The following is a 111,381-nucleotide window of genomic DNA, read 5'->3' as shown; positions in this document are numbered from 1 at the left end:
AGCAGAAGCCCGAGCAGCGGGCGGAGCAGGCGGCTGAGCCGGCCACCGAGCAGAAGCCCGAGAAGTCCGAGCAGAAGTCCGAGCAGAAGTCCGAGCAGAAGTCCGAGCGCAAGCCCGCGAGCCAGGACCAGAAGAAGTCCGACAAGAAGCAGGACCAGAAGCAGGATCAGGGCCAGAAGCAGGGCAAGCAGAACCAGCAGAACCAGCAGAACCAGCAGGGCCAGCAGAACCAGCAGGCCAAGCAGGACCGCGACCAGAACCGCCAGGACCAGAACCGCCAGGACCAGAGCCGGCAGGACCAGGCCCAGCACCAGACGGACGACGACGAGGACGGCGAGGGCGGCAGCCGTCGCAACCGCCGCCGTCGCGGTCGCGACCGGACGACGACCCGACAGGGTGGCGGCCGCAACGAGCCCGACACCACGATCCTCGAGGACGACGTCCTGGTGCCGGCCGCCGGCATCCTCGACGTGCTCGACAACTGTGCGTTTGTGCGCACCTCGGGCTACCTGCCCGGCCCGGAGGACGTCTACCTGTCGTTGTCGATGGTCCGCAAGTACCACCTCCGCCGCGGTGACGCCGTCGTCGGCCAGGTGCGCCAGCCGCGCGAGGGGGAGCGTCGGGAGAAGTTCAACCCGATGGTCCGCATCGACAGCGTCAACGGCAGCGAGGCCGAGGGTGCCAAGGAGCGCCCGCAGTTCGCCGACGCGGTCCCGGTGCACCCGCACCAGCGGCTGCGCCTGGCCTCCGACGCCGACCTGATCGGCCGCGTCGTCGACGTCGCCGCGCCGGTCGGCAAGGGCCAGCGTGGCCTGGTCCTCGCGCCGCCGCGGACCGGCGCCACCACGCTCCTGCAGTCGATCGCCCAGTCGGTCACGGCCAACAACCCTGAGTGCCACGTCATGGTGGTCCTGGTCGACACGCGCCCGGAGGAGGTCACCGACTACCAGCGCGCCGTCAAGGGCGAGGTCGTCGCGTCGACCTTCGACCGTCAGCCGGCCGACCACACCCTGGTCGCCGAGCTGGCCATCGAGCGCGCCAAGCGCCTCGTCGAGCTCGGCCACGACGTGGTCGTCCTGCTGGACTCGCTCACCCGTCTGGGGCGGGCCTACAACCTCGCCGCACCGGCCAACGGCCGGGTGCTCGCGGGCCTCGTCGACGCCTCCGCCGTCCACCCGACGAAGGAGTTCTTCGGGGCCGCCCGCGCGGTCGAGGACGGCGGCTCGCTGACGATCCTCGCGACCGTGGCGGTCGGCACCGGCTCGGCCACCGACGAGTTCTTCCTCGAGGAGCTCTCGGGTGCCGCCAACCTCGAGCTGGTGCTCAGCGCCGAGCGCGCGTCCAAGGGCATCGTCCCCGCCGTCGACGTGGCGGCCTCCGGCACCCGGCACGAGGAGAAGCTGCTCGCCCCGGCCGAGGGCGCGGTCGTCGGCGACCTGCGCAAGCAGCTCGCCGCCGCCGACTCCCCGCAGGCCGTGACGAAGGTCGTCGGCTCCCGCTGATCCGCGGTCCCCGAGCGGGAATCCACGGATTGGCGCCGTTGTTCACACCGGTGGCACACTTGTGCGCCGGCTCCGGTTCACGTCATACGCGATCCACGCGGGCGACCCGGAGCAATTCGAGAGGACACCATGAAGAAGGACACCCACCCCGAGTACGTCGAGACCCAGGTGACCTGCACCTGTGGCGCGTCGTTCACCACCCGCAGCACCGCGACCTCCGGCTCGATCCACGCCGACGTCTGCTCGCAGTGCCACCCGTTCTACACCGGCAAGCAGAAGATCCTCGACACCGGCGGCCGCGTCGCCCGCTTCGAGGCCCGCTACGCCAAGAAGGCCCCGGCCGAGAAGAAGTAGTCCACGCCAGGCGCCGGTCTCCCGCTCACCGCGGGTGGCCGGCGCCTTGTCGTCTGCAGGTCGTCTGCAGGTCGTCTGCCCACCAGGACCCACTCGAGGAGACCCGTTGTTCGAAGCCGTCGACGGCATGCGCGAGGAGCACGCCGACCTCGAGCGGCGCCTCGCGCTCCCCGAGACCCACGCCGACCAGCGCCTCGCCAAGCAGCTGAACCAGCGCTACGCCGAGCTGACGGCCGTCGTGGCGACCTGGCAGGAGTGGCTGCGCCTGGGCGACGACATCGAGGCCGCACGTGAGCTGGCCTCCGACGACCCCGCCTTCGCGCAGGAGGCCGACGACCTCGCGAAGCGGCGCGACGCCGCCGAGGAGCGGTTGCGCCGGCTGCTGGTGCCCCGCGACCCCTCCGACGGCAAGGACGCGCTGCTGGAGATCAAGTCGGGGGAGGGCGGCGAGGAGTCGGCGCTCTTCGCGGGCGACCTCCTGCGGATGTACTCCCGCTACGCCGAGACCCGCGGCTGGAGCGTCGAGGTGCTCGACGCCACGGAGTCCGACCTCGGCGGCTACAAGTCCGTCACCGCGGCGGTCAAGGCCCGGGGGACGGTCGAGCCCGGCCAGGCGCCGTACGCCCTGCTCAAGTTCGAGGGCGGGGTGCACCGCGTCCAGCGGGTGCCCGTCACCGAGTCGCAGGGACGGGTCCACACCTCCGCGGCGGGCGTCCTGGTGATGCCCGAGGCCGAGCAGGTCGACGTCGAGATCAACGACAGCGACCTGCGCATCGACGTCTTCCGCTCCAGCGGCCCCGGCGGCCAGAGCGTCAACACGACCGACTCCGCGGTGCGGATCACCCACGTGCCCACCGGCATCGTGGCGAGCTGCCAGAACGAGAAGAGCCAGCTGCAGAACAAGGAGCAGGCGATGCGGATCCTGCGGGCCCGGCTGCTGCAGGTCGCGCAGGACGCCGCCGACGCCGAGGCCAGCGAGGCCCGCCGGTCGCAGGTGCGCACGGTGGACCGCTCGGAGCGGATCCGCACCTACAACTACCCTGAGAACCGCATCTCCGACCACCGCACCGGCTACAAGTCCTACAACCTCGACCAGGTGCTCGACGGCGACCTCCAGCCGGTGCTCGACTCGTGCGTGGAGGCGGACATGGCCGCCCGGCTCGCGGCCCTGGAGTCCTGAGTGCGCGCCAGCCTCGCGCGGCGGGAGGGGGCCGCTCGGCTCCGCGACGCCGGCGTCGCCTCGCCGGAGCGTGACGCCGACCTCCTCCTCGCCCACCTGCTCGACGTGCCCCTGGGCCGGCTCCCGCTGGTCGACGACCTCGACGACGTCCAGCACGAGGCGTACGACGCCCTGCTGGCGCGCCGGGCGGCCCGCGAGCCGCTCCAGCACCTGACCGGCACGGCGGCGTTCCGCCACGTGGAGCTGGCGGTGGGCCCGGGGGTCTTCGTGCCGCGGCCCGAGACCGAGCTGCTGGCGGGCTGGGCGATCGAGCAGGCGTTCGCCGTCTCGCACACCCCGACCGTGGTCGACCTCTGCACCGGCTCCGGGGCGATCGCCGCGGCTGTGAAGGACGAGGTGCCCCACGCCGACGTGCACGCGGTCGAGGTCAGCCCCGAGGCGTTCCGCTACGCGCAGGCCAACCTCGCCGACGTCGACCTCCGCCTCGGTGACGCCTTCGCCGCGTTCGACGACCTCGCCGGTGCGGTGGACGTCGTGGTCTGCAACCCGCCCTACGTCCCGCTCGAGGCCTGGGAGTCGGTCGCCGTCGAGGCCCGCGACCACGACCCGCACCTCGCCCTCTTCTCCGGACAGGACGGGCTCGACGCGATGCGGCTCCTCGAGCGCCGCGCGGCCGCGCTCCTGCGGCCCGGGGGAGTGGTGGGCGCCGAGCACGCGGACGTCCAGGGCGCCTCGGCGCCGGGCGTGTTCGCGGCGACCGGACGGTGGCTCGAGGTGCGTGACCACCTCGACCTCGCGGGTCGACCGCGCTACCTGACCGCGCGGCTGGCACGATGAGCGACGTGGACAGGCTTGCGACCTCGACGGAGGAGGAGCGGGAGGCGGCGGTGACCGCCGCCGCCGGCGCCGTACGACGCGGGGACCTGGTGGTCATCCCCACCGACACCGTCTACGGCATCGCCGCCGACGCGTTCTCCCACGAGGCCGTACGACGCCTCCTGGAGGCCAAGGGCCGCGGCCGCGAGATGCCGCCGCCGGTGCTCGTCTCCGCCGCGACCACCCTCGACGCGCTCGCCGAGAGCGTGCCGACGTGGGCGCGCACCCTCGTCGAGGAGTTCTGGCCCGGGCCGCTGACCCTCGTGTGCCGCCAGCAGGGCTCGCTCATGTGGGACCTCGGGGAGACCCGCGGCACGGTGGCGGTGCGGATGCCCGACGACGAGGTGGCCCTCGCCGTCCTCGAGCGCACGGGCCCGCTGGCGGTCAGCTCGGCCAACCTCACCGGCCGCCCGGCCGCGACCGACGCCGACCAGGCCGAGGAGATGCTCGGCGACGCCGTCGCGGTGATCGTCGACGCCGGCACGTCGCCCGGCGGCGAGGCCTCCACGATCATCGACGTCACGGTCCCCGAGGGCCGGGTGCTGCGGCTCGGCGCGCTGTCGCTGGAGCAGCTCAACGCGGCGATCGAGGAGCACGGGGTCGTGCTCGAAGACCAGGGCTAGGCCGGATGCGGGAGTACCTCCTCGTCTTCCTGGTCGCCCTGTCGGTGACCTACCTGCTCACGGTCGTCGCGCGGGAGATCGCGCTCCGCACGGGAGCCGTCGCCGCGGTCCGCGACCGCGACGTGCATGCCGAGCCGATCCCCTACCTGGGCGGGCTGGCCATGCTCGGCGGCCTCTACGCCGCCTACCTCGTCGCCCGCCACCTGCCGTTCCTGTCCACCAGCGAGGAGTTCGTCTTTCCCGACGCCGGGTCGGTGCTGCTCGCGGGCGCCCTCGTCTGCGCCGTCGGGGTGATCGACGACATCTTCGAGCTCGACGCCCTCACCAAGCTCGGCGGGCAGGTCCTCGCCGCCGGCCTGCTGGTCACGCAGGGCGTGCGGTTCTACTACTTCCCGGGCGCCGACGGCACGCAGTTCTCCCTCGACGACGTCCAGGGCGCCGTGCTGACCCTCGTCGTGGTGATCGGGACGATGAACGCCGTGAACTTCGTCGACGGCCTCGACGGGCTCGCCGCCGGCGTGGTGGGCATCGGTGCGTCGGCGTTCTTCCTCTACTGCTACTTCGCCTCCGCGCAGGCCAACCTCACCCTCGCCACGACCGGCGCGCTGCTGAGCGCCGCGCTCGCCGGCGCGTGCGCGGGCTTCCTGCCGCACAACTTCCACCCCGCCAGGCTCTTCATGGGCGACTCCGGATCGATGCTGATCGGTCTGGTGCTGTCGGCGAGCGCGCTGACGCTGACGGGGCAGTTCGTCGGGATGCCCGAGACCACCGGCAACAGCCTGTTCGTGACCGTGCTGCCGGTGCTGCTGCCGATCTCGCTGCTGATGGTGCCGATCGTCGACCTGGTCCTGGCCGTCGTACGACGCACGCGTGCCGGCCGCTCGCCGATGAGTGCCGACAAGCAGCACCTGCACCACCGCCTGCTGGAGATCGGCCACTCCCAGCGGCGCGCGGTGCTGATCATGTGGATGTGGGCCTTCACGATCGCCACCGGGGCCGTGCTGGTCAGCCTGTTCGACGACCCGCTGGTGTGGTGGAGCCTCGGCACCATGATCGTCCTGACGGTCGTCCTCACCTTCGTGCTGCCCAAGATGCACCGCCCGCGCAAGACCGGGCTCGGCGACACCGGGCTGCCCGAGAACGCCGGTGTCGAGGGGCGCGCCGAAGGACGGGTCGAGGGGCACGCCGACGAGCCCGTCCCCGGCTCCTGAATTCGGCGCCCCGACGACCTTGTGATAGTTTTCACGAGCAGGGAAAGCACCGTCCGTAGAGACCAGACAGGCCGCCGACATGACGACCGAGAGCAGCGCGAGCACCCGCCGCAGCAGCCTCGTGCCGGGCGTCCGGGTCGTCGTCCGAGCAGCCGGCCTGACGGCGCTCGCGGGGGTCCTCCTGGTGGTCGTCGCCGCCGTCGTGCACGGGGGAGAGGCCGCTGCGGCTGCCGCCGTCGGCGCCGGGCTGGTGCTCCTCGTGGTCTCCTTCGGCACGCTGTCGCTCCACGTCGTCGCGAGCGCGATGCCGTCGGCGTCGTTGCTCGTCGCGCTGGTCACCTACGCGACCCAGCTCGCGATCGTCCTGCTGGTCTTCCTCGCCATCACGCGTGGCGACGTCTTCGCCAGTGACCAGGCGCGCGGCTGGCTGGCCGCGGCGATGGTGCTCACGACGCTCGTGTGGACCGCGGCCCACCTGGTCCTGACCGCACGCGAGCGTGCGCCCTACTTCGACCTCCCGCCCGGGGGTGAGTCATGAGCACCGCGACTGATAATGTCCGCAGCGCCATGGCCGAGTCCGGTGCCACTTCCCCACGACCGTCACACAGCAGCGCACCCAGCTACCTGATCGCTGGCGTGTTCTTCTACGGAGCGGTCGGCTGGCTGCTGGACCAGTGGCTGGGCACCCGCTTCCTGGTGGCGGCGGGGGTCCTGTTCGGCGGCGGACTTGGCACCTACATGATTGTCGCGCAGCTCACCCGGCAGACGACCGGCGAACAGGCGCACGCCAGCACCACGACCAGCAACAAGACGAGCACTGAGGAGTCGGAGTGAGCATCACCCAGCCTGTCGCGGCAGAGGGCGGTTCGGAGTTCCACGCCCCCGGCCCCGCGAGCTTCGAACTGCCCCCGATCTTCGGCGACGTCACCAAGCCGATGGTGCTGCTGACCCTGTCGCTCGTGCTGGTGTTCGCCTTCTTCTACTTCGCCTCGCGCAGCTCGTCCCTGGTGCCGGGTCGCCTGCAGTTCGCCGGCGAGATGGTCTACGGCTTCGTGCGCAACAACGTGGCCCGCGACAACATCGGCAGCGAGCACTACATGAAGTTCGTGCCCTACCTCTTCACGCTGTTCACCTTCATCCTGGTGAACAACTACTACGGCGTGATCCCGTTCCTGCAGTTCCCGAGCTTCGGCCGGATCGGCTTCATCGTCCCGCTCGCGCTGCTCAGCTGGCTCATCTACATCGGCGCCGGGATCTGGAAGCACGGCGCGCTCGGCTACCTCAAGCACGCCACGATGCCCTCCGGTGTGAAGGGCCCGATCCTGCTGCTGCTGGTGCCGCTGGAGTTCTTCTCCAACATCCTGATCCGGCCCGTCACGCTCACGCTGCGACTCTTCGGCAACATGTTCGCGGGACACCTGCTGCTGATCCTGTTCGCCACGGGTGGTGCAGCGCTGCTGGCCAGCGGCAACATCCTGTACGGCGCGGTCGGCGTCCTCTCCTTCGGCCTCGGCATCGGCGTCAGCTTCCTCGAGATGCTGGTCATGTTCCTCCAGGCCTACGTCTTCACGCTCCTGAGCTCGATGTACATCGGCGAAGCGCTCGCCGACGAGCACTGATCCCCAACAAACCCCACAAGTTTCGCCAAACAGCGGCGCGAGAGACGCGTCGCCGACGAAAGGAAAAGCCGTGGAAGGCTCCATCAACCTGGTCGGTCTCGGCCTGTCCGCCATCGGTCCCGGTGTCGGTATCGGCCTGATCTTCGCCGCGTTCATCTCCGGCGTCGCCCGCCAGCCCGAGGCCCAGAGCCGTCTGCAGTCGATCGCCATCCTTGGCTTCGTCCTTGCCGAGGCGCTCTTCATCATCACCGTCGCGCTCGCGTTCGTCCTGCCTCTCTGACGACCGTCGCACTTCAGCTCTAGACCGTAGGAGTTCGACTCATGGACCACATCGTCCTGGCGGCGGCGGAAGGGGAGACCCACAGTCCGGTGCTGCCGGTCTGGTCGGAGGTCATCCTCTCCCTGATCGTCTTCGCGATCCTCTTCGTGCTCATGCGCAAGTTCATCGTGCCGAGCTTCGAGAAGACCTTCGCGGAGCGCACGCAGGCGATCGAGGGTGGGCTCAGCGCGGCCGAGACCAAGCAGGCCGAGGCCGACGCCAAGCTCGCCGAGCTCGAGAAGCAGCTGGCCGACGCCCGTCACGAGGCTGCGCGCATCCGTGAGGAGGCACGCGAGCAGGGCGCCGCGATCATCGCCGAGATGCGGGACCAGGCCCAGGCCGAGTCCACCCGCATCGTGGAGCACGGCAAGACCCAGATCGAGGCCGAGCGCCAGCAAGCGGTCACCTCGCTCCGGGCCGAGGTCGGCGCCCTCGCGACCGGCCTGGCCGGGCGCATCGTCGGCGAGAGCCTCGACGACGAGGCTCGCCAGAGCCGCGTGGTCGACCGGTTCCTGTCCGAGCTCGAGGCGCAGAACGGCACCACCTCGGCCCAGTCGGGGAGCGTCAACTGATGATGCGAGGAGCCTCTGCCGACGCGTACGCCGCCACCGCCGGTGCCCTCACGGGCGCCGGTGACGCGGCCACCGTCGGTCGGGACCTGTTCGGCGTGGCGGATGTCCTCCGCGCCGAGCCCGCCCTGCGGCGCGTCGCCACCGACGCCTCCATCGCGGGTGACGCCAAGGCCGGCCTGGTCCGCCAGGTGCTGTCCGGCAAGGTCTCCGACCTGGCGCTGGCCGTGGTCACCATCGCGGTGGCCCAGCGCTGGACCGCCAGCCGCGACCTCGCCGACGCCCTCGAGCGTCTCGGCGTGGTCTCGGTCGCGCAGTCCTCGGGGGGCGACGCCGGTCGCCTCGAGGACGAGTTGTTCGCCTTCGGGCAGCTCGTCCAGGACAACTCCGAGCTGCGTGACGCGCTGTCCGACCCGGCCCGCAGCCGCGACGACAAGTCCCGGCTGCTGTCCGACCTGCTGGGGGACAAGGTCCTCCCGGCCACGGTCGCGCTCGTGCAGCAGTCGCTGTCGGGCAGCTACCGCACGGTCGGGGTCGCCCTGGCCGACTACCAGAAGGTGGCGGCCGAGGTGCGCGGCCAGGGGGTGGCGACCGTCCGCGTCGCGCGTCCCCTCGCCGACGCCGACCGCCAGCGCCTCGCCGAAGCGCTCTCCCGCACCTACGAGCGCGAGATCCACCTCAACGTCGTCGTGGACCCCGACGTCATCGGCGGCATCCGCGTCGAGATCGGCGACGACGTCATCGACGGGACGGTGTCCAGCCGCCTCGACGAGGCCCGGCGCCGGCTCGCCGGCTGACCCACCGGCACCACCCAGAACTTTCGAGCCCGAACTTTCGAGCACAGCAGACCAGGAACAGGTGAGATGAGATGACGGAGCTTTCCATCCGTCCGGACGAGATCCGGGACGCGCTCCAGCGCTTCGTGTCCGACTACAAGCCCGACACGGCGACCACGGAAGAGGTCGGCACCGTCGCGGAGGCCGCCGACGGCATCGCCCGCGTCAGCGGACTGCCCTCGGTCATGGCCAACGAGCTGCTCGCGTTCGAGGACGGCACCCTGGGTATCGCCCTCAACCTCGACACCCGCGAGGTCGGTGTCGTGGTCCTCGGTGACTTCGACAAGATCGAGGAGGGCCAGGCGGTCCGCCGGACCGGCGAGATCCTCTCGGTCCCCGTCGGCGAGGGCTACCTCGGTCGCGTGGTCGACCCGCTCGGCCAGCCGATCGACGGCCTCGGCGACATCGAGACCTCCGGCCGCCGCGCGCTGGAGCTCCAGGCGCCCACCGTGGTCCAGCGCAAGTCGGTGCACGAGCCGCTCGCGACCGGCATCAAGGCCATCGACGCCATGACGCCGATCGGCCGCGGCCAGCGCCAGCTGATCATCGGTGACCGCGCGACCGGCAAGACCACGATCGCGATCGACACCATCATCAACCAGAAGCAGAACTGGGAGTCCGGCGACCCGGACAAGCAGGTCCGCTGCATCTACGTCGCCATCGGCCAGAAGGGCTCGACCATCGCCTCCGTGCGTGGCGCCCTCGAGGAGGCCGGCGCGCTGGAGTACACCACCATCGTGGCGTCCCCGGCCTCCGACTCCGCCGGCTTCAAGTACCTCGCGCCCTACACCGGCTCGGCCATCGGCCAGCACTGGATGTACGAGGGCAAGCACGTCCTGATCGTCTTCGACGACCTGACCAAGCAGGCCGAGGCCTACCGCGCCGTGTCGCTGCTGCTGCGCCGCCCGCCGGGCCGCGAGGCCTACCCGGGCGACGTGTTCTACCTGCACAGCCGGCTGCTCGAGCGCTGCGCCAAGCTCTCCGACGACATGGGCAAGGGCTCGATGACCGGCCTGCCGATCATCGAGACCAAGGCCAACGACGTCTCGGCGTTCATCCCGACCAACGTCATCTCGATCACCGACGGCCAGATCTTCCTGCAGTCGGACCTGTTCGCGGCCAACCAGCGCCCGGCGATCGACGTGGGTGTCTCGGTCTCGCGCGTGGGTGGCTCGGCGATGACCAAGGCGATGAAGGCCGTCACCGGCTCGCTCAAGGTCGACCTGGCGCAGTTCCGCGCCATGGAGGCCTTCGCCATGTTCGCCTCCGACCTCGACGCGGCGTCGCGCCAGCAGCTCGACCGCGGCCAGCGCCTGATGGCCCTGCTCAAGCAGCCGCAGTACTCGCCGTACCCGGTCGAGGAGATGACCGCCTCGCTGTGGCTCGGCACCACCGGCCGCCTCGACAAGGTCCCGACCGACGACGTGCTCCGCTTCGAGGCCGAGTTCCTCGACTACCTGCGCCGCTCGCACCAGGGCATCCTCGCGGGCATCCGCGAGACGCTGAAGTTCGACGACGACGCCGAGGCCGAGCTCGCGAAGGCCTACGACTCCTTCCTCGACCAGTTCGAGACTTCCGACGGCCAGAGCATCAAGGCCGGCAAGGAAGAGCACGTCGCCCTCGAGGACGAGGACGTCGAGCAGGAGCAGATCGTCAAGCAGAAGCGGGGCTGACGCCATGGCTCTCTCCGTACGCGAGTACCGCGCGCGGATCAGGTCGACGGAGTCGATGAAGAAGATCACGCGTGCGATGGAGCTCATCGCTGCCTCGCGGATCATCAAGGCCCAGCAGCGCGCGCAGGCGGCAGCGCCCTACGCCCGCGAGCTGACCCGCGCGGTGTCGGCCGTGGCGACGTTCTCCAACGTCGACCACGCGCTGACCACCGAGCCGGAGGACCCCAAGAAGGCTGCCGTCCTCGTGGTCACCTCCGACCGCGGCCTGGCCGGCGCCTACTCCTCGAGCGTCATCAAGGAGGCCGAGCGCCTCGTCGAGAAGCTCAGGAGCGAGGGCAAGGACGTCGACCTCTACACCAGCGGTCGCAAGGGCGAGGCCTACTTCAAGTTCCGCCAGCGCGAGGTCGTGCAGGCGTGGACGGGCTTCTCCGACCAGCCGACCTACGACGTCGCGGCCGAGATCGGCGCCACGCTGATCGAGGCGTTCCTCGGCGACGCGGAGGACGGCGAGTCCGACGTCCGGGCGGTCGACGAGGTCCACGTGGTCTACACGCGGTTCCGGTCGATGCTCAGCCAGGAGCCCACCGCCGTACGCCTCCTCCCGCTGGAGGTCGTCGAGGGCACCGAGGCGCCGGACAAGGAGGACCTCCTGCCGCTCTACGAGTTCGAGCCGTCCCCCTCGGAGGTGCTCGACTCGCTGCTGCCGCGCTACGTCCAGAGCCGGATCTTCTTCGCGCTCCTGCAGGCTGCCGCCTCCGAGCTGGCAGCCCGCCAGAAGGCGATGAAGTCCGCGACGGACAACGCCGACGAGCTCATCAAGAAGTACACCCGCATCGCCAACCAGGCCCGCCAGGCCGGTATTACCCAGGAAATCAGCGAGATCGTCGGTGGCGTCAACGCCCTTGCCGACGCCAACGCCGGGAGTGAGTGAGAGAACATGACTGCAACCGTTGAAGAGACCCAGACCAGCGGCTCCGCCGGCTCGGTCGGGCGTATCACGCGTGTCATCGGCCCGGTCGTGGACATCGAGTTCCCGACCGACGCGATGCCGGCGATCTACAACGCCCTCAAGGTCGAGCTGACCCTCGGTGGCGAGACCCAGAGCATCACCCTCGAGGTGGCCCAGCACATCGGTGACGGCATGGTCCGTGCCATCTCGATGAAGCCGACCGACGGCCTCGTCCGCGGTGCCCAGGTGACCGACACCGGTGAGTCGATCACCGTGCCGGTGGGCGACGCGACGCTCGGCAAGGTGTTCAACACCACCGGCGACGTGCTCAACCTCGAGGAGGGCGAGACGTTCGAGGTCAACGAGCGGTGGGGCATCCACCGCAAGGCCCCGGCGTTCGACCAGCTCGAGGCCAAGACCCAGATGTTCGAGACCGGCATCAAGGTCATCGACCTCCTCACCCCCTACGTGCAGGGCGGCAAGATCGGCCTGTTCGGTGGTGCCGGCGTCGGCAAGACCGTGCTCATCCAGGAGATGATCGCCCGCGTCGCGAAGGACCACGGTGGTGTGTCGGTGTTCGCCGGTGTCGGTGAGCGCACCCGTGAGGGCAACGACCTCATCGTCGAGATGGAGGAGGCCGGCGTCATCGGCCAGACCGCCCTGGTCTTCGGCCAGATGGACGAGCCGCCGGGCACGCGCCTGCGGGTCGCCCTGTCCGCGCTGACGATGGCGGAGTACTTCCGCGACGTGCAGAAGCAGGACGTGCTGCTCTTCATCGACAACATCTTCCGCTTCACCCAGGCCGGCTCCGAGGTGTCCACGCTGCTCGGCCGCATGCCGTCCGCGGTGGGCTACCAGCCCAACCTCGCCGACGAGATGGGCCAGCTGCAGGAGCGCATCACCTCGACGCGCGGTCACTCGATCACCTCGATGCAGGCGATCTACGTGCCCGCCGACGACTACACCGACCCGGCCCCGGCCACGACCTTCGCGCACCTCGACGCGACGACCGAGCTCTCGCGAGAGATCGCCTCGCTCGGCATCTACCCGGCCGTGGACCCGCTGACGTCGACCTCGCGCATCCTCGACCCGCAGTACATCGGTGACGAGCACTACCGCTGCGCCGTGCGGATCAAGCAGATCCTGCAGCGCAACAAGGAGCTCCAGGACATCATCGCGATCCTCGGTGTCGACGAGCTCTCCGAGGAGGACAAGATCATCGTCTCCCGGGCCCGCCGCATCCAGCGATTCCTGTCCCAGAACACCTACGTCGCCAAGCAGTTCACCGGCATCGAGGGTTCGACCGTCCCGGTGGCCGACACCATCGAGGCGTTCAACAAGATCGCCGACGGCGAGTACGACCACGTGGCCGAGCAGGCCTTCTTCATGTGCGGCGGTCTGGACGACGTCGAGCAGAAGTGGGCCGAGATCCAGAAGAGCCTCTGATGGCCGAGTCCACCGACAAGGTCCTCCAGGTCGAGCTGGTCGCTGCCGACCGGCTCGTCTGGTCGGGCCAGGCCACGATGGTCATCGCCCGCACCACCGAGGGCGACGTCGGCATCCTGCCCAACCACGCTCCGCTGCTGTCCTCGATCATCGAGGGCGTCGTGGACGTGCAGACGTCCGAGGGCGAGACCTGGATCGCGGCCGTCGACGCCGGCTTCCTGTCGGTGGCCGACAACCGGGTCTCGATCCTGGCCGAGCGGGCCGAGATGTCGCACGAGATCGATCTGGAGAAGGCGCGCGAGGAGTACGAGCGCTGCAAGCAGGCCGGCGAGAACGACGACGAGGCGCAGGAGAAGCTGCGTCGCGCCGAGGCACGCGTCCGCGCCGTGGAGAGGGCCTCCTGACGAGGCTCGAAACCCGACCGCTAGGGTGAGCGCACGAACCGCAGGGTTCGTGCGCTCACTGCGTTTCGGAGGGTGTGGATGCCGGTCTGGGAATGGGCGCTCGACATCGTCGGGCTCTGCCTGCTCCTCGCCCTGCTCTACGGCATCGCCCTCATCGTCCGGCGTCGCCTCCTCGCCCGCCACGGCGGCACCTTCGAGCTGAGCTACCGCGTGCGCCCCGAGCACCCGGGCCGCGGATGGCTGCTCGGCATCGGCCGCTACTCCGGCCAGTCGCTGGAGTGGTTCCGGATCTTCTCGCTGTCGCCGCGGCCCAAGCGCGTCTGGGCGAGGGACCTGCTCGAGTACGCCGGTCGCCGCTCACCTGCCGGTGCGGAGGAGATGTCGCTCTACGACGGACACGTGGTGGCGTCGTGCCGCTACGACGACGAGCCGCTCGAGGTCGCCATGAGCGAGGCCTCGCTCACCGGCTTCCAGTCCTGGCTCGAGTCCGGCCCGCCCGGCACCGACTGGAACCGGCGCTAGTCAGGTCCCGACGGGGCCCGTGGCTGGTCTCGGCCCCGTCGAGCCGCCCACCCGCATCCGGACGGGCAGCAGCACGTCGTCCACGACCTCGCCGGCGATGCGCGACAGCACGGCCCGCGCCGTCGCACGGCCCTTCTCGGCGAGCGGCTGCACGACGGTGGTCAGCTCGACGTCGAGCCACGGCGTCGGGACGCCGTCGAAACCGGCCACGCTGAGGTCGTCGGGGACGTGCATCCCGCGTCGGCGCGCCTCGAGCACGACGCCGGCGGCCTGCACGTCGCTCTGGCAGACGACAGCCGTCGCCGCGCCGCCGCTGTCCCACCACGCGCCGACGGCGCGCTGGGCGGCCGCGAGGTCGCTGTCGCAGGGGCCGATCACCTCGGCGTCCGGGAACACCTCGCGCAGGCCGCCCTCGCGCTCCCGCTGGGGGTGCGAGGACCCGAGCGTGAGGGTCGCGACCCGCCGGTGCCCGAGGTCGTGGAGGTGCCGGGCGACCTCGGCGGCGCCCCGGCGGTGCTCGACGTCGACGTAGGTCGCCCCGGTCCATGCCGGGCCCTCGACGACGACCAGCGGCACGCCGCGGGCCACCAGGTCGTCGTACGGGCCCCAGGTCTCGCACCCGCAGATGTCGTAGATGACCGCGTCGAGGGGGAGTCCGGCGTGCTCGTCGCCGTCCGGCATGAGCAGCAGGCCCAGCCCGGCAGCGTCGAGGACCTCCGAGACGGCGTCGAGCATCGGCAGGGCCGCGGGGTCACGGAAGGCCGTGCTGAGCCGGCCGACGGCGACCCCGACCACGCCGCTGCGACCGCGGCGGAGGTTGCGGGCCAGCGGGTTCGGGCCGGCGTAGCCGAGGGCTGCGGCAGCGGCCAGCACCCGGTCGCGCGTCTCCTCGGAGACCGGCTTGTTGCCGGAAAAGGCGAGCGAGGCGGTGGACAGCGACACGCCGGCGGCAGCGGCCACGTCGGCCATCGTGGGGGCGCGGGTTGGACTGGACACGCCGTGGACGATAGCATCGAATCGATTCGATCGAAACGTTTCGTCATCCTCGAGGAGCAGCACCGTGCCCACCCTGACCGCCGCGCGCAACGCCGTGGGGCTGACGTTCTTCCTCAACGGACTGGTCTTCGCCAGCTGGGTGTCCCGCATCCCGGAGGTGCGCGAGAGCTTCGACCTCACCAACGGCCAGCTCGGCCTGGTGCTGCTCGCGATCGCCCTGGGATCGGTCCTGGCGCTGCCGACGACCGGCGCCGCGATCAACGCCCTGGGCACCGTGCGGATCGTCCGGATCGGTGCCGGTGCGGCGACCCTCGGGATGACGGCCGCTGCGGTCGGCCTGGGTGAGGTGCTGCCGCTGACGGTCGCCGGACTGTTCGTCTACGGGCTCGGCATCGGCGTGTGGGACGTGGCGATGAACGTCGAGGGCGCCGAGGTCGAGCGCGGGCTGCGGCGCACGATCATGCCGCGCTTCCACGCCGGCTTCAGCGGGGGCACGGTGGTCGGTGCCCTGCTCGGTGCGCTGCTGATCGAGCTCGGCGTGCCCGCCCTCGTCCACCTCGTGGGGATCGTCCTGCTGGCCATCGTGCTGGTGTGGCGCACGTCCCCGTCCTTCCTGCCCGTGGTCGAGCGGCACGAGGAGACCGCCTCCTCGGCCGCACGCGCGTGGCTCGAGCCGCGCACCCTCCTCATCGGCGTCATGGTCCTGGCCCTGGCCATGACCGAGGGCACGGCCAACGACTGGCTCGCCGTCGCGCTGGTCGACGGTCACGACGTCTCGCACGCCGTCGGCGTGGCCGGCTTCGCGATCTTCGTGCTCGCGATGACCGTGGGACGCTTCGCCGGGACCGGCCTGATCGACCGGTTCGGCCGCGTGGTCGTGCTGTGGGGCACCATGGCGCTGGCGGGCGCCGGCGTCCTGCTGATCGTCCTCGCCGACCAGCCGGTGCTCGTCGTGCTCGGCATCGTGCTGTGGGGAGTGGGCGCCTCGCTCGGCTTCCCGGTCGGCATGAGCGCCGCCGCCGACGACCCGGTCCGGGCGGCGTCGCGGGTCAGCGTCGTGTCGACCATCGGCTACGCGGCGTTCCTCGCCGGGCCGCCGCTCCTCGGCTTCGTCGGCGACGAGGTCGGCACCCTGAACGCACTGCTGGTGGTCGCCGTGCTCCTGATGCCTGCGGCGCTGGTCGTGCCGGCGGCCCGCGAGCAGCGCGAGGTGCCGTCCGGCCAGTCGGTCGGCTAGGGCGTGTCCCTCAAGTCTCGGCCGTCGCGAGCGGCGTCAGGGGCGTGCGATGGCAAGGCGGAGGAGGGAGGCATGGCGGAGCCATGGCGACTGACGACAACGCAGCCAGCGTGCGTTCATGACGGCGCGCAGCAGGCCATGGACTTGAGGGTCACGCCCTAGGCCCGTCCTGCCCGGCGCCGGCGCTTGTCGGCGTACATCGCGGCGTCGGCCTCGGCCTCGGCCCCGGCGATGGTCCCCACGCGCTCCAGCGTGGCCACGCCGATGCTGGCCGACAGCCCGGCCGCCGTCAGCTCGGACCGGATCCGGTCGGCGTACACCTCGACCTGCGACGCCGTCGTCTGGGGGCAGAGGACCGCGAACTCGTCACCGCCGAGCCGGGCCACCACGTCGGTCTGGCGCGAGGACCCGCGCAGCACCTCGGCGGCCCGCCGGAGCATCTCGTCGCCGGCCGCGTGGCCGTCCCGGTCGTTGACCACCTTGAGGCCGTCGAGGTCGAGGACCACGATGCTCGCGTGGTCGCCCAGGCGGTGGTGGCGCGTCTCCTCGGTCTGGCAGGCACGCTGCCACGAGCGACGGTTGCGCAGCCCCGTCAGCGGGTCGGTCTCGGACTCCTGGAGGGTCAGCTCCAGGCGCCTGGCCAGGGTGACGGCGCGGCCGTCGAGGTTGCGCACGACGCTGAGGAGCCGGCCGAGCAGCTCGAGCTGCGGGCCGATCTCGGTGAAGGAGTCGGGCCGGGCCTCGGGGTCGATGCCGCAGATCGTGCCGAAGAGCGTCTCGTCGTCGTTGTAGACCGGGATGCCGACGTAGCTCGCGACCGACAGCGCGCGGGCGGCGCGGTTGGAGGCGTAGGCCGGCACCCGGGAGATGTCCGGGGCGATGCCGGGTGCACCGTTGTCCCACATCTGGTGGCAGAGCGAGTCCTCCCAGTCCGGTCCGTCGCCGACGCCCAGCCCGAACTCGTTGTCGGGCGTGACCTCGAGGTAGACCTGCCGGCCGTCGATCACGCGCGAGACGGTCCAGAACTCCATCGGCACCTGGGACTGCAGGTAGTCCAGGACGAGCCGGGAGGCGTCCTCGAAGCTGGTCATGGTGTCCAGCGAAGACAGGGGTGCAAGGGCAGGACTCTGCGAAGGCACGTCTCTCCTCGAACGTGTTGGGGTGGGAGGTCTGGGACATTGTGGCCGTCGGGCGGGTGCACGCGCAGGCGCATCGGGCGAAAGGGTCGTCATTCCTCGAACAGGCGGCGGACGTCGTCGGCGGTGATCCCGGTCGCCGTCGCGCCGCCGCCGTCGACGACCTTGGCGAACAGCTCGGCCTTGCGGGCCTTCAGGGCAGTGACCTTCTCCTCGATCGTGTCCGTGGCGACCATGCGGTAGACGAGCACGCGCTTGTCCTGTCCAATGCGGTGGGCTCGGTCGACGGCCTGCGCCTCGGCGGCGGGGTTCCACCAAGGATCCAGCAGGAAGACGTAGTCGGCCTCGGTGAGGGTGAGCCCGGTGCCGCCGGCCTTGAGGCTGATCAGGAACACGGGTGCCTCACCGCCGCGGAACGCCTCGATCACCTCGTCGCGGTCGCGTGTCGTGCCGTCGAGGTAGACGGTGGCGACGCCCTCCTGGGTCAACCGGTCGCGCACGCGGCGGAGGAAGGAGGTGAACGTGCTGAACACCAGCGAGCGGTGGCCCTCGGCGGTGATCTCCTGCAGGTGCTCGGCGAGCAGCTCGGTCTTCGCCGAGCCGACGTGGTCGTGCGCGGAGTCGACGAGGGCAGGGTCGAGGGCGAGCTGGCGGAGGCGGGTGAGCGCGCTGAAGATCGCCACGCGGTTGCGGTCGAAGTCGTCCACGAGTCCGAGGATCTTCTGGCGTTCCTTGGCGAGGTGGGTGTCGTAGATCTTGCGGTGCCGCGGCTCGAGCTCGACCTCGAGCACCTGCTCCTGCTTGGGTGGAAGTTCGGCGGCCACGAGCTCCTTGGTGCGGCGCAGCACGAACGGACGGATCCGGGCGCGAAGGCGCCGGAGCGCGTCGTCGTCCCCGTCCTTCTCGACCGGGACGACCACGACCTCCCGGAACCGCCGCGAGGTGGGGTAGAGGCCAGGCGCGGTGATCGAGAGCAGGGCCCACAGCTCCATCAGGCGGTTCTCGAACGGCGTGCCCGTGACGGCGAGGCGGAAGTCGGAGTGGATCGCGCGCGCAGCCGCGTAGGTCTTGCCGAGGTGGTTCTTGACCTGCTGGGCCTCGTCGAGCACGAGCCCGCTCCAACGCTGCGCCGCGAACTGCTCGCGCTCGAGCCGGAGCATGGCGTAGGTCGTGACGACCACGTCGTGGGTCGCGGCAAGGCGCTCCACGTCGTCGCTGCGACGGCGTACGACGCCCACCGACAGGCCGGGTGCGTGGGTGACGGCCTGCTGACGCCACGCCGTGACCACGCTCGTGGGTGCGACGACGAGGAAGGGTGCGTCCGTCCCCGCGGCCTTGACGTGCGCGACCAGGGCCAGTACCTGGAGGGTCTTCCCGAGCCCCATGTCGTCGGCCAGGATGCCGCCGAGGCCGTGGGAGTGAAGGAAGGCCAGCCACCAGAAGCCATCACGCTGGTAGGGGCGGAGCTCGGTCGTCAGGCCGCGCGGCGGGTCGGGACGGGGCAGCTCGGTGACGTCGCGGAGTGCGTTCGCCCGCTCCACCCACGCCGCCACCCGCGCATCGACCACACCGAGATCGGCGACCTCGGCCCACACGCCCAGGTCGTCGGTGCCCACGCTGAGCCGGTCGGGCTCCGACTCGCGCAGCTGGGACGCCAGGGCCACCAGCTCCTGGAGGCGGGCGAACTCCGGACGGTCGAGGGTGATGTAGGTGCCACTGGGCAGGACCAGGACCTCCTCGTCGCGCGTCAGTGCCGCCAGCACGTCGGGCAAGGGGACCTGCTCGTCGTCGACGCGGACGAAGACCTCCAGGTCGAGCCAGTCGGTGTGGTCGGGCTGCGCGTCGGCCAGGACGAAGGAGACGTGCGGGTCGGCGGTGGACTCGCGGAAAGCGGGTGGAGCGGTCTCGTCGACATCGATGTCGGGAAGGGTGCGCAGGTGGGGGAGGTCGTGCAGGGCCAGCGCGAGGGCGTCGCCCCCCGACACGGACCCGGTCAACGACGCGGCGCCGGGCACGGCCAACGAGTCGGGCAGGGTGGCCACGATCGTCCGCTCTGCCGCCGGGTCGCGCAGGCCGTCGAGCGGGTCGGTCGAGGTGGGGGCGCACGTGCGGTCGCCGTAGCGCCACTCCCAGCGCAGCTCGGCGGACGTCGAGGACTGCCAGGCGACGGTCAGGGACAGCCTCGGACGCGGTGACGCCGGCACCTCCACCGAGCCGTCGGACGACTCGATCGGCACCCTCCGCACGACGGGCGCGAGGGCGTGCAGGAAGGCGTCGCGCTCGGCGCGGGGAGCGCTCACGGTTCGGCGGTCGAGGACGAGATCCATCAACGCGTCGTGACACGGCTCGGAAAGCGCGGCCAGCACCACGCGGTCGTCCTCGAACAGGGCCACCGACGTGGCCGGGCGGCCGAGGGGGACCACGTCGGCCTCGCGCCACCGCCGACCCCCCGACCGCACGGAGACCTCGAGCCTCACCTCCTCGTCGGTCTCTGCGAGGTCGGCGACGACCTCTGCGGCGTCTGGTGCGACGACGACCGAGGCCACCCCCGCGCCCGGGACGAGGGTGACGCCGTGGGCGACCGCCTCGCGGAGCAGCGGGACCAGCCGGTCGCCGTAGTCCTCGAGGGCGGACGCGGCCCCGGCCACGAGGTAGGCGTGGCGGGCGACGAGACCGCGGTGCAGGGCCCTCAGGGCATCGACCTGTGCCGGCACGAACCGGGAGGTCGCGACCGGCCCGACCACGTCACTCCACTCCGCCCCGCTGCGTGCCCACCCGCGACGCGCCCCGGGACGCACGGGACGCATCGACAGCTCGCCGGCGGGGCTGCGGGACCATCGTGACGCCGACCGCCTGCTGAGCTCCAGCCCCAGCTGCTGACCGGTGAGCGTCGAGCGCGCGCGGGCCTCGAGGTCGTCGGTGAGCCGACTGAGCTGCTCACGCCACGCCGAGCCGGTGACGACCGGTGCGGGCGAGCGCAAGGTGAGGGCGACGGCCGCACCGTGCTTGCACATCCGGGTGACCGGGCACGAGCACGCGCTGAACACCCAGTCGGCAGCGGCGTCCACCTCGGCGTGGAACTGGACGCGGTAGGGGACCGGCGCGGTGCCGACGACCGTTGCCGTGGCCGTCAGCGAGCTGTCGGTCTCGTGGACGACCTCGAGCTCCTCGACCGCGTCGAGGTAGTGGCGGGCTCGGGTCAGCGCACCGTGGTCGAAGAACCCGGCGAGGTAGGCGTCGGTGAGCGCGTGACGGATGTCCATGGGTGGCTCATGGTGTCACTGTGCGCTGACAGGGCGCGGGCGCTCTCCACAGCCTCCGAGCGACCCCGGTCAGCGCTCCCCGCCGGGCACCCAGAGGACGTCGCCGTTCTCGCGGTTGGCGTGACGGGCGAGGATGAAGAGCAGGTCCGAGAGCCGGTTGAGGTAGGTGATCGCGAGGATGTTCATGGTGTCCTCGTGCTCGGTCCACGCTGCCCACCCGGCCCGCTCGGCACGACGTACGACGGTGCGCGCGACGTGGAGGTGGGCCGCCGCGGTCGTCCCGCCGTTGAGGATGAACGACCGCAGGGCCGGCAGCGCCTCGTTGTAGTGGTCGCACCACGCCTCGAGGCGGTCGACGTAGTCCTGCTCGACGCGCAGCGGCGGGTACTGCGGGTCCGGGACGACCGGGGTCGAGAAGTCGGCGCCGACGTCGAAGAGGTCGTTCTGCACGCGGGTCAGGACCGTGACGACGTCGTCCTCCAGGCCGCCGTGGGCGAGGGCGACGCCGATGTGCGCGTTGCCCTCGTCGACGCAGGCGTACGCCTCGAGGCGCAGGTCGGTCTTCGAGGTCTCGCTCATGTCGCCGAGCCGGGTGCGACCGGCGTCGCCGGTCCGGGTGTAGATGCGCGTCAGGTTGACCATTCTCCGAGCCTAGTGGCGGGGACGCGCCGAAAAGGTGAGGCATCGATGCAACCGAACGGGGTACACATACGTCAGGAACAGTGACAGCGGTCACGGGCAGGCGTCGGGGGACGCCGGTGAGGAGCACACCGGATGGACATCGTCTCGGACATGGCGGCCGACGGACACGTGCTCGTCCTCCACGGGGACTTCGACGTGCGCAGCACGTGGGAGGTCCGCAACGCCATCTACGAGTGCATCGACGTGCACGACGACGACGTCGTCATCGACATGACCGACGTCTCCACGATCGACGTGACCGCGCTGCGCCTCCTGGCGGTCGCCACCCGCCACGCGTGGCTGGCCGGCCACCACCTGACCGTCCGCAACCCGGGCCCGGCCGTTCGCCGGATGGCGCACCTCGCCCGGCTCGCGCACGCCATCGAGGTCGAACGGGCCGCCGCGACGGCGTGACCACGCTGAGGCATCCGTCACACGTCCGACCCGGTGACTGACGGGTAACCGCCGCCCTACCCTGTCGAGCATGACCGAGACTGGTGAGCCGGAGCGCCCCGTCAAGGACCGGCCCTGGGTGATGCGCACCTACGCCGGCCACTCCACCGCCGAGGCGTCCAACGCGCTCTACCGCACCAACCTGGCGAAGGGGCAGACCGGACTCAGCGTCGCCTTCGACCTCCCGACGCAGACCGGCTACGACCCGGACAGCCCGCTGAGCCGTGGCGAGGTCGGCAAGGTCGGCGTACCGGTGCCGCACCTGGGCGAGATGCGCAAGCTCTTCGCCGACATCCCGCTGACCGGGATGAACACCTCGATGACCATCAACGCCACGGCGATGTGGCTGCTCGCGATGTACCAGGTCGTGGCCGAGGAGCAGAACCCCGACCTCACCCCGGACGAGGTGGCCCACCAGCTCGCCGGCACCACCCAGAACGACATCATCAAGGAGTACCTCTCCCGGGGGACCTACGTCTTCGGGCCGGAGGCGTCCCTGCGCCTGATCGCCGACATGATCGCCTACACGGTCCACGAGATCCCGAAGTGGAACCCGATCAACATCTGCAGCTACCACCTGCAGGAGGCCGGCGCGACGCCCGTGCAGGAGCTGGCCTACGCCATGTGCACGGCGATCGCCGTGCTCGACCAGGTGAAGGGCTCCGGGCAGGTCTCCGACGACGACTTCGAGAAGGTCGTGGGCCGGATCTCGTTCTTCGTCAACGCGGGCGTCCGGTTCGTCGAGGAGACCTGCAAGATGCGGGCCTTCGTCCAGCTGTGGGACGAGATCACCCGCGAGCGCTACGGCGTGCAGGACCCGAAGATGCGCCGCTTCCGCTACGGCGTGCAGGTCAACTCGCTCGGCCTCACCGAGGCCCAGCCCGAGAACAACGTGCAGCGCATCGTGCTGGAGATGCTCGGCGTGACGCTGTCCAAGGACGCCCGCGCCCGGGCCGTCCAGCTCCCCGCGTGGAACGAGGCCCTCGGCCTGCCGAGGCCGTGGGACCAGCAGTGGTCGCTGCGCTTCCAGCAGGTGCTCGCCTTCGAGTCCGACCTGCTCGAGTACGACGACATCTTCGCCGGCAGCCACGTCATCGAGGCCAAGGTCACCGAGCTGGTCGAGGGAGCCAGGGCCGAGATCGACCGGGTCCAGGCGATGGGCGGGGCGATCGCTGCGGTGGAGTCCGGCTACATGAAGCAGAACCTCGTCTCGGCGCACGCCGCCCGCCGGGCCCGGATCGAGTCCGGCGAGGAGGTCATCGTCGGGGTCAACAGGTTCGAGACCACCGAGCCCTCGCCGCTCACCGCCGACCTCGACTCGGCCATCCAGGCCGCCGACCCCGAGGCCGAGCGAGCAGCCCTGGCCAGCCTCGAGGCGTGGAAGGCCCAGCGCGACGAGACCGAGGTCGCGGAGGCGCTCGCGGCCCTGGCGGAGGCCGCCAAGACGGACGCCAACCTGATGGAGGCCACCCTGGTCGCTGCCCGGGCGGGCGCGACGACGGGGGAGTGGGCCGGCACGCTGCGCGAGGTGTTCGGTGAGTTCCGGGCCCCCACCGGTGTCAGTGGTGCCGTGGGCGTCGCCGAGGCCGGCGCCGAGCTGTCCGCGGTCCGTGACCGGGTGCGGGCGACCGGCGAGGAGCTGGGCGGGCGGCTGCGGGTGCTCGTCGGCAAGCCGGGGCTCGACGGTCACTCCAACGGCGCCGAGCAGGTCGCCGTACGTGCGCGCGACGCCGGCTTCGAGGTGATCTACCAGGGCATCCGGCTCACCCCCGACCAGATCGTCGCCGCCGCCGTCGCCGAGGACGTGCACCTCGTCGGGCTCTCGATCCTCTCGGGCTCCCACATGGAGCTGGTGCCCGACGTGCTCGACGGGCTCGCGGCCGCGGGTCTCGGCGACCTGCCGGTCATCGTCGGGGGCATCATCCCGGCCTCGGACGCCCGGGCGCTCGTCGAGCGCGGGGTGGCCGCGGTCTACACCCCGAAGGACTTCGGGCTGACCGACATCATGGGCGGCTTCGTCGACGTGATCCGCGCCGCCCACGGCTTGGGCGACGATAGGTAAGGCTGCCCTAACCCTCTGCTACCCTCCCGGCGTGGGCAAGAGCAGCAAGAAGGACAAGAAGGCGCGCGCCAAGGCCAAGGCGTCCGTCCAGCTGACGGCGCGCAAGCTCCCCAAGACCGAGTGCTGCGTGTCGAAGAAGCGCTGCGAGCGCTGCCCGCTGCGCATGCTCAAGGAGGGCACCCTCCCCGTCGGCTACACCGTCCACAAGCGCAAGCTGGTGCGGCTCGACGGCAAGAAGGTCACCAAGAAGAAGCTCGCCAAGGCAGCCTGAGAGACTCGGGCCCGTCCCACCTGACCGATCGAGAGGCTCCCCGTGCCGGCATCCCGTTTCGTCGACCAGCTCAACGTCCAGATCGGCAACGAGCTGGCTGCGCACAACCAGTACCTCGCCTGCGCCATCTACTACGACGTCCTCACCATGCCCCGCATGGCGGCGTTCTTCTACGAGCAGGCGCTCGAGGAGCGCGGGCACGCCATGATGATGGTCCAGTACCTCGTCGACACCGACGCGGAGGTGGTCATCCCGGCCGTCGCCGCGCCCACGTCGGTCTTCGCCGACCTCGTCGCCCCCGTCGAGCTGGCCCTGGCCCAGGAGCGCACGGTCACCGACCAGATCAACGGCCTGCTGCGGATCGCGCGTGAGGAGGGTGACTTCGCCTCCGAGCAGTTCATGCAGTGGTTCATCAAGGAGCAGGTCGAGGAGGTCGCCACGATGAGCGACCTGCTGGCGGTGGCGACCCGCAACCGCGACGACATCGAGGACATCGAGGAGTACGTCGCCCGTGAGCACGGCGGCGAGGGCGAGGACCCGACCGCACCGCGACAGGCGGGCGCCGGGGGCTGACAGACTGCAGCCATGGGGCGTGTGATCGTCGTCGGGGCCGGGGTGGTCGGACTCACCTGTGCGGTGCGGCTGCTCGAGGCCGGGCACCGCGTGGACGTCGTCGCGCGCGACCTGCCGCTCGAGACCACCTCCGTGGTCGCGGCCGCGCTGTGGTCGCCGTACGTCAACGAGCAGGAGCACGTGCTGCGGTGGTCCCGCCGGGCGTACGACGTCTTCGCCGGGCTCGCGGCCGACGACCGCACCGGTGTGGCCGTGCGGGAGGGGACCGAGGTCTTCCGCCAGGAGTCGCCGCCCCCGTGGTGGTACGAGGCACTGCCGAGCGGCGCCGGGCCGGACCGGGAGACACGGCTCCCCGCGGGCTTCGCCACCGGGTGGACGATGACCTGCCCGGTCATCGAGATGCCGGTCTACCTCCGCTGGCTCGTCTCGCGGGTCGCGGCCCTGGGCGGCACGATCACCCGGATGAACCTCGGCAGCCTGCCCACGGAGGGCGGTTCCCTGGTGGTCAATGCCAGCGGCATCGGGGCCAAGCACCTCGCCGCCGACCCGGCCGTCGGACCGGTCCGCGGCCAGGTGCTCTACGTCGAGCAGGTCGGCCTGGAGCGCTGGGTGCTCGACAGCGACGCGCCGACGTACGTCATCCCGCGGGGGAGCGACATCGTGGTGGGCGGCACCCACGTGGCGGGGGAGTGGAGCCGGACCGTCGAGCCGGCTACCGCGACGTCCATCCTGGAGCGGGCCACCGTCCTGGCGCCCGAGATCGCCGGCGCCCGGGTGCTCCGGCACAAGGTCGGCCTGCGGCCGGCCCGACCGACCGTGCGGCTGGAACGGGTCGGGGACGTCGTGCACTGCTACGGCCACGGCGGCTGCGGAGTCACCGTGAGCTGGGGCTGCGCGGACGACGTGGTGGGTCTCGCCGATGGGTGACCTCCAGTGCGCCGCACGGATCTTCGTGGCGCGCCACGGTGCCGCCGACTACGAGAGCGAGATCCTCAGCGACGCGGGCGGCTGGTTGAGCCCGGTCGGCCGGCAGCAGTCGCGTGACCTGGCCGACCTGCTGGCGGGCGAGCGGATCGCCCGGGTGTGGACCAGCGACATGTCGCGCGCCGTGCAGACCGGCGAGATCGTCGCCGCCGCGGTGGGCGCCGACGTCACCGTCCGCATCGGGCTGCGCGAGTTCGGTGTCGGCGACGCAGCCGGGACCACGGGCGACCCCGATCCCTTCGCCGCGACGTTCGCCGCGTGGCTCGGGGGCGACCTCTCCGCGCGGATCCCCGGCGGCGAGAGCGGCCTGGAGGTGGTGGCACGCTACGAGGCCGTCCTCGAGGAGGTCGCCGACTCGCACCGCGGCGAGTCCGTGCTGGTGGTCAGCCACGGCGGGGTGATGTGCCTGGTCCTGCCGCTGCTCGCCCGCAACCTCGCGGCCGACCACACCCGCGACCTCCCGCTCCCGAACTGTGGCGTCGTCGCGCTCGAGGCCGACGCCGACGGCTGGGTGGCCCGCTCGTGGGCGGGCCGGGCGATCGCCTGATCCCTCTCGTCAACGGCGGGCGTGTCAGCGCGCGATGCCCACGGCCCAGAGCAGCAGCGCCACGGCGGCCATGACCGCCAGCGCCAGGCCCATGCGCACGGCCATCCCCTTCATCCACAGCGACATCAGCGTCTCGCTGCGGCCGCGACGGGAGAGCGGCGTCACCTCGACGACGGCGTCGCGGTTGATCGGGCCGTAGACATGGGGGTAGGTGTCGCCGCCGACCGGCTCGACCCGGACCTCCGCACCCAGTCGTGCCGGGTCGATGGTGAGCAGCACGAGGTGCTCGCCGGCGTCGCGGTAGTAGCGGTCGAAGACACCCTGCACCTGGTCGCGCCTGCTCGCGTGGATGAACCCCTCCTCCTCCAGGCTGCGCCCGATCGTGGAGGTGGAGTAGGTCCCGGTCTCGAGCGTCCGCCGCCAGTCCGCGGCCGTGGCGATGTGGAAGATGCGCTCGGGCACCATCAGAACAGCCGGTGCTCGGCGTCGTCCATCCCGCGGAGGGCGTCGTAGTCGACGAGGGCGCAGGCGATGCCGCGATCGGTGGCGAGCACGCGGGCCTGGGGCTTGATCTCCTGGGCGGCGTAGATGCCGCGCACCGGGCCCTTGCTGGTCAGCATCGGGTCGCGGTTGAGGAGCTCGAGGTAGCGGGTGAGCTGCTCGACGCCGTCGATCTCGCCGCGCCGCTTGATCTCGACCGCGACCGACAGGCCGTCGGCGTCGCGGCACATGAGGTCGACGGGACCGATGGCCGTCATGTACTCGCGCCGGACCAGGGTGAGGCCGTCGGCGAGGGTGGCGGGGTGCTCGGCGAGCAGCTCTTGGAGGTGCTTCTCGACGCCGTCCTTCTGCAGGCCGGGATCGATGCCGAGGTCGTGCGAGGTGTCGTGGAGCACCTCGTCGATGAGGATGCGCAGCGTGTCGTCCGACTTCGTCGCGGTCACCAGCCACTCGGCGCGACCGTCCTCGGACACGCCCTCCCGGACCGTGCACGGGGGCGACATCCAGTTGAGCGGCTTGTAGGAGCCGCCGTCGGAGTGGATCAGCACCGACCCGTCCGACTTGAGCATCAGGACGCGGGTGGCGAGCGGTAGGTGGGCCGACAGACGTCCGGCGTAGTCCACCTGGCAGCGTGCGACGACGATCCTCACGACGGGCGAATCTACAGTGACCCCGTGACCGACCACGCAGTCCGCCCCGCGCGCCAGCGCGACCTCGTGCAGCTCGACCTCGACGAGCGACGGAGCACGCCCGGCTTCGTGATGGTGGCGGGCGATCCGCCGGTCGGGCACGTCCGCGTCGACCTGCTCGACGGCCACGCCCACCTCTCGGCGCTCGTCGTCGGCGCGGACCTGGACGGCACCATGGCACGCGACCTGGTCGAGGCTGCGTGCGAACGCCTCGCCGTGCGCGGCCACGGCCAGGTCAGCGCCCGTCCCTACGCCGGGGCTGAGGAAGCGACCTACGCCGAGCTCGGCTTCGTCCGGATCGCAGCCGACGAGCCACTGCCCGGCCCCCTCGCCCGGATGCCCGAGGCCCCCGGCCGTGTCCTGGTGCGTCGCGTGCTGCGTGCCCACCGCACGTCGACCGAGCTGTCGGCCCTCCTGCCCGAGCTCGACGCGAGCCCGCGCGACGTCGGGTCGCTGCGCGCCGTCGTACGCCGACCCGGGCCGGGGCAGCGCGAGGTGCTGGACGTCGGCCACCTCGACGTCACCGAGGGCCTGGTGGGTGACACCTGGATCGAGCGCGGGAGCCGTCGGATGCCGGACGGGTCGCCGCACCCCGACATGCAGCTCAACCTGATGAACCACCGGCTCGTCGAGTTCCTCGCCCAGGACCCCGATCGCGAGCGGCTCGCCGGCGACCAGATGTTCGTCGACCTCGACCTGTCCCACGACAACCTGCCCGTGTGGAGCGAGCTGCACATCGGTGGCCCGGACGGCGCTGTCATCGTGGTCACCGACCAGCCGCACACCGGGTGCGGCAAGTTCATCGCGCGCTTCGGCAAGGACGCGCTGGCCTTCGTGAACGGCCCTGAGGGCAAGCCCCGCCGGCTGCGCGGACTGTGCGCGAAGGTGGTGCGGCCGGGCCCGGTGCGACCGGGGGACGAGGTCCGCGTCGTACGGCCCGCGGGTGCCTCGGCGGAGTGACGGTTGCCACACCCGCGATGCCGGGACGGCATGGGAGCATGCGTCCATGACTGACACGCCTACTCGCGAGTTCACCACCGTCGGCGTCATCGGCCTCGGCACCATGGGCGCCGGCATCGCCGAGGTCTTCGCGCGCAACGGCTACGCGGTCATCGGCGTCGAGGTCGGCGACGCCGCCGTGCAGCGAGGACGCGAGCACCTCGAGCACTCGACCGGTCGCGCGGTCAAGCGCGAGAAGATGACGCAGGAGCAGGCCGACGAGCTCCTCGGCCGGATCACGCTCACCACCGACATGCAGGACCTCGCGGCGGCCGACCTGGTGGTGGAGGCCGTCGTCGAGTCGCTCGAGGTCAAGAAGTCGATCTTCCGGCGGCTGGACGACATCGTCCGGCCGGACGCGGTCCTGGCGACCAACACCTCGTCGCTCAGCGTCACCGAGATCTCCACGGCCAACGCCCGCCCCGGGCGCGTGGTGGGCGTCCACTTCTTCAACCCCGCGCCCGTGCAGGACCTCGTCGAGATCATCCGCACCGTGGTCACCGAGCCCGACGTGCTCGCCGACGTCCAGGCGCTGCTCGTCGACCTCGGCAAGAACCCGGTCGTGTGCGGCGACAAGGCGGGTTTCATCGCCAACACGCTGCTCTTCGGCTACCTGAACCACGCGGTCGCGATGTACGAGGGCAAGTACGCCTCGCGCGAGGACATCGACGCCGCGATGCGGTTCGGCTGCGGCTACCCGATGGGGCCGCTCGCGCTGCTCGACCTGATCGGCCTCGACACGGCCTACGAGATCCTCGACACGATGTACAAGCAGGGCCGCGACCGGCTCCACGCGCCGGCCCCGATCCTCAAGCAGTACGTCACCGCCGGCCTGCTCGGCCGCAAGTCGGGCCGGGGCTTCTACACCTACGAGGCGCCCGACAGCCCGATCGTCGTCGCCGACGCCCACACCCCGAGCGCCGACGACAAGCCGCAGCTGCGCCACGACATCCGGCTCGTCGGCGTCGTCGGCACCGGAACCATGGCCACCGGCATCGTCGAGGTCTTCGCGAAGGCCGGCCACGACGTGCTCTTCACGGGGCGTGGCCAGGACAAGGTCGACGGCGTCGTCGCCGCCATCGCGAAGAACTTCGACAAGCAGATCCAGCGCGGCCGCGCCACCGAGGAGCAGAAGACCGAGGTGCTCGGGCGGGTGCGCGGCACGACCTCGCTCGACGACCTCAGGGACGTCGACCTCGTCGTCGAGGCGATCGCCGAGGACCTCGCGATCAAGACCACGCTCTTCGAGAACCTCGACGAGATCTGTACGGGTGGTCGAGGAGGGGCAGGCGCGATCCTGGCGACGACCACCTCCTCGCTGCCGATCATCGCGATGGCGAAGGTGACCAAGCGTCCGCAGGACGTCATCGGCATGCACTTCTTCAACCCCGCCGCGATCATGAAGCTCGTCGAGGTCGTGTCCACCGTCGCCACCGACGAGGCCGTCACCGAGACCGTCCTCGCGCTGTGCGAGCAGGTCGGCAAGGTGGCGGTGCGGTGCGGCGACCGCTCCGGCTTCATCGTCAACGCGCTGCTCTTCCCCTATCTCAACGACGCGGTGAAGATGCTCGAGGCCCACTACGCGACCGCGGACGACATCGACACGGCGATGAAGCAGGGGTGTGCGCTCCCGATGGGGCCGTTCGAGCTGCTCGACGTGGTCGGCAACGACGTGTCGCTGGCCATCCAGCGCGAGCTCTACCTCGAGTTCCGCGAGCCGGGCTTCGCACCCGCTCCGCTGCTCGAGCACCTCGTCACCGCCGGCTACCTCGGTCGCAAGACCGGTCGCGGCTTCCGCGACTACAGCGCGCGGTAGCGGCTGGTCAGTCGAGGCAGAACTCGTTGCCCTCGGGGTCGGTCATCACGATGTGGCCGGCGGTCATCGGCGGCGCGGGCTCGTGGCGCTCGACCCGCGAGGCGCCGAGGGCGACGAGCCGCTCGCACTCGGCCTCGAGCGCGGCCATCCGCTCCTCGCCCTCGAGGCCGGGTGCGGCCCGGAGGTCGAGGTGGACGCGGTTCTTCGCGCTCTTGCCCTCGGGCACCCGCTGGAAGAACAGCCTCGGGCCCGCACCGTCGGGGTCCTGTGCGGCCGAGGCCGAGTTCCACTCCGACTCGGGGACGCCGACCTCGCGGAGGAAGTCGTGCCACGCGTCGAAGGGGTCCTGGCCGGGCGCGAGGTCGCGCCCGGGCGGCGGTGGGTTGACGTAGCCCATGGCGTCGGCCCAGAAACGGGAGAGCGTCTCGGGATCGTGGGCGTCGAAGGTCACCTGGATGGTCCGGCTCATGCCGGTCATCCTGCCGCGCACCACCGACAGCGGCCACCGACAGCGATGACCGGCGGCCCGCTGACGAAGGTCAGCGGTTGTCGACGACGAGCGCGGCGAGCCGGGCGCGGGTGTTGATGTCGAGCTTGCGGTAGATGTGGGTGAGGTGTGCGTCGACGGTGCGGGGGGAGACGTAGAGCTCCTCGGCGATCTGGCGGCTCGTCAGTCCGTGCGCCACCCGCTCGGCGACCTGGCGCTCCGCGGCCGTGAGCGCGTCGAGCACCGACGGCCGCGCGGGCGTGGTCCGGTTGAGGACGTCCGCGACGAGCGGCACCGCCTCGGCGGACAGGTCGTCCCCGTCGAGCCACTCGGCGGGCGCCTTCGCGGCCGGCACCACGTCGTAGTCCGCGGAGTAGCCCCAGCGGACGGCCTTGCGTGGCGTGCGGAGCGCGAACGCGGTGGCGGCGAGCAAGCGGGCCTCGGGCAGGTCGCGCGCCCGTGCGACGCCGGCGAGTCCGTCGAGCACGTCAGCCGCCCGCAGCGGCAGGCGCATGGTGCGGCAGTGGTCGAGGGCGGTGAGGTACGTCGTCGTCGCCTGGTCGAGGTCGTCGAGGCCCACCAGCGCGCGGCCGAGCAGCAGGCGGGCGTCGACGCCGTCGCGGCCCAGCCGCGCGGAGTCGGCCAGGGCGACCACGTCGGCGGCGAGTCCCGCCGCGCGCTTGGCGTCGCCCCTGGCCAGGAGGTCCCTTCCGTCCTGGGCCAGCACCGGCAGCCGGACGGCCCAGGGCAGCGTCTCCCGCACCACGTCGGTGGCGACCCAGGTCGGGTCGAGGTTGCGCAGGAGCGTCTCGGCGAGCAGCCCGACCCGGTCCTCCGCGAGCTCGCGCGCCTCGACGACGACCGCTCGGGTCCCGGCGACGGCCTCGGCGATGCGGCCCTGCTCGAGCGCGATGCGGGCGAGGACGGTGCGGAGCGACAGGTCGATCCAGCGCTCGTCGCCGGTGATGCGGGCGGGCATCGCGGCGACGGCGGCCTCCGTGGCCTCGTCGAAGCGGCCCTGGGAGGCGTACAGGTCGGCGAGCGTGCGGGTGGCCTGACGAGTGATCGAGCCGTCGGGGTCGAGCTCGATCGCGCGCAGGGCCTCGGCCTCGGCGCTGGCCAGGTCGCCCGCGTCGAGGTGCATCTCGGCCCGGATGGACGCGGTCTTCGAGAGCTGCTCCTCGGGGATGGGCGCGGCAGAGGCGTGCTCGTCCGAGCGCGCGAGGAGCCACAGCCCCTCGTAGGTGCCGCGGACCTCGGACGCCGCGATGCCGGCGCGGCGTGCGATCTGGGCGCCGATCCCCGGAGGGCCGTCGCCGCTGGCGAGGGCACCCTCGAGGATCTCGACGGCCTCGCGCGCACGCATCGAGGTGTAGAGGGACGAGAAGATGCGGTTGGCCACCGAGTAGCCGTCGGCTCGCGTCTCGGGCGCGGCGCAGGCCATCAGGACCGCGTGGCGCATGGCGGGCAGGTCCCGCAGCCACTCCGCGTCGGCCGCTCCGTAGTTGTCGTGTGCCGGCGCGTGCGTCTCGGCCCACGCGAGCAGACCGGCCCGCACCGCAGCCACGTCGTCCGGTCGGGCGAGTGCGCGCGCCCGACCGCGGATGGGCGAGAGCATGTCGAAGTGACCCTGCGGGTCGACCTCGAGCAGGCTACGGCGCACGAGGTTGCCGGCCAGCTCGGCGGCCTCCGGGACGCCGACGTCGAGCACGTGCGCCAGCACGCCGAGGCCGACGTGGAAGTCGAGGAGCCCGATGCGGCGCAGCGCGGCGGCGCTGGCGTCGTCGAGGAGGTCGTGGGCGGAGTCCACGGCCTGGTCGAGGCTGACGGTGGACATCGCGTTGCTGAGCCCGACGAGAGCGGACTGCACGGCGACCTGCTCGATGAGCAGCGGGAGGCCGCCGGTCGCGCGCAGCAGGCGGCGTACCTCGTGTGCCTGCTCGGCGAGGTCCACCTGCTGGCCGCCCGCGGCACGGATGCGGCGCAGGAAGAGCTCGACGGCCGGGCCCTCCAGTGGAGCGCGGACGGAGGGCACCGGCAGCGGTCCGACCCGGACGACGGACTCGGCCGGCTGGCCCGCGGTCGTCAGCGCCGTCACCACCACGCGGGCGTCGCTCGTGGCCTCCAGCACCGACTGCAGGACCGGGCCCGCCGCCGTGGTGTCGAGGTCGAGGCCGTCGAGGACGAGCAGGCACTCGCGCCCGTCGACGGCGCGACCGAGCGCCCCCGTCAGCGAGTCACCGGGTGCCGTCTCCGACTCCAGGCTCTCCAGCGCCGCGACCAGCACCTCGTCGATCGTGTGCAGGCTGCGGGCATCGACCCACGAGGCGGTCGCGGCAGCGGCGAGGTGACGCACGAGCAGCGTCTTGCCGCTGCCGGGCGGACCCACGACCGTGACCCACCGCGACTCCTCCAGTGCCTCCCGCAGCGCTCGCTGGACGTCGTCACGACCGAGACAGGGGGACAGCACGACCCGAATCTATCGTTCCTACGCACCTGAGTTACGTAGGACTACGGATGCCGGGACCGCACGGTTCGCGGGAGTCTTCTCGTACGCCGAGGGCATCGAGGCCGCGCGAGGGGATGGCCCCGCTGCCCACCGGCCGCTTGTCGGAGCAGGTCGCACATCGTCGGGGGTCGATGGGCGGCCTGCTCTTGCAGGTTCTGGGGCCCTGACGTCTTGCCGTCGCTGCGTACCCTGTGGCCATGGAACTGCTGCTCCTGCTGGTCGTCATCGGCGGCCTCGTCGCGGTCGCCGTCACGGCCGGCAAGACGGGCAAGAGGCGCGAGCTGGCGCGCGTGGAGTCCGAGGTCGCGCCGGTGAAGAAGCTCGCCGAGGAGGACGTGACCGCGCTCGGCGTGGAGCTGCAGGACCTCGACATCGAGCTGGCCGGGCATCCCCTGGACGCCGGCGCCAACGCCGACTACCAGCGCGCCCTCGACTCCTACGAGTCGGCCAAGGTCGCCGCCGCAGCGCTCACGCGGCCGGAGGACGTCAAGCACGTCACCGAGATCCTCGAGGACGGTCGCTACGCGATGGCGTGCGTGCGCGCCCGGGTCGCGGGGGAGCCACTGCCGCAGCGGCGCCCGCCGTGCTTCTTCGACCCGCGCCACGGCCTGTCGGTCGCCGACGTCCCGTGGACGCCGCCGGGTGGCGCCCAGCGCGAGGTCCCGGCGTGCGCCCTCGACGTCGAGCGCGTGCGAGCCGGGGCCGAGCCCGACATCCGCAAGGTCATGGTCGGCTCCCGGCGGGTGCCCTACTGGCAGGGTGGCCGGGCCTACCAGCCCTACGCCCAGGGCTACTTCGGCGCCTTCTCGCCGATGGACTGGATGTTCATGGGGATGCTCTTCGGTGGTGGCTTCGACGGCCTGGGCGAGGGCATCGGCGCGATCGGGGAAGGCATCGGTGACATGTTCGGCGGCATCGGCGACGGCATCGGCGGCATGTTCGACGGCTTCGACGGCTTCGACTTCTGACCTGTTCCACCCTCAGGGAGGGCGGCTCCGAAGGGCCCCCCTCCGGGGTGTGATGGCCGGTGCACCGCGGGCCTAGCGTCCGGAGGATGGCCGGAGTCGAGACAGGCACCATCACCACGGACATCCCTGCCCGCATGGACCGCCTCCCGTGGGCGCGCTGGCACTGGCTGGTCGTCATCGGCCTCGGCACCGTCTGGATCCTCGACGGCCTCGAGGTGACGATCGTCGGCTCGATGTCGGAGGCACTGAAGCCGGAGGACACCGGGCTCGGGCTGTCGAGCAGCGACATCGGCATGGCCGGGGCGATGTACGTCGCCGGCGCCTGCATCGGCGCGCTGTTCTTCGGCCAGCTCACGGATCGCTTCGGCCGCAAGAAGCTCTTCCTCATCACGCTCGGCGTCTACAGCGTCGCCACGGTGCTGACGGCCTTCTCGATGAACCCGACGTGGTACTTCGCCTGCCGCTTCCTCACCGGCTGCGGCATCGGCGGGGAGTACGCCGCCATCAACTCGGCGATCGACGAGCTGATCCCGGCGAAGTACCGCGGGCGTGTCGACGTGGCCATCAACGGCTCGTTCTGGGTCGGCGCCGCGCTCGGGTCGCTGCTGACCATCCCGCTGCTCGACCCCAACGTCGTCGACCCGAGCTGGGGATGGCGTGCCGCGTTCGGCCTCGGGGCGATCCTGGCCGTCGGCATCCTCGTGGTACGCCGCCACGTCCCGGAGAGCCCGCGCTGGCTGTTCATCCACGAGCGGGAGGACGAGGCGGAGAGCATCGTCAGGGACATCGAGCACACGGTCGAGGAGGAGACCGGGAAGCAGCTGCACGGGGTCGACCAGACGATCACGATCCGCCAGCGCAAGACGATCAGCCTGCCGCTGATCGCCAAGACGGTGTTCACGATGTATCCGCGGCGCACGATCCTGTGCTTCTCGCTGTTCGTGGGCCAGGCGTTCCTCTACAACGCGTTCTTCTTCACCTACGGCGACACCCTCAGCACCTTCCTCGGCGTCGAGCAGACCGGCTGGTACCTCGCGATCTTCGCGGCCAGCAACTTCCTCGGCGCCCTGCTGCTCAGCCCGCTCTTCGACTCCCTCGGCCGGGTGCGGATGATCGCGGGCACCTACATCCTCTCCGGCGTCCTCCTCGCGGTCGCTGGGACGATGCTCGGTGGCCTCACGGCCGTCACGCTGACGATCTTCGGGGCCGTGGTCTTCTTCTTCGCCTCCGCCGGTGCCAGTGCGGCGTACCTCACTGCCTCGGAGATCTTCCCGATGGAGACGCGCGCGCTGTGCATCGCGTTCTTCTACGCCATCGGCACCGCCGCCGGAGGCATCGCGGGGCCGCTGCTGTTCGGCCGCCTGATCGACTCGGCCAGCGAGGACGGCGACATCACCGGGATCGCCGTCGGCTACTTCATCGGTGCGGCGCTGATGATCATCGGCGGCATCGTCGAGATCTTCCTGGGCGTCAAGGCCGAGGGCCAGTCGCTCGAGGACATCGCCCAGCCGCTCACCGCGGAGGACCAGCCGGCCGGCGACGAGTCGGCGGAGAGGAGCCGGGCATGAGCCCGATGCCACCACCCAAGCCGACGACGGAGGGCCGCCGCGACCGGCAGGTCTTCCACGAGATCGGACAGATCGTCCGCGCGCTCGAGGCGCAGGGCCCGACACGGCCCGACGAGCTCCGCGAGGTCGTGGGCGGCCGCTGGTGGGAGGAGGGCCGGTTCGACCGGGCCCTCGCGCTCGCGGCCAGCGACGGGCTCGTCCACCTCACCGACGACGGGTCGGTGGTCGCCACCTGACCCGGCTGCGGGAGGATGGCCGCGTGAGCCTGCACCGCACCGAGCTCGGCGACTCCGGACCCCGCGTCGTCTTCTGCCACGGACTCTTCGGCCAGGGGAAGAACTGGACGCAGGCGGCCAAGGCGCTCAGCGCCGACCACCGCGTGCTGCTGCTCGACATGCCCAACCACGGTCGCTCGGCCTGGACCGAGACGTTCGACTTCCTGGAGCTGGCGGACCTCGTCGCCGCCGAGATCGGCGACGAGCCGGTCGCGCTCGTCGGGCACTCGATGGGCGGCAAGATCGCGATGTGCCTGGCGCTGCGGCACCCGGAGCTGGTCGAGCGGCTGGCGGTCGTCGACATCGCCCCGGTGGCGTACGAGAGCGGGCGGGAGTTCGTCGGCTACATCGAGACGATGCGGGCCCTCGACCTCCACTCCCTGGAGAGCCGCGGCCAGGCGGAGGCCGCGCTGGAGGAGGCGGTGCCCAACCGCGTGGTGCGCAGCTTCCTCCTGCAGAACCTCCGGCGCACCGACGACGGCTGGCACTGGCAGGTCAACCTCGACCTGCTCGCGGAGCACATGGGCGAGCTGGTCGGCTGGCCCGGTGAGCGGCTCGGGGACGCGTCGTACGACGGCCCGGTGCTGTGGGTCGGGGGCGCCCGCTCCGACTACATCTCCGACGAGCACGCCGCCGAGATGGACCGCCGGTTCCCGCGCAACCGGCGGGTGCTGGTCAAGGGCGCGGGCCACTGGGTCCACTCCGAGCAGCCCGAGGTGTTCCTCGAGGTGCTCCGGCGCTTCCTGCGCTGAGGTGCGTCAGGTGCGCTGTCGAGCGCGGTAGGCCGCGACCGCCTCGCGGTTGCCGCAGGTGGTGGAGCAGTAGCGCCGCGAGCGGTTGCGCGAGAGGTCGAGCACGACGTCGTCGCAGTCGTCGGCCGCGCACGTGTCGAGGCGCGACATCTCGTCGGCGCGGATGACGTCGACCATCGCCATCGCCGTCTCCACCACGACCCGCTCGTCGAGCGGACGGTCGGGGTCGACGGCGTGGAGGTGCCAGTCCCAGTGGTCGTGGCGCTGGAGCTGGGGGAGTGCCTTGGCTCGGGCGAGCATGTCGTTGACGATGCCCACCGCCTCGTCGCGCTCGGCCAGCAGCAGGGACCGCAGGGCGGGGCGCAACCGGCGTACGGACTCGAGCTCCTCGGGCGTCGCGTCGTGCCGTCCGGTGTAGGGCCACGAGGCGAGGAACGCCGACAGGTCGTCGACCGATCCCAGCGGTTCGCCGGGATCGTCGGTGGAGTTCACCAGCGCGACGGCTGCCTGCAGCGACGCGTCCGTGTCATCCGTGAAAAGCATGTTGACACATTACAGGAGCCACGCATACGGTCATGACCGTGACGGCTTTGACCCATGACACCTCGAACCGGACCGCGGCCGGGATGTTGCTCGCCGTGGCGTCGGCGGTGACCTTCGGCATGTCGGGGGCGCTCGCCCGCGGGTTGCTGGACACCGGGTGGAGCGCCGGGGCTGCGGTCACCCTGCGCACCGTCATCGCCGCCCTCGTGCTGCTCGTGCCGGGACTGCTCGCCCTGCGGGGTCGGATGCACCTGCTGCGGGACAACGCCGGCCTGGTCACCGTCTACGGCATCACGGCGGTCGCAGGCGCCCAGCTCTGCTACTTCTACGCGGTGACCTACATGCAGGTCAGCGTGGCGCTGCTGCTGGAGTACACCGCGCCGGTGGCGGTCGTGGTCTGGCTGTGGGTGCGCCACGGGCACCGCCCGTCCGGGCTGACGCTCGTGGGAGCCGCGCTGGCGGCGGCCGGCCTGGTGCTGGTGCTCGACGTCGTCTCCGGCGCCGAGCTGAGCACGGTCGGGGTGCTCTGGGCGCTGGGTGCGATGGTCGGCGCGGCGAGCTACTTCATCATCTCCGCCGACGAGGGCAACGGCCTGCCGGGCATCAGCCTGGCCGCCGGCGGACTGCTCGTGGCGAGCGTCGTGCTCGGGACCGCCGGTGCGATCGGGCTGCTGCCCTTCCACACGTCGTCGGCCGACGCGACGTACGACGGCTTCACGCTGCCGTGGTGGGTCACGGTCCTCCTGCTGGGGCTGGCGACCGCGGCCTTCGCCTACGTCACCGGCATCGAGGCCGGGCGACGCCTCGGGAGCCGGCTCGCGTCGTTCGTAGCCCTCGGTGAGGTGCTGGCGGCAGTCGTGTGGGCCTGGCTGCTGCTCGGGGAGCTGCCGTGCGCCGTCCAGCTGGCCGGCGGCCTGCTGGTGCTGGCCGGGGTCGTCGTGGTCAAGCTCGGGGAGTCGCGGGCGCCGCTCGCGGTCGAGCCGCTGCCGGAGCCCGAGCCCGACCCCGTGCCGGACCTCAGTGGGCGTCCTGCCGCCTGAGGAACACCTCGCGGTGCAGCAGGAGCAGTGCCGCGGCAACCGGGACCGCGAGCAGCGCCCCGATGATGCCCATGAGCGAGCCGCCCACGAGGGCGGCGACGACCGTGACGGAGCCCGGCAGGTCGACGGACTTCCGCATGATGCGCGGGTAGATCACGTAGGACTCGAACTGCTGGTAGGCGATGTAGTAGACGAGCGCCACCAGCGCGACGGTCGGGGAGATGGTCAGCGCGAGGAGCGTCATGAGCGCCCCTGACACGAAGGCGCCGACGACCGGGATCAGCGAGAAGAGCCCGACGACGAACGCCAGCGCGAAGGCGTAGTCGCTGAGACCGACGACGAAGGAGAAGATCAGCGTGCTGATGCCGGCGCAGATGGCGACCAGGAAGGCGCCGGCGACGTAGGCACCCGTCGACCGGATGATCCGGTCGCCGAGCTCGCTGACGCGGGGGCGGCGCGAGGCGGGGGCCAGCGAGTAGGCGGCGTGCTTGATGCTCGGCAGCGAAGCGAGGAAGTAGATCATCAGCACGATGACGATGAGGCTGTTGGTCAGCGCCGAGAGCACCCGCAGGCCGACGCCAAGAGCTCCACCGAAGACCTTCTGCCCGAAGTCGCCGTTCTGGATGTACTCCTGGACCTTGGCGATGACGTCGAACTGGTCGTCGAGCTTCTGCACCTGCCGGTTGGACTGCAGCTCGTCGAGCCACTCAGGGGCGTTGCGCGTGATGAGCGCGATCTGGTCGCTGATCACGGGGGCCACGGCGACGACGAACAGTGCCAGCACGGCGATGACCGCGACGAGCACGAGCAGCACGGACAGGCCGCGACGGATGCCGCGCCGCATGAAGAACTCCACGACCGGGTTGAGCCCGATGGCGAGGAACGTCGACATCACGAGCAGGATCAGCACCGAGGAGATGCTGAGCAGCTGCTCTGTCAGGAAGATCGCGACCACGGCACCGAGGGCGCCGAAGAAGCCGATCTTGAACGGGGAGTGGCGCAGCAGCAGCGGCGTGGGGGCGGGGTCGGCCGGGACGTAGGGGGCCGGGGCCCCCTCGTCGACGACCAGGTCCGTGGCGTCGTCGATCTGCTCGGCGATGGCGGCGGCCGACAAGGCAGACGCCTCGGCCGAGTCGGCGGCCTTCTCTGCCCGGTCGGCGTCGTCGGACACCTGGTCGACGACCTCCTCGAGCGCCTGGGGCAGCTCAGCCGGGTCGTCCGCCGCCTCGCGCAGCGCGGCGGCGGCATCCGGGTCGGCGGTGTGCTCCGCCGCGCTGCCTGCTCCGGGGGTGACCAGCTCCCGGAGCCGGACCCGCCAGCTCAGGACTCGTCCTCGCCGAAGCCCGCGACCACGTCGCGCAGGGCACCGAGCTGGGCGGTGATGGCGTCACGGCGCTTGGCAGCCCGGTCGACCTCGGCCTGGATGTTGGCCAGCTCGCGCTCGGCCTCGGCGACGCGGGTCGCTCCGATCGAGTCGGCCTGGGTCCGGGCGGAGGCGACGATCTGCTCGGCCTCGCGCCGGGCCCGCGTGAGCAGGCCCTCGGACTCGGTCTGGGCCTGCTGGCGGTGGGCGTTGGCCTGGGCGGTGGCCTCCCGCGCGCGCTGCTCGGCAGCGTTGGCCCGCGCCTCGGCCTCGGCGACGAGCCGCTGGGTCTCCGCGGTGGCGTTGCTGTGGTGCTCGGCGGCCTCGCGGGTGAGCCGCTCCTTCTCGACCGCCAGCGTGCGCCGGGCCTCCTGGACCTCGCGGTCCGCGGCGGCACGCGCCTGCTCGGCCTCGCGGGTGGCGGTCACGCGCATCTCGTTGGTCTCCTGCTGCGCGGCGAGCCGGACCTGGTCGGACTCGCGTCGCGCCGAGGCGAGGAGGTCCTCGGCCTCGGCCTTGGCGAGGCCGCGCTCGGTCTCGGCGTCGGCGGTGAGCCGCGAGCGCATCTCGTCGAGCTCCTTGAGCTGCACCATCCGCATGTCGTCGGCCTCGCGCGCGGCGTCGGCCCTGATGCTGTGGGCATCGCGCTCGGCCTGGGCGCGGATCTCGTCGGCCTCGCGGCGCGCGGCGGTGCGCACGTCGGCCGCCTCGTCCTCGGCCATCTTGAGCATCGAGGTGGCACGACCGCCGAGGCCGGCGTAGGTCGGGTTGGTGTTCTCGGCCACCTCCCGGCGCAGGCGCTGGAGCTCGTCCTCGAGCTCGATGACGCGCTCCTCGCTGCTGGCCAGGCTCGTCGCCAGGCCGGACTTCTCGCTCTGGAGCTGGTGGACGCGCTGGTCGACCGCTGCCTTGTCGTAGCCGCCGCGGCGCACGACGGGGAGGGGAGCGGAGGCTGCCGGAGCCGGCGCCGCCGGCCGGGCCGCGGCGGGCGGGATCACCGGTGAGCGTCGGGTCGGGTCGTCGGCAGCGGCCCGCTGCGGTGCCTGCGGCGTCGACGGCGGCGGCGTGGTCGGCCGGGAAGCCTGCGCAGGCGGCTGGGCGGCCTGCGTCGGGGCCGGCGTGGCGGGGGCGGCGGCCGGGGGTTCGTCCTTGGGGGTGACCGGCAGCACCTGGGTCTCCTCGCCGGCGGTCCCGCGGGCGGTCGAACCACCGGGAGCGGCCTTGTCGTCGGCGGACTCCGGCTCGTCGAAGATGGACAGGCCCTGGTCGGAAGCCATGGTGAGGCACCCTCTCTCACGTCGTACGGACTGCGTCGGTGTCAGTCTCTCCGATGCCCTCCAAAAGACACACCCCGGCTCGCGGGCGACTTCGTGCGAGTCGCGCGAACCGGGGTGTCGAAGGTCTCAGACCCGAGACCTCGGGCGGGGATCAGACGCCGCGGAACCTGTTGATCGCGGTCTCGTGCTCGGCGCGCATGTCCTGGTCGAGCACGCCCAGCCCCTCCTCAGGGGCGAGGCAGAGGACGCCGACCTTGCCCTGGTGGGCGTTCTGGTGGACGTCGAGCGAGGCCTGCCCGACCTCGTCGAGGGTGTAGGTCCGCGACAGCGTCGGGTGGATCTTCCCCTTGGCGATGAGGCGGTTGGCCTCCCACGACTCGCGGTAGTTCGCGAAGTGGCTGGAGATGATCCGCTTGAGGTTCATCCACAGGTAGCGGTTGTCGTACTCGTGCATGTAGCCCGAGGTCGAGGCGCAGGTCGTGATGGTGCCGCCCTTGCGGGTGACGAAGACCGAGGCGCCGAAGGTCTCCCGGCCGGGGTGCTCGAAGACGATGTCGATGTCCTCGCCCCCGGTGAGCTCACGGATGCGGGCGCCGAAGCGCTTCCACTCGCGCGGGTCCTGCTCGGTGCCCTCGTCGTTCCAGAACTTGTAGCCCTCCTCGGAGCGGTTGATGATCAGCTCCGCACCCATGCTGCGCGCGATCTTCGCCTTCTCCTCGTTGGACACCACGCACACCGGGGTGGCGCCGCCGTTGAGGGCGTACTGGGTGGCGAAGCCGCCGAGGCCGCCGGACGCGCCCCAGATGAGGACGTTGTCGCCCTGCTTCATGTTGCCGCCGTTGGTGGAGACCAGCTGGCGGTACGCCGTGCAGTTCACGAGGCCGGGGGAGGCGGCCTCCTCCCAGGTCAGGTGCTCGGGCTTGGGCATGAGCTGGTTGGCCTTGACCATCGCGACGTCCGCGAGGCCGCCGAAGTTGGTCTCGAAGCCCCAGATCCGCTGCTCGGTGTCGAGCATCGTGTCGTTGTGGCCGTCGGGGCCCTCCAGCTCGACGGACAGGCAGTGCGCGACGACGCGGTCGCCCGGCTTCCAGCGGGTGACGCCGGGCCCGGTCTTGAGCACGACGCCGGACAGGTCGGAGCCGACCACGTGGTACGGCAGGTCGTGCCGCTTGGTCAGCTCGCTGTTGCGGCCGTAGCGCTCGAGGAAGCCGAAGGTCGACACCGGCTCGAAGATCGAGGTCCAGACGGTGTTGTAGTTGATCGCGCTGGCCATGACGGCCACGAAGGCCTCACCGGGACCGAGCTCGGGCAGCGGCACGTCCTCGACGTGGAGCGACTTGCGCGGGTCCTTCTCCTTCGACGGCACCCCCTCGAACATGTCGACCTCGTCCTTCTTCACGAAGGCGGCGCGGTAGGACGCCGGGAGCTCGAGGCTCGCGAAGTCCTCCGAGGTGGCGTTGCCGGACTGGATGGCGTCGAGGATGTTCTGCACGGGTGTCTCCTGGTGAGGCATCGGGTGAGGCATCGGTGGCACGGATGGCGGTGAAGATACCGGCGAGTAACCTCGAGCGGTCGCTGGTGTGACGTACGTCGCTCAGTGGCCGGGGCCGGACGCGGGCTCGACGAGCTCGACCAGCACGCCGCCGGCGTCCTTGGGGTGGATGAAGTTCACCCGGCTGTCCGAGGTCCCGCGCCGGGGGGCGTCGTACAGCAGGCGCAGGCCCCGCCCGCGCAGCACCTCGGCGACGTGCTCGACGTCGTCGACGCGGAAGGCGAGCTGCTGGATGCCCTGCCCGTTGCGGTCGAGGAACTTGGCGATGGTGGACTCGGGCGTGAGCGGCGCGAGGAGCTGGATGCAGGAGCCGGAGTCGCCGACCCCGACCATCGCCTCGCGGACGCCCTGCTCCTCGTTGACCTCCTCGTGGAGGACCTCCATGCCGTAGGCCTCGCGGTAGAAGGTCATCGCCTCGTCGAGGTCGGGCACGGCGATGCCGACGTGGTCGATGGCGGTGAAGAGGTGCCGGACGTCGCTCAGCTCGGGGGTCATGGGCTCATGCTGTACGACGCCGGGCCCGGGGGCGAGGGTGTGTGACGGTCGCCACTCCGGGGCCGGGCGACCCCGTGCCTATCCCAGGGTCGCGGTCCGGTCGTAGCGGCCGAGCACGGCCGCCGCATCGATGTCACCGACGAAGCCGAGCGGGCTGGCGCACGGGCCGCCGTAGTCGCCGATGTAGAAGTCGTCGCCGGTCGGCATGCCGTAGTAGACGCTCACCTCCGCCGGGACGGGGGTGCCGACCTGGCGGCCGTCGACCCAGAGACGGATCGAGGCGCCGTCGAAGGCACCCATCACCGTGTGCCACTCGCCGTCCCAGAGCCCGGGACCTGCGTCGGCGGACCGGTGGACGGTCGTGCCGTCGGAGACGTAGAAGACCAGCCCTCCGTCAGCGTCGGTGAAGAGGCCGTAGGACGCGTTCTCGCACTGGAAGGCGCCCTTGGACATCACGTAGCGGAACGCACCGGCACCGGTGCTGCGCACCCGTGCCAGGACGGTCACGCCGTCCGGCTCCAGCGACGGGGCGTCGGGCATCCGGACGCTCTGCGAGCCCGAGAACCGCAGGGCGGAGCGCTTGAGGAGGAGCAGCCGCGGCAGGGCGACCCAGGTGGGGTCGTTGGCATCGACGCCCGTAGACGTCCCCAGCATGCCGCGGTTGCCGTTGAAGGAGAGGTCGTTGGCGACCTGGCCGGAACCCTCGTCGAGGAGCCAGAGCCCCCCGATGCCCCCGGTCCGGGCGCTGGCCGGCGGCCCGGTGAGTGCCACGACGAGCGCGGAGGTCGTGGCGACGGCCGCGACAGCGGTGAGGGTACGGCGGAACCGGTTCATCAGGGACTCCTCGGGACGTGACGGGAGCGAGTCCCCGAGGACCGCCTTCCGGGACAGACCACCACGTGCGTACACCCCCAGGGGTGGGCCACGGTGCGGGCTCCCACAAATTGGTGACGTCGCTCCGGTCGCGAGGGTCGTGTGACGAGCGCCTCACTCCGGGCGGCGGGGACACCCTCCCGGCGCCCGGGCCGCGGTGGGTAGTGTCCGAAGGAGCACCACCCCCATCTCAACCGATCGCTGGAGGCACCCGTCATGTCCGACTCCGCTCGCCCAACCTCGGTCATCGTCGCCGGGGCCCGCACCCCGATCGGCCGCCTGCTCGGCGGGCTGAAGGACCAGTCGGCCGCCGACCTGGGGGGTGTCGCCATCAAGGGCGCCCTCGAGAAGGCCAACGTCACGGGCGACCAGGTCGACTACGTGGTCATGGGCCAGGTCATCCAGGCCGGCGCGGGCCAGAACCCGGCACGGATGGCCGCGGTGAAGGGTGGCATCCCGATGACGGTGCCCTCGATCACCATCAACAAGGTCTGCCTCTCCGGGCTCAACGCCATCGCTCTCGCGGACCAGCTCGTGCGCGCCGGCGAGTGCGAGATCGTGGTCGCCGGCGGCATGGAGTCGATGACCAAGGCCCCGCACTTCCTGCCCAAGTCCCGCGAGGGCGTGAAGTTCGGTGACGTGAAGCTCGTCGACTCGATGGCCTACGACGCCCTCTTCGACCAGTTCACGTCGCAGGCGATGGGCCTGCTCACCGAGGAGTGCAACGCCGCCGGTGCGAACCTCACGCGCGAGGAGCAGGACACCTTCGCCGCCTACTCGCACCAGAAGGCCGCGGTCGCCTGGAAGAACGGCGTGTTCGCCGACGAGGTGGTGCCGGTGGAGATCCCCCAGCGCAAGGGCGACCCCGTCGTGGTGAGCGAGGACGAGGGCGTCCGCGGCGACACCACGGTGGAGTCGCTCGCCAAGCTCCGCCCGGCCTTCAGCAAGGACGGCACCGTCACCGCCGGGTCGGCCTCGCAGATCTCCGACGGCGCTGCGGCGGTCGTCGTGATGAGCAAGGCCAAGGCCGAGGAACTCGGCCTCACCTGGCTCGCCGAGATCGGTGCCCACGGCCAGGTGGCCGGACCCGACTCGACGCTCCAGCTGCAGCCCGCCGCCGCGACCGCGAAGGCCTGCGAGAAGGAGGGCATCTCGCCCGCCGACCTCGACCTCGTCGAGTTCAACGAGGCCTTCGCCGCCGTCGGCATCGCCTCCGCCCGCGAGCTGGGCATCGAGGACGCCAAGGTCAACGTCAACGGTGGGGCGATCGCGCTCGGCCACCCCGTGGGCATGTCCGGCACGCGGGTCGTGCTCACGCTCGCCCTCGAGCTGCAGCGCCGCGGTGGCGGTGTCGGTGCCGCCGCGCTCTGCGGTGGCGGCGGCCAGGGCGACGCCCTGATCGTCCGCGTGCCCTCTGCGTGAGGAGCGCATGACCCACGGCGTGACGAGGCGGGGCGCCCCCGCGGTCCCCGACCTCGTCGCGCGCGCTCGCGACGGCGACCCGGCCGCGGTGGCGCGCCTGATCACCCTCGTGGAGGACGCCTCGCCGCTCCTGCGCGAGGTGATGTCGGCTCTCGGGCCACACGCGGGCCGGGCGCACGTCCTGGGCATCACCGGGGCCCCGGGCGTCGGCAAGTCCACCTCCACCAACGCGCTCGTCGCCGGGATGAGGCGCGCCGGCAAGCGTGTCGGCGTCCTGGCCATCGACCCCTCCTCGCCCTTCTCGGGCGGCGCGCTGCTCGGTGACCGCGTGCGGATGGGCGACCACGCGCTCGACCGCGACGTCTACATCCGCTCGATGGGCGCCCGCGGCCACCTCGGGGGCCTGGCCTGGTCGACCCCGCAGGCGGTCCGCGTCCTCGACGCCGCCGGCTGCGACGTGGTCGTCGTGGAGACCGTCGGGGTCGGGCAGAGCGAGGTCGAGGTGGCGGGGCTCGCGGACACGACGCTCGTGCTGCTCGCCCCGGGCATGGGGGACGGCATCCAGGCCGCCAAGGCCGGGATCCTGGAGATCGGTGACGTGTACGCCGTCAACAAGGCCGACCGTGACGGTGCGGACCGCGCACGGCGTGAGCTCCGCACGATGCTCTCGATGGCCGAGCGTCGCGACGGCGACTGGCGCCCACCGGTGCTGCAGACGGTCGCCAGCACCGGACAGGGCATCGAGGAGCTGCTGGCGGAGGTCGACCGGCACGCGGTGTGGCTGCGGGAGTCGGGGGAGCTCGCCCGACGTCGTACGCTCCGGGCCGGGCGCGAGGTCGAGGCGATCGCCCTCGCAGCGCTCCGCGAGCGCTGGGGGCGTGCCGGTGCGGGCGTCGACCTCGACGCGCTCGCCGGGCGCGTGGCTGCCGGTGAGGTGGACCCCTACGCCGCAGCCGACGAGCTGCTGGCCGACGGACCGTCGTCCGGCTAGGCGGCCGCCGACATGGCTCGGCGGAGGTCCTCGGCCAGCTGACGGGTCCAGGCCTCCAGCACCTGCACGCTCGCGCCCTGGGCGGTCACCGTGAGCAGGTGGCGCTCGGGTCCGGGAGCCGGGACCGACGCGATCACGGTGTGGCGCAGGCCGAGGGTGAGCCCGACCGTGTCGACCTCGTGCTCGGGGTCCGGGCCGCCGGGGGTGCGTGCCGCGAATGCCGCCCTGCTCCGGCGCGCGACACGGACGACGTCCTCCCGGGCGAGGCCGTGCACTGCCACGGCGTCTCCGGTCGCGGTCGCGAGGAGCGCGGAGGACGGACCGTCGATCGCCCCGAGCACCTCGACCAGGGAGGCCCACAGCTGACCGACCGGCGAGTCGGGTCCCGGTGACTGCTCGAGCAGCTGCTCACGACCCCGCCGGGACGTACGTCCGGTCCACGAACGGCCGCGCGCGAGCGGGTGCGGGGTCACCAGGTCTGCGGTCAAGAGGGCACGTCCTTCCGAGCGACGAGGGAGCGGCCGACCCGAGACGGCGACGGGGCCTGTGGGTCCCGCGTGGCTTCCGTGTGGGTGAAATGTAACCGTGCGCGTCGTCGTCGCGAGGTGTTTCTGCCGAGATCGCCGGTCAGCTGATGCGCAGCGTCTGGCCGGTGATGCGCGCAGCTGCGCTGCTGGCCAGGAAGAGGGCGGCGTCGGTGACGGCGTCGGCGCGGGGCTGGGTGCGGACCAGGGTGTCGCCGGCGACGCGGCTGCCGCGCACCGGGGCAGCGCCCGGGGCGTACTGGCGGGGGAGGACCGAGTGGCCGTCCTGGAGCACGGAGTTGACGCGCACCCCCAGGCCGGCCCAGTTGCGACCCGCCCGGGCGGTCGACTCGGCCAGCTCGTCCTGGGCCGCCTCGGGCGTGCTGGCGAGCTGCAGCCAGCGGGTCACGGCGCCGGTGTTGACGACGCACCCGCCGCCGAGGGCAGGGCTCTGGCCGAGCTTGAGGCGCAGCCGGGTCGTCAGGAACGTGGGGCCGAGCAGGCCCGATCGGGCGGCCTCGGCGATGAAGGCCTGCTCACCGGGAGGCAGGCCGTAGGGGAGGTTGCAGGACGCTGCCAGCACGAGCACGTCGAGGTGGCCGACGGAGCCGACGAGGTGGTCGATCGACTCCTGTCGGGCGAGGTTGACCGACTCGTAGTCGAAGGCCGAGAGGTCGGTGTCGTAGAGCGAGCGCAGCATCATCGTGCCGGTCACCGTCACCGAGGCCCCGGAGGCGGCGAAGGCCGTGGCGATGCTGTGCCCCTCGCCCCGCGTGCCGCCGACCACCAGCACCTGGTAGCCGTTGAAGTCGTACGACCCCGCTGTCGTCATGAAGTCGTGCCTCCCGTCGGAACCCCGGCATGTTCTACCACGCAGTAGGGGTCCGGCGACAGGTGCCGACGGGGCTCACTCGGGGCTCACTCGACGCGTACGTCGTCGGTCCGGCGCTCCTCGAGCAGGTCCAGCCGGGCCGTCCGCACCGCGGCGAAGGTCCACAGCTTGTTGACCACGAACGACAGGGGCGTCACCACCGCGATCACGATGAGCTGTGCCCAGTAGAGACGGTTGCGCAGGCCGGTGGAGTCGTCGAAGACGTCGCTGGGCAGACTGAGGGGCGACCCGGGGTGCATGAGCAGCGTCAGCAGGGCGAGGCCGATGACCTGGCAGGCCAGTCCCACCGCGAGGAAGGGCCAGTACTCGCGCCACCACGGGGCGGCGTGGTTGCTCTTGAACGTCCACGTGCGGTTGAGCTGGAAGTTCGACAGGTTGGCGACCAGGAAGGCGATCGTCGAGTACACGTGGTACCAGCGCAGGTTGTACCCGGACGAGCCGAGCGCGACGACGGCGTCGTCGAAGTGGGGACCGAGACGTCGCAGCACGACGAGGGTCAGCAGGTTGACCAGCACGCCCGAGGCGCCCACGACGCCGAACCGGACGAGGAGGCCGACGTTGCGCCGGTGCCGCGTCACGAGCGCGGCTCCCCGGGATCCCATGCATCGAGGCTACCGACCCCCGCGCCCGAGTGAGGCGCACCTCCTTAGGATTGCGCCATGACGCAGCAGCCGTTCAGCCGCCCAGGTGCCATCGACCTCTCCGGGCTCGGCCGACCGCCGGCGCCGCAGCAGGCGGCCCCGACCGCCGGCACCGGGTCCGCAGGAGGGGCGTACTCCGTCGCGATCACGCAGGACAACTTCCAGCAGGTGCTGCAGGAGTCGAGGACGGCGCCCGTCGTCCTCGTCTTCCACTCCGCGCGCCAGGCGTCGGGCAGCGAGCAGTACGCCGCCGACGTGGCGGCGGAGGCCGAGCGGCTCGAGGGCCGCCTGCTGGCCGCGCTGGTGGACGTCGACGCGCACCCCGAGATCGCCCAGGCCATGCAGATCCCGCAGGTGCCGCTGACGATGGTGGTGCTCGACGGCAGGCCCGTCAGCCAGCCGATCCCCGGCGCGCTGTCGCCCGAGGAGCTCTCCGCGCTGTTCGGCCAGCTGGGCCAGCAGCTGACCGCCCAGGGCATCACCGGTCGCCACCAGCCCCGCTCTGGTGGCGCCCCGGCGGCCGAGGGCGAGGAGGAGGCGGTCGACCCGCGCTACGCCCCGGCCCAGGACGCGCTCGCCGCCGGCGACATCGACGGCGCGGTCGCGGAGTACCAGAAGCTGCTCGACGCCAACCCGGCCGACGTCGAGGCCGCCGGCGGACTCGCGATCGCGAAGGTCATGCAGCGCACGCAGGGAGTCGACCTCAACGCTGCCCGGGCCGCAGCGGCCGAGGCCCCCGACGACGTCGAGGCGCAGACCCTGGTCGCCGACCTCGACATGCTCGGCGGCCACGTCGAGGACGCGTTCACCCGGCTGGTCAACCTGGTCGCCCGCACCTCCGACAAGGACCGGGAGAAGGCGCGCGACCACCTCCTGGGCCTCTTCGCCGCGGTCGGCAACGACGACCCGCGCGTGCTGGCGGGGCGTCGCAACCTGGCCTCAGCGCTCTTCTGAGTCGCGCTTCCCGAGCACGGAGCGCCCGGCCTCGAGCCGGGCGACCGGCACGCGGAAGGGCGAGCACGAGACGTAGTTGAGCCCGACCTCGTCGAAGAAGTGGACGGACAGCGGGTCGCCGCCGTGCTCGCCGCACACGCCGACCTTGAGGTCCGACTTGGTCTTGCGGCCCTTCTTGGTCCCCATCTCGACCATGCCACCGACGCCGAGCTGGTCGAGCGACTCGAACGGCGAGACGTCGAAGATGCCGTGCTCGAAGTAGCGCGAGAAGAACGACGCCTCGACGTCGTCGCGGGAGAAGCCCCAGGCCATCTGCGTCAGGTCGTTGGTGCCGAAGGAGAAGAAGTCCGCGGACTTGGCGATCCGGTTGGCCAGGAAGGCGGCACGCGGCAGCTCGATCATCGTGCCGATGGCGATGTCGAGCTTGATGCCGCGCTCCTCCTCGACCTCGGCGATCTGCTGGTCGATCTCGGCGCGGACGATCTCGAGCTCGCGCACGCTCGCCACCAGCGGCACCATGATCTCCGGCCGCGGCGTGCCGTGGGCGGCCATCCGGTCGGCCGCGGCCTCGGCGATCGAGCGTGCCTGCATGCGGAACAGGCCGGGGATCTGGATGCCCAGGCGCACGCCGCGCAGGCCGAGCATCGGGTTCTGCTCGTGGAGCCGGCGGACGTGGGTGAGCAGCCTCGCCGCGTGCTCGTCGACCTCGCCGCGCTCCTCGGCGACGGCGACCTCGACGCTCAGCTCGGTGAGGTCGGGCAGGAACTCGTGCAGCGGCGGGTCGAGCAGCCGGATCGTGACGGGCAGCCCGTCCATCGCCTCGAGGATCTCGGTGAAGTCCTGCTTCTGCAGCGGCAGCAGCTCGTCGAGCGCGGCCTCCACGCCGGCCTCGTCCTCGGCGACGATGAGCTTCTCCACCAGCGCGCGACGCTCTCCGAGGAACATGTGCTCGGTGCGGCACAGCCCGATGCCCTGGGCGCCGAAGCGGCGGGCGCGGGCGGCGTCGTCGGGGGTGTCGGCGTTGGTGCGCACGCGCAACCGCCGGGCGCCGTCGGCGTGGGCCATGATCCGCGCGACCGCCTGCGCGAGGTCGTCGTCGAGCTTCTCGCCCTCGAAGTGGCGCACGACCACCGAGTCGGCGACCGGCACGGCGCCGGCGAACACCTCGCCGGTCGTGCCGTCGATCGAGATGACGTCGCCCTCACGGATGGTCTCGCCGTCGCGGACCCGGAACTCCTTGGCCTTGGTGTCGACGTCGAGCGACTCGGCGCCGCACACGCACGTACGACCCATGCCGCGCGCCACGACGGCCGCGTGCGAGGTCTTGCCGCCCCGGCTGGTCAGGATCCCGCGGGCCGCCACCATGCCGCGCAGGTCGTCGGGGTTGGTCTCCTTGCGGACGAGGATGACGTCCTCGCCCCGGTCGGCCCACTCCACGGCGGTGTCGGAGTCGAAGACGGCCTTGCCGACGGCGGCGCCGGGCGAGGCGTTCATGCCCTTCGCCAGCAGGGTGCGGTCGGCGGTCTCGTCGAAGCGCGGGAACATCAGCTGGGCCAGCTGGTCGCCGGTCACGCGGAGCACCGCCTCGTCCATCTGGATCATGCCCTCGTCGACCATGTGGACGGCGATCCGGAACGCCGCCTCGGGCGTGCGCTTGCCGACGCGGGTCTGCAGCATCCACAGCTTGCCGCGCTCGACGGTGAACTCGATGTCGCACATGTCGCGGTAGTGGCGCTCGAGCCGCGTCATGATCGTCATCAGGTCGTCGTGGGACTTCCGGTCGATCTCGGCCATGTCGGCCAGGGACACGGTGTTGCGGATGCCGGCGACCACGTCCTCGCCCTGGGCGTTCTGGAGGTAGTCGCCGTACTCGCCCTGGGCGCCGCTCGCGGGATCGCGGGTGAACGCCACGCCGGAGCCGGAGTCCATGCCGAAGTTGCCGAAGACCATGGCCTGCACGTTGACCGCGGTGCCGAGGTCCTCGGGGATCCGCTCCTGGCGGCGGTAGAGCCGCGCGCGGTCGGTGTTCCAGGAGTCGAAGACGGCGCGGATCGCGAGGTCCATCTGCTCGCGCGGGTCCTGCGGGAAGTCGCGGCCGGTCTCGGCCTTGATGATCCCCTTGAAGGTCTCGACCAGCTTGCGCAGGTCGTCGGCGTCGAGGTCGAGGTCGTTGTCCGTGCCCTTGGCCTTCTTCACCTCGTCGAGGGCCTCGGAGAACAGCTCGGAGTCGACGTCGAGCACGGTGCCGCCGAACATCTGCAGCAGCCGGCGGTAGGAATCCTGCGCGAAGCGCTCGGACTCGCTGCGGGCCGCCAGTCCGCCGACCGAGGTGTCGTTGAGCCCGACGTTGAGGACGGTCTCCATCATCCCGGGCATGGAGAACTTGGCGCCCGAGCGCACCGACACCAGGAGCGGGTCGTCGGCGTCGCCGAGCTTCTTGCCCATCGCCTCCTCGAGCGCTGCGAGGTGCTCGGTGACCTCCTCGGCCAGCCCCTCGGGCTCGCCGCCCTCGGCGAGGTAGGCACGGCACGTCTCGGTGGAGATCGTGAACCCCGGCGGCACCGGCAGGCCGAGGTTCGTCATCTCGGCCAGGTTGGCGCCCTTGCCGCCCAGGAGGTCCTTCTGGTCCTTGCTTCCCTCTGCGAAGTCGTACACCCAGGTCATGAAGGCATCCTGCCTCAGCGACCGGACTCCGTATACGGCTGGGAACCCTCGACCGCGGCGCGCACCCTCCGAGAGGTGAAGTCGGCGGCGAGCTCGTCGACCTCCGCCAACGTGCAGAACCGCACGTCGCGGATCTCGCGCTCCTGCATGACGACGCCCGCGAGCACCTCGGGGCCATGCGTGCCCCCGTCGAAGACGAGGCACACCGCGTCGTCCCAGCCTCCCCACGCGGGCAGCCAGTCGGTGAGCACGAGGTCGCCGGGCTCGATCTGGAGGCCGAGCTCCTCCTCGACCTCGCGCTGCACCGCGAGCCGCGGTGACTCGCCCACCTCGACCACGCCGCCCGGGAGGTCCCAGTCGCGCTTGTAGGTCAGCTGGCAGAGCAGCACGCGCCCCTCGGGGTCGCGGACCAGCATCTGCGAGATCGCCCGCTTGCGGGGGAGGAAGGAGTTGAGGAGGGACCGGAAGCCCTCGGGGTGGTCGACGGGCCGGTCGTCGCGCACGCGGGCGTAGACGACACGGTCCGCCACCTCGCCGTCGACGGTCAGCCCCCGGCTGACGCCCTCCTTGAGCAGGCCGGCCCACGTGGCGGAGCGCTGCGCCTCGCGGTCGTCGAGCCCGACCAGCGCCTCCACCCGCACGTGCTCGACGAGCGCGGACGCCACCTCGCGCCGCAGGTCGTCGGTGGTGACCCGGTCGTCCCACTCGATCCTGGCCACGCCGTCGGTCACCGTGGTCACGCGGATGGAGGAGGGCACCCGTTCACCCTAGCGAGCGGCGGCCAGCGCCAGCGCCGCCACGTGCGCCCGTGCGAGGGATGCCGCCTCGTCGGGGCGCAGCCGTCCCACGCTGACCGCCACCCCCAGTCCGTCCACGAGGGCGTGGAGCACCTGGGCGTGGTGGGCAGCTGCGGTCCCGTCGAGCCCTGGCACCGTGACGCGTACGACGATCGCGAGCCGTTCGGCGAGGGCCTCCTGGTGCACCTGGCGAGCGGCCACCACGACGTCCAGCTCGCCGTCGTCCGAGCTGACCGGCCGCGGTGCTTCGATGCCGGCCGCGAGCACGTCCGAAGGCACGTAGCCGTAGTTGGCGATCGCGAACCGGTGGTGCAGGGGGCCGCTGTCCTCGTCGTCGAGGTCCGCCTCGATGTCCGAAGGCAGGGACGCCGTCGTCGGTGCCGCCATCGCCAGCCGCCACCACACCAGCTCCTCGGCGACCTGCTCCGGCACGGATGGGACCAACGGCAGCAGGAGGCGCACGCCGGCGTCAGGACCTGTCGCGGTGGTGGGCGGCACCAGTCGCCTCCGGCGCCGGTAGGCGACCTCGTTGAGAGCGAGCTGACGGAGGTCGGCCTCGGGGTTGAGCAGCCGCCGGACCGTGCTGATGGACGTGGCGAGCACCTTCGCCAGCCCATGTCGGCTGAGCCGGTCCACCCCGTGGTCGCGCACGAGCGTGAAGCTCGCCAGCTCGAAGAAGGCGAACCGTCCTACGTAGTCGACGATCTTGGGCACGCATCCATTGCAGCAACGGACCGGAGGATGTGCGACCCGTCCTCCACAGGCCCGGATCCGGAGCCGCTGTGCGCCCTGTTTCGTCACGCCCTGTGACACGTGGGCGTGATCCTCGAACCGGGTCGCGGCGCAGGGTCTGTCACAACAGAGGTGGATCCGTGGCGGGTGCTGGTCGACGCTGTGTCACATCAGCGGACGACGTCCCAGCGGGCCATCATCCCGTGGTCCTCGTGGTCGAGCATGTGGCAGTGGATCATGAAGGGGCCGGTGTAGTCGGTGAAGCGGGCGGCGACCTCCACCTCCTCGCCGGGCTCGAGGCGCCAGGTGTCCTCCAGGCCGCGCTCCCACGGGGGCGGTCGCTTGCCGTCGCGGAGCAGGGTGCGCCACTGCTGGGCGTGGATGTGGACGTAGTGGGTGACGTCGCTGGTGTTGCGGAAGCGCCACCGCTCGACGGTGCCGAGGCGAGCACGGTGGTCGACGCGGCCGGGGTCGAAGGCGCGCCCGTTGATGGACCAGAAGCTGCTGTGGTGCGAGGACTGCTCGAGCCCGAACGTCCACGTCTTCGACACCTTCTCCGGCACCGGGGAGACCAGCCTCGGCGACGGCAGCCGCGACGGCAGCCGTGAGGCGTCCCGAGCGGGTGCGCCCACCCGGAACTCCATCACGGGGGTCTCGCGCGCGTCGTCGCCGGAGGTCCCGGTCGGGGCCGGCACCGAGGCGAGCACGAGGCGCTGGCCGGTGGCGCCGCTGAAGTCCACGACCACGTCGGCGCGCTGTGCCGGGCCGAGCAGCACGCTGGACCGCACGACGGCCCGGGGGATCAGTCCGCTACCGGTGCCGACCTGGAGGAACGGCCGGCCGTCGGACAACGTGAAGTTGTAGCTCGAGAAGGGCGAGGAGTTGAGCAGGCGCAGGCGGTAGCGGGTCGCCGACACGTCGAGGTACGGCGCGTAGCGGCCGTTGACCAGGACCTTGTCACCGACCGTGGCGTCGTCCGGCGGGGCGTGGGCGCCGGTCCACGCCATCTGGCCGTGGTGGCCCACCATCTCGGGGCCGTGGGCGAACGGGTCGGTCAGCTGGTTGCCTGACGTGAACGAACGCTCGGAGACCATCAGCGGGACGTCGCGACGGCCCGTTGGCAGCCGTAGGTCCCGGCTGGGCGGGTCGGTGACGATGAACATCCCCTGGAGGCCGCGCCAGTTGTTGCGGGCGGTGCGGTCCATCCGGTGGTCGTGGTACCAGAAGAACGAGCCCGGCTCCGGGCGACCGTCGACCGTCAGCGGGTAGTCATAGGTGCGTTCGCCGCCCCGCGGGATCAGGTGCGTCGTGGGCTGGCCGTCGTCCGCGGATGCGTGGTGGTCGCCGTGCAGGTGCGTCGACATCGACCCAGCAGCGCGGGGGAGCCGGTTGACGACGGTCACCTCGGTGCCCCGCCCGCCCCGCCGCCGGATGGTCGGGCCGGGGTAGGTGCCGCCGTAGGTCCACATCGTCGTGCGGCGGCCGTGCGGGAGCACCCGCACCCCCGCCCGCTCCATGACCAGCCTGATGTCGGCACCGCTGCGCGTGGGCGGGACGACCAGCGGCTGCTCGAACGTGGTGTCGACGGGCTCGACACCGCCGGCCACGCCCTCCACGGTGATCACCCCGCGCATGTTGGGGTGGAACTTGCAGTAGAAGGCCCATGCGCCCGCCGACAGCGCTTCGACCCCGGGGACGGTGGCGGACGTGCCGGCAGGGACGCGTATGTCGAACAGCGGCGTCCCGTCGGCGGCGCGGGCGACCGACGTGACCGTGTGGTCCATGGAGTCGAGGTTGACGACGGTGACGGTCCCGCCTCCACCGACGGTCACCTCCGGCGTGGCGAACCCGGTCCGGGCGCCGCCCTCCTCGACCAGGATGGTCGCGTTGCGCACCGGCTCGGCCGACGCCGTACGACCTTCTCTCCCCGGCCCGGCATCGAGGGCGACGAGCGCGACCGCGCACGTCACGATGCCGACCAGCCAAGCCGCCGCCCGGCCACGCAGGATCCCCGTCATCGTCCCGAGTGTGCAGCAGCGACCGGGTGCCGGCATCCCCAGAAATCGGTGGTCTGGACCTTGTCCGGATGTCACTGAATTCGATGATGACGACGTGGGGGAGCCGTGCCACTACTGGAAGGTGGTGCCGAGGGCGGCACCGCACCTCTCGAGAAGGGTTGGACCATCATGCACGTGCCCACCGGACTGCGCAGGGTGGTGGCGGTCGTGTGCGCGACAGCGCTCGCGAGCACGCCCGTCCTCCTGGCACCCACGACCGCCGGTGCAGCCGGCGCCCCGACGACCAGCGCCCGAGCGTCCATGCCGCACCTCAAGGCGCTCCTGACCAAGAAGACGATCGTGGTCAGGGGGGCCGACGGACTCAAGGCCGGACGTGCCCACCTCGAGGTCCGCGGCCGCGGGACCGTCGAGTTCGCGACGTTCAAGTCCGGCTACGACGTCGCGGACTTCATCGCCGACGTCAACAAGTTCGGCGCGAAGAACGACGTCAAGGCGCTCAAGCGCGCCCTCAAGAACACCACCATCATCGGCGGCCTGACGGGCGGGGGGACCGGCACCATCGTGTTCCCGAAGCCCGGCGCGTACACCCCGTTCTCCCTCGGTGAGCGTGGCGTGGTGACCGGCAAGACGCTGGTCGTGCAGGGCCCCAAGCGCTCGTCCAAGGCGCCGAAGACCGACGGCTCGATCATCGGGAAGAACGGCCCGTCGTGGGGAGGCGCCTCGCAGCTGCCCGCGAAGGGCCGGTTCGAGTTCAAGAACAAGGCCGACCAGCCGCACTTCGTGGCCATGCAGCAGGTGCAGCCCGGCACCACCACCGACCAGGTGCTGGAGTTCCTTCAGAGCGAGGAGGAGGGCCCGCCCCCGTCGTGGCTCCTTCCGGCCGGCATGGAGACCGGGACGCTCAGCCCCGGACGCAGCATGACGGTGGACTACGACCTGCCTGCAGGTCAGTACGTCGTCATGTGCTTCTTCCCCGACCCGAAGATGGGCGGCATGCCGCACGCCCTGATGGGCATGTTGAGGATGGTCACGCTCAGCTGACCGGCACTCCGGTTCCGGGTCGCCCTCAGTCGGCGGCCCGGAACCAGACCGTGGCCAGCGGGGGTACGACGATGTCGGCGTGGGCAGGCTGCCCGTGGTGCTCGCCGTCGACCGCCGTGATGGAGCCGAGGTTGCCGACGCCGGAGCCGTGGTAGACCTCCGCGTCGGTGTTGAGGACCTCCTGCCAGGTGCCGGACGACGGCAGGCCGAGGCGGTAGCCCTCGTGCGGGTTGCCGGCGAAGTTGGCCACGCAGACCAGGTCCGGCTCGCCGGGGGAGCGGCGCACGAACGAGAACGTGTTGGCACCCGCGTCGTTGGCGTCGATCCACTGGAACCCGGACGGGTCGTTGTCGCGGCCCCACAGCGCGGCCGTGTCGGCGTACGCGCGGTTCATGTCGCGCACCATCGCGTGCACGCCCGCGTGCTCGGGGTGCTCGAGGAGCCACCAGTCGAGCTCGCGGCTCTCGGCCCACTCGGACTCCTGGCCGAACTCGCAGCCCATGAAGAGCAGCTGCTTGCCGGGGTGGGCCCACATGTAGGCGAGGTAGGCGCGGAGGTTCGCCAGCTGCTGCCAGCGGTCGCCGGGCATCTTGCGCAGCAGCGAGCCCTTGCCGTGCACGACCTCGTCGTGGCTGATCGGGAGGACGTAGTTCTCCGCGAAGGCGTAGACGAGCGAGAACGTCATCTGGCCGTGGTGGTGGCTGCGGTAGAGCGGGTCCTTGGAGACGTAGTTGAGCGAGTCGTGCATCCAGCCCATGTTCCACTTGAACCCGAAGCCGAGGCCGCCGTCGCTCGTGGGCCCGGTGACCCCCGGCCACGCGGTGGACTCCTCGGCGATCGTGACGATGCCGGGGACGCGCTTGTAGACGGTGGCGTTCATCTCCTGGAGGAACTGCACGGCCTCGAGGTTCTCGCGGCCACCGTGCTTGTTGGGCGACCACTCGCCGTGCTCGCGGGCGTAGTCGAGGTAGAGCATCGAGGCGACGCCGTCCACGCGCAGGCCGTCGGCGTGGTACTCCTCGAGCCAGTAGACCGCGTTGGCGTAGAGGAAGTTGCGCACCTCGTTGCGGCCGAAGTTGAAGATGTGGGAGCCCCACTCCTTGTGCCAGCCGCGCTGGGGGTTGGGGTCCTCGTAGAGCGGGGTGCCGTCGAAGCGGGCCAGGGCCCACTCGTCGGTCGCGAAGTGGCCCGGCACCCAGTCGAGGATCACGCCGACGCCGGCCTGGTGCAGCCGGTCGATGAGGCGCTTGAGCCCGTCGGGGTCGCCGAAACGGGAGTCGGGGGCGAAGTAGGAGGTGACGTGGTAGCCCCACGAACCGCCGAACGGGTGCTGCATCACCGGCATGAACTCGACGTGGGTGAAGCCGAGGTCGGAGACGTACGGGACGAGCGCGTCGGCGATCTCGTCCCAGGAGTAGAGCTCGCCGGAGTAGTGCTTGCGCCACGAGGCGAGGTGCACCTCGTAGGTCGACATCGCCTCGTCGACCGGCTGCTTGGTGCGGCGCGCCTCGATCCAGGCGTCGTCGTTCCACTCGTGCTGCGAGCGCCACACCCGCGAGGCGGAGCTCGGCGGCTTCTCGGCGTACTGGGCGAGCGGGTCGGCCCGGTCGACCCACTGGCCGTCGGCGCCACGGATGCGGAACTTGTACTGGGACCCGACGCCGGCGCCCTCGACGTGGGCGTGCCACACGCCGGACCCGTCGAGGCGGGACATCGGGTGCGCCGATCCGTCCCAGCCGGCCCACTCGCCGGCGACCTGGACCTCCATCGCGTTGGGGGCCCAGACGCGGAAGGACGTGCCGTCCTCGCCGGCCTGGGCGCCGAGTACCCGCCACAGCTCCTCGTGGCGACCCTCGCCGATCAGGTGGAGGTCGAGCTCGCCGGGAGCGTGGGGGTCCCGGGCCGGGGTGGGAGTGGTGGTGGGGGGCTTGCTGGTGGACTTCGTCATGACGTCTCCTCCAACGCTGCGAGGGGGATGGCGAGCCATCCCGGACGGTTGCGTGCTTCGTAGACCGCCTCGTAGACGACCTTGTCCGCGAGGTAGGCGTCCAGCAGTACCCCGTTCGCGCCGTCGAGCACCTCACCCCGCTGCTCGGTGTAGGCGTCGAGGAAGGCGGCCCGGTTGCGTGCGGCCCACTCGGTCGCGCGGTAGGCGCGCTGCTCGGCCTCGCCGCCGGCGTCGGCGCCCCCGGTCATGGCGACCACCCGCGGGGCGTAGTCGAACGACCGGACCATGCCTGCCACGTCGCGCCAGACCGAGTCCGGGCGGAGCCGCTCCGCGAGCGGCTTGGCCGGCTCACCCTCGAAGTCGACGATCTTCCAACCCTTGACGGTGCGCAGGGTCTGGCCCAGGTGCAGGTCGCCGTGCACCTGCTGCACCTCGACGGCGCCGAGGTCGCGCAGGCGGCCGAACGTCTCCCGCAACCGCGCCTCGTGCTCCGCCAGGGCGGGTACGACGTCGAGCGCGGCGTCGAGGCGGCCCTCCATCGCCGAGGCCAGCTCGCCGAGGTCGTCGGCCTCGCGCTGCTCGACCGGGAAGTGGGCGGCCAGGTCGGCGTGCACCTCGGCCAGGGCGACCGCGAGGCGAGCGGCCTCGCCGGCGAAGTCGCCGCCGACCTCCTCGGCGTGGAGGTCGGCCTCGGCGAACAGGTTGCGGACACTGGCCAGGGCCAGGTCCCACCCGTCGCTGGCGGTGCGGAGGAACTGCTGGAGCATCGCGAGCTGGATGGTCGTGTCGGTGTCGTCGTCGACGAGGTCGAGCCAGCCGTAGAGCGCGGCGACGTGGGTCGAGCCGGCCTCGGTGAGGACCTGGTGGATCGCGATGTCGGGATTGACGCCCGGCGTCACCTTGCGGAACACCTTCATCAACGCGTCCTCGCCGAACGCGACCGACGAGTTGGACTGCTCGCCGGAAAAGAGCGTCGAGTGGGCCTCGATGTCGAGGTCGTGGCCCGGCAGCCGGTGGAACATGAGCTCGCCACGCACCTCGGAGCGCGGCGCCGGGGCGACGCCGTGACGGGCGAACGCCGCCAGCCACAGGGACATCGCCTCGCGGTCGTGGAGCGCGTCGTAGACGAAGGACTCGCCGAGCTCGTGGTCATCCCACTCGCCGATGAGCGCGTGCGCGATCCGCTCCTGCGGCTCGGCGTAGAAGGCGAGCGGCAGCTGGTAGAGGTCGGTGGTGCCGTCGGAGTAGGCGACCTCGGCCAGCTCGATGGTGACCTGCAGCCCCTCCGGCGCGTCGGGCAGCCGGCCGACCCGGCGCACGTCGCCGAGCTCCCAGTCGCGTCCCTTGCCGCCGAACCAGCGGGCCTGGTCGATCCAGCCCTTGATCTCGGTGGTCCTGGTGTGGCTCACGGCTCCACCCCCGTGGTGCTCGGGTCGGTCAACCGCAGCCAGAGGAAGCCGTAGCCGCCCAGGGTCAGCAGGTAGGGCAGCTCGCCGACGGCCGGGAACGGCACGCCGCCCAGCAGCTCGACGGGGACCATGCCCTCCCACTGCCGCAGGTCGAGCTCGACGGGCTGCGGAAAGCGGGACAGGTTGTTCACGCAGAGGATCACGTCGCGGTCCTCGGCGCCGCGGTGCTCGCGGATGTAGGACAGGACGCTCGGGTTGGACCCGCCGAGGTCGACGAAGTCACCGAGCCCGAAGGCCGGGTGCCGGCGCCTCGCGTGGACGAGGCGGCGGGTCCAGTGGAGCAGCGAGGACGTGTTCTCCAGCTGCGCCTCGACGTTGACGGACTGGTAGCCGTAGACGGGGTCCTGGATCGCCGGCAGGTGCAGCTTGCCCGGCGTGGCGTTGGAGAAGCCCGCGTTGCGGTCGGGGGTCCACTGCATCGGCGTACGCACCCCGTCGCGGTCGCCGAGCCAGATGTTGTCGCCCATCCCGATCTCGTCGCCGTAGTAGAGGACGGGCGAGCCGGGAAGGGACAGCAGGAGGGCGGTGAAGAGCTCCATGCGGTTGACGTCGTTGTCGAGCAGTGGCGCGAGCCGTCGGCGGATGCCGATGTTGGCCTTCATCCGTGGGTCGTGGGCGTACTCGGACCACATGTAGTCGCGGTCCTCGTCGGTGACCATCTCGAGGGTCAGCTCGTCGTGGTTGCGCAGGAAGATGCCCCACTGGCAGCCGTCGGGGATGGCCGGCGTCTGCTCGAGGATCTCCGAGATCGGGAAGCGCGACTCGCGCCGCACCGCCATGAAGATGCGCGGCATGACCGGGAAGTGGAAGGCCATGTGGCACTCGGTGCCGATCCACCGGCCGTCCGCGGTCTCCTCCGGCCCGAAGTACTCGACCACGTCGGCCGGCCACTGGTTCGCCTCGCACAGGAGCACGCGACCGGGGTAGTGCTCGTCGACGAAGCGCCGGCACTTCTTGAGGAAGTCGTGCGTCTCCTTGAGGTTCTCGCCGTTGGTGCCCGCACGCTCGTAGAGGTATGGCACCGCGTCGAGCCGGAAGCCGTCGAGGCCCATGTCGAGCCAGAAGGCCATCGCCTCCAGCATCGCGTCGTGGACCTTCGGGTTGTCGAAGTTCAGGTCGGGCTGGTGGTGGAAGAAGCGGTGCCAGAAGTACTGCTGGCGCACCGGGTCCCACGTCCAGTTCGACGGCTCGGTGTCGACGAAGATGACCCGGGCGTCCTGGTAGAGCTCATCGGTGTCGGACCACACGTAGAAGTCGCCGTAGGGCCCCTCGGGGTCGCTGCGGCTCGCCTGGAACCACGGGTGGGCGTCACTCGTGTGGTTCATGACGAAGTCGATGATCACCCGGATGCCGCGCTGGTGGCAGGCGTCGATGAACTCGTGGAAGTCCTCGACCGTGCCGCACTCGGGGAGGATGTTGTTGTAGTCGGCGACGTCGTAGCCGCCGTCGCGCAGGGGAGAGGTGAAGAACGGCGGGACCCACAGGCAGTCGACGCCCAGCCACTCGAGGTAGTCGAGCTTTTCGATGAGGCCCTTGAAGTCGCCGGTGCCGTCACCGTTGGAGTCGCGGAACGACCGCACCAGCACCTCGTAGAAGACCGCCGTGCGGAACCACTCGGGTTCCGCGTTGAGCACGGCGGTCGCGCGGGTCGCGTCCGTCGGCATCTGGGACGAGGTGGGGTGGTCGGTCAACGGGTCCTCCTGACGGCGATCACGTGGGCGGGCTCGTAGCCGGGGTCGAGCCGGACGTAGTTGTGGGCGGTCCAGCTCCAGTCCTCGCCGGTGATCTCGTCGTGGGCGACGAACGAGTCGTGCCACTCCATGCCGAGCGCGGGCATGTCGAGGTGGACCATCGTCTCCCGCGTGCCGTGCGGGTCGAGGTTGATGACGCTGATGACGATGTCGTCGCCCTGCTGCTTGGAGAACACCAGCACGTGGTCGTCGTCGCTGGAGTGGATCGTCACGTTGCGCAGCAGCTGCAGGGCGGGGTGCTGCCGGCGGATCTCGTTGAGGCGGGTCAGGTAGGGAGCGAGCGTCGTGCCCTCGGCGTCGCGCTTCTTCCAGTCACGGATGCGGATCTGGTACTTCTCCGAGTCGAGGTACTCCTCCGACCCGGGCTTCACCGCGACGTGCTCGAACAGCTCGTACCCGGCGTAGACGCCCCAGCTGGGCGACCCCGTGGCGGCGAGCGCCGCACGTACCTTGAACGCTGCCGGGCCGCCGTACTGCAGGTAGGCGTGGAGGATGTCGGGCGTGTTGACGAAGAAGTTCGGCCGCATGAGGTGGTCGGACTCGTGGGAGACCTCGACGAGGTAGTCCTCGATCTCGCGCTTGCCGGTGCGCCAGGTGAAGTAGGTGTAGCTCTGGTGGTAGCCGACGGCCCCGAGGCCGTGCATCATCGCCGGCTTGGTGAACGCCTCGGACAGGAAGATCACGTCCGGGTCCGTACGCCGTACCTCCGCCAGCAGCCACTCCCAGAAGGCGAGCGGCTTGGTGTGCGGGTTGTCCACGCGGAAGATCCGCACGCCGTGCGACATCCACAGCTTCACGATCCGCAGCACCTCGCGGCAGATGCCGGCCGGGTCGTTGTCGAAGTTGATCGGGTAGATGTCCTGGTACTTCTTCGGCGGGTTCTCGGCGTACGCGATGGTGCCGTCGGCACGGGTCGTGAAGAACTGCGGGTGCGTCGTCACCCACGGGTGGTCGGGCGCCGCCTGGAGGGCGAGGTCGAGGGCGACCTCGAGGTCGAGCTCCCGGGCACGGGCCACGAAGGCGTCGAAGTCGTCGAACGTCCCGAGGTCGGGGTGGATCGCGTCGTGCCCGCCGTCCTTGCTGCCGATCGCCCACGGTGAACCGGTGTCGTCGGGACCGGGGGTGAGGGTGTTGTTGGGGCCCTTGCGGTTGACCTCGCCGATCGGGTGGATCGGCGGCAGGTAGATGACGTCGAAGCCCATCTCGGCCACGCGCGTCAGGCGCTCCTTCGCGGTCTGGAAGGTGCCGGTGGTGACCTTGCCGGTCTTCTCGTCGCGGGTGGCGCCCTCGGAGCGGGGGAAGAACTCGTACCAGCTGCCGAAGAGCGCACGGGAGCGGTCGGCGCGGAACCGGAAGGGCCCGGTGACGGTGAGCAGCTCGCGCAGCGGGTGGGCGAGGAGGACGGCGTCGAGCCCGGGGTCCTGCAGGGTCGCGAGGCGCGCGGCGACCGGACGCTCGGTGTCGGTCGCGGCCGCGAGCGCGCCCGAGACGACGGCGGCCGACGGCTTGTCGAGCGCCTCCGGACCGGTCCCGGCGGACACGCGCTCCAGCAGGAGCCGCGCCTCGGTGAACATCAGCTCCACGTCGACCCCGGCCGGGATCTTGATGCCCGCGTCGTGCTGCCAGGTCGCGACTGGATCGGACCACGAGTGGATCTCGAAGGTCCACTCGCCCTCGACGTCGGGCGTCACGTGCGCGACGTAGCGGTTGGGCTCCTCGCCGTCGGGTCGCATCCGCACCGGGGCGCGGGTGCGACCGCTCGGGTCGGTGGCGACGACCTCCGCGGCGAGCTGGTCGTGGCCTTCGCGGAAGACCGACGCGCGCACCGGCAGCGGCTCGCCGACGGTGGCCTTGGCCGACTGCCGACCCAGGTCGACCACGGGAGAGACATCCATCACGGGTATCCGTCCAACCATGGCCCCACACTTGCGAACCCGAACCCCGCACGCAAGCCGACCGCGGTCGAGGCCACCCCTTGGGACGTCCCGACCGCGTGGATCCCGGACACGCGTTGACGCGGCGTGGTGACCAGCCGTTCTTTGATCGTTCCAAGAAATGGCCTAGCGTGCTTGCCCGTGCGAGCGTTCCGACGATTCACCGTCCGTCCTGTCCTGCCCGAGCCCCTGGCGGCGCTGGCTGCCCTGGCCGGCAACCTGCGCTGGTCGTGGCACCCGCCCACCCAGGACGTGTTCTCCTCGATCGATCCCGAGCTGTGGCGCGAGGTCAAGCGTGACCCCGTGCGGCTGCTGGGTGCCGTGGGCCGTGACCGGCTCGACGAGCTGGTCGATGACGGCGACTTCCGCGCGCGCCTCGACGCCGCGTACGCCGACCTGCAGCACTACCTCACCGAGGACCGGTGGTACGCCCGCAAGGCCGGTGACGACGCCCCGCGCGCCATCGCCTACTTCTCGTCCGAGTTCGGGATCACCTCGGTGCTGCCGCAGTACTCGGGCGGCCTCGGCATCCTGGCCGGCGACCACCTCAAGGCGTCCTCGGACCTCGGCATCCCGCTGGTGGGCGTGGGGCTGTTCTACCGCCACGGCTACTTCAAGCAGGCGCTCGACCGCGACGGCTGGCAGCAGGAGAGCTACCCGGTGCTCGACCCCGACGAGCTGCCGCTGAGTGTGCTCCGCGAGGCCGACGGCAGCCGTGCGACCGTCTCCCTCGCGCTCCCCGACGGCCCGGACCTGGTGGCGCGCATCCTCGTCGCCAACGTCGGCCGCGTGCCGCTGCTGCTGCTCGACACCGACATCGAGGAGAACAGCGCCCACTACCGCGACGTGACCGACCGCCTCTACGGCGGCAACTCCGAGCACCGCCTGCGCCAGGAGCTGCTGCTCGGCGTGGGTGGCGTCCGCGCGCTGCGGGCGTGGTCGCGCATCACCGGCGCACCGGCCCCGGAGGTCTTCCACGCCAACGAGGGCCACGCCGGCTTCCTAGGCATCGAGCGGATCCGCGAGCTCACGGTCGACGAGGCGGGGCCCCACCTCGACTTCGACACCGCGCTGGAGGTCTCCCGTGCCGGCACGGTGTTCACGACCCACACGCCGGTCCCCGCGGGCATCGACCGGTTCCCGCGCGAGCTCGTGTCCCAGTACTTCGGCGGTAGCTCACCGACGCCGGGCGTCCCGGTCGACCGCATCCTCGCGCTCGGCGCCGAGGACTACGAGGGCGGTGACGCCGGCGTCTTCAACATGGCCGTGATGGGCTTCCGCCTCGCGCAGCGCGCCAACGGTGTCTCCGAGCTGCACGGCCACGTGTCGCGTGGCATGTTCAACGGGCTGTGGCCTGCCTTCGACGAGGCCGAGGTGCCGATCACGTCGATCACCAACGGCGTCCACGGCCCGACCTGGATCGCCCGCGAGGTCATCGAGCTCGCCGCGAGCCGCGGCGCCGACATCGACAGCGACGACACCGACGCCCTCTGGCCGCTCGTCGACAAGATCAGCGACCGCGAGATCTGGGACCTCAAGCGCACCCTGCGCACCCGCTTCGTCGAGGACGCCCGCGACCGGATGCGTCGCTCGGCGGCCAAGCGAGGCTACGCCGCGGCGGAGACCACCTGGATCGACAGCGCGCTCGACCCGGACGTGCTGACCATCGGCTTCGCGCGCCGCGTGCCGACGTACAAGCGCCTCACGCTCATGCTGCGCGACCCGGGCCGTCTCAAGAAGCTGCTGCTCGACCCTGAGCGGCCCATCCAGCTGGTCATCGCAGGGAAGGCGCACCCGGCAGACGAGACCGGCAAGCGGCTCATCCAGGAGATGGTGCGCTTCGCCGACGACCCGGAGGTCCGGCACCGCATCGCGTTCCTGCCCAACTACGACATCGCCATGGCGCAGCCGCTCTACCCGGGCTGCGACGTGTGGCTGAACAACCCGCTTCGCCCCTACGAGGCGTGCGGCACCTCCGGCATGAAGGCGGCCCTCAACGGCGGCCTCAACCTCTCGATCCTCGACGGCTGGTGGGACGAGTGGTACGACGGCAACAACGGCTGGGCGATCCCGTCGGCCGACGGCATCGACGACGCCGACCGTCGCGACGACCTCGAGGCCAACGCGCTCTACAACCTGCTCGAGGGCGAGGTCGTGCCGCGCTTCTACGAGACCAACGACGAGGGCGTGCCCCCGCGCTGGCTGGAGATGGTCCGCCACACGCTCAAGTCGCTCGGCCCCAAGGTTCTCGCCACCCGCCAGGTCCGCGACTACGTCCGTGAGCTGTACGCCCCTGCCGCGCACACCGCGCGCACGCTCAACTCCGACTACGCCGGGGCCCGCACCCTGTCGGGCTGGAAGCACGAGGTCCGCGCCGCGTGGCCGGGCGTCCGCGTCGAGCACGTCGACTCCGAGGGTGTGGGCGACCAGGCCGTCGTGGGCGCGACGCTCGCCGTCCGCGCCTGGGTGGCGCTGGGCTCGCTGTCGCCCGACGACGTCGAGGTGCAGGTCGTGCACGGGCGGATCGGCTCCGACGACGTCCTCACCGCGACCTCGGCGACGCCGATGCTGGTGGGGGAGTCGTACGACGGCAACCGCCACCGCTTCGACGCTGCCGTGCCGCTCGCCGTCTCCGGCCCGTTCGGCTACACGGTCCGCGTGGTCCCGCGCAACGAGGCGCTGGCCTCCGTCGCCGAGCTCGGCCTGGTGGCCGAGCCGGCCTGACGCGTCAGGCGGCCGAGCTCGTCGCGAGCGGGTTCGGCCGCCGGCAGTGACAGAAGTCGCTGCACGGAAGGTAGGTGTGTGCGGCGTGGCCGCACCCCGGGCACGGCAGGTCGTGGCTGAGGCGGGACCGGCTCGTCTGGACGGTGTCCCACATGGTGCACCTCCTTCCTGCATGGTTGGTCCTCACAGCGTGCGCTCTCCCGTGCCCGTTCCGCATCCGGGTTATTACCTATGGGCCACGGAATGTCGTTGCCGGGCGCCTGCCGCTTCTGTGCCGTCAGACGGACTGAACGACGATCAGGCGACGTGCATCGAGCGTGCGACGAGGTGACGGCGCCTCGATCGGTCCGTATGACCGTCAGTCGTCGCGCAGCGGGTCAGCCGAAGGTCAACCAGAGCCCGACGGCGGTCGGGACGACGGCGAGGAGCATCCACGGCGACACGATGCTCTTGCCGTGGATGGCACGACCCACGGCGACGGCGAAGGCGCCGAAGATGCCCGCGATGACGTTCAGCCCGATCTTCGACGACGTGGGGGAGTCGTCCAGCATCACGGCCGCCACGACGAGGCCGACGACCAGGTGCAGGATCGTGGTGACGGCCAGCGTCGACATCACCCAGCGCTGCACGCGGGCGAGGTCGCGGGCGTCCTTCTCGGGGTCCTGGACGATCCGGCGCGGGGCGTCGAGGTCGAGCAGGTGGCCTCGACCCTTCTCCGTACGTCGAGCGGGAACGCTGCCGGCCATACGAGCCTCTCTCACCGAATCGTTTGCTGTGACAACGATTGCTAGGCTAACGGAATGCCCGAGCCCCGCCCAATCGACGACCCGCTGGCCCTCGAGCGGCAGGTCTGCTTCGCCCTCGCCGTGGCGTCCCGCACCGTCATCTCGGTCTACCGGCCGGTGCTGGAGCCGTTGGGGCTCACCCATCCGCAGTACCTCGTGATGCTGGCGCTGTGGGGCGAGGAGCCGTTGTCGGTGACCGAGCTCAGCCGGCGCCTCGAGCTCGACCCGGCCACGCTCTCCCGGCTGCTCCGGCGGCTGGAGGCGGCCGGCCTGGTGCGGCGCGACCGCAACCCGGCGGACGAGCGCAGCCTCGCGGTGGCCCTGACCGAACGTGGCCGCGACCTGCGCACGCAGGCGCTCGAGGTGCCCGGTGCGGTCCTGCAGCGGCTGGGGATGCGGCTCGACGAGCTCATGGACCTGCGCGACCGCCTCACCGAGGTGATCGGTGCCGCGAAGGCGGCGAGCCAGGCGGAGGCGCAGCCCGCCTGACGGGTGCAGACTGCGCACGTGAGATCAAGCGCGCCGCCCGCCCGCGGGCGAGGGTGGTGGCCATGACGACAGCGGCCGACACCTTCGCCGCGTTCCTCGACACCCTTGCCGAGACGCTCGACCTGGGCGGCGACGAGCGGGCCCGCCGGCTCAACCTCTCGCGCTTCCACCTCGCCCGGGTCGTCTCGGCGGCCGGCGGCGAGCCACCGGAGCGGATGCGCCGGAGGCTGCTGCTGGAGCGCGCGGCGTACCGCCTGCTGAGCGAGGACGGACAGGTGGTCGACGTGGCGTTCGAGGCCGGGTTCGGCTCGCACGAGGCGTTCACCCGTGCGTTCTCCCGGGAGTACGGCACCGCACCCAGCCGCTGGCGTCAGCACCCCACCCGTACCCAGATCGAGGGTCCGAGCGGCGTGCACTTCCACCCGCCGGGCAGCCTGCGGCTGCCCACCTCCCGAAAGGTGACCCCGATGGACCTGATGACGCGCATGATCGAGCACCACGTCTGGCTGACCGGCGAGATGATCGAGCGGGCGACCCGGCTCACCGACGAGCAGCTCGACGCCCCGATCGAGGTGCCCATCGGCACGATCGACTGCGACATGACCATCCGCTCCGTGCTCAGCCGGCTCGTCGGGCAGCTGGCGCAGTGGAACGCCGCGGTCGAGCAGCGGGCCTACGACTGGGACCAGGAGCGCGGCAAGTCGCTCAGCACGCTGCGGCGCGAGCTCGCCGAGGAGGGCCCCGCCTTCCTCGAGCAGGTACGCACGACGGTGGAGGAGGGCCGCCTCGACGACACCTTCGTCGACGTCACCTGCGAGCCGCCGAGGGTCTTCACCTACGGCGGGATGGTGGCGCACGTGCTCACCTTCGCGGCCGTACGACGCCTCGTGGTGCTGGGTGCCTTCGAGACCCTCGGCATCACCGACCTCGACGCCGGCGACCCGATGGAGTGGATGGGATCGCCGGCCTGAGAGCCGGGTCGATCAGGTCTGGCGCAGCACCAGCACGGAGCGCGCCTGCAGCTCCATCGTCCCGCCCGCGACCACCGGGGTGCCGACGGCGACGTCCGCGTTGGTCGACAGCACGACCTCGCCGTGGTGGACCCACTGGTTGGCCGGCAGCACCAGCTGGACGTCGTCGACGCCGGAGTTCAGCCAGATCATGAACGAGCGGTCGTTCACCTGCTCGCCGCGCGGGCCCGGGGAGCGCAGGGGAGCGCCGTTGAGGAACATCCCGATCGTGCGGATGCTGTCGTCGTTCCAGTCGTCGACGGTCATCTCGTGGCCGGCCGGGTGCACCCAGACGAGGTCCTTGATGCCGCCCTTGATGGTCGGCCGTCCCTCGAACCAGTGGCGCTGCCGCAGTGCCGGGTGCTCGCGGCGCAGCCGCAGCGCGGTCTTGGTGATCTCGTAGACGTCGAGCCAGGCGTCGTCGGGGCGCCAGTCGATCCACGAGGTCTCGTTGTCCTGGCCGTAGGCGTTGTTGTTGCCGCCCTGGGTGCGCCCGCGCTCGTCGCCCGCGGTGAGCATCGGGACGCCGCTGGAGAAGCAGAGCGTCGCCATCAGGTTGGCCGCCTGACGACGCCGCAGCGCGACGATCCCGGGGTCGTCGGTCTCGCCCTCGACGCCGCAGTTCCACGACCGGTTGTTGTAGGTGCCGTCGCGGTTGTCCTCGCCGTTGGCCTCGTTGTGCTTCTCGTTGTAGGACACGAGGTCGCGCAGGGTGAAGCCGTCGTGGGCGGTGACGAAGTTGACCGAGGCGTAGGGGGAGCGCCCGTCGTCGGCGTAGAGGTCGCTCGACCCGGCCAGCCGCGTCGCGACGGTGCGCACGCCGCTGGAGTGGCCGCGCCAGAAGTCGCGCACGGTGTCGCGGAACTGGTCGTTCCACTCGACCCACGGCGGCGGGAACTGGCCCACGCGGTAGCCGTCCATCGAGGCGTCCCACGGCTCGGCGACCAGCTTCACGTGGCGCAGGACCGGGTCCTGACCGATCGCGGTCAGCAGGTGCGAGCCCATGTCGACGACCTGGTTCGTGCGCGTGATCGCGCTCATGAGGTCGAAGCGGAACCCGTCGACGTGCATCTCCGTCACCCAGTAGCGCAGCGAGTCGAGGATCATCCGGAGGCTCTGCGTGTGGGTGGAGTCCACGGTGTTGCCGCAGCCGGTGACGTCCCAGTAGCGGACCGGCTCGGGGTCCTGGCCCGGCTTCGCCGGCGGAGGTACGACGCGCTGGTAGTAGCCGCGGTCGTCGAGACCGCGGAAGCTCAGCGTCGGCCCGAGCGGCCCCGCCTCCGCGGTGTGGTTGTAGACGACGTCGAGGATCACCTCGAGGCCGGCGAGGTGGAAGTCCTTGACCATCTGCTTGAACTCGGAGACCTGCTGGCCGCGGTCGCCGGCGGAGGAGTACGCGTTGTGCGGGGCGAAGAAGCACATCGAGTTGTAGCCCCAGTAGTTGACCAGCCCCCGCTCGGCGAGGGCCGGCTCGGAGAAGAACTGGTGCACCGGGAGGAGCTCGACCGCGGTCACGCCGAGGTCCTTCAGGTAGTCGGTGACGGCCGGCGTCGCCAGCCCGGCGTACGTGCCGCGCAGGTGCTCGGGCACCCGGTCGTGCAGCGCGGTCATCCCCTTGACGTGCATCTCGTAGATCACCGTGTCGCGCCAGCGCCGCCGGGGGTGGGTGTCGCCGCCCCACTGGAAGTCGTCGTGAACGACGACGCTGCGCGGCACGTACGGCGCCGAGTCGAGGTCGCTGATCGTCTCGGGGTCGCTCGGGCGGTAGCCGAAGATGGCGTCGTCCACGATGAGCTCGCCCGAGACCGCCTTGCCGTAGGGGTCGAGCAGCAGCTTGGCCGGGTTGAACCGCAGGCCGGCCTCGGGGTCCCACGGCCCGTCGGCGCGGTAGCCGTAGCGCGTGCCGCGCGCCACGCCCGGAAGCGCCCCGTGCCACACGCCCAGCGCCTGCTCGGTGAGCTGGTGGCGCGTCTCGACGCCGTCCTCGTCGAAGAGGCACACCCACAGCGCGTCGGCCTCGGGGGCGTAGACCGCGAAGTTCGTCGACTCGCTGGACCAGGTGGCGCCCAGGGGGTAGTTGCGTCCCGGCCAGACCTGCATGGTCTCGCCGTCGTGCATCCAGACTGTGCTCGTCTCCGGGGGCGTCACGCGGGCCATTGTGGTGGCACAGTCCCGGCACGGCACAATGCGGCACGCACCGCGCCAGTCCCCGACGCCGTCCCACGACGCCGTCCCACCGTGACAAGGAGCCACCATGGAGTTCGTCTCGATCGACGTGACCGACGGGGTCGCCGTCCTGCGGCTGGACCGCCCGAAGATGAACGCGATCAGCCTCCAGGTGCAGGCCGACCTGCGCGAGGCCGCGGCCGAGCTGTCCGAGCGCGACGACGTACGCGCCGTGGTGGTGTGGGGCGGTGAGCGGGTCTTCGCCGCCGGCAACGACGTCAAGGAGATGGCCGACCTCTCCTACGTCGAGATGCTGAAGGTCGCCTCGTCCGCCACGTCCGCGACCACCGCCATCGCACGGATCCCGAAGCCGGTCGTCGCCGCGGTCAACGGCTACGCCCTGGGCGGCGGGTGCGAGCTCGCGCTGGCAGCGGACTTCCGCTTCGCCGCCGAGGACGCCGTCCTCGGCCAGCCCGAGGTGCTGCTCGGGATCATCCCCGGCGCCGGCGGCACCCAGCGCCTCACCCGGCTGGTCGGCACGGCGAAGGCCAAGGACCTCATCTTCACCGGTCGGTTCGTGAAGGCCGACGAGGCGCTGCGGATCGGTCTGGTCGACCGGCTCGTCCCCGCCGACAAGGTGCTGGAGGAGTCGGTCGCCTACGCCTCGCAGTTCAGCGGCGCCGCCGCCCTCGCCATCCGCGCCGCCAAGGAGTGCATCGACCGCGGGAGCGAGACCGACCTCGACACCGGGCTGGAGATCGAGCGGCAGCAGTTCGCCGCGATCTTCGCGACCGAGGACCGTACCCGCGGGATGACCTCGTTCGTTGAGAACGGACCGGGCAAGGCGACCTTCGTCGGCCGCTGAGCCCCTCGACCGACCCCGACCGAGAAGGAAGACGACCACGTGGCAACGAAGTTCCGGGCGACGCTCGCCCAGCTGGTGTGGCTGGCGTGCGCGCTCGCGGCCCTGGTGCTCGCAGCGGGAGCGCTGCTGATCGCCCTGGACGCCAACAGGTCCAACGAGCTCGTCGACGCCGTCCTGCGCGCCGCGTCCTGGGTTGACCTCGACGTGTTCTCGCGCCAGGACGGGATCAAGCAGTTCCGCGGGGAGGGCGCCGAGGTCAAGAACGCGCTCTTCAACTGGGGGCTCGCGGCGATCGCCTGGCTCGTGGTCGGGCGCGTCCTCTACCGCGTCATCAAGCCCTGACGCGGCCCGGGTCGGCGCCTCGTCCGGTCGCGACCGTGACAGTGCCACTGTGAGCGACCGCACCCGGATCGCCATTCCGGTCCCCGCTGACCGACCAGTAACCTCATAGCCACATCCGAGTGCACAGGAGGGGCCGCGAGGCCACACCACCATGAACATTGTTGTCTGTGTGAAGTACGTGCCGGACGCGACGGCCGACCGCAAGTTCGAGGACGACAACACCGTCGACCGCGTTGGCGTCGACGGCCTGCTGTCCGAGCTCGACGAGTACGCCGTGGAGCAGGCGCTGCAGTTCCGCGAGAAGCGCGAGGGTGAGGAGATCACCGTCACCGCGCTGACCGTGGGCCCGGAGAAGGCGGTCGACGCGGTGCGCAAGGCGCTGCAGATGGGCGCGGACTCCGGTGTCCACGTCGTCGACGACGCGATCGCGGGCTCCGACTACCTCGGCACCTCCCTGGTGCTCGCCAAGGCCATCGAGAAGGTCAAGGCCGACGCCGGCGCCGACCTCGTGGTCTGCGGCATGGCGTCCACCGACGCCTCCGGCTCGGTAGTCCCGGCCATGCTGGCCGAGCGCCTCGGCATGCCGCAGGTGACCCTGGCCTCGGTCGTGGAGTCGCAGGGCGACCAGGTCCGGATCAAGCGCGACAACGAGGGCTCGACCGAGGTCATCGGCGCCACCCTGCCGATCGTGCTGAGCGTGACCGACCAGTCCGGCGAGGCCCGCTACCCGTCGTTCAAGGGCATCATGGCGGCCAAGAAGAAGCCGCTCGAGACCTGGTCGCTGACCGACCTCGGCCTCGACGCCGACCAGGTCGGCCTGTCGGTTGCCTACACGCAGGTCGAGGACACCACCGCCCGCCCGCCGCGCACGGCCGGCGAGATCGTCACCGACGAGGACGGCTCGGGCGCCGGTGCGCTGGTCGAGTTCCTCGCGTCCAAGAAGTTCATCTGACCAGGATTTGGGGAGCTGCCAGAGATGTCTGAGGTTCTTGTTGTAGTCGACCACGCCGACGGCGAGGTCAAGAAGCCCACCTTCGAGCTGCTCACGATCGCCCGCCGCCTCGGCGAGCCGTCCGCCGTGTTCTTCGGCTCGCCCGACCAGGGCGACGCGGTGGCCGAGAAGGTCAAGAAGTACGGCGCCGCGAAGGTCTACGTCGTCGACGACGCCCAGATCAAGGGCTACCTCGTCGCGCCGAAGGCCGAGGCGCTGCAGCAGCTGGCCGAGAAGACCAGCCCGGCCGCGGTCCTGCTGCCGTCGACGTTCGAGAACAAGGAGGTCGCCGGTCGCCTGGCGATCAAGCTGGGCTCGGGCCTCATCACCGACGCCGTCGACGTCGCCGAGGGTGGCGTCACCACCCAGAGCGTGTTCGCCGGCAACTACACCGTGCAGGCCAAGGTCACCACCGGCACGCCGATCATCACGGTCAAGCCGAACTCGGCAGCCCCCGAGGAGGCCGACGGCGCCGGTGCCGTCGAGGCGTTCGCCGCGACCATCAGCGACGTCGCGAAGACGGCCCAGGTCGTCGCCACCCAGCCGCGCCAGTCCACCGGTCGTCCCGAGCTCACCGAGGCCGCGATCGTGGTCTCCGGCGGCCGTGGCACCGGCGGCAACTTCGAGCCGGTCGAGGGCTTCGCCGACAGCCTCGGCGCCGCCGTCGGCGCCTCGCGTGCCGCCGTCGACTCCGGCTGGATGCCGCACGCCTTCCAGGTCGGCCAGACCGGCAAGACGGTCTCGCCGCAGCTCTACGTCGCCAACGGCATCTCCGGTGCGATCCAGCACCGCGCCGGCATGCAGACGTCGAAGACCATCGTCGCGGTCAACAAGGACCCCGAGGCCCCGATCTTCGAGCTCGTCGACTTCGGCGTCGTGGGCGACCTCCACACGGTCCTTCCCGCCGCGACGGAGAAGATCACCGAGCGCAAGGGCTGACCAGCACCACGTACGACGAACGCCCCCGGCCGCACCGGCCGGGGGCGTTCGTGCGTCCGCGCCGGGTCACCAGCGGCCGATACGCACCGTCCACCCGTCGCCGCGCCGCACGACCTCGAGGGTCTGGCCCTGGTCGGTGCGTGTGCTCTGCATGTCGAAGCGTGTGGGCCGGTCCCAGGACTGCTCCAGCGATGCGCACCTGCCGGGGGTCGGGGCGCTCGTCCGCCCCAGCCGGTCGGTCCCGCCCGCGGTGAGGTGGCGCAGGACCGTCGGCCACCTCCGCGAGTGCTCTCCCGCGACGAGCAGGACGGCCTCGTCCGGGCCGGACGGCACCGCGACGTCGCACCGCCCGGTGGTGCCGGTCGGCAGGGTGACGACGCCGAGGTCGGGGGAGATGACGTGGGTGCTGGTGGGGCCCGGCACGGCGACGTACCGGCCGTCCGGCGACTGACCGAGCACGCGCGGACCCATGGGGAGCGCCTGCCACGCCAGGCCGTCGCGCGTGGTGAGCGCGACGTTGTCGCCCCCGCACCTCACGACCGCGACGAGGACCCCGAGCGGCCGGATCGGGTCGTTGGCACCCCAGCGGCACCGGGTGCGTGACCGGTGCACCGTCGTGGCCGGACCCCAGGCCTGGGCGGCCGGGTCGTAGACCTGCGCGCGCACCTGACGGCCGCGGCGGGAGCCGAGGGCGACGAGCGGGGTCCCCGGCGAGGTGAAGTACTGGGTGTACAGGCGCCCCTCGTGGGCGACGAGGCCGGGGGCGGTGGACGGAGCGAGCCGGGTGACCGCCCACGGCGACGCGGCGTCCGCGCGGGAGATCGTCGTGACGTGCGCCGGGCTGCTGAAGTCGCCGAACACGGTCGTGTCCGAGTCGACGTTGGCGAAGTTGCTGTCCGAGCACGCCGTGTCGAACGCGATGACCTGCCTCGACGGTGCGGCGTCGCCGGTGCGGGTCAGCGCGACGAGTCGGCACCCGCGACGGGAGGAACCGTAGAGGTACGACACCTGGCCGGTGTCGGCGATCGTGGTGGTCGCGGTGTACTCCTGGCCCGGCGTCCGCAGGGCGTGGCGCGCGAAGCCCTCCGGCCCGAAGGTGACGTAGCCGCGGAACTCCGGCCACACGGCCCGGCTGCCGTCGGGGGAGATGCCGGGCTCCTCGTAGGCCTCGCCCTCCAGCCGGTACGACGTCCACGTGACGGTGTCGGCGGACCAGAGCGCCCGGGAGGCGGTCGGCGCCTGGTCCTCGGCGTAGCCGTAGCGGTCGCACTCGGCGATCACGGCCACGGCGCCGTTCGCGGTCCGCGCGTCGACGTCGCCGCAGGAGAGGTCCTTCTTCCTGAGCACCACCGTCCTCGCTCCCCACGTGCCCGAGGCGACGTCGTACCGCTTCGCCCACACGGTCCGGTAGGTGCTCGCCGCCCAGACGCGGAAGAGGTCGCCGTCGGCGAGGGTCAGCTCGACGCCGCCTGCGACCTCCCGCGGCAGCTCGGCCGTCGGCGGCGCTGCTGCGCCCGTCCCGGCACCCGCCGTCGAACCGGTCAGGACCGCCGCTGCGGTCGCCAGCGCGGCCACCACCCCCGTGATGCGAGACATGGCGTCACCCTAGGCTCGCCCGCCCTACGCTGGACAGCATGAGCAGCGAGGACGCCGTGCGCGAGGTCGCCGGCCGGGCCCGGACCGCCAGCCACGAGCTGGCCACGGCAACGCGGGCCGCGAAGGACACCGCGCTGCGCGCGATGGCCGACGCCCTCGTCGCCTCGGCGACCGACATCCTGGCGGCCAACGCCGAGGACGTCGCGCGGGCCGAGGCTGCCGGCACCCCGGCCAACATCGTGGACCGGCTCCGGCTCGACGAGTCCCGCCTCGAGGCGATGGCGCACGGGCTGCGCGACGTCGCCGGTCTGCCCGACCCCGTCGGGGAGGTGCTACGCGGCAGCACGCTGGCCAACGGGCTCGAGCTGCGGCAGGTGCGGGTGCCGTTCGGTGTGGTCGGGATGATCTACGAGGCGCGCCCCAACGTCACCGCCGACGCCGCGGGTATCTGCCTGAAGTCAGGCAACGCCGTCCTCCTGCGGGGCTCCTCCAGCGCCCGGTCGAGCAACGCCGCGATCGTCGCGGCGATGCGCGGCGCGGTGGCGGACAGCGGCCTGCCGGAGGACGTCGTACAGCTCGTGCCGGGGGAGACGCATGACAGCGTCAAGGCGCTGATGCGCGCCCGCGGGCTCGTCGACGTGCTCATCCCGCGCGGGGGAGCCGGGCTGATCCGCAGCGTGGTCGAGGAGTCGACGGTGCCGGTCATCGAGACGGGCGTCGGCAACTGCCACGTCTACGTCGACGCCTCGGCCGACCTCGAGCAGGCGCTCGCGGTGGTGCTCAACTCCAAGACCCACCGCACCAGCGTCTGCAACGCGGCCGAGTCGCTGCTGGTGCACGAGGACGTCGCGGACGAGTTCCTGCCGATCGTGGTGGAGGCGCTGCAGGCGGCCGGGGTGCTCATCCACGGCGACGACTCCTTCGCGGAGTACGACGACGTGGTGCCGGTGACCGACGACGACCACGCCGCCGAGTTCCTCGGCCTGGAGATCTCCGCGGCCGTCGTCCCCGACGTCGAGGGCGCGATCGCCCACATCCGCCGCTGGTCGTCCGGACACACCGAGGCGATCCTCGCCCGCGACCAGGCCACCATCCGGCGCTTCGTCGCTGCGGTGGACTCGGCGGCGGTGATGGTCAACGCCTCCACCCGCTTCACCGACGGCGGGGAGTTCGGGTTCGGCGCCGAGATCGGCATCTCCACCCAGAAGCTGCACGCCCGCGGCCCGATGGGGCTCCCGGAGATGACCTCGAGCAAGTACGTCGTCGTCGGCGAGGGCCACGTCCGGTGACCGCCCGGCGGTGCCGGTAGGGTGAGCGCCATGCTGAGCACCGTCATCACGCTGGCCGCCGAGGCCGAGAGCGAGCCTGCCGTCCACCCCTACGTCGTGGGTGCCATCGCCCTGGGGCTCCTGCTCGTCCTGCTGGTGGCCGTGGTCTCCTTCGGTGGCGGTCGCGAGCACAGCTGATCCGGTGACCGGTCCCGTGGGGCAGCGTCGCGTCGGGGTGATGGGCGGCACCTTCGACCCCATCCACCACGGCCACCTCGTGGCCGCGTCCGAGGTGCAGGCCTGGTTCGACCTCGACGAGGTCATCTTCGTGCCCACCGGCGACCCGTGGCAGAAGAGCGACCGGCAGGTCACACCTGCCGAGCACCGCTACCTGATGACCGTCGTCGCCACCGCGGCCAACCCCCGCTTCAACGTCTCCCGGGTCGACATCGACCGTGCGGGCAAGACCTACACGATCGACACGCTCCGCGACCTCAAGGCCGAGATGCCCGACGCCGAGCTGTTCTTCATCACCGGCGCCGACGCGCTCGCCGACATCTTCACCTGGCGTGACGCCGACGAGCTGTTCGAGCTCGCCAACTTCGTCGGCTGCACGCGGCCGGGCTACGAGATGGACCCGGCGGCCCTCGCCAAGATCCCGTCCGACCGGGTGACCATGGTCGAGATCCCGGCCCTCGCGATCTCCTCCACCGACTGCCGCGACCGCAAGCGTCGCGGCGAGCCCGTCTGGTACCTCGTGCCCGACGGCGTCGTGCAGTACATCGCCAAGCACGACCTCTACGCCGCCACCGGCGCCCCCGCCGGCCGACCGACCCGCACCAGCACCTCCAGCAGCTCCGCCACCAGCTCCAGCACCAGCAAGGACGCCGTATGACTGCCACCGACCACGCCCTCGAGCTCGTCGCCGTCGCCGCCCAGGCGGCGCACGACAAGAAGGCCGACCAGGTCCTGGCCTTCGACGTCAGCGACCAGCTCGCCATCACCGACGCCTTCGTGCTGGCCAGCGCCAACAACGAGCGCGCCGTCGGCGCCATCGTCGACGAGGTGGAGGACAAGCTCCGCGAGGCGGGTGCCAAGCCGATCCGGCGCGAGGGACACAAGGAGGGGCGCTGGGTGCTCCTCGACTACGGGGAGATCGTGGTCCACGTGCAGCACGAGGAGGAGCGGTCCTTCTACGCCCTCGAGCGCCTCTGGAGCGACTGCCCGCTCATCCCGCTGACCCTCGCGTGAGGCGCCTGGTCCTGCTCCGCCACGGCCGCACGGAGTGGAACGACACCGGACGCGCGCAGGGCCACGCCGACGTACCCCTCGACGCGACCGGTGAGGCACAGGCCAAGGCGGTCGCGCCGGTCCTCGCCGCGCTGTCGCCGGTCGCGCTGTGGTCCTCCGACCTCGCCCGCGCCGCCGGCACCGCCGCGGTGGTCGCGGCCGAGGCGGGGCTGGAGCCGGTCCTCGACGCCCGCCTGCGCGAGTTCGACATCGGACCGCACCGGGTCGGCCTGACCGACGAGCAGTACGCCGCGGCCCATCCCGAGGAGCACGCCGCGCTCGTCGCCGGCGACGTCGCGGCCATCCCCGGGCGCGAGACGCCCGATGACGTGCTGGCGCGCGTCCTGCCCGCGCTGACGTCGTACGCCGGCACGCTGGCCGCCGGCGAGACCGGCGTCGTCGTCTCGCACGGCGCCGCGCTGCGCACGTCGGTGCCCGCCTTCCTCGGCTGGCCGGGAGAGGTCGCAGAGTCCCTCGGCGTGCTGGCCAACTGCGGCTGGGTGGTGCTCGAGCACTCGGCGTCGACCTGGACCGGAGGGGTCGTGCGCTGGCGGCTCACGGCGTGGAACCGGGTCGCGGGGTGAGTGACCGTGCCCGCGAGGTCGACGTCGCGCTCAGCCGCCAGCTCGCAAGGGTGATGGACGACGCCGTCACCGTGCCCGGCACCCGCGTCGGGGTCGGCCTCGACGCAGTGATCGGCCTCGTGCCGGGCATCGGCGACGCCGTCGGGAGCGCCCTGTCCGGCGTCATCGTCCGCGACGCCATCCGCGCCCGCGTACCGATGCCGGTGCTGGCGCGGATGGGGCTCAACCTCATCGTCGACGCGCTCCTGGGGTTGATCCCGGGTGTCGGCGACCTCCTCGACGTCGCCCATCGCGCCAACCGCAAGAACCTCCGTCTGCTCCTGCGGGAGATCGAGCGCCAGCCGCTCCGGGAGCCGCCGAGCACGGCGTACGTCGTCGGCGCCGTCGCGCTGATGCTCGTCCCGGTGCTCGCCGGAGTGGCCGCGGCGGTGCTCGGGATCTGGCTGCTCTGGCGCTGGCTGACCTGATCCCGACCGGACGGGGGACCCCGATTTCACCTGCCGGTCAGGTGTCGGCTAGTGTTCTCGACCGTTGGGGCTGTGGCGCAGCTGGTAGCGCATCTGCATGGCATGCAGAGGGTCAGGGGTTCGAGTCCCCTCAGCTCCACCAACAAGAAGGCCGGACCCGTCAGGGTCCGGCCTTCTGCCGTTCGCGGGATCGGGGAGCGGTGGCCTTGCCTGGGCGAGCCGAGGCTCCCCGATCCAGCACGAGTGGAAATTCGCCCGTCTTCTGGTCCGGTGGGCGGGGATGTTCCGGCGGATCCGCGCCAGCGCGCGAAACTCACTCGGCGAACAGCTGTCTGCACCGGCGACCCGTACGAATCGGCGTTCGCGCGAACCCGATGGCACCATGTGCTCATGACCGCGACCGACGCCTCCACCAGCACCGCCACGGCCGCCCACATCGAGGCCACTGAGCGCTATGCCGCACACAACTACCACCCGCTGCCCGTGGTGCTCGCCGAGGGCGACGGCGCGTGGGTCGTCGACGTCGACGGCAAGCGCTACCTCGACTGCCTGGCGGGCTACTCGGCGCTGAACTTCGGCCACTCCAACGAGCGTCTCGTCGCGGTCGCGCGCGAGCAGCTCGGGCACCTGACGCTGACCAGCCGCGCGTTCTTCAACGACAAGCTCAGCGGTTTCGCCGAGGCCCTGTGCCGCCTGACCGGCAAGGACATGATCCTGCCGATGAACTCCGGCGCCGAGGCCGTCGAGACCGCCATCAAGGTCAGCCGCAAGTGGGGCTACGAGGTGAAGGGCGTGCCCGCCGGGCAGGCCAGCATCATCACGATGGAGGGCAACTTCCACGGCCGCACCACCACGATCGTGAGCTTCTCCGACGACGAGGTCGCGACCGCGGGCTACGCGCCGTTCACCACCGGCTTCCGTGGGGTGAAGTACGGCGACATCGAGGCGATCGCCTCCGCCATCGACGAGACCACCGTGGCCGTCCTCTTCGAGCCGATCCAGGGCGAGGGCGGCGTGGTCATGCCGCCCGAGGGCTTCCTCCGCGACCTCCGCGCGCTCTGCACCGAGCGCAACGTGCTGATGGTGGCCGACGAGATCCAGTCCGGCCTCGCGCGGTCGGGCCGCACCTTCGCCTGCGACCACGAGGACGTCGTCCCCGACATCTACATCATGGGCAAGGCGCTCGGCGGCGGCATCTACCCCGTCTCCGCGATCGCCGCGAACCACGACGTCATGGACGTCATCACGCCCGGCTCGCACGGCTCGACCTTCGGCGGCAACCCGCTCGCCGCCGCGATCGGCACCGAGGTCGTCGCGATGCTCGAGGAGGGCACCTTCCAGGCCCGCTCGGCCGAGATCGGCGCCCAGCTCGAGGCCGGCTTCGGCCCGCTCGTCGGCAAGGGTCTCTCCGACGTCCGCGTCCGCGGCGCCTGGGCCGGCATCGACATCGACCCGACGCTCATGTCGGGTCGTCAGATGTCGGAGGCGCTGATGGCCCGCGGCATCCTGGCGAAGGACACCCACGGCTCGACCGTCCGCTTCGCCCCGCCGCTGGTCGCCAGCGACGAGGACATCGCCGGCCTGGTCGCCGCGGTCACCGAGATCCTCACCGCCGGCTGAGCCGGTCGACCACCGCACCGAGACCGGCCGCGCGGGCGGCCGCGAGCGGGGTCATCGCCTCCAGCGGCGACCGGAGCGTGGGGGAGGCCCCGCGGTCGAGGAGCAGCAGGGCGACCTCCGCCCGGCCCTCCTCGATGCTCGCGACCAGCGCGGTGGACTGCACCTCTGGGTGGATGAAGTCGACGTCGACCCCTGCGTCGAGGTGGTGCTCGACGAGGTCGACGTCGCCGGCGCAGGCAGCGGCGAAGAACGCCTTGTAGTCCCCGTGGGACATCAGGCTCCCCTCAAGCGATGGTGAGTCCGCCGTCGACCGGGATCGTCTGCCCGGTCACGTAGCCCGCGGCATCGGAGGCCAGCCAGACGGCGGTCGCCGCCAGCTCGCGCGGGTCGCCCTTGCGGCCGGCCGGGACGCGGGTCATCACCTGGTCGAGGTAGCCGTCGGGGTACGTGGCGGTCATCTCCGAGGAGAAGAAGCCGGGCGCCAGCGCGTTGACCCGGATGCCCTTGCGGCCCATCCACTGCTGGGCGAGGTCGCGGGTCAGGCCGCCCAGGCCGGCCTTCGAGGCGGAGTACGCCGCCTGCGGCAGGCCGCCGGTGGTGGTCCCGAGGATCGAGGAGATGTTGACGATGCTCGAGCCGGGCTGCATCACCCGACCGCACGCCTGGGCCATCCAGTAGCAGCCGTTGAGGTTCACGTCGATGACGGAGCGGAACTCGTCGGGCGTCTCGCGGGTGGCGGGAACGGCGGTGCCGACACCGGCGTTGTTGACGAGCACGTCGACGCGGCCGAACTTCGCCATCGCCTCGTCGACGAGCCGCTGGCACTGCTCGGGGTCGGCCACGTCGGTCGCCACGGTGTGCACGCGACGCCCGGTGGAGCGGACCGAGTCGGCGACCCGCTCGAGCTTGTCCACGCGACGCGCACCCAGCACCACGTCCGCGCCGGCCTCGGCGAAGCAGTGGGCGAAGGCGACGCCCAGCCCGCTCGACGCACCGGTGACGATGACGACCTTGCCGTCGAGGCGGAAGAGATCCATGACGCTCATGCCCGCTGACCCTAGGACGTGCCGCTCGTCACCGTGGCCACGGGGGTCGCCGGTGCCCGCGGCAGGTCGCGCACCGACCGTGAGCACAGCACCAGGGCCACCACGGCGACGTACGCCACCGCAGAGACCACCAGCACCTCCTCGGCGCCGAACGCCACGGCCAGCGGGCCGAAGGCGAGCTGGCCGACGGGCAGTGCGACGAACGAGCCGAGCGCGTCGTAGGAGTAGGCGCGCGACAGCATGCCGTCCTCGATGTTCTCCTGCATCGCGAGGTTCCAGCCCATGCCGAAGACCTCCGTGCCGACGCCGGCCAGGAAGGCCGCGACGACGAGCGCGACCAGGTGGGGCGAGACCCCGAGCAGCAGCACGGGCAGCGCGAAGAGGGACATGCCGAGCATGCCGAGCAGCAGCGGTCGCTCCAGGCGTACCCGCAGCAGGACCACCGTCATGACCAGCAGCCCTGCGGCCTCCGCGGAGAGCACGAAGCCCCATCCCTGGCGGCCGATCGTGTCGTCGGCGATCGCCGGACCGAGCGTGAACCAGGCTCCCGCGTGGATGAAGTTGAGGGCGCAGAACCCCACGACCACGCGCCACAGCCACGGCGTTGCCCAGAAGAAGGTCCAGCCCTCGCGCAGCTCGCGGACGGTGTCCGCCGCCTCGGCGTCGGCCTCCCTCGGGGGGAGCGTCACGGGCAGCAGGAGGACGGCGGAGAGCAGCCAGGCGGCGGCGTCGACCGCGAGGGCCCAGCCGGATCCGACGGTCACCACGAGCAGGGCGCCGACGGTGGGGCCGAGCACCATCATCCCGTTGCGGGTGAGGGAGACCAGGGCGTTGGCGGGCTGCAGCTCCGAACGTGGGACCAGCTGCGGGAGCACGCTGGCCATGGCGGGGAAGGCGACCCCGGAGACGGCCCCCTGCACGACGGAGAGCACGACCAGCATCCAGATCTCGGCGTGCCCGGACAGCACGAGCACGGCGATCGCACCCTGGCTCACGGCCGAGCCGACGTTGGACACCTGCAGCACCAGGGTGCGGGGCAGCCGGTCGGCGATCACGCCGCCGTAGAGCAGGAGCGCGACCATCGGGATGGTGCGGGCGGCGAGGACCTGGCCGAGCGCGACGGGGGAATCGGTGATGTCGAGCACCGCGAAGGCGAGCGCGACGCTGGCTATCATGTTGCCCAGCGTGTTGACGAAGCGCGAGGCGAAGTACCACGCGAAGCTGCGGTTGCGCAGCGGTGCGACCGCGTCCGCCCAGGTCATCGGCCCGCCGCCCGACCCGGCATCCAGCGGGCGTCGTCGCCCTCGAGCCCGCCGGTCATCGTGAAGGCGTTGGTGGTGGCGCTGACGTGCACGGTGTCCGCGGTGCCGGCCGGTCGGGCCTCCGCGTGGAGGAGGTGGGAGGCCTCGTGCAGCAGGTCGAGCGCCCGGCGCCACGCCTCGACGGGCACCCACGCCTCGAGGTCGCTCGACGAGCCGGACCCGCGGCCGGCCTCGAGCAGCCGTCGCTCCACCTCGAGCGCGGTGGCCCGGGCGTAGGCGATCCGGTCGTCGACGGGGCTCGAGCGGTCGGCGACCTCGCGCGTGGCGTCGTACCGGTAGCGCTTGGCCATGCCGCCGCGGATCTTCTCCTCGCTCTCGACCACGAGCTCGCCGGCGTCGTGGAGCACGCGCAGGTGGTACGACGCGTTGGCGTGCGTGATGTCGAGGGTGCGGGCCACGTCGGCGGCGCTCATCGCCTCGGCGGTCAGCAGGGAGAGGATGCGCAGCCGCACCGGGTGCGCCGTCGCCCGCAGCCGCGCCACCGCATCGTGGTCCGTCTCGTCCATGCCAACCCTCCAAGAGTTCTTGGGGAGGAGCGTGCCCGACTGCTCGTCACACTGTCAAACACTTCTTGGAGGGTGCGTCGCCGCGAGATGACCCATGAGCACCCGAGGCGGACCCTGAGGCGACCCTGACTCGCCCCCGGAAGGGGATGATCGCGGCCCGGCTGCGTGCTTGGCTTGTCATCGACAAGACGCGGGCACCCGGCCCGCCGAGGAGTGAGTGAGATGTCCGACCAGTACCCCAGCCCGCAGGACCAGTCCGGTCAGGGCGGCTACCAGCAGAGCAGCCACGGCTACCAGCCGGCGCCCGGCTACAGCTCGACGCCGGCCACGATGTCGGCGCAGGAGGAGCGCACCTGGGGCGCGATCAGCCACGCCGGAGCCGTGGTCGCGATGATCTGCTCGGTCGGCTTCCTCGGGTTCCTGGCCTCGCTCGCGGTCTACCTCGTCCACAAGGACCGCGGACCCTTCGTCCGGGCGCACGCCGCGAACTCGCTCAACGTCCAGATCTCGATGTTCATCTGGCTGGTCGTCGCCACGGTCCTCTACGTGGTCCTCGGCATCGTCACCCTCGGCATCGGCTTCGTGGTCTTCCTGCCGGTCTTCGCCGTCCCGTTCGTGGTCGCCGGGGTGCTGCACGTCATCGGTGCCGTGAAGGCATGGAACGGCGAGTGGTGGAACCCGCCGCTCACCCCGCAGTTCGTCAGGTGAGCTCGCGCAGGAGCTCGTCCTGCCACGCGAACGCTGCCCGGGTCCGGACCGACAGGTCAGGCCCGGGCAGCAGCGTCTCCACCCGCTCCGCCATCCCCGCGGGCAGGTCGGTGCGGAGGTAGCGCAGCCCGAAGTCGTGGCGTGCCGGGCAGTGGACGATCCGCAGCAGTCGCACGAGCGGCTCGACGGCGAGGCGCAGGTGCAGGGTCGTCGCCTCCGCCAGGTCGCCGCGAGCGATCGCCCGCTCGACCAGCCAGGCCGCCGTCTGTCGCCGCGCGGCGGTCTGCTCCACGGCCTGCCGGCGCTGCGCCGCCATCCCGGCCTCGTCGTCGTCCTCGAGCACGAGCAGGCGGTTCGGGTCGTGGAGCACCAGCGGTACGCCGTGCCGGCGGGTGTCCATGGTGAGGCGGTCCGGGGTGGTCTGCACGACCACGTCGAGCAACCGCGTGGGGTGGCCGAGGTCCGCGGCGTCGGGCTGCAGGTGGACGAAGCACTGCCGCCCGGTCGGCCAGGTCGTCTCGGGCAGCTCCCACACGTGGTCGACCGGGAGCTCCTGCCGGGCCAGCGCCAGCACGGCGTCGTACGTCGTCGCGGCGTCGCCGCTGCACCACGCCTCGACGTCGAGGTCGGAGTGCTCGTCCCAGCCGCCGGTCACCGCCGAGCCGTTGACCACGACCACCTGCAGCGCCGGCACGCGGTCGGGGAGCGCGGTGAGGAAGCGGAGGCAGTCGTCGTACCTGCTCAGGTCAGCGGTCATGGGAGCGAGTATGATCTTTCCGTGCACCAGCAGCTCCTTCTTCGACAGCCGCGCTGATCGGGATCTCCCACCCACGGAGACCGACACGCGGCCACCCCTCCATGTGAGGGGTTTTTTCATGCCCGACCCAGCACCACCCGCACCTGCAGAGGACACGCCATGAGCAGCCCAGACACCGGAGCCCACGAGGCCGAGCGCGCGACGTACGACATCGCCGCCACCGAGACGAAGTGGCAGCGTGTCTGGGAGGAGCTCCAGCCCTTCAGGGCCGACGACGACAGCCCGCGGGAGAAGCGCTACGCGCTGACGATGTTCCCCTACCCGAGCGGCGACCTGCACATGGGTCACGCCGAGGTGTTCGCGCTGCACGACGTGATCGCGCGCTACTGGTGGCAGCGCGGCTACGAGGTGCTGAACCCGATGGGCTTCGACTCCTTCGGCCTGCCCGCGGAGAACGCCGCGATCCGCCACGACGAGCACCCCGACACCTACACCCGCGCCAACATCGCCAAGTCGATCGAGTCGTGCCAGAAGTACGCCGCGTCCTTCGACTGGACGCGCACGTTCAACACCAGCGACCCGGAGTACTACCGCTGGACGCAGTGGCTGTTCCTGGAGTTCTTCAAGCGGGGCCTGGCCTACCGCAAGAACAGCCCGGTCAACTGGTGCCCCAACGACCAGACCGTGCTGGCCAACGAGCAGGTCGTCGGCGGTGTCTGCGAGCGCTGCGGGGCTGAGGTGACGAAGAAGAACCTGACGCAGTGGTACTTCAAGATCACCGACTACGCGCAGGAGCTGCTGGACGGCCTGGACGAGCTGGAGGACACCTGGCCCGACCGCGTGGTCACGGCGCAGCGGAACTGGATCGGCCGGTCGGAAGGCGCCCACGTCACGTTCGCGCTGCACACCGCGGGCGGTGAGCGCGACATCGAGGTCTACACCACCCGCCCCGACACGCTGTACGGCGCGACGTTCATGGTGGTGGCGGCGGACGCTGAGCTGGCCGCGGAGATCGTGCACCCGGACCGCGCACAGGCGCTGGAGGACTACCTGGTCGAGGTCCGCAAGGCCTCCGACATCGATCGGCTGGCGACCGACCGGCCCAAGACCGGCGTCGACCTGGGCATCACCGCGACCAACCCCGTCTCCGGCGAGGAGGTCCCGGTCTGGGCGAGCGACTACGTGCTGGCCGACTACGGCACCGGCGCGATCATGGCCGTGCCGGCCCACGACCAGCGCGACCTGGACTTCGCGCGGGCGATGGGGCTGCCGGTGCGGCGCGTCATCGACGTGCCCGGCGAGGACAACCCCGAGGAGACCGGCGTCGCGACGTCCGGCGACGGTGCGTACGTCAACTCGGGCAGCCTGGACGGGCTGAGCGACAAGGCGTCCGGCATCCGCGCGATCGTGGAGCAGCTGGAGGCCGACGGGCGCGGCTCCGGCGCGGTCAACTTCCGCCTGCGCGACTGGCTGCTGAGCCGCCAGCGCTACTGGGGCGCGCCGATCCCGATCATCCACTGCCCGGTGGACGGGGAGGTCCCGGTGCCCGACGAGCAGCTGCCGGTGACGCTGCCGATGCTGAAGGGCGCCGACCTGAAGCCCAAGGGCACCTCGCCGCTGGGCGGGGCGACCGACTGGGTCAACGTGTCCTGCCCGACGTGCGGCGGCCCCGCCACCCGCGACACCGACACCATGGACACCTTCGTGGACTCGTCCTGGTACATGTTCCGCTACTGCTCGCCCCACGAGACCGACCGGCCGTTCGACAGCGCCAAGGTCAACGCCTGGATGCCCTGCAACCTGTACGTCGGCGGCGTCGAGCACGCGGTGCTGCACCTGCTGTACGGCCGGTTCTTCACCAAGGTGCTGAACGACATGGGACTGGTCGACTTCCGCGAGCCATGGTCGGCGCAGCTGAACCAGGGCTTCGTGATCAACCAGGGCAAGAAGATGAGCAAGTCGCTGGGCAACGGCGTCAACCTGGGGGAGCAACTTGCGGCCTTCGGCGTGGACGCGGTGCGGCTGACCCTGGTCTTCGCAGGTCCGCCGGAGGACGACATCGACTGGGCCAACATGTCGCCCGACGGGTCGCTGCGCTTCCTGCAGCGGGCCTGGCGGCTGTCCGGAGACGTCACCTCGGCCCCCGGCGTGGACGTGACGACCGGCGACGTCGCGCTGCGGCGTACGACGGCGCGGACCGTGCACGACGCGGCCGAGCTGGTCGAGAGCTACCGCTTCAACGTGATGGTCGCCCGGGTGATGGAGCTGGTCAACGCCACCCGCAAGGCGATCGACTCCGGCTGCGGACCCGACGACCCGGCCGTGCGCGAGGCGACCGAGGCGGTGGCGATCCTGCTGTCGCTGGTCGCTCCCTACACGGCCGAGGAGATGTGGGAGCGGCTGGGCCACGAGCCCACCGTCGTCCGGGTGGGCTGGCCGGACGTCGACGAGGCCCTGCTGGTCGAGGACACCGTCACCGCGGTCGTGCAGGTCAAGGGCAAGGTCAAGGCGCGCCTGGAGGTGTCCCCGGACGTCTCCGAGGCCGACCTGGAGGCCGCCGCCCTGGCCGACGCCGGCGTCCAGCGGGCTATCGACGGCGCGACCGTGCGCAAGGTGATCGTGCGCGCGCCCAAGCTGGTCAACATCGTGGTGTGACCACCCGCTGCCGTTAGGGTCACGCCATGCCTCGCGTCGTGGTGGTCACGGACTCCACCGCGAGCCTGCCCACGGAAGTGGCGCAGGCTCGCGGGATCCGCGTCGTGCCGCTGCAGGTGGTGATCGGGGCTCGCGTGCTCGAGGAGGGACCCGACGGCGCCACGCCCGACGTGGTCGCCGAGGCGCTGCGTGAGTTCGTGCCGGTGAGCACCTCGCGGCCGGCGCCGGCCCTGTTCGCCGACCTCTACCGCTCGCTCGAGGAGGACGGGGCCGAGGAGATCGTCTCGGTGCACCTGTCCGGCGAGATGAGCGGCACCTTCGAGTCGGCCCAGCTGGCAGCGCTCGAGGTCGAGCTGCCGGTGCACGTCGTGGACTCCGGCCAGGTCGGCATCGCGACCGGCTACGCCGCCCTGACCGCCGCCGACGTGCTGGACGCCGGCGGCACGGGGGAGGAGGCAGCCCGGGCGGCGCTCGCCCGCGGCGAGGCGGCCACCTCGTTGTTCTACGTCGACACCCTGGAGTACCTCCGCCGCGGCGGGCGGATGGGTGCCGCCGCGGCGATCGTCGGCAGCGCGCTGTCGGTCAAGCCACTCCTCGAGATCGCCGACGGCCGCGTGGCGCCGCGCGAGCGCGTGCGCACAGCCTCGCGGGCGCTCGCCCGGCTCGCCGAGCTGGCGGTCGAGGCGGCCGGCGACCAGCCGGTCGACGTGTGCGTGTCCCACCTGGCCAACGCCGGGCGCGCCGAGGAGCTCGCAGCGCTGCTGGGCGAGCGGCTCGCCGACGGGCTGGAGGGGCGCGAGGTGATGTGCGGCGAGCTGGGTGCCGTGCTCGGCGCCCACGTCGGGCCCGGCATGGTCGCGGTCTGCGTCTCCCCGCGCCCCTGACCTCGACATCTGAGGACGCCATGAACGGAATCGGGTCCTGATCACCGTCGCCATGTCCTCAGGTACCTGACGGTTCTCCACAGATGGGCGTTCCGATCTATCGGGGCGGTCTCGGCGTTCCTAGCGTGGACGGCATGCGCCGATCCCAGTCGTCCTCCGAGCACGCCGAGGCGGTGTCGCGGCGGCTGGCGACGCTGAGCGCCGAGCTCGCCGCGGTGCGCGGCGCGCCGGACGACGGAGCCGACCAGGCCCAGGGCCACACCCGGGTCCGCGAGCGTCCTGGCTCGGTCGCTGTGCCGGCACCGGCACCCGTCGTGCCGCCGCTCCCGGGCCGCCATGCGTCGCGCCGGCTGCGGGTGGGCGGGCTGCAGCTCGGTCCGGTGCACCTGGCGGTCGTCGCCGTCGTCGCGGCCCTCGCCGTGGGGCTGGCGGCGTGGTGGTCGGTGCGCGACCAGGCGCGTCCGGCCCCTGTCGCGCCGACCGCGTCCGACGCCGCCGGGTCGGCCTCGCCGCTGGCCCCCGTGGTGTCGTCCGCCGCCCCCGGAGCGGGCGGTGGGGACGGTTCGCCCGGTGCGACCGACCCGGGGGAGGAGCTGGTGGTCGACGTCGCGGGCAAGGTGCGACACCCGGGGATCGCGGTGCTGCCCGTCGGATCACGCGTGGTCGACGCCCTGGAGGCCGCAGGCGGAGCCCGACGAGGCGTGGACCTCACCGCCCTCAACCTCGCCCGACCCGTGGTGGACGGCGAGCAGATCCTCGTGGGGGTCGCTCCCGCCGCGGGCGTCGCCGGCACGCTCGACTCGCCGGTCCCGGGCCGTGAGGCGCTGGTCAACCTCAACACCGCCGACCAGGCGGCCCTCGACACGCTGCCCGGTGTCGGCCCGGTGACGGCCGACGCGATCCTCGCCTGGCGCGAGAGCAACGGCGGCTTCACGTCCGTCGACGAGCTGTTGGAGGTCGACGGCATCGGCGAGGCCACGCTCGCCGACCTCGCCCCGCTCGTCACGCTCTGACCGGATCGTGCCCGATCTGCGCGCGGTCACCCTCGGCGTCGGCGCATGGGCCGGCGCGCTCCTGGTGCTCCTCGCGCCGGGCCGTCCTGCCCTCGCGGCCGTGGTGCTCGTGGTCGTCCTGGTCGTGACCGGTGTGGTCTGCCGCTGGTGGTCCCCCGGCTGGCTGGCCCCGCTGGCAGCGCTGGTGGCGGTCGCCGGGGTCGCCGCCCTGCAGCACGTCCTCGTCACGACGTCACCCCTGGCCGCACTGGCTGATGAAGGCGCCGTCGTCGGGGTGGAGCTCGAGCTGACCTCCGACGTCCGGGTGGTGAGCGGCCAGTACGGCGACCTCCAGGTGGTCCGGGCGGCGGCGACCCGCGTCGAGGGCCGGGGGAGTGCGTGGACGCTCGACGCGCCGGTCGTGGTGATGGCCGATGCCGACTGGCCCCGGCTGCCGCTGGGCACCCGCCTGGAGACCACGGCGCGGCTCGTGCCCGGGGACGGCGACGTCGCAGCGCTCGTCCGCCCGTCCGGCGAGCCGACGGTGGTGGCCGAGCCCGACGTGTGGTGGGACGCCGCGGCGGGCGTACGACGGTCGGTGCGTGCAGCAGTGGCCGGTCGTGACGTCGACGCGCGCGAGCTCGTGCCCGCGCTCGTGGTCGGCGACGACGGTGGGCTCGACCCCGACCTCGCCGACGACTTCCGCACGACCGGGCTGACGCACCTGCTGGCGGTGAGCGGGACCAACCTGACGCTGGTCGTCGGGTTCCTGCTCGTGCTCGGCAGGTGGGTCGGTGTGCGCGGCCCCTGGCTCTACGCACTGGGTGTGCTCGGCATCGTCGGCTTCGTGCTGACCGCGCGCGCCGAGCCGAGCGTCGTACGAGCCGCTGCCATGGGTGCGGTGGCGCTGGTCGGCATGGGGCGCAACGGACGCTCCCGCGGGGTGCGTGGCCTGGGCGCGGCGGTGCTCGGCCTGCTGCTGGTCTGGCCACGCCTCGCCGTGACGGCGGGGTTCGCCCTCTCCGCCCTCGCCACGGCGGGGATCCTCCTGCTCGCGCCGGTGTGGCGTGACGCCCTCATGCAGTGGACGCCGCGGTGGGTCGCGGAGGCGGTGTCGGTGCCGCTGGCCGCGCAGGTGGCGTGCACGCCGGTGGTGGCGGCGATCTCGGGGCAGGTCAGCCTCGTCGCAGTGGGCGCCAACCTGCTCGCCGCACCGGCCGTGGCGCCGGCGACCGTGCTCGGCCTCTGCGGCGGGTTGGTGGGACTGCTGTGGAGCCCGCTCGGTGTCGTGGTGGCCGCACCTGCGGCGTGGTCGGCGAGCTGGATCATCACGGTCGCCCGCTGGGGAGCGGGCGTCCCGACGGCAGCGGTCGACTGGGGCACCGGTCCGGTGCCGCTGGTGCTGCTCACCGTGCTGTGCCTGCTCTCCGTGCCCCTCGCGCCGCGGCTGCTCGGGCGACCGGCGGCGACCCTGGCCTGCACCGGCCTGCTCCTGGTGGTGATGCTGGTCCGGCCGCCGTCCCCCGGCTGGCCGCCGCGCGGGTGGGTGCTGGCGATGTGCGACGTCGGCCAGGGCGATGCGCTGGTCCTGCGCGCCGGTCCGGAATCGGCGGTGGTCGTCGACGCCGGGCCCGAGCCCGGGCCGACCGACGCCTGCCTCGACCGACTCGAGGTCACCGCCGTACCGCTCCTGGTGCTCACGCACTTCCACGCCGACCACGTCGGAGGGGTGGCGGGTGTGCTGGACGGCCGCGAGGTGGGGGAGGTCGAGGGCACCGTGCTGCTCGACCCGCCCGAGGGCGCCGGCGAGGTCGGGAGGGCGGTGGGCCGCGACCCCACCCCGGCGGCGTACGGGCTGACCCGGCGGGTCGGCGAGGTGACGCTCCAGACCGTGTGGCCGAGACCCGGCGCCGGGCCGGGTGACTCCGCGGAGAGCGCAGCCAACAACGCCAGCGTCGTCCTGGTCGCCGAGGTCGAGGGGGTGCGGGTCCTGCTGACCGGCGACGTCGAGCCGTCGGCGCAGGATGCGCTGGCGCGGGACCTGACGGGGCTGCACGTCGACGTGCTCAAGGTGCCGCACCACGGCAGCCGGCACCAGGACCTCGACTGGCTCACCTCGCTCGGGGCGCGGCTGGCGCTGGTGTCGGTGGGGGAGGACAACGACTACGGTCATCCCGCCCCCGACCTGGTGGCCGCCCTGTCCGCCGCCGGTGCGGCCGTGTGGCGCACGGACGTCTCGGGCGACGTGGTCGTGGTGGTCCGGGACGGCGAGCTCGGTGTCGTCGCCCGCGGATAGGGTGAGGGCACCATGGCTCGCACTCCCTCCGCCGCGCAGGTCCTCGGCCACGTCGTCCTGGTGACGGGCAAGGAGGAATACCTCTCCTCGCGCACCGTCGCGTCGGTGCGTGACGCCGTCCGGGCCCACGACGCGGATGCGGAGATCGCCGAGTCGGTGGCCTCCGACCTGACGCTGGCCTCGCTCGGCGAGATGTCGGCGCCGTCGCTCTTCTCCTCGATCAGGTGCGTCATCGTGCGCGGGCTGGAGGACCTGCCCGACGAGTCCGTCGACGGGCTGCTCGACTACTGCGGTGCCCCGGCGGACGACGTCGCGCTCGTGCTGGTGCACTCGGGCGGGCAGAAGGGCAGCGGCGTGCTCACCAAGCTGCGCAAGCTGTCGCCGGTGACGGAGGTGAAGTCCGAGGAGGTCAAGCCCAGCGAGATGGCCGGCTTCGTGACGTCCGAGGTCGCCTCGCACGGCGCGCGGATCGACTCCGACGCCGCCTCCTTCCTCGTGCAGGCCGTCGGCACCGACCTGCGGTCGCTCGCCGCCGCGGCCGACCAGCTGACCAACGACTTCCACGGCGAGCAGCTGACCGTCGACAAGGTGCAGCGCTACTTCGGCGGTCGTGCGGAGGCGAAGTCGTTCACCGTCGCCGACGCGGCGTTCGCCGGGCGTCGCGCCGCGGCCCTCGAGGAGCTGCGCTGGGCCCTCGACTCCGGGACCTCGCCGGTGCTGGTCACCTCGGCGATGGCGGCGTCCGCCCGCAGCCTCGCCCGCTACCTCGGCTCACCCCGGGGCGCCCGCGACGCCGACCTCGCCCGCGACCTCGGCGTGCCCCCGTGGAAGGTGCGCACGGTCCGCGACCAGTCACGCTCGTGGAGCTCCGAGGGCATCGCGGCCGCGGTCCGGGCGGTCGCCCGCGCCGACGCCGACATCAAGGGCCAGGCACACGACGCCTCCTACACCCTCGAGCGGCTCGTGCTCACCGTCGCCGGGCTGCGCGACGGTCGCTGAGCCGCTGCTGCGGCCCCGAAATGCAGAACACCCGCCACGAGGGCGGGTGTCGCAGGTGAAGGTCCGCGTCAGAGCGAGGCGGTCTTCTTGGCGATCGAGGACTTGCGGTTGGCAGCCTGGTTGGCGTGGATGACGCCCTTCGAGGCGGCCTTGTCGAGGGCCTTCATCGCGTCGCGGCCGGCGGCGACGGCAGCGTCCTTGTCGCCCGCCTCGGACAGCTCGCGGAACTTGCGGACGGCGGTCTTCAGGCGCGACTTGACGGCCTGGTTGCGCTGACGCGCCTTCTCGTTCTGCTTGTTGCGCTTGATCTGGGACTTGATGTTCGCCACGTGTGGATCCTCGGAGCTAGAACTGGTCTGGAATGGAAGTCTGGTGCTTGTCGGCTGCCTGGCAACCCCTCCCAGAATCGGCACGGGGAGGGTCGGGTGCCGGACATGCAGGGAGAAACACTACCGTCACGCTCGTGGGCGCCCAAATCGCCTGGCGCGTGGGCGATCGGCTCAGCGCCCGGTGCGTCGGGCCACGGCGCCCAGCATCCTCCTCGACTCCCGGACCCGGAAATCGTTGAGCGTCGGGAGGTTGACGTCGACCGCGACCACCGAGCGCACCGCGAGGTGCGCGCCGAACCCGGCGAGGAAGGCCGTGACCACCTCGTCGCCGGCCTCGCGCAGGGCCGGGGAGACAGCGGTGGAAGCGTCGAACCACACCTCGTCCACGCGTTCGAGCCGGGCGAGCAGCGGGTCGACCCAGGCGGGTCCGCGCCCGGCCATGCCCCAGTCGATGAAGACCAGCTCACCGCCCGGTCGCCTCAGGAGGTTGTCGACCCGGATGTCCCAGTGCGCGACGTGCGGCATGGCGCGGCCGGCGTGCTCGCGCAGGACGTCCGCCCAGCGGTGGGGGTCGTTGCGGAGCCACGTGGGGAGGGGTGCCTCGGCGGGAACGCCGGCCAGCGTCCCGAGGCAGTCGGCCCACTTGTGGAAGACGGAGGCGACGTCCACCAGGTCGACCGACGCCGGCACGTCACGCTCCTGCAGGACGGCGGAGAGCCGGTCCGTCCCCGTCAGGACGCCCTCGAGCTCGCCGGGGTGCGTGAAGTCGGGGTGGCGGCCGTCGACGTCCTCGACGAGCAGCGCGACCCACGCCCCGTCGTCGTACGACGCCAGCAGCCGCGCCCAGAGCTCGTGCTCGCCGAGGTGGCCGAGCACGCCGATCTCCCGGCGGAACAGGCCGGGGGTGTCCGGGTTGAGCTCGGACCCCACGGCCTTGACGAAGGCGCGGGTGCCGTCGGCGCACGTCAGCCGCGTCGCGCACCCAGGGGACATCCCGCCCGCCTGCTCGGCCGTCCCGACGACCGGGGAGCCGAGCTGGTCCTCGACCCAGGAGCGGACCGCCTCGGGCACGGCGTCGTAGGTGAGTCGCACGCCGACCGCGCGCGGGGCGGTCACGCCCAGCCCCGGCGCTGCGACAGCCAGTCCCAGCACACCTCGCCCTGCCAGCGCTGGTGGTCGCGGATGTGCGGCGACGTCGGCGGCACGGGCAGCTCGCACTGGGTGAAGAAGTAGCCGACGTAGAGCGCGAGGTTGATGTCGAACGCCTCCGGGTCGACGTCGCGCAGCAGCCGGCGCCCGGCGATGACGGCGTCGACGTCTATGCCCTCGCCGCGCGGCCCGATGAGGGCGGCGAACGAGTCGAACCACGCGGCGCCGCGCACCGGCCAGTTCCAGTCGCAGATGAGCGCGCGACCGTCGGGATCGATGATGGCGTTGTCGGAGCGGATATCGGTGTGGACCACGGTGTCGCCGCCGACGACCTCGGCGTAGCGCCGCGCCAGAGCCTCCGCCTCGGCCAGCCGCTCCGCGCCCAGGTCCGTACGTCGCTCGCGGAGCGCCGCCCAGCCCTCGAGGAGCGGCGCGAAGTCGTCGGCCGCCGTGTCCAGGTCGAGCCCCGGCGGGGGCGGGGTCAGCACGTCGGCGACGACCTCGAGCGAGTCGAGGAGCGCGTCGAGGTCGTCGGACTGCCACGGGCGGTGCGGCGGGCGCGCGGCGACGTACTCGATCCCGAGCACCACCCAGTCGTCGTCGAGGTGCCACAGCAGCCTCGGGGCCGGCACCTCCGCGGGCAGCGCGGCCAGCTTGCGCGCCTCCTCGCGGTAGGAGTCGGCGAACATCCGCTGCGCCTTGGTCGAGGCCGCCTTCACGAAGTGCCGCGAGCCGTCCTCGCAGACCAGCACGGAGGCGAGGCCGGGTGTGAACCCGCTCGTCTGGGAGATGGCCGAGACGACGGGGGAGCCGCACTTGCGCTCGATCCACGCGCGCAGGTTCGGCGGCAGGAAGGCCCACTCGAGCCGGCGGGCGGTCTTCCCGTGCGGCGCGGGGTAGGGGGCGATCGAGGAGGGGCGGGCCATGGGCGCATCCTCCACCACGCCGCCGGCGCCCACGACCGGATATCCGGTGGAGGCGCGAGCCGCCGACCCGGGAGACTGCTGCCATGCCCGAGCTCGTCCTCCCGACCACCACCGTCCGCGAGTCGTTCCTGGAGGCGATGGACGAGTTCGTCGCCGAGGGCGCCGAGTTCAGCCAGACCGCCGCGTGGATCGAGCACAACGCGCCCGGCTGGAAGGACCCCGACGCCTTCGCAGCCTTCGTCGAGGCGGTCCGGGCCGACGCGCTCCCCGAGACCCCGCGCCCGGAGTGGCACGTGCCGTGCACGACGCTGTGGTGGGTCGACGGGGACGACTACCTCGGTCGCATCGCCATCCGCCACGAGCTGAACGACTTCCTCCTCGACGTGGGTGGGCACATCGGGTACGACGTCCGCCCGACGCGGCGGCGCGAGGGCCACGCGACCGCGATGCTGCAGCACGCGCTGCCGTGGGCGCGCGGTCTCGGGATCGACCCGGCCCTGGTCACCTGCGACGACGACAACGTCGGCTCGGTCCGCGTCATCGAGGCCGCCGGCGGCGTGCTGGAGGACGTGCGCGGAGTGAAGCGGCGCTACTGGGTGCCGACCGCGTCCTGAGGGTCCTGCCCGGCCCCGGCGGCCGGCACGGGCGCGGCCCGGCTGCGCGTGGCCGCACCGACGCCGATCACCGCGACCACGAGCCCGACGAGCTGGGTGGGCGACAGCGTCTCGTCGAGCACCAGCCAGGCGAGCACCGCCGTCACCGGGGGGCTGAGGAAGAACAGGCTGGCCGCGGCGCCCGACCCGCCGCGCAGCACGAGCAGCGCGAGCAGCACCAGGCCGACGATCGAGTTCACGACCGCCAGGAAGAGCACCGCCACGACGGCCTGCCGGGTGTCCGTCACCGGCCAGGCGCCCTCGGTGGTCCAGCCGAGCACGAGCAGCGGCGGAGCAGACACGGCGAACTGCGCCGCGGCCGACCACAGCAGGTCGGGCTGCGCGCCGATCCAGCGCTGGCCGAGCGTCCCGAGGCTGAGCGTGAGCATGCTCAGGCAGCCGACCAGCACGGCGACCGGACCGCCCGCGTGGCCGAGGTCGGCGCCGAGGACGAGCAGCACCCCCACGACGCCGGCGGCAAAGCCGGCGACCTGGAGCGTCGAGACCCGCTCCCCGAGGATGACGGCCGCGAGCAGGGCGGTCAGGACCGGGCTGAGCGCGTGGAGCAGGGAGGCGAGCGTCGCGCCGAGCCCGAGGTCGAAGGCGACGTACATGAGGCCGAACTGGACGGCGTTCATCACGAAGCCGACGAGCGCGACCCGGCCCAGCGTCCTCCGGTCCATCCGGGTCGGCCGTCGCAGCGCGAGGGCCAGGCCGGCGGCCAGGAGGGCGGCCAGGACGAAGCGCCAGCCGAGCGCCGTGAAGGGCGCTGCTGCGTGGACGGCCGCCGGGCCGGAGATGTAGCCGGAGGACCAGACGAGCACGAACGCCGCTGCGGGGACCAGCGGCAGGCTGGTTCCGGTCCGCGACGTCACCGCTGCACGCTAGCGTCCTGTCATGGAGGCGCCGGCACCGGTCAGACGGTCCCTGCCGCGCGCCCTCCGACGTGCCTGGCTGGCGGGCGTGGTGCTCCTCACGGTCGGGGTCGCGCTGCCCGGCACGCTGCTGTCGTTCCCGGGCCTGGTCGTGCTGGCAGCGGCAGCAGGGGCGACGGCCGCACGCGACGATGCCCCGCGCGGGTGGCACGTGCTCGCGCTGGCTGTGCCCGCGGCTCCCGTCGTGGCGGGCGCCGTCGCGCTCGCCTGGCTGACCCTGCACGGCGCCGACACGCTGGTCGCCGTGCTGTTCCTGGTCTACGGCGGGCCGCTGCTGCTCGGCTTCTGGGCGGTCTTCGCGATCGCGGCCGTGGTGGAGCTCGTCCGGAGGCGTCGGCGTCGGTTCGGTGCGGCAGGACCCGCGTGGAAGAATGACCCGACCCCGCCGTCGTACTCCTGAAAGCAGTCCGTGAGCCTCAAGAACGCGCCGCAGCCTGGCTCGACCGACCCGTCGATCATCCGCAACTTCTGCATCATCGCGCACATCGACCACGGCAAGTCGACGCTGGCCGACCGGATGCTGCAGCTGACCGGGGTCGTCGACGAGCGGGCGGCGCGTGCGCAGTACCTCGACCGGATGGACATCGAGCGCGAGCGCGGCATCACCATCAAGTCGCAGGCCGTCCGGATGCCGTGGACGGTCAAGGCGGACAACGCGGCCGGTGCCGAGCCGGGCACCTACGTCCTCAACATGATCGACACCCCGGGCCACGTGGACTTCACCTACGAGGTCTCCCGCAGCCTCGAGGCGTGCGAGGCCGCCATCCTGCTCGTCGACGCCGCGCAGGGCATCGAGGCGCAGACGCTGGCCAACCTCTACCTCGCGATGGCGGCGGACCTCCACATCATCCCGGTGCTCAACAAGATCGACCTCCCGAGCGCCAACGTCGAGAAGTACGCCGCCGAGCTCGCCGGCCTGGTCGGCTGCGAGCCCGAGGAGGTGCTGCTCACCAGCGCCAAGACCGGCCTCGGCGTCGAGGCCCTCCTCGACGAGATCGTGCTCCAGACGCCTGCTCCGGTGGGCGACGCCGACAAGCCGGCCCGCGCGCTGATCTTCGACTCCGTGTACGACACCTACCGGGGCGTGGTCACCTACGTCCGGGTTGTCGACGGCAAGCTCAGCCACCGCGACCGGATCAAGATGATGTCGACCAACGCGGTCCACGAGATGCTCGAGGTCGGCGTGATCAGCCCCGAGCCCGTGAAGGCCGGGGAGATCGGCGTCGGCGAGGTCGGCTACCTGATCACGGGCGTGAAGGACGTGCGCCAGTCGCGCGTCGGCGACACGGTCACCTCCCAGCACCACGGCGCCACCGAGCCGCTCGGCGGCTACAAGCACCCCAACCCGATGGTCTACGCCGGTCTCTACCCGATCGACGGCGACGACTACCCGACGCTGCGCGACGCGCTCGAGAAGCTCCAGCTCAACGACGCGGCGCTGACCTACGAGCCGGAGACCTCCGGCGCCCTCGGCTTCGGCTTCCGCTGCGGCTTCCTCGGCCTGCTCCACATGGAGATCACCCGCGACCGGCTCGAGCGCGAGTTCAACCTCGACCTCATCTCGACCGCCCCCAACGTGGTCTACGAGGTCGTCATGGACGACGGCGCGCAGCACGAGGTGACCAACCCGAGCGAGTACCCCGACGGCAAGGTCGCCGAGGTCCGCGAGCCGGTCGTGAAGGCGACGATCCTCGCGCCGAGCGACTACATCGGCACGATCATGGAGCTCTGCCAGCTCAAGCGCGGCAACCTGCAGGGGATGGACTACCTCTCCGAGGACCGCGTCGAGATGCGCTACACGCTCCCCATGGGCGAGATCGTCTTCGACTTCTTCGACCAGCTGAAGTCGCGCACCAAGGGCTACGCCTCCCTCGACTACGAGCGCTCCGGTGACCAGGCCGCCGACCTGGTGAAGGTCGACATCCTGCTCCAGGGCGAGCCGGTCGACGCGTTCAGCGCGATCGTGCACCGCGAGGCCGCCTACTCCTACGGCGTGATGATGGCCTCGAAGCTCAAGGACCTCATCCCGCGCCAGCAGTTCGAGGTGCCGATCCAGGCGGCCATCGGAGCGCGCGTGATCGCCCGCGAGACCATCCGCGCGATCCGCAAGGACGTCCTCGCCAAGTGCTACGGCGGTGACATCAGCCGCAAGCGGAAGCTGCTCGAGAAGCAGAAGGCCGGCAAGAAGCGGATGAAGAACATCGGGTCCGTCGAGGTGCCGCCGGAGGCCTTCGTCGCCGCGCTCTCGACCACGCAGCCGGCGGAGAAGTCCGGCAAGAAGTGACGCGCGAGCTCGCGGTCGCCGACGACGGGGCCTGGCGCATCAGCCTGGTCGCCGTCGAGCGCGACGGGCCGGTCGCGGCGTCCGCCGGCCGGCACCGGGTGCTGACCGTGGTCGAGGGACCGGTGCTGGACCTGACGGTCGACGGCGACGCGCACGTCGTCGAGCCGCAGCGGCCCTTCGCCCTCCCCGGCGACGCGACCGTCGTGGCCTCGGTGCCGGAGGGTCCCGTACGGGTGCTCGACGTGGTGGTCGACCCGGCGGTCGTCTCGCCGTTCGTCACCGTGCTCGAGCTGGGCCGCTCCTCGACGCTGCCGCTCGCGGACGACCAGGCGGCCTACGTCCTCACGGGCGAGCGGTCCGGCACCCTCGTGGCGGGACCGGGCGAGGTCGGTGGCCGCGGCATGGTCGCGGTCGTCACCCTCGCGCGTCCCTGACCGGACGTCCGCCCCGACCGGAGCAGGTGGTCGGACAGAGTGTCGGGCAGAGTGTCGGGGTGGCCACCTGGCGGGACGTCGAGGACATCGCCCTCGGGCTCGACGGCGCCCGGACGGCGCTCTCGCACACCGGCGACCCGGCGATCGCCGTCGGCCGGCACCCGTTCGCCCGGCTCAGGTGGGACGACGATGGCCGCGAGCTGCTCCAGTTCTGGTCGTTCGACCTCGACTCCGAGGCCGCCCTCGCCGACCGCGCCGAGACGTTCGTCCGGGTGGACATCTTCACGGTCAAGGCGTCGGTCTGGGCGCGTCTCGACCTGCTCGACCGGGCTGAGCTGACGGAGATCCTCACCGACTCGTGGAAGGCCCGACGGGGTGTGCGCCGGTAGGTCAGGACGTGGGCGTCCAGCGCGGGTCGCGGCCCAGCCTGGCCAGGAGGCGGTCGGTGGCCGATGCGTCGTCGGGCACCTCGACCGCTGCGGCGCACACGCCCTCGGAGTGGAGCGCGTCGCCCCACCCGTCGGCGGTGGCGTGGAGCTCAGCGGCCTCCTCGTCGGTGACGGACCACTCCTGCCCGGTCGCGCGGGCGACGTCGGAGCCGTGCACCACGAGGTCCCAGCCGTAGAAGTCGGCCGCCGTCGCGGCGATCGTGGTACGCCCGAAGTAGCCGTCGTACTCCCGCCCCGCCACACCGTCGGCCTCGAGCACCGAGGTGACGTGCGCTCGCTGCGCCTGCCACGCGGCCTCCGGGTCGGCGAGGTCCGGCTGCGGGCCGGCGTCGAGGCCATGTTGTTCGAGGAAGGCCCGCTGGGTCTCCAGCACGTGGCCGACGACGTCGCGGGCGCTCCAGCCCTCGCACGGCGAGGGGACGTCCCAGCCGGCCCCGGTGGTCTCGACCGCGTCCAGCACCCGGGTGAACCGGTCGGCGCGCTGCCGGAAGAGGGAGAGGTAGTGGTCGGTGCCGGGAGTCGTCGTCTGCGTCATGCGACCACTCTCGTCGCCGCGCTGTCGGTGGTGATTGTGATAATCCGACACATGACCAGCCGGACCGGGTCAGGCGGCCCACACCCGGTGGACCCGATCGACCGGGCTCACCTCACGGGCGTGAGCCGGCCGTCGCCCCCGATCCACCGCTACGCCCCCAGCGAGCACCTCACCGACCTGGTCGACCGCTACTGGATCCCCGTGTGGTCGCTCGACGAGCCGTCGACCCAGTCCACGCTCCAGCACCCGGTCTGCCTGGTGGTCGTCAGCGACACCTACGCCCGGTTCTACGGCGTGAGCCGCGGCCGCTCGAGCGTGACGCTGGAGGGCGACGGGTGGGCGGTCGGCACGATGCTCAGCCCGGCCGCCGGCCGGCTGGTGCTCGGGCGTTCGGTCGCGGAGGTGACCGACACCTGGGTCGAGCTGGACGACCTGCCCGGTGGCCGGGGGGCTCTCGTGGAGGACGTCCGAGCCGCGATGGCGACCGACCCCCACGATCCGCATGCCCACCTCGCCGCGATCGGCCACGTCGAGTCGTGGCTGGCGACGCACCTGCCCGTCGATGCGTCCGGCCTGCTGGTCAACCGGCTGGTCGCGTGGCTGGGCGGCCACCCGGAGGTCACCCGGGTCGACGAGCTGGCCCGCGAGGCGGGCCTGTCCGAGCGCAGCCTCCAGCGGCTGGTCGAGCAGCGCATCGGGCTGAGCCCGAAGTGGCTGCTCCAGCGGCGCCGCCTGCACGACGCGGTCGAGGCTCTCAAGGCGGGGCGCGGGACGCTCGCGGAGGTCGCCGCCGACCTGGGCTACGCCGACCAGGCCCACTTCACCCACGACTTCCGCACCGTCACCGGCATGACGCCGGGGGAGTACCTCAGGGACCAGCCGGTCAGGTCGCCTCGCGGGTGAGCGTCACCCCGGTGACCGTGATCCCGAGCACCGACTCGAGGGCGGCGACGGGCTCGTCGAGCTCCGCCTTGAGGGGCCGCCGCGTCCGGGCGAACCAGGTGACCTCGAGCGGTCGGCGCCTCGCCGTCCCGGCGGCTCTCCAGAAGCCGGTGATCCGCCCGTCGACGAGCAGCGGCGGGAGCAGCATCCCGTTGGACTCGTTCCACAGCCGCCGGTGGTGCTCGGGCGTCACGAACCGGTCGCGGGCCTTCGAGTCGTAGCCGCACAGCAGGGCGTCGAACTCCGGGAGCAGCCGCACCCCGGGGAGGTCCCGCGGAGGCGGGGCGTCCGGCAGGTCGACGTACGTCCTGCCGTCGGGGCCGTCGTGCTCGACCACGTCCAGGCCGGAGAGCCCCTCCTCGACGGCCCTGAGCGGCACCCCGGACCACCACGCGACGTCCTGCCGCGACGCGGGTCCGTGAGCGCGCAGGTGCAGGCGTACGACGTCGGCGAGCGTGGCCGGTCCGGTGCGGTCGAACGTGCCGTAGACCGGCTTGCCCTGCCCCTCCCAGCGATCGCCCGACGCCGGCCGGCGGACCAGGGCCCCGTGGGCGAAGCCCAGGTAGCGGCCCGGGCCGGCGGCGGCAGCCTCGAGCGAGGCCGGCGCGTGGCGGCCCAGCCAGTCGTCGACGTGGGCACGGAGCTCCTCGGGGGTGCGCCACTGCCGGGCACAGGCCTCGACGGAGGCCCACAGGTCGGCGAGCTGGCCGTCGGTGAGGCCCAGCAGCCGGGCCCACCGCGGGTGCTGCCCGACGCGGGTGGCCTCGGCGAGCACCGTGTAGGCCTCGGGGCTGGCGGTGTGGACGGTGCCGCGGATCGTGCTGCCGCGCACGATCTCGCCGGCGTCGTAAGCCGCCGTGATCTCCGCATGGGTGGTGCCGGGGAACCGCGCACCGAGCCCGAGGAAGGCCGACCGCGCGGTCTGGGTCTGCATGTCGCCGATCGCGTGCACCCGCTTCGCGACCGTGCCCGGGTCGTCGGGGAACTGCCGGGACAGCGCGGCGCCGGCGAGGTCGTCCCAGCCCAGCGCCACGGGTCAGCCCCGCATCGGGCCGCCGGTGCGGCCGTAGGACTCCGCGACGACCTCGGCCACGACCGAGAGCGCGATCTCGCCGGGCCCCTTGCCGCCCAGGTCGTGGCCCGCCGGCACGTGCAGGGTGGACACGTCCACGCCCTCGGCGACGAGCTCGTCGAGGAGCCCGGCGGCACGAGCCCGGCTCGCCATCATCGCGACGTAGGACGCGTCCGAGGCCAGTGCGGTGCGCAGCACGGCGGGCGCGTCGGGAGCGTCGTGGTCGCACAGGACCACGGCGTCACCCGGCTGCGGGTCGAGGCCGGGTCCGCCGTCGTCGGCCGACTCGACCAGCACGGTGCGCCCAGCCGTCGACGCGATCGCCGCGATCGACCGCGCGATCGGGTTGTCGCTGAGGACCAGGATCCGGCCGTGCCGCACGACGTCGTCCGACCACGGCTGCTGCCGCGGCTCGCTGCGCTCGCTCATGCGCGCCACCCTAGGCTCGCCGCATGCCCGTCGCCATCCCTCCTGACCTGCTCGCCCAGCGGGAGCTGGGCGACGACTGGGGAGGCTGGCTCGACCGGCTCCCGCGGCTCGCGGCCGACCTGCTCGACGACTGGCGGCTGGAGCCGACCGGCGACTCGTTGCACGGCTTCTGCTCACTGGTGCTGCCGGTCGTCGACGCCGACGGCACGGCAGGTGCGCTGAAGGTCGGCTTCGACGGCGACGACGAGTCGCTCCACGAGGGCCTCGCGCTGCAGCACTGGGGCGGCAGGGGCGCCGTACGCCTCCAGCGGGCCGACCCGCGCCGGCGCGCGCTGCTGCTGGATTGGCTGCCCGGACCGGACCTCGGCGACTCGTGGGACGTCGAGGCGTGCGAGGTGGTCGCCGGGCTCTACGGCCGGCTCCACATCCCGGCCATGCCGCAGCTGGCCACCGTCTCGTCGTACGTCGAGCGCTGGTTGCACGACCTCGGCGGGCTGGGGCGTGACCTGCCGGTCCCGCGCCGCTACGTCGAGCAGGCGCTCTCGCTCGGGCCGGACCTGCTCGCCGACGACACGTTGTCGGTCGTCGTGCACGGCGACCTGCACTACGCCAACGTGATGGCCGACGACACGGGGGAGTGGCTCGCCATCGACCCCAAGCCCATGGCCGGCGACCCGCACTACGAACCGGCGCCCATGCTCTGGAACCGGATGGACGAGCTGAGCGGCCCGGGCGCGGTCGGCTCGGTGCGTGACGGGCTGCGCCGCCGCTTCCACGCGCTGGTCGACGTGGCCGGCCTCGACGAGGCGCGCGCCCGGGGCTGGGTGGTCGTGCGGATGGTGCTCAACGCAGGGTGGGCCGTGCAGGACGCCCGGCGCGCCGGTCGGCGCCTGACGGCCGAGGAGCAGGCGTGGATCACGCGCTGCATCGCCGTCACGAAGGCCGTGCAGGACTGACCAAAGTCGGAAAGTCGCCCGTCTGACGGGACATTCGTGGCGTTTGCTACCGCTGGGTAAACCCAGTGATCTAGGTTACAGCCCAAGTCAGCCCCGCCCCGACGAACTGAGTAGGTAACAGATGCCGACCACCATCGACACCGCCTTCCTCGACACCATGCCGCCCAACGTCGCCGTCCAGCTCTTCGACCGCGTCGCAGCGACCCCCGACGCCGAGGCGTTCCGCTTCCCCCGCGGGGAGGCGTGGGAGTCCGTCACCTGGAAGCAGGCCGGCGACAAGGTCGAGGCGCTCGCCGCGGGCCTCATCGCGCTGGGCGTCGAGCCCGAGCAGCGGGTCGGCATCGCCTCCGGCACGCGCTACGAGTGGATCCTCGCCGACCTCGCGATCATGTGCGCCGCCGGCGCGACCACCACGGTCTACCCGACCACCAACGCCGAGGACACCGTCTACATCCTGGGCGACTCCGAGAGCCGCGTCGTCTTCGCCGAGGACGACGAGCAGGTCGCCAAGCTCACCGCGCACCGCTCCGAGCTGCCGCACGTGACGAAGGTCGTCACCTTCGAGGGCGCGACCGACGGCGACTGGGTGATCTCCCTGGAGGACCTCGCCGCGCTCGGCGCGGAGAAGCTGGCCGAGCAGCCCGACGTGGTGCGGACGACGTCGCAGGCGATCCGTCCCGACCAGCTGGCCACCCTCATCTACACCTCCGGCACCACCGGCCGCCCCAAGGGCGTGCGGCTGCGCCACTCGTCGTGGGTCTACGAGGGCGAGGCCATCCGCGCGCAGGGCATCCTCGGGCCCGACGACCTCGAGTTCCGCTGGCTGCCGATGGCCCACTCCTTCGGCAAGGTGCTGATGTCCACGCAGATGGCCTGCGGGTTCGCCGCGGCGATCGACGGCCGGGTCGAGAAGATCGTCGACAACCTGGGCGTCGTGAAGCCGACCTTCATGGGTGCCGCGCCGCGCATCTTCGAGAAGGCCCACGGCCGGATCGTCACCATGCAGGCCGCCGAGGGCGGTGCCAAGGAGAAGATCTTCAAGAAGGCCTTCGACGTCGGCCTCGAGGTCGAGCGCCGCAAGCGCGAGGGCAAGTCGGTGCCCATGGCCCTCAAGGTGCAGCACGGCCTGTTCGACAAGCTGGTCTTCTCCAAGATCCGCGACCGCTTCGGTGGGAACGTCCGGTTCTTCATCTCCGGAGCCGCAGCGCTCAACCGTGACATCGCCGAGTGGTTCGGCGTGGCCGGCATCAAGATCCTCGAGGGCTACGGCCTCACCGAGACCTCCGCCGGCTCGTTCGTCAACCACCCCGACCGCAACAAGTTCGGCACGGTAGGGCCGGTCTTCCCCGGCAGCGAGGTCAAGCTCGGCGACAACGACGAGATCATGATCAAGGGTCCCGGCGTGATGGACGGGTACCACAACCTGCCCGAGGAGACCGCCAAGACGCTGACCTCCGACGGCTGGTTGCACACCGGCGACAAGGGCGCCCTCGACGAGGACGGCCACCTCGTCATCACGGGTCGGATCAAGGAGCTCTTCAAGACCTCCGGCGGCAAGTACATCGCGCCGCCGGCGATCGAGTCGAAGTTCAAGGCCGTGTGCCCCTACGCCAGCCAGTTCATGGTCTTCGGCGACGAGCGCAACTACTGCGTCGCGCTCATCACCCTCGACCCCGACGCGATGGCGGGCTGGGCCGAGGAGAACGGCATGGGCGGCAAGTCCTACACCGAGATCGTGCAGTCCGACGAGGTGCAGAAGATGGTCGGCGGCTACGTCGACGAGCTCAACAGCCACCTCAACCGCTGGGAGACCATCAAGAAGTGGAAGCTCCTCGACCACGACCTGACGGTCGAGTCGGGCGAGCTGACCCCCTCGATGAAGGTCAAGCGCAACGTCGTGCAGGAGAACAACCAGGCGCTCATCGAGCAGATGTACGCCTAGGGTTCGCCGACGGACGGGTGCCGGTGGGCGACCACTGGCACCCGTCCGTGCGTGGGCCACGTGGTTGGATACCGGCGTGTCCCCCGCTCAGCCCGACGGTGACGTCGCCCCCGAGGACGGACTGCTCCCCGACGAGGCGTGGGCGCAGTTCGGCAGCAAGCCCTTCGGGCTCTACGTCCACGTGCCGTTCTGCTCGGTGCGGTGCGGCTACTGCGACTTCAACACCTACACCGCGCAGGAGCTCGGCGACGAGGTCGGCGCGAGCCGGTCGTCGTACGCCGAGGCGGCGATCCGCGAGATCCGCTTCGCGCGCCAGGTGCTCGGGCACCGCGACGTCCCCATCGAGACGATCTTCTTCGGTGGTGGCACCCCCACGCTGCTGAAGCCGGCCGACCTCGGCGCCATCGTGGCCAGCGCGGCGGCCGAGTTCGGGCTCGTCGACGACGTCGAGATCACGACCGAGGCCAACCCCGACAGCGTCGCCGCCTGGGACCTCGAGGAGCTGCGCACCGCCGGCTTCAACCGGATCAGCTTCGGCATGCAGTCCGCCGTCGACCACGTGCTGCGCACCCTCGACCGCACCCATGACCCGATGCGGGTGCCGGCCGTCGTCGACTGGGCCCGGCAGGCCGGGTTCGACGACGTCAGCCTCGACCTCATCTACGGCACGCCGGGGGAGTCGCTGGCCGACTGGGAGACCTCGGTCGACGTCGCCCTCGGCTGCCGGCCCGACCATGTCTCGGCGTACTCCCTCATCGTGGAGGAGGGCACCGCGATGGGCCGTCAGGTCCGGCGCGGTGAGCTCCCGATGCCCGACGAGGACGACCTGGCCGACAAGTACCACCTCGTCGACGAGAAGCTCGCCGGCGCCGGGATGAGCTGGTACGAGGTGTCCAACTGGGCCACGTCGCCCGACCACTGGTGCCGCCACAACCTCCTGTACTGGACCGGCGGGCACTGGTGGGGCGTCGGGCCCGGCGCGCACTCCCACGTCGGCGGGGTGCGCTGGTGGAACGTCAAGCACCCGGCGGCCTACGCCCAGCGGCTCGCCACCGGGGTCTCCCCGGCCCAGGCGCGGGAGGTGCTCGGCTACCAAGACCAACGGGTCGAGCGGATCCTGCTGGAGATCCGGCTCGTCGAGGGGCTCCCGGTCACCGCCCTCGAGGCCACCGGCCGCTCCCACGTCGCCCGCCTCGTCGCGGACGGGCTCGTCGAGCTCGTCACCGAGCGCCTCGTGCTCACCCAGCGCGGCCGGCTCCTCGCCGACGCGATCGTGCGCGACCTCGTCGACTGAACCGCCCTCGGTGGTCGAGTAGCCCACGAGGAACGAGCGGGCGTATCGAGACCCTCGGATCGCGGATCTCGATACGGGTCGCCAGTCCTTCGCTTCGCTCAGGTCTAGCCGAGCCCTACTCGATCTCCCGACCTCTTCAGCCCTTCGCTCCGCTCAGGGCTGGGTCGTGAAGTCGATGAGCTCCTCGACCCGGCCGAGGAGCGCGGGCTCGAGGTCGGCGAAGGAGCTCACCCGGCCGAGGATGTGCTTCCACGCGCGGGCGATGTCGGCCTGGTCACGGTGCGGCCAGCCGAGCTGCTGGCAGGTGCCGGTCTTCCAGTCGATGCCACGGGGGATGGCCGGCCACGACGCGATGCCGAGCCGGTCGGGCTTGACCGCCTGCCAGATGTCGATGAACGGGTGCCCGACGACCAGGACGTGCTTGCCGATGGGGGAGCGGGCGATGCCCTGCGCGATGCGGGCCTCCTTGGACCCGGGGACCAGGTGGTCGACGAGGACGCCGACCCGTCGCTGGGGGCCGGGCTTGAAGTCGCGCAGGTGCTCGGCGAGGTCGTCGACGCCGCCGAGGTACTCGACGACCACGCCCTCGATCCGCAGGTCGTCCCCCCAGACCTTCTCGACGAGCTCGGCGTCGTGGCGGCCCTCGACGAAGATCCGGCTGGCGCGCGCGACGCGGGCGCGGGCGTTGGGCACCGCGACCGAGCCGGACGCCGTACGCGTCGGGGCGGCCGGCGCGCCCGCCCGCACGGGACGGGTGAGGATCACCGGCCGGCCCTCGAGCAGGAACCCGGGGCCGAGCGGGAACGTACGCCGCTTGCCGCGCCGGTCCTCGAGCGTGAGCGTGTCGATGTCGCGGTCGACGGCGACGACCTCGCCGCACCAGTCGGTGGTGACCTCCTCGACGACCATCCCGAGCTCGGTCGGCACCTCCGTGGCACGACCGTTCCTGGGGACGCGCCAGTCACCGGAGAGGACGTCGGTTCCGTAGCGATCCTGGGGCACCGGTCCACGCTAGGCGTCCGCCTGCCCGACGGCCGGGTGGCACGCCGTGCGACGCGGGTCACACCTGCGGGCTCAGCCTCCGGCGATGCCGCCGCCCTCGGCGCCGTCGCCGCTGTTGGCGTCGTCGCCTCTCTCGGAGTCGCTCCCGTCGGAGTCGCTCTGGCCGGGCGCCTGGCTCGCCCCGTCGTCGTTGCCCAGGTCCTCCTGGGTGGCGTCCATCTCGAGCTCCTCGCGACTCTTGGTGTTCTCGTCGTCGGGGTCGAGGGGCTCGGCCAGCGGGTTGTCCTCACCGGGCTGCAGGTCGTCGGGCAGCTGGTCGTCGGAGATGCCGCCCAGGGTGGCGCTGTCGGGTGAGGTGGTGTCGCCGGAGTGGTCGGAGTCGGCCGGGCTGGTGCCGCTGCCCGCCTTGGGCGTGTCGGTCGACTCGGTGTTGTCGGTCTGGGACTCGCTGTTCTCGGTCATGCACCAGTCCTACTGGGCCAGCTGGCCCGGGACCAGCCCCATGAGGGTGTGGGCTGAGGGTGTGGCGCAAACTAGATGAGCGGGAGGCGCTTCTGGCTGCGGGGCAGGTGCTCGTAGCCGAGCCGGACGGCGCTCTCGAGCCGCTCGCGCTCCCAGGGCCACTCACCGGCGGCGAGCGCCTCGGACTGCGGCACGCCGCGCGAGGCCAGGTCGCGGATGGTCTCGGCGATGACGCCGAGCTCGACGCGCTGGTCCTGCACGAACGCCTTGTCGACGACCTGCCCGTGGCCGGGCACGACGACCGTCGCGTCGGTCATGAGGCCGATGACGAGGTCGAGCGTCGCCGGCCACTCCAGTGGCCAGGAGTCGTCGCCGATGAACGGCGGGTCGGACTCCTCGACCAGGTCCCCGCCCAGCAGGACGTCCGCATCCGGCACGCGTACGACGAGGTCGCCGGCCGTGTGACCGCGCCCGGGGTGGATCAGCTCGACTGCCCGGTCGCCCAGGTCGAGCTGCACCGCGGAGGAGAAGGTGCGGGTGGGCAGCCGGAGGGTGGTCGCCAGGATCTCGTCGCGCCGCGGGTGGACGGTGTCCTGCTCGTAGTGCTCGAAGGTCCGCTCCGAGGACTCGACCATGTGCTCGGCCGCCCAGTCCGTCGCGTGGATCGGCATCTCGCCGAACTGCTCGACCAGGGTCGCGTTCCCGAAGTGGTGGTCCCAGTGCTCGTGCGTGTTGACCAGCCCGGTCAACGGGCCCGCGCCGAGACGGCGTACGTCGTCGGCGACCACTCGCGCCTGCTCGGCCGACCCGTGCGTGTCGACCATGAGCAGGCCGTCCGAGCCGCCGACGAGCGTGATGTTGACGTGCATCCAGTCGTAGTGCGCGACCCAGACGCGCGGGGCGACCTCGGTGAACCGAGGGGTGTCGTCGGGCATGCCCGCGAGCCTACGGACTGCTAGTAGTCTTGGCACTCCGGGCGAACGAGTGCCAGAACGCGACGTGCAGAGGAGAGGCTCGATGGTCGACGACCGCAAGCTCGACGTGCTCCGCGCGATCGTCGAGGACTACGTGGCCACGGAGGAGCCGGTCGGCTCCAAGGCGCTCGTGGAGCGGCACGGTCTCGGCGTCTCGCCGGCGACGGTCCGCAACGACATGGCGGCGCTCGAGGACGAGGGCTACATCCACCAGCCGCACACCAGTGCCGGCCGCGTCCCCACCGACAAGGGCTACCGGCTCTTCGTCGACAAGCTCGCCACGCTCAAGCCGATGAGCGCGGCCGAGCGCCGGGCGATCGCGACGCTGCTCGACGGGGCGGTGGACCTCGACGACGTCGTGCAGCGCTCGGTCCGGCTGCTCAGCCAGCTGACCCGCCAGGTCGCGATCGTGCAGTACCCGACGCTCTCGCGCTCGACGGTCCGCCACATCGAGCTGGTGTCCCTGACCCCGACCCGGGTGATGGTGATCCTCATCCTCAGCACGGGCCGGGTCGAGCAGCGCCTCGTCGAGCTCGACGCAGCCGTGGTCGACAGCGACCTCGCCGAGCTGCGGGTCGCGGTCAACCAGGCCAGCGTCGGCGTGCAGATCGCGGCGGCCGCGGCGGCGCTCGGCGACCTGCCCGACGGCGTACGCCCCGAGCAGGTCGACTCGACCCGTGCGATCGTGGGCGTGCTGACCGAGGCGATGTCCGACCACCGCAGCGACGAGCGCGTCGCGGTCGGCGGCACCGCCAACCTCGCCCGCTACGGCGACTTCGACACCGCCGTCCGACCGTTGCTCGAGGCGCTGGAGGAGCACGTCGTGCTGCTCAAGCTGTTGGGGGAGTCGGGCACCGACGCGCTGACGGTGCGCATCGGCCACGAAGGCCCCTACTCCGAGCTCGCGGCCACGAGCGTCGTGGCCACCGGCTACGGCCCGCAGGAGTTCCACCTCGGCTCCCTCGGCGTCGTCGGCCCCACCCGCATGGACTACCCCGGATCCATGGCAGCCGTGCGCGCGGTCGCGCGCTACGTCTCCCGGATCCTCGATGAAGGAAACCAGTGACACAGGACCCCTACGAGATCCTCGGCGTCTCGCGCGAGGCGAGCGCCGACGACATCAAGAAGGCCTACCGCAAGCTCGCGCGGCAGCTGCACCCCGACGTCAACCCCGACCCGGAGACGCAGGAGCGGTTCAAGGACGTCTCCCGCGCCTACGAGGTGCTGAGCGACCCCGGCAAGCGGGCGGCCTACGACCGTGGCGGCGACGCCTTCAGCCAGGGCTTCGGCGGTGCCGGGCAGGGCTTCAGCTTCACCGACATCATGGACGCGTTCTTCGGTGGCGGTGCCGCCGGCGGTGCGCAGACCCGAGGCCCGCGCTCGCGGGCCCGCCGCGGCCAGGACGCGCTCATCCGCCTCGACGTCGAGCTCGCCGAAGCGGCCTTCGGTGTCACCCGCGACCTCAAGGTCGACACCGCGCTGCGCTGCGAGGCGTGCGAGGGGCAGGGCACGGCGCCCGGCACCAAGCCGGTCACCTGCGAG

The 111,381-nt window shown here is 71.7% G+C and carries 109 protein-coding genes and 1 tRNA gene (2 of these 110 only partly in view); 67 read left to right on the top strand and 43 right to left on the bottom strand.

Annotated features, from left to right (window positions below; translation table 11 throughout):
- From rho to AC3A3L_RS00755, 17 genes are all read left to right on the top strand, one after another.
- A protein-coding gene (gene rho / locus AC3A3L_RS00835; protein WP_487638137.1) for a transcription termination factor Rho crosses the window boundary here: on the top strand, positions 1–1,502 show its 3' portion. It extends 382 nt beyond the left edge of the window; 1,502 of the gene's 1,884 nt are visible here — the last part of the coding sequence; the start codon falls outside the window, past its left edge; the stop codon is at positions 1,500–1,502.
- 129 nt (positions 1,503–1,631) lie between these two features.
- Positions 1,632–1,856, top strand: coding sequence for a 50S ribosomal protein L31 (rpmE, locus tag AC3A3L_RS00830; protein ID WP_186341633.1), 225 nt, complete (start codon positions 1,632–1,634; stop codon positions 1,854–1,856).
- 106 nt (positions 1,857–1,962) lie between these two features.
- Positions 1,963–3,036 (top strand): peptide chain release factor 1, encoded by a 1,074-nt coding sequence (gene prfA, locus AC3A3L_RS00825; RefSeq protein WP_487638136.1) that lies wholly within the window; start codon positions 1,963–1,965, stop codon positions 3,034–3,036.
- On the top strand, positions 3,037–3,873 hold the full coding sequence (gene prmC / locus AC3A3L_RS00820; RefSeq protein ID WP_487638135.1) for a peptide chain release factor N(5)-glutamine methyltransferase: 837 nt from the start codon (positions 3,037–3,039) through the stop codon (positions 3,871–3,873).
- Positions 3,870–4,535 (top strand): L-threonylcarbamoyladenylate synthase, encoded by a 666-nt coding sequence (locus tag AC3A3L_RS00815; protein WP_487638134.1) that lies wholly within the window; start codon positions 3,870–3,872, stop codon positions 4,533–4,535. Before prmC ends, AC3A3L_RS00815 begins: the two co-directional genes overlap by 4 nt.
- Positions 4,536–4,540: 5 nt before the next feature.
- Complete coding sequence (locus AC3A3L_RS00810; protein ID WP_487638133.1) at positions 4,541–5,746, top strand: MraY family glycosyltransferase; 1,206 nt, start codon at positions 4,541–4,543, stop codon at positions 5,744–5,746.
- A 79-nt stretch (positions 5,747–5,825) separates the two neighbouring features.
- Positions 5,826–6,284: a hypothetical protein gene (locus AC3A3L_RS00805; RefSeq protein ID WP_487638132.1), complete on the top strand. Its 459-nt coding sequence runs from the start codon at positions 5,826–5,828 to the stop codon at positions 6,282–6,284.
- A complete protein-coding gene (locus AC3A3L_RS00800) occupies positions 6,281–6,580 on the top strand; it encodes an AtpZ/AtpI family protein (RefSeq protein WP_487638131.1) in 300 nt (99 codons plus the stop codon). The genes AC3A3L_RS00805 and AC3A3L_RS00800 overlap by 4 nt, the downstream gene beginning before the upstream one ends.
- On the top strand, positions 6,577–7,365 hold the full coding sequence (gene atpB / locus AC3A3L_RS00795) for a F0F1 ATP synthase subunit A (RefSeq protein WP_487638130.1): 789 nt from the start codon (positions 6,577–6,579) through the stop codon (positions 7,363–7,365). The genes AC3A3L_RS00800 and atpB overlap by 4 nt, the downstream gene beginning before the upstream one ends.
- Before the next feature lie 70 nt (positions 7,366–7,435).
- A complete protein-coding gene (gene atpE, locus AC3A3L_RS00790) occupies positions 7,436–7,645 on the top strand; it encodes an ATP synthase F0 subunit C (RefSeq protein ID WP_030482691.1) in 210 nt (69 codons plus the stop codon).
- A gap of 41 nt (positions 7,646–7,686) precedes the next feature.
- Positions 7,687–8,256 (top strand): F0F1 ATP synthase subunit B, encoded by a 570-nt coding sequence (locus AC3A3L_RS00785; protein ID WP_487638129.1) that lies wholly within the window; start codon positions 7,687–7,689, stop codon positions 8,254–8,256.
- A complete protein-coding gene (locus AC3A3L_RS00780) occupies positions 8,256–9,050 on the top strand; it encodes a F0F1 ATP synthase subunit delta (protein WP_487638128.1) in 795 nt (264 codons plus the stop codon). The genes AC3A3L_RS00785 and AC3A3L_RS00780 overlap by 1 nt, the downstream gene beginning before the upstream one ends.
- 71 nt (positions 9,051–9,121) lie before the next feature.
- Entirely contained in the window at positions 9,122–10,762 is a 1,641-nt protein-coding gene (gene atpA, locus AC3A3L_RS00775) for a F0F1 ATP synthase subunit alpha (RefSeq protein ID WP_487638127.1), read from the top strand.
- 4 nt (positions 10,763–10,766) lie between these two features.
- Positions 10,767–11,693: a F0F1 ATP synthase subunit gamma gene (locus AC3A3L_RS00770; protein ID WP_487638126.1), complete on the top strand. Its 927-nt coding sequence runs from the start codon at positions 10,767–10,769 to the stop codon at positions 11,691–11,693.
- A gap of 6 nt (positions 11,694–11,699) precedes the next feature.
- Positions 11,700–13,157, top strand: coding sequence for a F0F1 ATP synthase subunit beta (gene atpD / locus AC3A3L_RS00765; protein WP_487638125.1), 1,458 nt, complete (start codon positions 11,700–11,702; stop codon positions 13,155–13,157).
- Positions 13,157–13,561, top strand: a complete 405-nt coding sequence (locus tag AC3A3L_RS00760; protein WP_487638124.1) for a F0F1 ATP synthase subunit epsilon — start codon at positions 13,157–13,159, stop codon at positions 13,559–13,561. Before atpD ends, AC3A3L_RS00760 begins: the two co-directional genes overlap by 1 nt.
- Before the next feature lie 78 nt (positions 13,562–13,639).
- Positions 13,640–14,083: a DUF2550 domain-containing protein gene (locus AC3A3L_RS00755; RefSeq protein ID WP_487638123.1), complete on the top strand. Its 444-nt coding sequence runs from the start codon at positions 13,640–13,642 to the stop codon at positions 14,081–14,083.
- On the opposite strand, the gene AC3A3L_RS00750 is transcribed toward AC3A3L_RS00755, so the two are convergent.
- The gene (locus tag AC3A3L_RS00750) at positions 14,084–15,079 is read right to left on the bottom strand and encodes a LacI family DNA-binding transcriptional regulator (protein ID WP_487638122.1); all 996 of its coding nucleotides are present in this window, start codon (positions 15,077–15,079) and stop codon (positions 14,084–14,086) included.
- A gap of 64 nt (positions 15,080–15,143) precedes the next feature.
- On the opposite strand from AC3A3L_RS00750, the gene AC3A3L_RS00745 reads away from it, so the two are divergent.
- Positions 15,144–16,316 carry an MFS transporter gene (locus AC3A3L_RS00745; protein WP_487638121.1) on the top strand — a complete coding sequence of 391 codons (1,173 nt, stop codon included), beginning with the start codon at positions 15,144–15,146 and terminating at the stop codon, positions 16,314–16,316.
- 158 nt (positions 16,317–16,474) lie between these two features.
- On the opposite strand, the gene AC3A3L_RS00740 is transcribed toward AC3A3L_RS00745, so the two are convergent.
- From AC3A3L_RS00740 to AC3A3L_RS00730, 3 genes are all read right to left on the bottom strand, one after another.
- Positions 16,475–17,407 carry a sensor domain-containing diguanylate cyclase gene (locus AC3A3L_RS00740; RefSeq protein WP_487638120.1) on the bottom strand — a complete coding sequence of 311 codons (933 nt, stop codon included), beginning with the start codon at positions 17,405–17,407 and terminating at the stop codon, positions 16,475–16,477.
- Between the two features lie 137 nt (positions 17,408–17,544).
- A complete protein-coding gene (locus AC3A3L_RS00735) occupies positions 17,545–20,715 on the bottom strand; it encodes an SNF2-related protein (protein WP_487638119.1) in 3,171 nt (1,056 codons plus the stop codon).
- 69 nt (positions 20,716–20,784) lie between these two features.
- Positions 20,785–21,357: a cob(I)yrinic acid a,c-diamide adenosyltransferase gene (locus AC3A3L_RS00730; RefSeq protein WP_487638118.1), complete on the bottom strand. Its 573-nt coding sequence runs from the start codon at positions 21,355–21,357 to the stop codon at positions 20,785–20,787.
- Positions 21,358–21,489: 132 nt separating this feature from the next.
- Between AC3A3L_RS00730 and AC3A3L_RS00725 the strand changes: the two genes are divergently transcribed.
- The 6 genes from AC3A3L_RS00725 to AC3A3L_RS00700 all read left to right on the top strand — a co-directional run bounded on the left by AC3A3L_RS00725 (position 21,490) and on the right by AC3A3L_RS00700 (position 26,286).
- Positions 21,490–21,810: an STAS domain-containing protein gene (locus AC3A3L_RS00725; RefSeq protein ID WP_487638117.1), complete on the top strand. Its 321-nt coding sequence runs from the start codon at positions 21,490–21,492 to the stop codon at positions 21,808–21,810.
- A 70-nt stretch (positions 21,811–21,880) separates the two neighbouring features.
- Positions 21,881–23,911: a protein meaA gene (locus tag AC3A3L_RS00720; protein ID WP_487638116.1), complete on the top strand. Its 2,031-nt coding sequence runs from the start codon at positions 21,881–21,883 to the stop codon at positions 23,909–23,911.
- A gap of 31 nt (positions 23,912–23,942) precedes the next feature.
- Positions 23,943–24,182, top strand: coding sequence for a hypothetical protein (locus AC3A3L_RS00715; RefSeq protein ID WP_487638115.1), 240 nt, complete (start codon positions 23,943–23,945; stop codon positions 24,180–24,182).
- Between the two features lie 42 nt (positions 24,183–24,224).
- Complete coding sequence (locus AC3A3L_RS00710; protein ID WP_487638114.1) at positions 24,225–24,755, top strand: ferritin; 531 nt, start codon at positions 24,225–24,227, stop codon at positions 24,753–24,755.
- 12 nt (positions 24,756–24,767) lie between these two features.
- On the top strand, positions 24,768–25,682 hold the full coding sequence (locus AC3A3L_RS00705) for an NAD(P)/FAD-dependent oxidoreductase (protein WP_487638113.1): 915 nt from the start codon (positions 24,768–24,770) through the stop codon (positions 25,680–25,682).
- Positions 25,675–26,286: a histidine phosphatase family protein gene (locus tag AC3A3L_RS00700; protein ID WP_487638112.1), complete on the top strand. Its 612-nt coding sequence runs from the start codon at positions 25,675–25,677 to the stop codon at positions 26,284–26,286. Before AC3A3L_RS00705 ends, AC3A3L_RS00700 begins: the two co-directional genes overlap by 8 nt.
- A 24-nt stretch (positions 26,287–26,310) precedes the next feature.
- Here the strand turns inward: AC3A3L_RS00700 and AC3A3L_RS00695 are convergent, their stop codons facing one another.
- Positions 26,311–26,751, bottom strand: a complete 441-nt coding sequence (locus AC3A3L_RS00695; protein WP_487638111.1) for a DUF952 domain-containing protein — start codon at positions 26,749–26,751, stop codon at positions 26,311–26,313.
- The gene (nucS, locus tag AC3A3L_RS00690) at positions 26,751–27,473 is read right to left on the bottom strand and encodes an endonuclease NucS (protein WP_487638110.1); all 723 of its coding nucleotides are present in this window, start codon (positions 27,471–27,473) and stop codon (positions 26,751–26,753) included. The genes AC3A3L_RS00695 and nucS overlap by 1 nt, the downstream gene beginning before the upstream one ends.
- On the opposite strand from nucS, the gene AC3A3L_RS00685 reads away from it, so the two are divergent.
- Complete coding sequence (locus AC3A3L_RS00685) at positions 27,462–28,436, top strand: hypothetical protein (protein ID WP_487638109.1); 975 nt, start codon at positions 27,462–27,464, stop codon at positions 28,434–28,436. The two genes, nucS and AC3A3L_RS00685, sit on opposite strands and share 12 nt — an antisense overlap.
- A 46-nt stretch (positions 28,437–28,482) precedes the next feature.
- Entirely contained in the window at positions 28,483–30,291 is a 1,809-nt protein-coding gene (locus AC3A3L_RS00680) for a 3-hydroxyacyl-CoA dehydrogenase family protein (RefSeq protein ID WP_487638108.1), read from the top strand.
- A gap of 7 nt (positions 30,292–30,298) precedes the next feature.
- Here the strand turns inward: AC3A3L_RS00680 and AC3A3L_RS00675 are convergent, their stop codons facing one another.
- On the bottom strand, positions 30,299–30,760 hold the full coding sequence (locus tag AC3A3L_RS00675; protein WP_487638107.1) for a VOC family protein: 462 nt from the start codon (positions 30,758–30,760) through the stop codon (positions 30,299–30,301).
- A 70-nt stretch (positions 30,761–30,830) separates the two neighbouring features.
- Positions 30,831–33,248, bottom strand: a complete 2,418-nt coding sequence (locus AC3A3L_RS00670) for a LuxR C-terminal-related transcriptional regulator (protein WP_487638106.1) — start codon at positions 33,246–33,248, stop codon at positions 30,831–30,833.
- 236 nt (positions 33,249–33,484) lie between these two features.
- Here AC3A3L_RS00670 and AC3A3L_RS00665 point away from each other — a divergent pair, with 236 nt between their 5' ends.
- The 4 genes from AC3A3L_RS00665 (at position 33,485) to AC3A3L_RS00650 (ending at position 36,850) form a co-directional block, all read left to right on the top strand.
- Positions 33,485–34,255, top strand: a complete 771-nt coding sequence (locus tag AC3A3L_RS00665; protein WP_487638105.1) for a hypothetical protein — start codon at positions 33,485–33,487, stop codon at positions 34,253–34,255.
- An 86-nt stretch (positions 34,256–34,341) separates the two neighbouring features.
- Positions 34,342–35,823: an MFS transporter gene (locus AC3A3L_RS00660; RefSeq protein ID WP_487638104.1), complete on the top strand. Its 1,482-nt coding sequence runs from the start codon at positions 34,342–34,344 to the stop codon at positions 35,821–35,823.
- Complete coding sequence (locus AC3A3L_RS00655; protein WP_487638103.1) at positions 35,820–36,059, top strand: hypothetical protein; 240 nt, start codon at positions 35,820–35,822, stop codon at positions 36,057–36,059. Before AC3A3L_RS00660 ends, AC3A3L_RS00655 begins: the two co-directional genes overlap by 4 nt.
- Positions 36,060–36,082: 23 nt before the next feature.
- Complete coding sequence (locus tag AC3A3L_RS00650; protein ID WP_487638102.1) at positions 36,083–36,850, top strand: alpha/beta fold hydrolase; 768 nt, start codon at positions 36,083–36,085, stop codon at positions 36,848–36,850.
- A 6-nt stretch (positions 36,851–36,856) separates the two neighbouring features.
- On the opposite strand, the gene AC3A3L_RS00645 is transcribed toward AC3A3L_RS00650, so the two are convergent.
- Positions 36,857–37,393 (bottom strand): CGNR zinc finger domain-containing protein, encoded by a 537-nt coding sequence (locus AC3A3L_RS00645; RefSeq protein ID WP_487638101.1) that lies wholly within the window; start codon positions 37,391–37,393, stop codon positions 36,857–36,859.
- 38 nt (positions 37,394–37,431) lie between these two features.
- Between AC3A3L_RS00645 and AC3A3L_RS00640 the strand changes: the two genes are divergently transcribed.
- The gene (locus tag AC3A3L_RS00640) at positions 37,432–38,433 is read left to right on the top strand and encodes an EamA family transporter (RefSeq protein ID WP_487638100.1); all 1,002 of its coding nucleotides are present in this window, start codon (positions 37,432–37,434) and stop codon (positions 38,431–38,433) included.
- On the opposite strand, the gene AC3A3L_RS00635 is transcribed toward AC3A3L_RS00640, so the two are convergent.
- From AC3A3L_RS00635 to AC3A3L_RS00615, 5 genes are all read right to left on the bottom strand, one after another.
- Positions 38,411–39,604 carry an AI-2E family transporter gene (locus AC3A3L_RS00635; RefSeq protein ID WP_487638099.1) on the bottom strand — a complete coding sequence of 398 codons (1,194 nt, stop codon included), beginning with the start codon at positions 39,602–39,604 and terminating at the stop codon, positions 38,411–38,413. The genes AC3A3L_RS00640 and AC3A3L_RS00635 overlap by 23 nt on opposite strands.
- Before the next feature lie 149 nt (positions 39,605–39,753).
- Positions 39,754–41,073, bottom strand: coding sequence for a hypothetical protein (locus AC3A3L_RS00630; RefSeq protein ID WP_487638098.1), 1,320 nt, complete (start codon positions 41,071–41,073; stop codon positions 39,754–39,756).
- A gap of 151 nt (positions 41,074–41,224) precedes the next feature.
- Positions 41,225–42,565 (bottom strand): crotonyl-CoA carboxylase/reductase, encoded by a 1,341-nt coding sequence (gene ccrA, locus AC3A3L_RS00625; protein WP_487638097.1) that lies wholly within the window; start codon positions 42,563–42,565, stop codon positions 41,225–41,227.
- A gap of 102 nt (positions 42,566–42,667) precedes the next feature.
- Positions 42,668–43,120: a methylmalonyl-CoA epimerase gene (gene mce, locus AC3A3L_RS00620; RefSeq protein WP_487638096.1), complete on the bottom strand. Its 453-nt coding sequence runs from the start codon at positions 43,118–43,120 to the stop codon at positions 42,668–42,670.
- Positions 43,121–43,198: 78 nt separating this feature from the next.
- Positions 43,199–43,954 carry a LamG domain-containing protein gene (locus tag AC3A3L_RS00615; RefSeq protein ID WP_487638095.1) on the bottom strand — a complete coding sequence of 252 codons (756 nt, stop codon included), beginning with the start codon at positions 43,952–43,954 and terminating at the stop codon, positions 43,199–43,201.
- Between the two features lie 255 nt (positions 43,955–44,209).
- On the opposite strand from AC3A3L_RS00615, the gene AC3A3L_RS00610 reads away from it, so the two are divergent.
- Together AC3A3L_RS00610 and meaB are read left to right on the top strand one after the other, a co-directional pair.
- The gene (locus tag AC3A3L_RS00610) at positions 44,210–45,415 is read left to right on the top strand and encodes an acetyl-CoA C-acetyltransferase (protein WP_487638094.1); all 1,206 of its coding nucleotides are present in this window, start codon (positions 44,210–44,212) and stop codon (positions 45,413–45,415) included.
- A 7-nt stretch (positions 45,416–45,422) separates the two neighbouring features.
- The gene (gene meaB / locus AC3A3L_RS00605; protein WP_487638093.1) at positions 45,423–46,406 is read left to right on the top strand and encodes a methylmalonyl Co-A mutase-associated GTPase MeaB; all 984 of its coding nucleotides are present in this window, start codon (positions 45,423–45,425) and stop codon (positions 46,404–46,406) included.
- Here the strand turns inward: meaB and AC3A3L_RS00600 are convergent.
- The 3 genes from AC3A3L_RS00600 to AC3A3L_RS00590 all read right to left on the bottom strand — a co-directional run bounded on the left by AC3A3L_RS00600 (position 46,403) and on the right by AC3A3L_RS00590 (position 48,424).
- Positions 46,403–46,894 (bottom strand): hypothetical protein, encoded by a 492-nt coding sequence (locus tag AC3A3L_RS00600; RefSeq protein WP_487638092.1) that lies wholly within the window; start codon positions 46,892–46,894, stop codon positions 46,403–46,405. The two genes, meaB and AC3A3L_RS00600, sit on opposite strands and share 4 nt — an antisense overlap.
- A 139-nt stretch (positions 46,895–47,033) precedes the next feature.
- Positions 47,034–47,762 carry an SDR family oxidoreductase gene (locus tag AC3A3L_RS00595; RefSeq protein ID WP_487638091.1) on the bottom strand — a complete coding sequence of 243 codons (729 nt, stop codon included), beginning with the start codon at positions 47,760–47,762 and terminating at the stop codon, positions 47,034–47,036.
- Between the two features lie 86 nt (positions 47,763–47,848).
- The gene (locus AC3A3L_RS00590) at positions 47,849–48,424 is read right to left on the bottom strand and encodes a GtrA family protein (RefSeq protein WP_487638090.1); all 576 of its coding nucleotides are present in this window, start codon (positions 48,422–48,424) and stop codon (positions 47,849–47,851) included.
- 57 nt (positions 48,425–48,481) lie between these two features.
- On the opposite strand from AC3A3L_RS00590, the gene AC3A3L_RS00585 reads away from it, so the two are divergent.
- Positions 48,482–49,417, top strand: coding sequence for a tetratricopeptide repeat protein (locus tag AC3A3L_RS00585; RefSeq protein ID WP_487638089.1), 936 nt, complete (start codon positions 48,482–48,484; stop codon positions 49,415–49,417).
- Here the strand turns inward: AC3A3L_RS00585 and ppdK are convergent.
- The 4 genes from ppdK to AC3A3L_RS00565 all read right to left on the bottom strand — a co-directional run bounded on the left by ppdK (position 49,403) and on the right by AC3A3L_RS00565 (position 55,628).
- On the bottom strand, positions 49,403–52,081 hold the full coding sequence (gene ppdK / locus AC3A3L_RS00580) for a pyruvate, phosphate dikinase (RefSeq protein ID WP_487638088.1): 2,679 nt from the start codon (positions 52,079–52,081) through the stop codon (positions 49,403–49,405). The two genes, AC3A3L_RS00585 and ppdK, sit on opposite strands and share 15 nt — an antisense overlap.
- Before the next feature lie 14 nt (positions 52,082–52,095).
- Positions 52,096–52,839, bottom strand: coding sequence for an NUDIX domain-containing protein (locus tag AC3A3L_RS00575; RefSeq protein WP_487638087.1), 744 nt, complete (start codon positions 52,837–52,839; stop codon positions 52,096–52,098).
- 9 nt (positions 52,840–52,848) lie between these two features.
- Positions 52,849–53,592, bottom strand: coding sequence for a hypothetical protein (locus AC3A3L_RS00570; protein ID WP_487638086.1), 744 nt, complete (start codon positions 53,590–53,592; stop codon positions 52,849–52,851).
- Between the two features lie 188 nt (positions 53,593–53,780).
- Positions 53,781–55,628, bottom strand: coding sequence for a multicopper oxidase domain-containing protein (locus AC3A3L_RS00565; RefSeq protein ID WP_487638085.1), 1,848 nt, complete (start codon positions 55,626–55,628; stop codon positions 53,781–53,783).
- Between the two features lie 174 nt (positions 55,629–55,802).
- On the opposite strand from AC3A3L_RS00565, the gene AC3A3L_RS00560 reads away from it, so the two are divergent.
- The gene (locus AC3A3L_RS00560) at positions 55,803–56,669 is read left to right on the top strand and encodes a hypothetical protein (protein WP_487638084.1); all 867 of its coding nucleotides are present in this window, start codon (positions 55,803–55,805) and stop codon (positions 56,667–56,669) included.
- Between the two features lie 25 nt (positions 56,670–56,694).
- Here the strand turns inward: AC3A3L_RS00560 and glgB are convergent, their stop codons facing one another.
- The 4 genes from glgB to AC3A3L_RS00540 are packed head-to-tail and all read right to left on the bottom strand — an operon-like array spanning position 56,695 to position 63,753.
- Positions 56,695–58,617 (bottom strand): 1,4-alpha-glucan branching protein GlgB, encoded by a 1,923-nt coding sequence (glgB, locus tag AC3A3L_RS00555; protein WP_487638083.1) that lies wholly within the window; start codon positions 58,615–58,617, stop codon positions 56,695–56,697.
- On the bottom strand, positions 58,614–60,026 hold the full coding sequence (locus tag AC3A3L_RS00550; protein ID WP_487638082.1) for a maltokinase N-terminal cap-like domain-containing protein: 1,413 nt from the start codon (positions 60,024–60,026) through the stop codon (positions 58,614–58,616). The genes glgB and AC3A3L_RS00550 overlap by 4 nt, the downstream gene beginning before the upstream one ends.
- On the bottom strand, positions 60,023–61,750 hold the full coding sequence (treS, locus tag AC3A3L_RS00545) for a maltose alpha-D-glucosyltransferase (protein ID WP_487639814.1): 1,728 nt from the start codon (positions 61,748–61,750) through the stop codon (positions 60,023–60,025). The genes AC3A3L_RS00550 and treS overlap by 4 nt, the downstream gene beginning before the upstream one ends.
- Before the next feature lie 23 nt (positions 61,751–61,773).
- Positions 61,774–63,753 (bottom strand): alpha-1,4-glucan--maltose-1-phosphate maltosyltransferase, encoded by a 1,980-nt coding sequence (locus tag AC3A3L_RS00540; protein ID WP_487638081.1) that lies wholly within the window; start codon positions 63,751–63,753, stop codon positions 61,774–61,776.
- Positions 63,754–63,912: 159 nt separating this feature from the next.
- Here AC3A3L_RS00540 and glgP point away from each other — a divergent pair, with 159 nt between their 5' ends.
- The gene (gene glgP, locus AC3A3L_RS00535; protein WP_487638080.1) at positions 63,913–66,495 is read left to right on the top strand and encodes an alpha-glucan family phosphorylase; all 2,583 of its coding nucleotides are present in this window, start codon (positions 63,913–63,915) and stop codon (positions 66,493–66,495) included.
- 377 nt (positions 66,496–66,872) lie between these two features.
- Here the strand turns inward: glgP and AC3A3L_RS00530 are convergent, their stop codons facing one another.
- A complete protein-coding gene (locus tag AC3A3L_RS00530) occupies positions 66,873–67,241 on the bottom strand; it encodes a hypothetical protein (protein WP_487638079.1) in 369 nt (122 codons plus the stop codon).
- Positions 67,242–67,295: 54 nt separating this feature from the next.
- On the opposite strand from AC3A3L_RS00530, the gene AC3A3L_RS00525 reads away from it, so the two are divergent.
- Complete coding sequence (locus AC3A3L_RS00525) at positions 67,296–67,769, top strand: MarR family winged helix-turn-helix transcriptional regulator (protein ID WP_487638078.1); 474 nt, start codon at positions 67,296–67,298, stop codon at positions 67,767–67,769.
- 62 nt (positions 67,770–67,831) lie between these two features.
- Positions 67,832–68,740 carry a helix-turn-helix domain-containing protein gene (locus tag AC3A3L_RS00520; protein WP_487638077.1) on the top strand — a complete coding sequence of 303 codons (909 nt, stop codon included), beginning with the start codon at positions 67,832–67,834 and terminating at the stop codon, positions 68,738–68,740.
- A gap of 12 nt (positions 68,741–68,752) precedes the next feature.
- Here the strand turns inward: AC3A3L_RS00520 and glgX are convergent, their stop codons facing one another.
- Positions 68,753–70,927, bottom strand: coding sequence for a glycogen debranching protein GlgX (glgX, locus tag AC3A3L_RS00515; RefSeq protein ID WP_487638076.1), 2,175 nt, complete (start codon positions 70,925–70,927; stop codon positions 68,753–68,755).
- A gap of 106 nt (positions 70,928–71,033) precedes the next feature.
- Between glgX and AC3A3L_RS00510 the strand changes: the two genes are divergently transcribed.
- From AC3A3L_RS00510 to AC3A3L_RS00495, 4 genes are all read left to right on the top strand, one after another.
- On the top strand, positions 71,034–71,810 hold the full coding sequence (locus AC3A3L_RS00510) for an enoyl-CoA hydratase/isomerase family protein (RefSeq protein WP_487638075.1): 777 nt from the start codon (positions 71,034–71,036) through the stop codon (positions 71,808–71,810).
- 39 nt (positions 71,811–71,849) lie between these two features.
- The gene (locus tag AC3A3L_RS00505; RefSeq protein ID WP_487638074.1) at positions 71,850–72,152 is read left to right on the top strand and encodes a hypothetical protein; all 303 of its coding nucleotides are present in this window, start codon (positions 71,850–71,852) and stop codon (positions 72,150–72,152) included.
- 169 nt (positions 72,153–72,321) lie between these two features.
- A complete protein-coding gene (locus AC3A3L_RS00500; protein ID WP_487638073.1) occupies positions 72,322–73,104 on the top strand; it encodes an electron transfer flavoprotein subunit beta/FixA family protein in 783 nt (260 codons plus the stop codon).
- 24 nt (positions 73,105–73,128) lie between these two features.
- Positions 73,129–74,082: an electron transfer flavoprotein subunit alpha/FixB family protein gene (locus AC3A3L_RS00495; protein ID WP_487638072.1), complete on the top strand. Its 954-nt coding sequence runs from the start codon at positions 73,129–73,131 to the stop codon at positions 74,080–74,082.
- A 66-nt stretch (positions 74,083–74,148) separates the two neighbouring features.
- Here AC3A3L_RS00495 and AC3A3L_RS00490 read toward each other — a convergent pair whose 3' ends face one another.
- Positions 74,149–75,678, bottom strand: a complete 1,530-nt coding sequence (locus AC3A3L_RS00490; RefSeq protein WP_487638071.1) for a hypothetical protein — start codon at positions 75,676–75,678, stop codon at positions 74,149–74,151.
- Between the two features lie 38 nt (positions 75,679–75,716).
- Here AC3A3L_RS00490 and AC3A3L_RS00485 point away from each other — a divergent pair, with 38 nt between their 5' ends.
- The 8 genes from AC3A3L_RS00485 to rocD all read left to right on the top strand — a co-directional run bounded on the left by AC3A3L_RS00485 (position 75,717) and on the right by rocD (position 80,907).
- A complete protein-coding gene (locus AC3A3L_RS00485) occupies positions 75,717–76,967 on the top strand; it encodes a glutamate-5-semialdehyde dehydrogenase (RefSeq protein WP_487638070.1) in 1,251 nt (416 codons plus the stop codon).
- 30 nt (positions 76,968–76,997) lie between these two features.
- A complete protein-coding gene (locus AC3A3L_RS00480; protein WP_487638069.1) occupies positions 76,998–77,144 on the top strand; it encodes a hypothetical protein in 147 nt (48 codons plus the stop codon).
- A gap of 4 nt (positions 77,145–77,148) precedes the next feature.
- A complete protein-coding gene (gene nadD / locus AC3A3L_RS00475; RefSeq protein WP_487638068.1) occupies positions 77,149–77,841 on the top strand; it encodes a nicotinate-nucleotide adenylyltransferase in 693 nt (230 codons plus the stop codon).
- The gene (gene rsfS, locus AC3A3L_RS00470; protein ID WP_268110572.1) at positions 77,838–78,197 is read left to right on the top strand and encodes a ribosome silencing factor; all 360 of its coding nucleotides are present in this window, start codon (positions 77,838–77,840) and stop codon (positions 78,195–78,197) included. Before nadD ends, rsfS begins: the two co-directional genes overlap by 4 nt.
- Positions 78,194–78,820: a histidine phosphatase family protein gene (locus AC3A3L_RS00465; RefSeq protein WP_487638067.1), complete on the top strand. Its 627-nt coding sequence runs from the start codon at positions 78,194–78,196 to the stop codon at positions 78,818–78,820. The genes rsfS and AC3A3L_RS00465 overlap by 4 nt, the downstream gene beginning before the upstream one ends.
- Positions 78,817–79,287 (top strand): DUF4112 domain-containing protein, encoded by a 471-nt coding sequence (locus tag AC3A3L_RS00460; protein ID WP_487638066.1) that lies wholly within the window; start codon positions 78,817–78,819, stop codon positions 79,285–79,287. Before AC3A3L_RS00465 ends, AC3A3L_RS00460 begins: the two co-directional genes overlap by 4 nt.
- A gap of 66 nt (positions 79,288–79,353) precedes the next feature.
- A tRNA-Ala gene (locus AC3A3L_RS00455) sits at positions 79,354–79,429 on the top strand.
- 248 nt (positions 79,430–79,677) lie between these two features.
- On the top strand, positions 79,678–80,907 hold the full coding sequence (rocD, locus tag AC3A3L_RS00450; RefSeq protein WP_487638065.1) for an ornithine--oxo-acid transaminase: 1,230 nt from the start codon (positions 79,678–79,680) through the stop codon (positions 80,905–80,907).
- On the opposite strand, the gene AC3A3L_RS00445 is transcribed toward rocD, so the two are convergent.
- From AC3A3L_RS00445 to AC3A3L_RS00430, 4 genes are read right to left on the bottom strand one after another with little or no spacing between them, the layout of a single operon-like run.
- A complete protein-coding gene (locus tag AC3A3L_RS00445) occupies positions 80,894–81,181 on the bottom strand; it encodes a hypothetical protein (RefSeq protein ID WP_487638064.1) in 288 nt (95 codons plus the stop codon). The genes rocD and AC3A3L_RS00445 overlap by 14 nt on opposite strands.
- A 10-nt stretch (positions 81,182–81,191) precedes the next feature.
- Complete coding sequence (locus tag AC3A3L_RS00440) at positions 81,192–81,953, bottom strand: SDR family NAD(P)-dependent oxidoreductase (protein ID WP_487638063.1); 762 nt, start codon at positions 81,951–81,953, stop codon at positions 81,192–81,194.
- An 11-nt stretch (positions 81,954–81,964) separates the two neighbouring features.
- Complete coding sequence (locus tag AC3A3L_RS00435) at positions 81,965–83,215, bottom strand: MFS transporter (protein WP_487638062.1); 1,251 nt, start codon at positions 83,213–83,215, stop codon at positions 81,965–81,967.
- Positions 83,212–83,781 (bottom strand): ArsR/SmtB family transcription factor, encoded by a 570-nt coding sequence (locus AC3A3L_RS00430; protein WP_487638061.1) that lies wholly within the window; start codon positions 83,779–83,781, stop codon positions 83,212–83,214. Before AC3A3L_RS00430 ends, AC3A3L_RS00435 begins: the two co-directional genes overlap by 4 nt.
- Before the next feature lie 222 nt (positions 83,782–84,003).
- Here AC3A3L_RS00430 and AC3A3L_RS00425 point away from each other — a divergent pair, with 222 nt between their 5' ends.
- Positions 84,004–84,489 (top strand): DUF4870 domain-containing protein, encoded by a 486-nt coding sequence (locus AC3A3L_RS00425; protein ID WP_487638060.1) that lies wholly within the window; start codon positions 84,004–84,006, stop codon positions 84,487–84,489.
- On the opposite strand, the gene AC3A3L_RS00420 is transcribed toward AC3A3L_RS00425, so the two are convergent.
- Positions 84,482–85,246 carry a hypothetical protein gene (locus AC3A3L_RS00420; protein WP_487638059.1) on the bottom strand — a complete coding sequence of 255 codons (765 nt, stop codon included), beginning with the start codon at positions 85,244–85,246 and terminating at the stop codon, positions 84,482–84,484. The genes AC3A3L_RS00425 and AC3A3L_RS00420 overlap by 8 nt on opposite strands.
- A gap of 159 nt (positions 85,247–85,405) precedes the next feature.
- Between AC3A3L_RS00420 and leuS the strand changes: the two genes are divergently transcribed.
- From leuS to holA, 5 genes are all read left to right on the top strand, one after another.
- Complete coding sequence (leuS, locus tag AC3A3L_RS00415; RefSeq protein WP_487638058.1) at positions 85,406–87,901, top strand: leucine--tRNA ligase; 2,496 nt, start codon at positions 85,406–85,408, stop codon at positions 87,899–87,901.
- 26 nt (positions 87,902–87,927) lie between these two features.
- Complete coding sequence (locus tag AC3A3L_RS00410) at positions 87,928–88,785, top strand: DegV family protein (protein WP_487638057.1); 858 nt, start codon at positions 87,928–87,930, stop codon at positions 88,783–88,785.
- 134 nt (positions 88,786–88,919) lie between these two features.
- Positions 88,920–89,798 carry a ComEA family DNA-binding protein gene (locus AC3A3L_RS00405; RefSeq protein WP_487638056.1) on the top strand — a complete coding sequence of 293 codons (879 nt, stop codon included), beginning with the start codon at positions 88,920–88,922 and terminating at the stop codon, positions 89,796–89,798.
- 7 nt (positions 89,799–89,805) lie between these two features.
- A complete protein-coding gene (locus AC3A3L_RS00400; RefSeq protein ID WP_487638055.1) occupies positions 89,806–92,073 on the top strand; it encodes a ComEC/Rec2 family competence protein in 2,268 nt (755 codons plus the stop codon).
- Between the two features lie 12 nt (positions 92,074–92,085).
- Positions 92,086–93,072, top strand: coding sequence for a DNA polymerase III subunit delta (gene holA, locus AC3A3L_RS00395; protein WP_487638054.1), 987 nt, complete (start codon positions 92,086–92,088; stop codon positions 93,070–93,072).
- 68 nt (positions 93,073–93,140) lie between these two features.
- On the opposite strand, the gene rpsT is transcribed toward holA, so the two are convergent.
- From rpsT to AC3A3L_RS00380, 3 genes are all read right to left on the bottom strand, one after another.
- A complete protein-coding gene (gene rpsT / locus AC3A3L_RS00390; RefSeq protein WP_268110589.1) occupies positions 93,141–93,401 on the bottom strand; it encodes a 30S ribosomal protein S20 in 261 nt (86 codons plus the stop codon).
- 171 nt (positions 93,402–93,572) lie between these two features.
- Positions 93,573–94,517, bottom strand: a complete 945-nt coding sequence (locus AC3A3L_RS00385; RefSeq protein WP_487638053.1) for an aminoglycoside phosphotransferase/kinase family protein — start codon at positions 94,515–94,517, stop codon at positions 93,573–93,575.
- Entirely contained in the window at positions 94,514–95,476 is a 963-nt protein-coding gene (locus AC3A3L_RS00380) for a phosphotransferase family protein (protein ID WP_487638052.1), read from the bottom strand. The genes AC3A3L_RS00385 and AC3A3L_RS00380 overlap by 4 nt, the downstream gene beginning before the upstream one ends.
- 83 nt (positions 95,477–95,559) lie before the next feature.
- Here AC3A3L_RS00380 and AC3A3L_RS00375 point away from each other — a divergent pair, with 83 nt between their 5' ends.
- Positions 95,560–96,090, top strand: a complete 531-nt coding sequence (locus tag AC3A3L_RS00375) for a GNAT family N-acetyltransferase (protein ID WP_487638051.1) — start codon at positions 95,560–95,562, stop codon at positions 96,088–96,090.
- On the opposite strand, the gene AC3A3L_RS00370 is transcribed toward AC3A3L_RS00375, so the two are convergent.
- A complete protein-coding gene (locus tag AC3A3L_RS00370) occupies positions 96,066–97,004 on the bottom strand; it encodes a DMT family transporter (protein ID WP_487638050.1) in 939 nt (312 codons plus the stop codon). The genes AC3A3L_RS00375 and AC3A3L_RS00370 overlap by 25 nt on opposite strands.
- Positions 97,005–97,026: 22 nt before the next feature.
- Between AC3A3L_RS00370 and AC3A3L_RS00365 the strand changes: the two genes are divergently transcribed.
- Genes AC3A3L_RS00365 through AC3A3L_RS00350 form a run of 4 tightly spaced genes read left to right on the top strand, consistent with a single transcriptional unit; the run spans position 97,027 to position 100,171 of the window.
- The gene (locus tag AC3A3L_RS00365) at positions 97,027–97,464 is read left to right on the top strand and encodes a hypothetical protein (protein WP_487638049.1); all 438 of its coding nucleotides are present in this window, start codon (positions 97,027–97,029) and stop codon (positions 97,462–97,464) included.
- A 9-nt stretch (positions 97,465–97,473) separates the two neighbouring features.
- Entirely contained in the window at positions 97,474–99,348 is a 1,875-nt protein-coding gene (gene lepA / locus AC3A3L_RS00360) for a translation elongation factor 4 (RefSeq protein ID WP_487638048.1), read from the top strand.
- A complete protein-coding gene (locus tag AC3A3L_RS00355; protein WP_487638047.1) occupies positions 99,345–99,782 on the top strand; it encodes a HutD family protein in 438 nt (145 codons plus the stop codon). Before lepA ends, AC3A3L_RS00355 begins: the two co-directional genes overlap by 4 nt.
- A 59-nt stretch (positions 99,783–99,841) precedes the next feature.
- Positions 99,842–100,171: a hypothetical protein gene (locus AC3A3L_RS00350; RefSeq protein ID WP_487638046.1), complete on the top strand. Its 330-nt coding sequence runs from the start codon at positions 99,842–99,844 to the stop codon at positions 100,169–100,171.
- 1 nt (position 100,172) lies between these two features.
- Here the strand turns inward: AC3A3L_RS00350 and AC3A3L_RS00345 are convergent, their stop codons facing one another.
- The gene (locus AC3A3L_RS00345; protein ID WP_487638045.1) at positions 100,173–100,766 is read right to left on the bottom strand and encodes a TIGR03086 family metal-binding protein; all 594 of its coding nucleotides are present in this window, start codon (positions 100,764–100,766) and stop codon (positions 100,173–100,175) included.
- A gap of 51 nt (positions 100,767–100,817) precedes the next feature.
- Between AC3A3L_RS00345 and AC3A3L_RS00340 the strand changes: the two genes are divergently transcribed.
- The gene (locus AC3A3L_RS00340) at positions 100,818–101,669 is read left to right on the top strand and encodes a helix-turn-helix domain-containing protein (protein WP_487638044.1); all 852 of its coding nucleotides are present in this window, start codon (positions 100,818–100,820) and stop codon (positions 101,667–101,669) included.
- Here AC3A3L_RS00340 and AC3A3L_RS00335 read toward each other — a convergent pair.
- Entirely contained in the window at positions 101,650–102,741 is a 1,092-nt protein-coding gene (locus AC3A3L_RS00335; RefSeq protein WP_487638043.1) for a winged helix DNA-binding domain-containing protein, read from the bottom strand. The genes AC3A3L_RS00340 and AC3A3L_RS00335 overlap by 20 nt on opposite strands.
- Before the next feature lie 3 nt (positions 102,742–102,744).
- A complete protein-coding gene (locus tag AC3A3L_RS00330; protein WP_487638042.1) occupies positions 102,745–103,209 on the bottom strand; it encodes an XdhC family protein in 465 nt (154 codons plus the stop codon).
- A 23-nt stretch (positions 103,210–103,232) separates the two neighbouring features.
- Between AC3A3L_RS00330 and AC3A3L_RS00325 the strand changes: the two genes are divergently transcribed.
- From AC3A3L_RS00325 to hemW, 3 genes are all read left to right on the top strand, one after another.
- Complete coding sequence (locus AC3A3L_RS00325) at positions 103,233–104,165, top strand: aminoglycoside phosphotransferase family protein (protein WP_487638041.1); 933 nt, start codon at positions 103,233–103,235, stop codon at positions 104,163–104,165.
- Positions 104,166–104,286: 121 nt separating this feature from the next.
- Entirely contained in the window at positions 104,287–106,107 is a 1,821-nt protein-coding gene (locus tag AC3A3L_RS00320; RefSeq protein ID WP_487638040.1) for an AMP-dependent synthetase/ligase, read from the top strand.
- 76 nt (positions 106,108–106,183) lie between these two features.
- The gene (gene hemW, locus AC3A3L_RS00315) at positions 106,184–107,401 is read left to right on the top strand and encodes a radical SAM family heme chaperone HemW (protein ID WP_487638039.1); all 1,218 of its coding nucleotides are present in this window, start codon (positions 106,184–106,186) and stop codon (positions 107,399–107,401) included.
- A gap of 153 nt (positions 107,402–107,554) precedes the next feature.
- On the opposite strand, the gene AC3A3L_RS00310 is transcribed toward hemW, so the two are convergent.
- From AC3A3L_RS00310 to AC3A3L_RS00300, 3 genes are all read right to left on the bottom strand, one after another.
- Positions 107,555–108,403 carry a DUF3097 domain-containing protein gene (locus AC3A3L_RS00310; RefSeq protein ID WP_487638038.1) on the bottom strand — a complete coding sequence of 283 codons (849 nt, stop codon included), beginning with the start codon at positions 108,401–108,403 and terminating at the stop codon, positions 107,555–107,557.
- A 72-nt stretch (positions 108,404–108,475) separates the two neighbouring features.
- Positions 108,476–108,865, bottom strand: a complete 390-nt coding sequence (locus AC3A3L_RS00305) for a hypothetical protein (RefSeq protein WP_487638037.1) — start codon at positions 108,863–108,865, stop codon at positions 108,476–108,478.
- 71 nt (positions 108,866–108,936) lie between these two features.
- Positions 108,937–109,800, bottom strand: coding sequence for an MBL fold metallo-hydrolase (locus tag AC3A3L_RS00300; protein WP_487638036.1), 864 nt, complete (start codon positions 109,798–109,800; stop codon positions 108,937–108,939).
- 82 nt (positions 109,801–109,882) lie between these two features.
- Here AC3A3L_RS00300 and hrcA point away from each other — a divergent pair, with 82 nt between their 5' ends.
- Positions 109,883–110,905 carry a heat-inducible transcriptional repressor HrcA gene (gene hrcA / locus AC3A3L_RS00295; protein ID WP_487638035.1) on the top strand — a complete coding sequence of 341 codons (1,023 nt, stop codon included), beginning with the start codon at positions 109,883–109,885 and terminating at the stop codon, positions 110,903–110,905.
- Positions 110,902–111,381 carry the 5' end (the start) of a molecular chaperone DnaJ gene (dnaJ, locus tag AC3A3L_RS00290; RefSeq protein ID WP_487638034.1) on the top strand. Its footprint extends 690 nt past the window's final position, so the window shows 480 of its 1,170 coding nt (coding positions 1–480); the start codon lies at positions 110,902–110,904; the stop codon falls past the right edge of the window. The genes hrcA and dnaJ overlap by 4 nt, the downstream gene beginning before the upstream one ends.

The sequence above is a fragment of the Nocardioides sp. Soil_C_8 genome (assembly GCF_057656315.1).
Note: the sequence above shows the minus strand (reverse complement) of the source record. Positions and strands in the feature narration are given on the sequence as shown.

Bases quoted from the DNA above. Each gene is read 5' to 3' on its own strand.
- rpmE (WP_186341633.1), top strand. From the start codon at position 1,632: ATGAAGAAGGACACCCACCCCGAGTACGTCGAGACCCAGGTGACCTGC.
- AC3A3L_RS00815 (WP_487638134.1), top strand. From the start codon at position 3,870: ATGAGCGACGTGGACAGGCTTGCGACCTCGACGGAGGAGGAGCGGGAG.
- AC3A3L_RS00810 (WP_487638133.1), top strand. From the start codon at position 4,541: ATGCGGGAGTACCTCCTCGTCTTCCTGGTCGCCCTGTCGGTGACCTAC.
- AC3A3L_RS00805 (WP_487638132.1), top strand. From the start codon at position 5,826: ATGACGACCGAGAGCAGCGCGAGCACCCGCCGCAGCAGCCTCGTGCCG.
- AC3A3L_RS00800 (WP_487638131.1), top strand. From the start codon at position 6,281: ATGAGCACCGCGACTGATAATGTCCGCAGCGCCATGGCCGAGTCCGGT.
- AC3A3L_RS00785 (WP_487638129.1), top strand. From the start codon at position 7,687: ATGGACCACATCGTCCTGGCGGCGGCGGAAGGGGAGACCCACAGTCCG.
- AC3A3L_RS00780 (WP_487638128.1), top strand. From the start codon at position 8,256: ATGATGCGAGGAGCCTCTGCCGACGCGTACGCCGCCACCGCCGGTGCC.
- atpA (WP_487638127.1), top strand. From the start codon at position 9,122: ATGACGGAGCTTTCCATCCGTCCGGACGAGATCCGGGACGCGCTCCAG.
- AC3A3L_RS00770 (WP_487638126.1), top strand. From the start codon at position 10,767: ATGGCTCTCTCCGTACGCGAGTACCGCGCGCGGATCAGGTCGACGGAG.
- atpD (WP_487638125.1), top strand. From the start codon at position 11,700: ATGACTGCAACCGTTGAAGAGACCCAGACCAGCGGCTCCGCCGGCTCG.
- AC3A3L_RS00760 (WP_487638124.1), top strand. From the start codon at position 13,157: ATGGCCGAGTCCACCGACAAGGTCCTCCAGGTCGAGCTGGTCGCTGCC.
- AC3A3L_RS00755 (WP_487638123.1), top strand. From the start codon at position 13,640: ATGCCGGTCTGGGAATGGGCGCTCGACATCGTCGGGCTCTGCCTGCTC.
- AC3A3L_RS00740 (WP_487638120.1), bottom strand. From the start codon at position 17,407: ATGACCAGCTTCGAGGACGCCTCCCGGCTCGTCCTGGACTACCTGCAG.
- AC3A3L_RS00735 (WP_487638119.1), bottom strand. From the start codon at position 20,715: ATGGACATCCGTCACGCGCTCACCGACGCCTACCTCGCCGGGTTCTTC.
- AC3A3L_RS00730 (WP_487638118.1), bottom strand. From the start codon at position 21,357: ATGGTCAACCTGACGCGCATCTACACCCGGACCGGCGACGCCGGTCGC.
- AC3A3L_RS00725 (WP_487638117.1), top strand. From the start codon at position 21,490: ATGGACATCGTCTCGGACATGGCGGCCGACGGACACGTGCTCGTCCTC.
- AC3A3L_RS00720 (WP_487638116.1), top strand. From the start codon at position 21,881: ATGACCGAGACTGGTGAGCCGGAGCGCCCCGTCAAGGACCGGCCCTGG.
- AC3A3L_RS00705 (WP_487638113.1), top strand. From the start codon at position 24,768: ATGGGGCGTGTGATCGTCGTCGGGGCCGGGGTGGTCGGACTCACCTGT.
- AC3A3L_RS00700 (WP_487638112.1), top strand. From the start codon at position 25,675: ATGGGTGACCTCCAGTGCGCCGCACGGATCTTCGTGGCGCGCCACGGT.
- AC3A3L_RS00695 (WP_487638111.1), bottom strand. From the start codon at position 26,751: ATGGTGCCCGAGCGCATCTTCCACATCGCCACGGCCGCGGACTGGCGG.
- AC3A3L_RS00680 (WP_487638108.1), top strand. From the start codon at position 28,483: ATGACTGACACGCCTACTCGCGAGTTCACCACCGTCGGCGTCATCGGC.
- AC3A3L_RS00675 (WP_487638107.1), bottom strand. From the start codon at position 30,760: ATGAGCCGGACCATCCAGGTGACCTTCGACGCCCACGATCCCGAGACG.
- AC3A3L_RS00665 (WP_487638105.1), top strand. From the start codon at position 33,485: ATGGAACTGCTGCTCCTGCTGGTCGTCATCGGCGGCCTCGTCGCGGTC.
- AC3A3L_RS00660 (WP_487638104.1), top strand. From the start codon at position 34,342: ATGGCCGGAGTCGAGACAGGCACCATCACCACGGACATCCCTGCCCGC.
- AC3A3L_RS00655 (WP_487638103.1), top strand. From the start codon at position 35,820: ATGAGCCCGATGCCACCACCCAAGCCGACGACGGAGGGCCGCCGCGAC.
- AC3A3L_RS00645 (WP_487638101.1), bottom strand. From the start codon at position 37,393: ATGCTTTTCACGGATGACACGGACGCGTCGCTGCAGGCAGCCGTCGCG.
- AC3A3L_RS00630 (WP_487638098.1), bottom strand. From the start codon at position 41,073: ATGGCTTCCGACCAGGGCCTGTCCATCTTCGACGAGCCGGAGTCCGCC.
- mce (WP_487638096.1), bottom strand. From the start codon at position 43,120: ATGACCCCCGAGCTGAGCGACGTCCGGCACCTCTTCACCGCCATCGAC.
- AC3A3L_RS00615 (WP_487638095.1), bottom strand. From the start codon at position 43,954: ATGAACCGGTTCCGCCGTACCCTCACCGCTGTCGCGGCCGTCGCCACG.
- AC3A3L_RS00610 (WP_487638094.1), top strand. From the start codon at position 44,210: ATGTCCGACTCCGCTCGCCCAACCTCGGTCATCGTCGCCGGGGCCCGC.
- meaB (WP_487638093.1), top strand. From the start codon at position 45,423: ATGACCCACGGCGTGACGAGGCGGGGCGCCCCCGCGGTCCCCGACCTC.
- AC3A3L_RS00595 (WP_487638091.1), bottom strand. From the start codon at position 47,762: ATGACGACAGCGGGGTCGTACGACTTCAACGGCTACCAGGTGCTGGTG.
- AC3A3L_RS00590 (WP_487638090.1), bottom strand. From the start codon at position 48,424: ATGGGATCCCGGGGAGCCGCGCTCGTGACGCGGCACCGGCGCAACGTC.
- AC3A3L_RS00585 (WP_487638089.1), top strand. From the start codon at position 48,482: ATGACGCAGCAGCCGTTCAGCCGCCCAGGTGCCATCGACCTCTCCGGG.
- ppdK (WP_487638088.1), bottom strand. From the start codon at position 52,081: ATGACCTGGGTGTACGACTTCGCAGAGGGAAGCAAGGACCAGAAGGAC.
- AC3A3L_RS00565 (WP_487638085.1), bottom strand. From the start codon at position 55,628: ATGACGGGGATCCTGCGTGGCCGGGCGGCGGCTTGGCTGGTCGGCATC.
- glgB (WP_487638083.1), bottom strand. From the start codon at position 58,617: ATGACGAAGTCCACCAGCAAGCCCCCCACCACCACTCCCACCCCGGCC.
- treS (WP_487639814.1), bottom strand. From the start codon at position 61,750: ATGCCGACGGACGCGACCCGCGCGACCGCCGTGCTCAACGCGGAACCC.
- AC3A3L_RS00540 (WP_487638081.1), bottom strand. From the start codon at position 63,753: ATGGTTGGACGGATACCCGTGATGGATGTCTCTCCCGTGGTCGACCTG.
- AC3A3L_RS00530 (WP_487638079.1), bottom strand. From the start codon at position 67,241: ATGGCCGGCAGCGTTCCCGCTCGACGTACGGAGAAGGGTCGAGGCCAC.
- AC3A3L_RS00525 (WP_487638078.1), top strand. From the start codon at position 67,296: ATGCCCGAGCCCCGCCCAATCGACGACCCGCTGGCCCTCGAGCGGCAG.
- AC3A3L_RS00520 (WP_487638077.1), top strand. From the start codon at position 67,832: ATGACGACAGCGGCCGACACCTTCGCCGCGTTCCTCGACACCCTTGCC.
- AC3A3L_RS00510 (WP_487638075.1), top strand. From the start codon at position 71,034: ATGGAGTTCGTCTCGATCGACGTGACCGACGGGGTCGCCGTCCTGCGG.
- AC3A3L_RS00495 (WP_487638072.1), top strand. From the start codon at position 73,129: ATGTCTGAGGTTCTTGTTGTAGTCGACCACGCCGACGGCGAGGTCAAG.
- AC3A3L_RS00490 (WP_487638071.1), bottom strand. From the start codon at position 75,678: ATGTCTCGCATCACGGGGGTGGTGGCCGCGCTGGCGACCGCAGCGGCG.
- AC3A3L_RS00485 (WP_487638070.1), top strand. From the start codon at position 75,717: ATGAGCAGCGAGGACGCCGTGCGCGAGGTCGCCGGCCGGGCCCGGACC.
- AC3A3L_RS00480 (WP_487638069.1), top strand. From the start codon at position 76,998: ATGCTGAGCACCGTCATCACGCTGGCCGCCGAGGCCGAGAGCGAGCCT.
- rsfS (WP_268110572.1), top strand. From the start codon at position 77,838: ATGACTGCCACCGACCACGCCCTCGAGCTCGTCGCCGTCGCCGCCCAG.
- rocD (WP_487638065.1), top strand. From the start codon at position 79,678: ATGACCGCGACCGACGCCTCCACCAGCACCGCCACGGCCGCCCACATC.
- AC3A3L_RS00445 (WP_487638064.1), bottom strand. From the start codon at position 81,181: ATGTCCCACGGGGACTACAAGGCGTTCTTCGCCGCTGCCTGCGCCGGC.
- AC3A3L_RS00440 (WP_487638063.1), bottom strand. From the start codon at position 81,953: ATGAGCGTCATGGATCTCTTCCGCCTCGACGGCAAGGTCGTCATCGTC.
- AC3A3L_RS00435 (WP_487638062.1), bottom strand. From the start codon at position 83,215: ATGACCTGGGCGGACGCGGTCGCACCGCTGCGCAACCGCAGCTTCGCG.
- AC3A3L_RS00430 (WP_487638061.1), bottom strand. From the start codon at position 83,781: ATGGACGAGACGGACCACGATGCGGTGGCGCGGCTGCGGGCGACGGCG.
- AC3A3L_RS00425 (WP_487638060.1), top strand. From the start codon at position 84,004: ATGTCCGACCAGTACCCCAGCCCGCAGGACCAGTCCGGTCAGGGCGGC.
- AC3A3L_RS00420 (WP_487638059.1), bottom strand. From the start codon at position 85,246: ATGACCGCTGACCTGAGCAGGTACGACGACTGCCTCCGCTTCCTCACC.
- leuS (WP_487638058.1), top strand. From the start codon at position 85,406: ATGAGCAGCCCAGACACCGGAGCCCACGAGGCCGAGCGCGCGACGTAC.
- AC3A3L_RS00410 (WP_487638057.1), top strand. From the start codon at position 87,928: ATGCCTCGCGTCGTGGTGGTCACGGACTCCACCGCGAGCCTGCCCACG.
- AC3A3L_RS00405 (WP_487638056.1), top strand. From the start codon at position 88,920: ATGCGCCGATCCCAGTCGTCCTCCGAGCACGCCGAGGCGGTGTCGCGG.
- holA (WP_487638054.1), top strand. From the start codon at position 92,086: ATGGCTCGCACTCCCTCCGCCGCGCAGGTCCTCGGCCACGTCGTCCTG.
- AC3A3L_RS00380 (WP_487638052.1), bottom strand. From the start codon at position 95,476: ATGGCCCGCCCCTCCTCGATCGCCCCCTACCCCGCGCCGCACGGGAAG.
- AC3A3L_RS00375 (WP_487638051.1), top strand. From the start codon at position 95,560: ATGCCCGAGCTCGTCCTCCCGACCACCACCGTCCGCGAGTCGTTCCTG.
- AC3A3L_RS00365 (WP_487638049.1), top strand. From the start codon at position 97,027: ATGGAGGCGCCGGCACCGGTCAGACGGTCCCTGCCGCGCGCCCTCCGA.
- AC3A3L_RS00345 (WP_487638045.1), bottom strand. From the start codon at position 100,766: ATGACGCAGACGACGACTCCCGGCACCGACCACTACCTCTCCCTCTTC.
- AC3A3L_RS00340 (WP_487638044.1), top strand. From the start codon at position 100,818: ATGACCAGCCGGACCGGGTCAGGCGGCCCACACCCGGTGGACCCGATC.
- AC3A3L_RS00330 (WP_487638042.1), bottom strand. From the start codon at position 103,209: ATGAGCGAGCGCAGCGAGCCGCGGCAGCAGCCGTGGTCGGACGACGTC.
- AC3A3L_RS00325 (WP_487638041.1), top strand. From the start codon at position 103,233: ATGCCCGTCGCCATCCCTCCTGACCTGCTCGCCCAGCGGGAGCTGGGC.
- AC3A3L_RS00320 (WP_487638040.1), top strand. From the start codon at position 104,287: ATGCCGACCACCATCGACACCGCCTTCCTCGACACCATGCCGCCCAAC.
- AC3A3L_RS00305 (WP_487638037.1), bottom strand. From the start codon at position 108,865: ATGACCGAGAACAGCGAGTCCCAGACCGACAACACCGAGTCGACCGAC.
- AC3A3L_RS00300 (WP_487638036.1), bottom strand. From the start codon at position 109,800: ATGCCCGACGACACCCCTCGGTTCACCGAGGTCGCCCCGCGCGTCTGG.
- hrcA (WP_487638035.1), top strand. From the start codon at position 109,883: ATGGTCGACGACCGCAAGCTCGACGTGCTCCGCGCGATCGTCGAGGAC.